This is a genomic window from Duganella lactea (assembly GCF_009857505.1).
GTDB classification, from domain to species: Bacteria; Pseudomonadota; Gammaproteobacteria; order Burkholderiales; family Burkholderiaceae_D; genus Rugamonas; species Rugamonas lactea.
The window spans coordinates 1-92,797 of the sequence record NZ_WWCP01000021.1; the positions used below are offsets into that span (position 1 = coordinate 1).

Annotated in this window: 84 protein-coding genes and 1 tRNA gene; 43 read left to right on the plus strand and 42 right to left on the minus strand. The window is 63.2% G+C overall.

The annotated features are described in order from the left end of the window. The coding region (locus GTP44_RS16600) for a sensor histidine kinase (protein ID WP_161020324.1) at positions 1-418 on the plus strand (418 nt) is incomplete at its 5' end. 108 nt (positions 419-526) lie between these two features. On the opposite strand, the gene GTP44_RS16605 is transcribed toward GTP44_RS16600, so the two are convergent. Further along, positions 527-814 carry a hypothetical protein gene (locus tag GTP44_RS16605; protein ID WP_161020325.1) on the minus strand — a complete coding sequence of 96 codons (288 nt, stop codon included), beginning with the start codon at positions 812-814 and terminating at the stop codon, positions 527-529. Between the two features lie 22 nt (positions 815-836). On the opposite strand from GTP44_RS16605, the gene GTP44_RS16610 reads away from it, so the two are divergent. Continuing rightward, positions 837-1,436, plus strand: coding sequence for a site-specific integrase (locus GTP44_RS16610; protein ID WP_371867243.1), 600 nt, complete (start codon positions 837-839; stop codon positions 1,434-1,436). Positions 1,437-1,453: 17 nt separating this feature from the next. Here GTP44_RS16610 and GTP44_RS16615 read toward each other — a convergent pair. From GTP44_RS16615 to GTP44_RS16630, 4 genes are all read right to left on the minus strand, one after another. Further along, positions 1,454-1,528: transfer RNA gene (locus GTP44_RS16615), tRNA-Val, on the minus strand. Between the two features lie 49 nt (positions 1,529-1,577). Further along, on the minus strand, positions 1,578-2,303 hold the full coding sequence (dnaQ, locus tag GTP44_RS16620; RefSeq protein WP_161020326.1) for a DNA polymerase III subunit epsilon: 726 nt from the start codon (positions 2,301-2,303) through the stop codon (positions 1,578-1,580). Between the two features lie 33 nt (positions 2,304-2,336). Continuing rightward, positions 2,337-2,780 carry a ribonuclease HI gene (gene rnhA / locus GTP44_RS16625; protein WP_161020327.1) on the minus strand — a complete coding sequence of 148 codons (444 nt, stop codon included), beginning with the start codon at positions 2,778-2,780 and terminating at the stop codon, positions 2,337-2,339. Then, positions 2,770-3,549, minus strand: a complete 780-nt coding sequence (locus GTP44_RS16630; protein WP_160992092.1) for a class I SAM-dependent methyltransferase — start codon at positions 3,547-3,549, stop codon at positions 2,770-2,772. The genes rnhA and GTP44_RS16630 overlap by 11 nt, the downstream gene beginning before the upstream one ends. A 20-nt stretch (positions 3,550-3,569) precedes the next feature. Between GTP44_RS16630 and gloB the strand changes: the two genes are divergently transcribed. Continuing rightward, the gene (gene gloB / locus GTP44_RS16635; RefSeq protein ID WP_161020328.1) at positions 3,570-4,376 is read left to right on the plus strand and encodes a hydroxyacylglutathione hydrolase; all 807 of its coding nucleotides are present in this window, start codon (positions 3,570-3,572) and stop codon (positions 4,374-4,376) included. 48 nt (positions 4,377-4,424) lie between these two features. On the opposite strand, the gene aceB is transcribed toward gloB, so the two are convergent. Beyond that, positions 4,425-6,017: a malate synthase A gene (gene aceB, locus GTP44_RS16640; RefSeq protein WP_161020329.1), complete on the minus strand. Its 1,593-nt coding sequence runs from the start codon at positions 6,015-6,017 to the stop codon at positions 4,425-4,427. 159 nt (positions 6,018-6,176) lie between these two features. Between aceB and GTP44_RS16645 the strand changes: the two genes are divergently transcribed. Beyond that, on the plus strand, positions 6,177-7,085 hold the full coding sequence (locus GTP44_RS16645; RefSeq protein WP_161020330.1) for a LysR family transcriptional regulator: 909 nt from the start codon (positions 6,177-6,179) through the stop codon (positions 7,083-7,085). Positions 7,086-7,142: 57 nt separating this feature from the next. Here the strand turns inward: GTP44_RS16645 and GTP44_RS16650 are convergent, their stop codons facing one another. The 4 genes from GTP44_RS16650 to GTP44_RS16665 all read right to left on the minus strand — a co-directional run bounded on the left by GTP44_RS16650 (position 7,143) and on the right by GTP44_RS16665 (position 10,316). Next, a complete protein-coding gene (locus tag GTP44_RS16650) occupies positions 7,143-7,346 on the minus strand; it encodes a cold-shock protein (protein ID WP_008448165.1) in 204 nt (67 codons plus the stop codon). 245 nt (positions 7,347-7,591) lie between these two features. Next, positions 7,592-7,945 (minus strand): Hpt domain-containing protein, encoded by a 354-nt coding sequence (locus tag GTP44_RS16655; protein ID WP_161020331.1) that lies wholly within the window; start codon positions 7,943-7,945, stop codon positions 7,592-7,594. Between the two features lie 2 nt (positions 7,946-7,947). Continuing rightward, positions 7,948-8,598: a uracil phosphoribosyltransferase gene (gene upp / locus GTP44_RS16660; protein WP_160992087.1), complete on the minus strand. Its 651-nt coding sequence runs from the start codon at positions 8,596-8,598 to the stop codon at positions 7,948-7,950. A 47-nt stretch (positions 8,599-8,645) separates the two neighbouring features. Continuing rightward, positions 8,646-10,316, minus strand: coding sequence for an isovaleryl-CoA dehydrogenase (locus tag GTP44_RS16665; RefSeq protein WP_161020332.1), 1,671 nt, complete (start codon positions 10,314-10,316; stop codon positions 8,646-8,648). An 83-nt stretch (positions 10,317-10,399) separates the two neighbouring features. Here GTP44_RS16665 and GTP44_RS16670 point away from each other — a divergent pair, with 83 nt between their 5' ends. From GTP44_RS16670 to GTP44_RS16685, 4 genes are all read left to right on the plus strand, one after another. Further along, positions 10,400-11,578, plus strand: a complete 1,179-nt coding sequence (locus tag GTP44_RS16670) for an acetyl-CoA C-acyltransferase (protein ID WP_161020333.1) — start codon at positions 10,400-10,402, stop codon at positions 11,576-11,578. 2 nt (positions 11,579-11,580) lie between these two features. Beyond that, positions 11,581-12,393 (plus strand): enoyl-CoA hydratase/isomerase family protein, encoded by an 813-nt coding sequence (locus GTP44_RS16675; protein WP_160992098.1) that lies wholly within the window; start codon positions 11,581-11,583, stop codon positions 12,391-12,393. A gap of 176 nt (positions 12,394-12,569) precedes the next feature. Next, complete coding sequence (locus tag GTP44_RS16680; RefSeq protein WP_229256952.1) at positions 12,570-14,291, plus strand: putative bifunctional diguanylate cyclase/phosphodiesterase; 1,722 nt, start codon at positions 12,570-12,572, stop codon at positions 14,289-14,291. Beyond that, on the plus strand, positions 14,288-15,769 hold the full coding sequence (locus GTP44_RS16685; RefSeq protein WP_161020334.1) for an HDOD domain-containing protein: 1,482 nt from the start codon (positions 14,288-14,290) through the stop codon (positions 15,767-15,769). The genes GTP44_RS16680 and GTP44_RS16685 overlap by 4 nt, the downstream gene beginning before the upstream one ends. 19 nt (positions 15,770-15,788) lie before the next feature. Here GTP44_RS16685 and GTP44_RS16690 read toward each other — a convergent pair whose 3' ends face one another. Both GTP44_RS16690 and aroC read right to left on the minus strand, forming a co-directional pair. After that, on the minus strand, positions 15,789-16,940 hold the full coding sequence (locus GTP44_RS16690) for an MFS transporter (protein ID WP_161020335.1): 1,152 nt from the start codon (positions 16,938-16,940) through the stop codon (positions 15,789-15,791). A 3-nt stretch (positions 16,941-16,943) separates the two neighbouring features. Then, positions 16,944-18,041, minus strand: a complete 1,098-nt coding sequence (aroC, locus tag GTP44_RS16695; protein ID WP_160992082.1) for a chorismate synthase — start codon at positions 18,039-18,041, stop codon at positions 16,944-16,946. 238 nt (positions 18,042-18,279) lie between these two features. On the opposite strand from aroC, the gene GTP44_RS16700 reads away from it, so the two are divergent. Next, positions 18,280-20,544, plus strand: a complete 2,265-nt coding sequence (locus GTP44_RS16700; RefSeq protein ID WP_161020336.1) for an EAL domain-containing response regulator — start codon at positions 18,280-18,282, stop codon at positions 20,542-20,544. Positions 20,545-20,561: 17 nt separating this feature from the next. On the opposite strand, the gene GTP44_RS16705 is transcribed toward GTP44_RS16700, so the two are convergent. After that, on the minus strand, positions 20,562-21,017 hold the full coding sequence (locus GTP44_RS16705; protein WP_161020337.1) for a CBS domain-containing protein: 456 nt from the start codon (positions 21,015-21,017) through the stop codon (positions 20,562-20,564). A gap of 197 nt (positions 21,018-21,214) precedes the next feature. Between GTP44_RS16705 and GTP44_RS16710 the strand changes: the two genes are divergently transcribed. Both GTP44_RS16710 and GTP44_RS16715 read left to right on the plus strand, forming a co-directional pair. After that, positions 21,215-22,288 carry a PLP-dependent transferase gene (locus tag GTP44_RS16710; protein WP_161020338.1) on the plus strand — a complete coding sequence of 358 codons (1,074 nt, stop codon included), beginning with the start codon at positions 21,215-21,217 and terminating at the stop codon, positions 22,286-22,288. A gap of 1 nt (position 22,289) precedes the next feature. Next, complete coding sequence (locus GTP44_RS16715) at positions 22,290-23,057, plus strand: alpha/beta fold hydrolase (protein WP_161020339.1); 768 nt, start codon at positions 22,290-22,292, stop codon at positions 23,055-23,057. Here the strand turns inward: GTP44_RS16715 and GTP44_RS16720 are convergent. Beyond that, positions 23,041-24,417, minus strand: a complete 1,377-nt coding sequence (locus tag GTP44_RS16720) for a YihY family inner membrane protein (protein WP_161020340.1) — start codon at positions 24,415-24,417, stop codon at positions 23,041-23,043. The two genes, GTP44_RS16715 and GTP44_RS16720, sit on opposite strands and share 17 nt — an antisense overlap. A gap of 63 nt (positions 24,418-24,480) precedes the next feature. Between GTP44_RS16720 and wrbA the strand changes: the two genes are divergently transcribed. From wrbA to GTP44_RS16790, 14 genes are all read left to right on the plus strand, one after another. Then, positions 24,481-25,086, plus strand: a complete 606-nt coding sequence (gene wrbA, locus GTP44_RS16725; RefSeq protein WP_160992076.1) for an NAD(P)H:quinone oxidoreductase — start codon at positions 24,481-24,483, stop codon at positions 25,084-25,086. 5 nt (positions 25,087-25,091) lie between these two features. Then, the gene (locus tag GTP44_RS16730) at positions 25,092-25,499 is read left to right on the plus strand and encodes a DUF2069 domain-containing protein (RefSeq protein WP_160992075.1); all 408 of its coding nucleotides are present in this window, start codon (positions 25,092-25,094) and stop codon (positions 25,497-25,499) included. After that, positions 25,496-26,902 carry an FAD-binding oxidoreductase gene (locus GTP44_RS16735; protein ID WP_161020341.1) on the plus strand — a complete coding sequence of 469 codons (1,407 nt, stop codon included), beginning with the start codon at positions 25,496-25,498 and terminating at the stop codon, positions 26,900-26,902. The genes GTP44_RS16730 and GTP44_RS16735 overlap by 4 nt, the downstream gene beginning before the upstream one ends. An 11-nt stretch (positions 26,903-26,913) precedes the next feature. Next, a complete protein-coding gene (locus GTP44_RS16740; protein WP_161020342.1) occupies positions 26,914-27,345 on the plus strand; it encodes a DUF4124 domain-containing protein in 432 nt (143 codons plus the stop codon). A gap of 68 nt (positions 27,346-27,413) precedes the next feature. Continuing rightward, positions 27,414-29,966: an FtsX-like permease family protein gene (locus tag GTP44_RS16745; RefSeq protein WP_161020387.1), complete on the plus strand. Its 2,553-nt coding sequence runs from the start codon at positions 27,414-27,416 to the stop codon at positions 29,964-29,966. After that, entirely contained in the window at positions 29,966-31,072 is a 1,107-nt protein-coding gene (locus tag GTP44_RS16750) for a lipocalin-like domain-containing protein (protein ID WP_161020343.1), read from the plus strand. The genes GTP44_RS16745 and GTP44_RS16750 overlap by 1 nt, the downstream gene beginning before the upstream one ends. Positions 31,073-31,116: 44 nt before the next feature. Further along, a complete protein-coding gene (locus GTP44_RS16755; protein ID WP_161020344.1) occupies positions 31,117-32,952 on the plus strand; it encodes an ABC transporter transmembrane domain-containing protein in 1,836 nt (611 codons plus the stop codon). Between the two features lie 20 nt (positions 32,953-32,972). Beyond that, positions 32,973-34,058: a threonine aldolase family protein gene (locus GTP44_RS16760; RefSeq protein ID WP_161020345.1), complete on the plus strand. Its 1,086-nt coding sequence runs from the start codon at positions 32,973-32,975 to the stop codon at positions 34,056-34,058. Between the two features lie 13 nt (positions 34,059-34,071). Next, positions 34,072-35,562, plus strand: a complete 1,491-nt coding sequence (locus GTP44_RS16765; RefSeq protein WP_161020346.1) for a DEAD/DEAH box helicase — start codon at positions 34,072-34,074, stop codon at positions 35,560-35,562. Between the two features lie 63 nt (positions 35,563-35,625). Continuing rightward, positions 35,626-36,597 carry a thymidylate synthase gene (locus GTP44_RS16770; RefSeq protein ID WP_161020347.1) on the plus strand — a complete coding sequence of 324 codons (972 nt, stop codon included), beginning with the start codon at positions 35,626-35,628 and terminating at the stop codon, positions 36,595-36,597. A 2-nt stretch (positions 36,598-36,599) separates the two neighbouring features. Beyond that, a complete protein-coding gene (locus GTP44_RS16775; RefSeq protein ID WP_161020348.1) occupies positions 36,600-37,307 on the plus strand; it encodes an alpha/beta fold hydrolase in 708 nt (235 codons plus the stop codon). Positions 37,308-37,340: 33 nt separating this feature from the next. Then, positions 37,341-37,826 (plus strand): dihydrofolate reductase, encoded by a 486-nt coding sequence (locus tag GTP44_RS16780; protein ID WP_161020349.1) that lies wholly within the window; start codon positions 37,341-37,343, stop codon positions 37,824-37,826. A 22-nt stretch (positions 37,827-37,848) separates the two neighbouring features. Further along, on the plus strand, positions 37,849-38,421 hold the full coding sequence (locus GTP44_RS16785) for a DUF4337 domain-containing protein (RefSeq protein WP_160992064.1): 573 nt from the start codon (positions 37,849-37,851) through the stop codon (positions 38,419-38,421). Between the two features lie 234 nt (positions 38,422-38,655). Continuing rightward, positions 38,656-40,908 (plus strand): arginine/lysine/ornithine decarboxylase, encoded by a 2,253-nt coding sequence (locus GTP44_RS16790; RefSeq protein ID WP_160992063.1) that lies wholly within the window; start codon positions 38,656-38,658, stop codon positions 40,906-40,908. A gap of 77 nt (positions 40,909-40,985) precedes the next feature. Here the strand turns inward: GTP44_RS16790 and GTP44_RS16795 are convergent, their stop codons facing one another. Continuing rightward, entirely contained in the window at positions 40,986-41,864 is an 879-nt protein-coding gene (locus GTP44_RS16795) for a dioxygenase family protein (RefSeq protein ID WP_161020350.1), read from the minus strand. A 68-nt stretch (positions 41,865-41,932) separates the two neighbouring features. Further along, positions 41,933-42,400 (minus strand): Spy/CpxP family protein refolding chaperone, encoded by a 468-nt coding sequence (locus GTP44_RS16800; protein WP_161020351.1) that lies wholly within the window; start codon positions 42,398-42,400, stop codon positions 41,933-41,935. A gap of 199 nt (positions 42,401-42,599) precedes the next feature. On the opposite strand from GTP44_RS16800, the gene GTP44_RS16805 reads away from it, so the two are divergent. From GTP44_RS16805 to GTP44_RS16815, 3 genes are all read left to right on the plus strand, one after another. After that, positions 42,600-43,292: a response regulator transcription factor gene (locus GTP44_RS16805; RefSeq protein ID WP_160992060.1), complete on the plus strand. Its 693-nt coding sequence runs from the start codon at positions 42,600-42,602 to the stop codon at positions 43,290-43,292. Positions 43,293-43,295: 3 nt separating this feature from the next. Further along, entirely contained in the window at positions 43,296-44,804 is a 1,509-nt protein-coding gene (locus GTP44_RS16810; protein WP_161020352.1) for a sensor histidine kinase, read from the plus strand. A 74-nt stretch (positions 44,805-44,878) separates the two neighbouring features. Continuing rightward, a complete protein-coding gene (locus GTP44_RS16815) occupies positions 44,879-45,136 on the plus strand; it encodes a hypothetical protein (RefSeq protein ID WP_161020353.1) in 258 nt (85 codons plus the stop codon). 66 nt (positions 45,137-45,202) lie between these two features. On the opposite strand, the gene dcd is transcribed toward GTP44_RS16815, so the two are convergent. From dcd to GTP44_RS16855, 8 genes are all read right to left on the minus strand, one after another. Continuing rightward, on the minus strand, positions 45,203-45,769 hold the full coding sequence (gene dcd, locus GTP44_RS16820) for a dCTP deaminase (protein ID WP_160992057.1): 567 nt from the start codon (positions 45,767-45,769) through the stop codon (positions 45,203-45,205). Positions 45,770-45,788: 19 nt separating this feature from the next. After that, positions 45,789-46,610 (minus strand): alpha/beta fold hydrolase, encoded by an 822-nt coding sequence (locus GTP44_RS16825; RefSeq protein WP_161020354.1) that lies wholly within the window; start codon positions 46,608-46,610, stop codon positions 45,789-45,791. A gap of 76 nt (positions 46,611-46,686) precedes the next feature. Further along, entirely contained in the window at positions 46,687-49,083 is a 2,397-nt protein-coding gene (locus GTP44_RS16830; RefSeq protein ID WP_161020355.1) for a DNA internalization-related competence protein ComEC/Rec2, read from the minus strand. Positions 49,084-49,204: 121 nt separating this feature from the next. After that, positions 49,205-52,171, minus strand: coding sequence for a TonB-dependent receptor plug domain-containing protein (locus GTP44_RS16835; protein ID WP_161020356.1), 2,967 nt, complete (start codon positions 52,169-52,171; stop codon positions 49,205-49,207). 146 nt (positions 52,172-52,317) lie between these two features. Then, complete coding sequence (locus tag GTP44_RS16840; protein WP_161020357.1) at positions 52,318-54,087, minus strand: glycosyltransferase 87 family protein; 1,770 nt, start codon at positions 54,085-54,087, stop codon at positions 52,318-52,320. Between the two features lie 93 nt (positions 54,088-54,180). After that, positions 54,181-54,981 carry a TatD family hydrolase gene (locus GTP44_RS16845; protein WP_161020358.1) on the minus strand — a complete coding sequence of 267 codons (801 nt, stop codon included), beginning with the start codon at positions 54,979-54,981 and terminating at the stop codon, positions 54,181-54,183. A gap of 4 nt (positions 54,982-54,985) precedes the next feature. Then, positions 54,986-55,681, minus strand: coding sequence for a lipoprotein-releasing ABC transporter ATP-binding protein LolD (gene lolD, locus GTP44_RS16850; protein ID WP_161020359.1), 696 nt, complete (start codon positions 55,679-55,681; stop codon positions 54,986-54,988). After that, positions 55,674-56,939: a lipoprotein-releasing ABC transporter permease subunit gene (locus GTP44_RS16855; protein WP_160992049.1), complete on the minus strand. Its 1,266-nt coding sequence runs from the start codon at positions 56,937-56,939 to the stop codon at positions 55,674-55,676. The genes lolD and GTP44_RS16855 overlap by 8 nt, the downstream gene beginning before the upstream one ends. A gap of 540 nt (positions 56,940-57,479) precedes the next feature. Between GTP44_RS16855 and GTP44_RS16860 the strand changes: the two genes are divergently transcribed. From GTP44_RS16860 to GTP44_RS16905, 10 genes are all read left to right on the plus strand, one after another. Continuing rightward, positions 57,480-57,731: an AbrB/MazE/SpoVT family DNA-binding domain-containing protein gene (locus tag GTP44_RS16860; protein ID WP_161020360.1), complete on the plus strand. Its 252-nt coding sequence runs from the start codon at positions 57,480-57,482 to the stop codon at positions 57,729-57,731. Next, complete coding sequence (locus tag GTP44_RS16865; protein ID WP_161020361.1) at positions 57,725-58,072, plus strand: type II toxin-antitoxin system ChpB family toxin; 348 nt, start codon at positions 57,725-57,727, stop codon at positions 58,070-58,072. Before GTP44_RS16860 ends, GTP44_RS16865 begins: the two co-directional genes overlap by 7 nt. A gap of 932 nt (positions 58,073-59,004) precedes the next feature. Further along, on the plus strand, positions 59,005-59,583 hold the full coding sequence (locus tag GTP44_RS16870; protein ID WP_161020362.1) for a hypothetical protein: 579 nt from the start codon (positions 59,005-59,007) through the stop codon (positions 59,581-59,583). A 212-nt stretch (positions 59,584-59,795) separates the two neighbouring features. Next, complete coding sequence (locus GTP44_RS16875) at positions 59,796-60,116, plus strand: hypothetical protein (RefSeq protein WP_161020363.1); 321 nt, start codon at positions 59,796-59,798, stop codon at positions 60,114-60,116. Positions 60,117-60,133: 17 nt separating this feature from the next. Next, positions 60,134-60,631, plus strand: coding sequence for a hypothetical protein (locus tag GTP44_RS16880; RefSeq protein ID WP_161020364.1), 498 nt, complete (start codon positions 60,134-60,136; stop codon positions 60,629-60,631). A 178-nt stretch (positions 60,632-60,809) separates the two neighbouring features. Then, positions 60,810-61,844 carry a hypothetical protein gene (locus GTP44_RS16885; protein ID WP_161020365.1) on the plus strand — a complete coding sequence of 345 codons (1,035 nt, stop codon included), beginning with the start codon at positions 60,810-60,812 and terminating at the stop codon, positions 61,842-61,844. Beyond that, on the plus strand, positions 61,841-63,535 hold the full coding sequence (gene recJ, locus GTP44_RS16890; protein WP_161020366.1) for a single-stranded-DNA-specific exonuclease RecJ: 1,695 nt from the start codon (positions 61,841-61,843) through the stop codon (positions 63,533-63,535). The genes GTP44_RS16885 and recJ overlap by 4 nt, the downstream gene beginning before the upstream one ends. Positions 63,536-63,606: 71 nt before the next feature. Further along, positions 63,607-64,041: an antitoxin Xre/MbcA/ParS toxin-binding domain-containing protein gene (locus tag GTP44_RS16895; protein WP_161020367.1), complete on the plus strand. Its 435-nt coding sequence runs from the start codon at positions 63,607-63,609 to the stop codon at positions 64,039-64,041. Continuing rightward, on the plus strand, positions 64,042-64,731 hold the full coding sequence (locus GTP44_RS16900; protein ID WP_160992041.1) for an RES family NAD+ phosphorylase: 690 nt from the start codon (positions 64,042-64,044) through the stop codon (positions 64,729-64,731). Position 64,732: 1 nt separating this feature from the next. After that, entirely contained in the window at positions 64,733-65,062 is a 330-nt protein-coding gene (locus GTP44_RS16905) for a DUF2288 domain-containing protein (RefSeq protein ID WP_161020368.1), read from the plus strand. A 17-nt stretch (positions 65,063-65,079) separates the two neighbouring features. On the opposite strand, the gene GTP44_RS16910 is transcribed toward GTP44_RS16905, so the two are convergent. The 13 genes from GTP44_RS16910 to GTP44_RS16970 form a co-directional block, all read right to left on the minus strand. Next, positions 65,080-66,615 (minus strand): M56 family metallopeptidase, encoded by a 1,536-nt coding sequence (locus GTP44_RS16910; RefSeq protein ID WP_161020369.1) that lies wholly within the window; start codon positions 66,613-66,615, stop codon positions 65,080-65,082. Further along, complete coding sequence (locus tag GTP44_RS16915) at positions 66,615-67,031, minus strand: BlaI/MecI/CopY family transcriptional regulator (protein WP_161020370.1); 417 nt, start codon at positions 67,029-67,031, stop codon at positions 66,615-66,617. The genes GTP44_RS16910 and GTP44_RS16915 overlap by 1 nt, the downstream gene beginning before the upstream one ends. Beyond that, positions 67,028-67,882, minus strand: a complete 855-nt coding sequence (locus tag GTP44_RS16920; protein WP_161020371.1) for an alpha/beta fold hydrolase — start codon at positions 67,880-67,882, stop codon at positions 67,028-67,030. Before GTP44_RS16920 ends, GTP44_RS16915 begins: the two co-directional genes overlap by 4 nt. 91 nt (positions 67,883-67,973) lie before the next feature. Continuing rightward, positions 67,974-69,995: an alpha/beta hydrolase domain-containing protein gene (locus GTP44_RS16925; RefSeq protein ID WP_161020372.1), complete on the minus strand. Its 2,022-nt coding sequence runs from the start codon at positions 69,993-69,995 to the stop codon at positions 67,974-67,976. Positions 69,996-70,004: 9 nt separating this feature from the next. Further along, the gene (locus tag GTP44_RS16930; RefSeq protein ID WP_161020373.1) at positions 70,005-71,078 is read right to left on the minus strand and encodes a DUF4272 domain-containing protein; all 1,074 of its coding nucleotides are present in this window, start codon (positions 71,076-71,078) and stop codon (positions 70,005-70,007) included. A 15-nt stretch (positions 71,079-71,093) separates the two neighbouring features. Next, on the minus strand, positions 71,094-71,933 hold the full coding sequence (locus GTP44_RS16935) for an aldo/keto reductase (RefSeq protein ID WP_161020374.1): 840 nt from the start codon (positions 71,931-71,933) through the stop codon (positions 71,094-71,096). A gap of 45 nt (positions 71,934-71,978) precedes the next feature. After that, on the minus strand, positions 71,979-72,593 hold the full coding sequence (locus GTP44_RS16940; RefSeq protein ID WP_160992033.1) for a hypothetical protein: 615 nt from the start codon (positions 72,591-72,593) through the stop codon (positions 71,979-71,981). Positions 72,594-72,667: 74 nt separating this feature from the next. After that, positions 72,668-73,390, minus strand: coding sequence for an ABC transporter ATP-binding protein (locus tag GTP44_RS16945; protein WP_161020375.1), 723 nt, complete (start codon positions 73,388-73,390; stop codon positions 72,668-72,670). A gap of 13 nt (positions 73,391-73,403) precedes the next feature. After that, on the minus strand, positions 73,404-75,335 hold the full coding sequence (locus GTP44_RS16950; protein ID WP_161020376.1) for a branched-chain amino acid ABC transporter ATP-binding protein/permease: 1,932 nt from the start codon (positions 75,333-75,335) through the stop codon (positions 73,404-73,406). Between the two features lie 3 nt (positions 75,336-75,338). Continuing rightward, positions 75,339-76,229, minus strand: a complete 891-nt coding sequence (locus tag GTP44_RS16955) for a branched-chain amino acid ABC transporter permease (protein WP_161020377.1) — start codon at positions 76,227-76,229, stop codon at positions 75,339-75,341. 77 nt (positions 76,230-76,306) lie between these two features. Then, entirely contained in the window at positions 76,307-77,464 is a 1,158-nt protein-coding gene (locus GTP44_RS16960; RefSeq protein WP_161020378.1) for an ABC transporter substrate-binding protein, read from the minus strand. A 150-nt stretch (positions 77,465-77,614) separates the two neighbouring features. Beyond that, complete coding sequence (locus tag GTP44_RS16965) at positions 77,615-78,139, minus strand: tetratricopeptide repeat protein (RefSeq protein WP_161020379.1); 525 nt, start codon at positions 78,137-78,139, stop codon at positions 77,615-77,617. Beyond that, entirely contained in the window at positions 78,136-80,139 is a 2,004-nt protein-coding gene (locus tag GTP44_RS16970) for a bifunctional 2',3'-cyclic-nucleotide 2'-phosphodiesterase/3'-nucleotidase (protein WP_229256953.1), read from the minus strand. The genes GTP44_RS16965 and GTP44_RS16970 overlap by 4 nt, the downstream gene beginning before the upstream one ends. Before the next feature lie 163 nt (positions 80,140-80,302). On the opposite strand from GTP44_RS16970, the gene prfB reads away from it, so the two are divergent. The 3 genes from prfB (at position 80,303) to lysS (ending at position 83,640) form a co-directional block, all read left to right on the plus strand. Then, a protein-coding gene (gene prfB / locus GTP44_RS16975) for a peptide chain release factor 2 (RefSeq protein WP_161020381.1) occupies positions 80,303-81,407 on the plus strand; the annotation gives its coding sequence in 2 pieces (ribosomal slippage) (positions 80,303-80,383 and positions 80,385-81,407; 1,104 coding nt in all). After that, on the plus strand, positions 81,407-82,084 hold the full coding sequence (locus GTP44_RS16980; protein ID WP_160992026.1) for an HAD family hydrolase: 678 nt from the start codon (positions 81,407-81,409) through the stop codon (positions 82,082-82,084). The genes prfB and GTP44_RS16980 overlap by 1 nt, the downstream gene beginning before the upstream one ends. 26 nt (positions 82,085-82,110) lie before the next feature. Next, complete coding sequence (gene lysS / locus GTP44_RS16985; protein ID WP_161020382.1) at positions 82,111-83,640, plus strand: lysine--tRNA ligase; 1,530 nt, start codon at positions 82,111-82,113, stop codon at positions 83,638-83,640. A 58-nt stretch (positions 83,641-83,698) separates the two neighbouring features. On the opposite strand, the gene ppnN is transcribed toward lysS, so the two are convergent. Next, the gene (gene ppnN / locus GTP44_RS16990; RefSeq protein ID WP_160992024.1) at positions 83,699-85,069 is read right to left on the minus strand and encodes a nucleotide 5'-monophosphate nucleosidase PpnN; all 1,371 of its coding nucleotides are present in this window, start codon (positions 85,067-85,069) and stop codon (positions 83,699-83,701) included. A 232-nt stretch (positions 85,070-85,301) separates the two neighbouring features. Between ppnN and GTP44_RS16995 the strand changes: the two genes are divergently transcribed. Beyond that, the gene (locus GTP44_RS16995; protein ID WP_160992023.1) at positions 85,302-86,804 is read left to right on the plus strand and encodes a peptide MFS transporter; all 1,503 of its coding nucleotides are present in this window, start codon (positions 85,302-85,304) and stop codon (positions 86,802-86,804) included. A gap of 54 nt (positions 86,805-86,858) precedes the next feature. Here the strand turns inward: GTP44_RS16995 and glpD are convergent, their stop codons facing one another. Continuing rightward, entirely contained in the window at positions 86,859-88,391 is a 1,533-nt protein-coding gene (glpD, locus tag GTP44_RS17000) for a glycerol-3-phosphate dehydrogenase (RefSeq protein WP_161020383.1), read from the minus strand. A gap of 153 nt (positions 88,392-88,544) precedes the next feature. On the opposite strand from glpD, the gene GTP44_RS17005 reads away from it, so the two are divergent. After that, complete coding sequence (locus GTP44_RS17005) at positions 88,545-90,899, plus strand: penicillin-binding protein 1A (protein ID WP_161020384.1); 2,355 nt, start codon at positions 88,545-88,547, stop codon at positions 90,897-90,899. Between the two features lie 16 nt (positions 90,900-90,915). Here the strand turns inward: GTP44_RS17005 and GTP44_RS27230 are convergent, their stop codons facing one another. The 3 genes from GTP44_RS27230 to GTP44_RS17015 are packed head-to-tail and all read right to left on the minus strand — an operon-like array spanning position 90,916 to position 92,578. Further along, positions 90,916-91,122, minus strand: coding sequence for a hypothetical protein (locus GTP44_RS27230; protein WP_202424118.1), 207 nt, complete (start codon positions 91,120-91,122; stop codon positions 90,916-90,918). 27 nt (positions 91,123-91,149) lie between these two features. Next, the gene (locus GTP44_RS17010; protein WP_202424119.1) at positions 91,150-91,887 is read right to left on the minus strand and encodes a serine hydrolase domain-containing protein; all 738 of its coding nucleotides are present in this window, start codon (positions 91,885-91,887) and stop codon (positions 91,150-91,152) included. Positions 91,888-91,900: 13 nt separating this feature from the next. Then, positions 91,901-92,578, minus strand: a complete 678-nt coding sequence (locus tag GTP44_RS17015) for a TetR/AcrR family transcriptional regulator (protein WP_229256596.1) — start codon at positions 92,576-92,578, stop codon at positions 91,901-91,903. Between the last annotated feature and the right edge of the window lie 219 nt (positions 92,579-92,797).

Genomic DNA, 92,797 nt, shown 5'->3' on the forward strand with positions numbered 1-92,797 from the left:
CGCCCAGCTTCGTCAGCTTGGCTTCGCGCTCCTGCGCAGCAAAAAGGTTGGGTTTCATCATGGCAGAGTCGTCAAGGTTGATGCGCTGACATCATGCCACGGCCGGGCCGGTTTTTCGAGGCCCCCTCTTGTAGAAAATGCTGTGCGCTACACGCCAGCACCTGGCATCGTCATTGTCAGTTGTGGACGGCAAGATGGCCGTAGTTTCCTGCGCGTTGCCGATTCAGGCCCTGGCATCCCGCAGGAAATGCAGGAACGTGTCTTCGAGCGCTTTTTCCGCTTGGCCAGTGCTTCACAGCCAGGTAGCGGGCTGGGACTGTCGATCGTTGCCCGTATTGCGGATCGCCATCGCGCACAAATCCAACTAGGCCAAGGCATTGGTGGGCGAGGACTATCCGTTACCCTGACCTTGCCATGAACAATAGTCACCTGTGCAGGGACTCTATTGCAATGGACCTACTTTGCACTATCTGGGCGAGCTGCCGCGTCAACGCGTGCCCTTGCGTAGCTATTAGGTCACCTCATCCTACGCGATGTAGGTTCCCTGGCGTTCTTTGCGCGCCGCGTTTTTAACCGCGTCTTCATCGTCAAGCGCATGTGCTGGTGCCATTGGCGTTTCGACGCCATTGCGCAATTGCGTAATCCATCCATTAGGAAATAGAAACCAACTCGCGACGGCCCATCCATCCTCTTTATCCAATATGGATAGAATTTCCGAGATAATCCCGCGAGGGCGATGCGCCTCGTCAAATTGAAATGCGGCGAGGAGCTGATTCCCAGATTGATCGACAGCGAAAATTTTTCGCTCACTCATCGATCCTTTTTCTGTCGACGAAATAGCCGCGATTCTAAATGCAGGCAGGCAGGAGGAACGTAATATGATCCAATTCGCGTTTGGAACTGGGCTCCGCATATGCGAGTACATACACGCAAAATGGGTATGGTACTTGCCGGGAGAGAAAAGGATCGCCGTCTCTGGGAACGACGTCGAGGGCGTGGAACAGAAGAAAGGAAAAACCTCGAAGAGCAATCGGAAAGTGGACCTGCGATTTATAGCGCACGATGCACTTCAAAATCAACGGGATTACACTTCCGATGACCTAATTTTCCTGGATGCCCGTTACAACAAGCGATGGACGGGTGACAAGGCCATTAGGGTACGATGGAAGCGGATTTTGAAGGTTGCTGGTGTGAGGTATCGAAACCCCTACCAAACACGCCATACATTCGCTAGCAATCTTCTGATGTTAGGAGCAAATCCACTGTATGTAGCATCCCAGCTTGGGCATGAGAACACAGCGATGATCGAAAGGCACTACAGCAGGAGGATTACGGGTGGACTTGATGGGAATAAGCGAACACAGCTTTTAGCGCTATATTCCAAAATTGATCCAAAACACCGAAATGAATTTCCGATATTTTTGCTAAGTGATTGATATCACTAGAAGAATTCTGGTGGGAAGTGCAAGTTTCGAACTTGCGACCCCTGCAGTGTGAATGCAGTGCTCTACCCCTGAGCTAACCTCCCGTTGAGTGCGAGCATTATAGAGCCCGCCGGCCAAAAGCGCAAGGGCCGATTATGCCGCTTCCGCCGGCGCCGGCGGATTCAGTGACGCGGTCCAGATGCACTGGCCCTTCACCGCCTTGTCCAGCCCGGCCAACGTCTCGGCGTGCGCCGTCAATTCCGCCTCCGTGGCCGGCAGGAAGATGATGTCCGCCATGGCGACCGGCTCCAGCGTCGCGCTCAAGTCGACCTTTTCCTCTTCGACATCCATGCCCAGACTGTTCTGACCACGGGTCATGGCCAGGTAGACGTCGGCCAGCAGCTCGGCATCCAGCAGCGCGCCGTGCAGCTTGCGGTGCGAGTTGGAGATGCCGTAGCGGTCGCACAGCGCGTCCAGCGAGTTGCGCTTGCCCGGATGCAGTTCCTTGGCCTGCACCAGCGTGTCGATCACGCCGCCGATATGGTCGCTGAAGTCCGGCAGGTTCAGCAGCTTGAATTCGTGATTCAAAAAACCCAGATCGAACGGCGCGTTATGAATAATCACTTCGGCGCCCTGAATGTACTCGCGCAGCTGATCGACGATCTCGCGGAACTTCGGCTTATCGCTCAGAAACTCGGTGGTCAGGCCGTGGACGTTCAGCGCGCCCTCTTCCGATTCGCGCTCCGGATTGATGTAGAAATGCAGATTATTCCCCGTCAGCATGCGGTTGTGCAGCTCGACGCAGCCGATTTCCAGGATGCGGTTGCCCAGCTTGGGGTTGATACCGGTAGTTTCAGTATCGAGTACGATTTGGCGCATAGTAGTCCGAAATTAGTTGCAGAGCGCAGTATATCAGCGGCCGCGCGCCACTTCCACGCCACGGTTGGCCAGCAGGTCGGCGCGTTCATTGCCCGGATGGCCGTTGTGGCCGCGCACCCAGCGCCATTCGACGGTATGCATTTGCTGCGCCGCGTCGAGCGCCTTCCACAGGTCTTCGTTCTTGACCGGTTCCTTGGTCGAGGTTTTCCAGCCGCGCGCCTTCCAGCCGTGGATCCATTCGCTGATACCCTTCTGCACGTACTGGCTGTCGGTGTGCAGCACCACCGTGCACGGCCGTTTCAACGCGGTCAGCGCTTCGATCACCGCCTGCAATTCCATGCGGTTATTGGTGGTGTCGCGGGCGCCGCCGAAGATTTCCTTCTCGGCCGTGCCGGCCACCAGCAACGCGCCCCACCCGCCCAGGCCCGGATTGCCCTTGCATGCGCCGTCGGTAAAAATTTCAACCTTATCTTCCATCCTGCTGTTCCCGTCGTTTATTTGTGACCGGCACGCCGACTGCGGCGGCGGCCGTTTTCCTGGTCCATGCCGGACCGATCAAGCGCATGCCTTTGACGCGCTTGACGGCTTGTATGATGTAGACGCCGCCCAAGTACGGCCACCAGCGTGAGCCGGCATTATCCATGAAGGCGTAGCGGTTGAGCCATTTTTCTGTGCGGCAGGCCGGCGCGTAGCAGCCGAAGTGGCTCTGGCTGGCGCTCATGTTCAACAATTTTAACCAGTCTTTCATGCGCGGCATGGATATCAGTTCCTCGGTGCGCGGCAGGAAGAAGGTGCCGCCGACGCGCCGCAGCACATGCCGCGCGCCCCACAGGCTGGCCGGGTTGAAGCCGCAGATGATGACCTGCCCTTCCGGAATCAGCACGCGCTCGACCTCGCGCAGCACCTGGTGTGGATCGGGTGAAAACTCCAGCACATGCGGCAGCACCACCAGGTCGATGCTTTGCGAGGCGAACGGCAATTCGGTGTAGTCGAGCGTGATGTCGACCGTGCGCAGCGGTGGCTGCACCGGGCGCGCCTTGCGGTCGGCCAGCAGCTTGTAGGGCATGCGGCTGGCGGCCAGCGCGTCGATTTGCGGCATGCCGATCTGCACCGCGTTGAAGCCGAAAATGTCCGCTGTTAAATTATCGAGACAGCGTTGTTCCCACGCGCGCATGTACACGCCGGCCGGCGTTTGCAGCCAGCCTTCCAGCGCTATAATGGACTTCTCCGCTCCCGCCTTATCCATGCTTAGCCTTTTGCAATCCAATGACCATATCTTCTACTCACGCTCTCAGTATTCTTACGGTTCCTGCATTCCGCGACAATTACCTGTGGTTGATCCATGATGGCGTACACGCCGCGGTGGTCGACCCCGGCGACGCCAAACCGATACTGGCGGCCTTGAAAGCAAACGGACTCAAGCTCACCGCCATTCTACTCACCCATCACCACGCTGACCATATCGGCGGCGTTCCTGAATTATTACAGCATTATCAGGTTCCCGTTTTCGGTCCGCGCAACGAGACGATAGCCGCGGTCACTTTACCGGTCGGCGAAGGCAAGACCATCGAGGTGCCGGGTCTGGCGCTCAAACTGAATGTGCTGGATGTGCCTGGCCACACCATGGGCCATATCGCCTATGCGCGCGCGGCGTCCGGCGATGAGCCGGCCTGGCTGTTCTGCGGCGACACGCTGTTTGCCGGCGGTTGCGGCCGTCTGTTTGAAGGCACGCCGGCGCAGATGATCAGCTCACTGGGCAAGCTGGCGGCGCTGCCGGATGATACGCTGGTGTACTGCGCGCACGAGTACACGCTGTCCAACCTGCGCTTCGCGCGCGTGGTCGAGCCGGACAATGTGGCCTTGCAGCAGCGGGTGAAGGTGGAGACGGACAAGCGCGAACGCGATGAGCCGACCGTGCCGAGCACCATTGGCATCGAGAAGGCGACCAATCCCTTCCTGCGCTATCGCGAGCCGGCGATTGCGGAGCAACTGGTGAAGGCCGGACGTCTCGATCGCATCGATACGCCGCTGGCCACCTTCACCGCGCTGCGTTTGTGGAAGAACGACTTTTAACGGCCGTTCTGGCCGCACCGGCGGCATGCTCCGCCGGCGCGAGCGACATCAGATTTCCTCGTACAGCGGCAGCGTCAGGAATTCCTCGAACGCTTCCGAGGTCGACATCTGCTCGAAGATCTGCGCCGCGCGCGGATAGGTCGGACCGTCGCCACCCGGCGCTGCGGCCTGCACCTTGGCCAGCTCTTCCGGAATCATCGCCCGCACCATCTCGGCCGTGACCTTGCGGCCATCGTCCAGCACGCCCTTGTCCGACCGTATCCATTGCCACACTTGCGAACGGCTGATCTCTGCCGTGGCCGCGTCCTCCATCAGATTATGAATCGGCACGCAGCCATTGCCGGTCAGCCAGGCGCCCAGATAGTGGATGCCGACGTTGATGTTGTAGCGCAGGCCGGCTTCGGTGATCGGCGCCTCCGGCTTGAAGTCCAGCAGTTGCTCGGCGTTGACCTCCACATCCAGGCGCTGCTTGTCGATCTGATTTGGTTTGTCGCCCAGCACTTTCTTGAACTCGGTCATGGCCAGCTCCACCAGACCAGGGTGCGCCACCCAGCCGCCGTCGTAGCCGTCGGTCGCGTCGCGCGCCTTGTCGTTGCGCACGCCGGCCATGGCGATGTCGTTCTTCTCCGGATCGTTCTTGATCGGGATCAGCGCGGCCATGCCGCCGATGGCCGGTGCGTTGCGCTTGTGGCAGGTGCGCAGCAGCAGCAAGGCATAGGCGCGCATGAACGGCGCGGTCATCGTCACCTTGGCGCGGTCGGCCAGGCAGAAGTCCTTGTCCAGCTTGAATTTCTTGATGCACGAGAAGATATAGTCCCAGCGGCCGGCGTTCAGGCCGGCGCTGTGTTCGCGCAGTTCGTACAGAATCTCGTCCATCTCGAACGCCGCCAGCACGGTCTCGATCAGCACGGTGGCCTTGATGGTGCCCTGTGGCAGGCCCAGTGCATTTTGCGTCATCACGAAAATATCGTTCCACAGGCGCGCTTCCAGGTGCGATTCCATTTTGGGCAGATAGAAGTATGGACCAGCGCCGCGCGCCAGCTGCTCCTTGGCGTTGTGAACCATGAACAGTGCGAAGTCGAAGATGCCGCCCGAGATGCGCTTGCCGTCGACCAAAACGTGCTTCTCATCCAGATGCCAGCCGCGCGGCCGCACCACCAGCGTGGCGACCTTGTCGTTGAGCTTGTAGGACTTGCCGTTCTGCTCCAGCGCAATGGTGCCGCGCACCGCGTCCTTCATATTGATCTGGCCGGTGATCTGGTTGTGCCAGTTCGGCGTGTTGGAGTCCTCGAAGTCGGTCATATAGCTGTCCGCGCCGGAGTTCAGCGCGTTGATGACCATCTTGCGCTCGACCGGGCCGGTGATTTCCACGCGGCGGCATTCCAGCGCCTTCGGAATCGGCGCGATCTTCCAGTCACCGCTGCGGATGTGCGCGGTCTGCGGCAGGAAGTCCGGACGCTCGCCGGCATCCAGGCGCTTGGCGCGCTCAACGCGCACGGCCAGCAGCTCCTGGCGGCGCGCCTCGAATTCACGGCTCAGCTTGGCGACCAGCGCCAGCGCGTCCGGGGTGAGGATGTCTTCGTAACCGGCTTGGATCTCGCCGGTAATTTCCATGCCTGGCGGCAGCGTGATGGTCGTCATGAGGTAGTCTCCGTGGAAAAAGATTAACGAATCGGTCTAATTATATGCTTGTTGCATTGCGGTGTTTTTATAAAGTATATTCACTCGATAGTTATGCAAACAAGACTAAAAATCACTTCATCTATGTGTTTTAGTAAAAAGTGACGGAGACAGGACGGTATGGGGCAATTCAGACAGATTTCCACCTTTGTCGAGGTGGTCGCCAGAGGCAGCTTGTCGGCCGCCGCCCGCGCCGAGGGTATCGCGCCGGCGATGATCGGCCGCCGCCTCGATGCGCTGGAGGCAAGGTTGGGCGTCAAGCTACTGCAACGCACCACGCGCAAGCTGGCGCTGACCGACGAGGGCGCCGCCTTCCTCGAAGACTGCCAGCGCATCCTGGCCGAACTGGAGGAGGCGGAATCGGCGGTGTCGGAGCGTAGCGCCCATGCCACAGGCCATCTGATGATCTCGGCGCCGGCCGGTTTCGGCCGCCAGCACGTCGCCCCGCTGCTGCCCTCGTTCCTGAGCGAGCACCGCGACGTCAGCGCCACGCTGAACATGAGCGATCGGGTGGTGGACATCGTCGGCGAAGGCATCGATGTGGCGATCCGCATCGCCAGCCTGGCGGATTCGAACCTGGTCAGCGTCAAGCTGGCCGACAACGAACGGGTGGTGGTGGGCGCGCCGGCCTATCTGAAACGCCACGGCGAGCCGAAAACACTGGCCGAGCTGGGCAAGCATAACTGCCTGGCGATCAGCAGCGAAGGCAGCCAGCGCGGCTGGACCTTCCGCGAGGACGGCAAGAACGTGGTGCTGAAGGTGAACGGCAACATGGCCAGCAACGACGGCCAGGTGCTGCACGAGTGGGCATTGGCCGGCAAAGGCCTGGCGTGGCGGTCGATGTGGGAAGTGGGCAGCGCGATCGAGGCGGGCCGGCTGCAAACCGTGCTAGACGGCTACGCGGCGCCAGGCAACGACATTTACGCGGTCTTCGCGCAGCGCCGCCATTTGCCATTGCGGATACGGGCGTTCGTGGATTTCCTGCGGCACAGCTACGCGCAGCCGGACTATTGGCGCAAGGCCAGGTGAACAGGCAAAAAAAAATCCTCGGGTACCGAGGATTTCTTGATCGTTAGATCCAGCGTATTACAGAGGCTGAATGTTCGAAGCTTGCTTGCCTTTAGGGCCGGCGGTTACTTCGAAAGAAACGCGTTGGTTCTCTTGCAGCGACTTGAAGCCAGCCGACTGAATCGCCGAGAAGTGAGCGAACAGATCTTCGCCGCCTTCGTCAGGGGTGATAAAGCCGAAACCCTTCGAGTCATTGAACCATTTTACGATACCAGTTGCCATTACAATTCCTATTTCAGTTAATTTGGGCTTGCGCCCGTGATATCGTTTTTGAGGCAAGAAATACAAACCGTACTACTCTTGAATCTAAACGATGCCGCATTATACCCATTTACGAGAGAAAAGCACGTTTTCACGAAAATAAATGCAGAACGTCGCATTTTTTGGTAGAAACATCTCGCGTGGGCCCGTGAATCTCACTATAGACAAGCGAATCATCAGTGGTTTGAGATAGATCAAGCGCACGCTCAATCGTATTGCGCCGCCTTCGCGTCGCGCAGCGCCCACGCCAGCAGTTTTTCCACCTCCGGCACCACCGGCGGCCAGCCGCTGTCGGTGGCCAGCACGGCCCGCACCATCTGTTCGACGCGGCGCGCTTCCTGGCCAAACACGGTAAAGCCGAACGTGCCCGCCGAGCCGGCAACACCATGCAACACCTCATGCAACTGGTGCAGCGCCGCGTGCGACGGCTGCGCGCCGTCGGCCTTGCAGGCGTCCAGCGCGGCGCGGATTTTATCCAGGGTGGCCGGCACCGTGGCGGCGAACTTGTCGTTCAGGGCCGCCAGGCGGGCGCGAAAATCGGGATCGACGGGGGTGGCCATGATTATTTGGTTCCAAAGATGCGGTCGCCGGCGTCGCCCAGGCCAGGCACGATGTACGCGTGGTCGTTCAGGTGCGAGTCCAGCGCCGCGCAGTAAAGCTTGACGTCCGGATGGGCTTTCTGGAATACCGCCACACCCTCGGGCGCGGCCACCAGCGCCAGGAAGATGATCTGGTCGTCGGTGACGCCACGTTTTTTCAGCACGTCGACCGCGTGCACCGCCGAATTGCCGGTCGCCACCATCGGGTCGCACAGGATGAAGGTGCGCTCGACGGTGTCTGGCAGCCGCACCAGGTATTCCACCGGTTGATGGGTTTCCGGATCGCGGAACACGCCGATATGGCCGACGCGGGCCGATGGCACCAGGTCCAGCAGGCCATCGCTCATGCCGATGCCGGCGCGCAGAATCGGCACGATGGCCAGCTTGCGACCGGCGATGACCGGCGCGTCGATGGTCATCAGCGGGGTTTCAATGGTGCGGGTGGTCAACGGCAGGTCGCGGGTGATCTCGTAGCCCATCAGCAAGGTGATTTCCTTGAGCAGATCGCGGAAGGTACGGGTCGACGTGTCCTTGGCGCGCATGTGGCTCAGCTTGTGCTGGATCAGCGGATGATCGGTAATGAACAGCTTGGGAAAACGCGGGTCTTGTTTCATTGGTGGCTCGGCTTCAAATAGTTAGCGCATTATACTAGTCCGGCCGCTTATTCGACCAACGCCCGGGCCAGGATGGCATCACACGCCACGCCCGACGGCAGGCGGCCGTAGGCGCCGCCCGGCTCACGCTTCAGGCGCGAGGCAATGAAGGCCGACGACACATAATCCGGCGCGTGCCGCAACAGCAGCGCCGCCTGCACCGCCAGCACCACCCGCTCGGCGCGCACGCGGGCGCCGAACGGGTCCGGCTGCTGCTGTTGCGCCAGGTCGGCCAGCAGCGTGCTGCGGTAGGCGACGAAGAAAGTGTCACTGTTGCCGGCTTGCGCCAGCTCTTCCGCCAGCGCGTCCAGCGCGTCCGGCGACTTGCTCAGCGCCCGCAGCAGGTCCAGGCACATCACATTACCCGATCCTTCCCAGATAGAATTGACCGGCAGTTCGCGGTACAGCCGCGCCAGCGGACTTTCCTCGACGTAGCCGTTGCCACCAATCACCTCCATCGCCTCGGCGCCGAAGCCGGGGCCGCGCTTGCAGATCCAGTATTTGCCGGCCGGCGTCAGCACCCTCGCCAGCATGGCTTGCGCCGGATCGGACGACGCATCGAAACAGCGCGCCAGCCGCATCGCAAACGCGGTGGCGGCCTCGGACTCCAGCGCCAGGTCGGCCAGCACGTTCTGCATCAGCGGCTGCCCGGCCAGCGGGCGACCGAACGCGACGCGGTGGCGCGCATGATGCAGCGCCTGCGTCAGCGACGCGCGCATCGCGCCGGCGCTGCCGAGCACGCAGTCCAGCCGCGTGTGGCTGCCCATCTCCAGTATCGTGGGAATGCCACGCCCAGGATTGCCGATCAGCCAGCCATAGGCGCCGGTGAACTCCACTTCCGACGAGGCATTCGAGCGATTGCCGACCTTGTCCTTCAGCCGCTGCACGCGGATCGCGTTGCGTTCGCCATTCGGCAAGTAACGCGGCAGGAAGAAACACGACAAGCCGGCGTCGCCGGTCTGCGCCAGAATCAGGTGGGCATCGCTTTGCGGCGCGGAAAAGAACCACTTGTGCCCGACAATGCGGAACACGTCCTCGCCCTCCTCGCCGAACAAGGCGCGCGCCTCGGATGGCGGCACCGGCGCGGCGCGGGTGGTATTGCCGCGCACATCGGAACCGCCCTGCTTCTCGGTCATGCCCATGCCGATCAGCGCGCCGTGCTTCTGGTCGATCGGCAGCGAGCGCGGGTCATATTGGGTGGACAGTATTTTTGGCAGCCACTTCATCGCCAGGTGCGGCGACTGTTTCAAAGCCGGCACCGACGCATACGTCATCGTCACCGGGCACTGCGAACCGTTCTCGACCTGGCCGAACAGCAGATAGCGGGCCGCCCGCGCCACCTGCGCGCCGGCGCCGCCCTGCCATGGCGAGGCATGCGTGCCGTGGCCGATCAGCAGCGCCATCAGGCTATGCCAGGCGGGATGGAATTCGACCTCGTCGATGCGCCGCCCCTGGCGGTCGAAACAATGCAGTTGGGGACCGTGGAGATTGGCCAGCCGCGCCAGCTCCAGCGTTTCCGCGCGGCCCAATGCGGCGCCCAGCGCGTGCAGCGACGCGGCGGCATCACCCGCGCCCTCGCGCGCCAGCGCTTCCCGCAAGGCCGGATCGGCCGCAAACAGGTTGATGTTCTCAAACGGCGCAACCGTATTGTGCACTTCATGCGTATCGAAAGACTGCATTTTGTCTCCGTTCAAATCGCTGTGAGGTGTTTTCCTGAACAATGACCAGACTAGCATACCTCGCACAGAAAACAGGAGCCAACATGAACGACGCCTACATTTATGAGGTCCTGCGCACGCCGCGCGGCCTGGGCCGCCACGACGGCGCGCTGCACAGCGTCAAGCCGGTCTCGCTGGTCACCGGCCTGATGCGTGAACTGCAACAACACCACCAGCTCGACACCGCGTTGATCGACGACGTGCTACTCGGCTGCATGACGCCGGTTGGCGACCAGGGCGCCAATCTGGCGCGCATCGCCGTGCTGGCCGCCGGCTGGGACGGCAAGGCGGCCGGCATGCAGCTCAACCGCTTCGGCGCCTCCGGGCTGGAGGCGGTCAATCTGGCCGCCCACAAAGTGCGCTCCGGCTGGCAAGACCTGATCCTGGCCGGCGGCGTCGAGTCCATGTCGCGTGTGCCGGCCGGCAAAGATGGCGGCGCCTGGTCGCTGGACCCGGCCACCCGTCTCCACACCGGTTATGTGCCGCCCGTCACCAGCGCCGACCTGGTCGCCACGCTGGAAGGCCATCATCGCGAGCAACTCGACGCGTGGGCGCTGCGCTCGCAGCACCTGGCGGCAGCGGCGCAAGAGGCAGCCCGCCTGCACTGCCTGGTGGCGGTACGTGACCAGAACGGCGTGCTGATCCTGGCCACCGACCAAGGCCCCAGGCCCACCAGCAGGGAGGCGCTGGCGTCGCAAACGCCGCTGGCCGACACCCTGTTCGACCCGGTGGCGCTGCGCCGTCATCCGCAATTGCCGCGCATCGCCCACCCGCACACCGCCGGCAACACGGCGCGCCCGGCGGACGGTGCTGCGCTGGCGCTGGTGGGCAGCAAGGCGGCCGGCGCCCGCCTTGGCGTCGAGCCGCGCGCGCGCATTCTGGCCGGCGCCGTCATCGGCGGCGAACCGGCGGCGGCGGCGCGCCGGGCGCTGAAGATCGCCGGCCTGTCGGTCAATGAGATCGACCTGTTCGAAGTCAACGAATGTCACGCCGTCGTGGTGCTGCGCTTCCTGCGCGAAATGGGCATCCACGCCGACAAGGTCAACGTCAACGGCGGCGCCATCGCTTACGGCGATCCGCTGGGCGCCGGCGGCTGCATGCTGCTCGGCACGCTGCTGGACGAACTGGAGCTGCGCCGCGCGCGACGCGGCCTGGTCGCCGTCAGCGCCGGCGCCGGCGCCGGCGCCGGCATGGGCCTCGCCAGCGTCATCGAGCGGCTATGAACATGATCACCACCCACCAAAACGGCGTCGCCATCACCGTGCTGCTGGCGACGCGCGCGATCAACCCGCTAAGCCGCCTGTTCCAGCGCGAACTGGCGGCGCTGCTGGACAAGCTGGAACTGCGGCGCGACAAGCTGAGCGCCGCCATCATCGGCTTCGACGCCGAACCCAACGCCACCCGCCATGAACAGCAACACCTGATGGCGCTGACACCGGCCCAGGCCGCCGACTGCATGCACATGCTGGCCGCCTACAATGCGCTACTGCAGCGCATCGAACACCTCGGCCTGCCGGTGGTCGCCACGCTTGGCGGCGATATCAGTGGCCACGCGTTCGGCCTGGCACTAGCCTGCCATCACCGCTTCAGTCTGCGCGACGCCCGCTTCAGCCTGCCGCAAGTGCGGCAGGGGCTGACGCCGGTGGCCGGCGAGATCGCGCGCACCGTCCGCCTCGCCGGGCTGCAGACGGCGGCGCCGTTGTTGCTCGACGGCGCGGTGCTCCGCGCGGCGCAAGCGCTGCAAGCTGGCCTGGTGCATGCGCTGGCCGACGACGAAGCGGAACTGGTCAAGCTGGCCAATGCCGCCGGCCAATGCCGCCAGCGCCCGCCGCCCGCCGCACCAGCGCTGACGCCGGCTGCGCTGCGCGCGCTGTTGCGCGAACGGCTGGCCGACAGCACGCCGGCAGCCGAAGCCATCCTGTGCGCAATGGTCGAAGGCGCACAGGTCGACTTCGACAGTGCGCTGCTGATTGAAAGCCGCTATTTTTGTCAAACCGCCATCAATCTGGCGCCAAAGAAAGCCAGTGCCCTGCTATAGAAAGCGCTTTTTAGAGCCATCTCAACAGAATTCCAGAAAAGACGTTGAAATGTTGCCTTTTTTCATGCATTTTGACTGGCAAGGATGATACATTGCGTTCTGGTTTAGCAAGAAGGTGTGCAAGATTCAAGCCATCACCCAGTAATATGCATAATTTGAAAGAAACGATTCTCGCGATGCCAACCAGCGGACTGCCCCAGCAGCGTCAGGAATTGGACCACCTCATGGAAGAGGCTGGCGATGTCGTATTCCGCCTGAATCAACAAGGCCAGTTGCTGTTTGCCAGTCAGCGTGCCAGCGCCCGCCTGGGCGGCGGCACACCGCTGACCGGCCAGACGCTGGGCAAGCTGATCGCCGACGCCGACCAGGCCCAGTGGCCGCCGGCGCTGGCGGCGGTGCTCGACACGCGCGCCCCGCGCCTGCTGCAAGTGCGCCTCAAAACCCCCGACATCGAAATCTGGCACGAGCTGCGCGTGTCCTGCTACAACAACGCCGACGGCGCGCCGGAACTGCTGGTGGTCGGGCGCGACATGACGGCGCAGCACGCCACCGAGGAACGCCTGCGCCACATGGCCACGCACGACGCACTGACCGAACTGCCCAACCGCCTGCTGCTGTCCGACCGCATGCGCATGGTGATCGCCAACGCCCGCCGCTCCGGCATCGGCTTCGCGGTCGCCACCATCGGCATCGACGGTTTCAAAAAGGTCAACGACGGCCTCGGCCATCCGATCGGCGACGCCATGCTGCGCATGGCCGCCCAGCGCCTGCGCAAAACCCTGCGCGACAGCGACACACTGGCCCGCGTCGGCGGCGACGAGTTTGTCGCCGTGCTGCCAGGCACCATCAGCGAAGCGCAGATCAAGCTGGTCACCGGCCGCCTGATCGCCACCTTGCAGTCGCCGTTCGACATCGAGGGCCACACGATTTACATGGGCGCCTCGGTCGGCGTCGCGGTCTACCCGGAGCACGCAGAGGACGAGGTCCGCCTGCTGGCACTGGCCGACGCCGCCATGTCGCGCGCCAAGGAAACCGGCAAGGCGCGCGCCGTCATCCACAGCCCCAGCCACATCGGCCCGCCGCAGCACGACATCTCGCTCGAAGCGGCGATGTTCCAAGCGGTGCGCGAAGGCGAGTTCCTGCTGTATTACCAGCCGATCGTCGATGCCCGCACGCGCGCCATCCAGGGCTTTGAAACACTGATGCGCTGGAAACATCCGACACTGGGCATGGTGCCGCCGGCACGCTTCATCCCGATCGCCGAGACCAATGGCCTGATCAATCTGCTGGGCGCCTGGGCCTTGAAAGCCGCCTGCGTGCAACTGAAGCAGTTTGAGGACGTCGCCAGGCGCAATCTCTACATCTCGGTCAATATCAGCCCCCGGCAATTCCGCAACGACAAATTTTTAGAGGTGCTGGATGACGCGCTGGCGTTCTCCAGCATGCGTGGCGAGCAATTGGTGCTGGAAATCACGGAAGGCACGCTGATGATCGACCCGGTGCACGCCGAGTCCATCCTGTCCAAAATGGCCGAGCGCAAGGCGCGCATCGCCATTGACGACTTCGGCACCGGCTACTCCTCGCTCGCCTACCTGAAGCGCTTCCCGATCTCGGTACTGAAGATCGACCGCACCTTCATCCGCGACCTGCCCGCCGCGCAGAAGGACGGCGCCATTTGCAACGCCGTGCTCGATCTGGCCAAACACCTCGACCTGTCGGTGGTGGCGGAAGGCGTCGAAACCGAGGAGCAACTGCACTACCTTGCTGCGCGCGGCTGCCAGTACATCCAGGGCTACCTGACCGGCAAACCGATGGCCGCCACCGTCGCGCTGGCGGCGCTCGAGGACAGCATCCACGCCAACGTGGTGCCGGCCGAACTGCGGCAGGTGCATCCATGATCCTCAGCTACAAAGCCGCCACGCCGCTGGGCAACAAAACCCTGAGCGAGCTGGGCGACTGCACACGTCGCTGCGGCGACATGCCCGGCTTCGCCAAGGCCATCACCGCCATTCTGGGCGCCATGCGCGGCGAGGACGAGCAGGAATTCAACATCACCCGCACGGTGTTGTCCGATCCGGTGCTGACCCAGAAAGTGCTGCGGCTGGCCAACAGCGGCATGTACTCGGCCTTCGGCCAGCGGGTGAACACGGTGTCGAAGGCGGTGCTGGTGCTGGGCACCGAAGCCATCGGCCACCTGGCGCTGGGCCTGAAGCTGATCGAGGAATTGGCGGCCAGCTCCACCGACACCAGCATCGCCCACATCGAAATGGAAAAAGCCGTGCTGGCTGGCATCGTCGCGCGGCAGATCGCCTACACCGCCGACAGCCGTCACGGCGAGGAAGCCGTGGTATGCGCGATGCTGCACACGCTCGGCCGCATGATGCTGACCTTCTACATGCCGGACCGCTGGCACGCGCTGGAGCGCCTGGCCCAGCAGACCCAGCGCACGGTGGAGGACGCCGCGCCGGAATTGCTGGGCCTGAGCCTGGAAGAAATCGGCCACGCCGCCGCGCTGCACTGGGGCCTGCCGCAAGCGCTGCTGAACGGCATGCGCACGCTGGCGCCGGCGGAACCGGGCGCCGAGATCCCGCCGGCCGACTGGGTGGCCGGCCTGTCCACGTTGGCCGCGCGCTGTGCCGAATTTCTGTGGCACGACGATCCCGGCGCCGCCGAAAAGGTCCAACATCTGACCGACAGCTACGCCGCCATGCTGGGCGTGGACGCGCCGGCCCTGGTGCATGCCATCGAACAGGCCAAGGCGATCGCGGTCAACGATTTGACCATCGCACCGCTGTCGCGCCCGGCCGAACGGCGGGCCAAGGCGCTGGCCAAGACGCGCCAGCGCGCCGCCGGCAACAAGATCCTGCTCAGCGGCCTGGCCGACATGCGCGACCTGCTCGACAGCGCCAGCCCCGGCCAAATGGTGCAGATCGCCCTGGAGACCATCTACCAGGGGCTGGAGTTCTCGCGCGCGGTGGCATTCGTGCGCAACCGCAAGGACAACCAGTACGCCGCCAAGATCTGCTTTGGCGAAGGCACACCCGAGCTGTTGCCGGCGATGGTGTTCAGCGACCGCTACGAGGCGAACGTCTTCCACGCCGCGCTCACCAGCGACCGCGTGATCTTCATCGAGAACGCGCGCGACGCCAAGTTCGCCGCCAAGCTGCCGCAGTGGTGGCGCGGTTCGCTGGCCGAGGCGCGCAGCTTCGTCATCCTGCCGCTGTCGGCCAACGGCCAGCCGGCCGGCTTCCTGTACGGCGACTGGGACGACTCCTTCCCGCCGATCTCGCTGAGCCAGAACGAGTTCTCGCTGCTCAACGACATGCGCGCCATGGTGGTGCGCGCCGTCGAGCGCCGCCACGGCGTGGTGGCGTGACGGCGGAAGCCGTTACACGCTAGCGCCCGTCGTTCCGCTGCCAGCGGAACGACAGCGTCGCCGCCATGGCCGACAGCGCACACAGCGCCGCCGCCACGTAATAGACCGACTCGGCACCCGCCCGCTCCCACCATTGCGCCAGGAACAGCCCACCCAGCGAGCCGCCGGCGCCGTAGGAAATACTCATGTACAAGGCCTGGCCGCGCGCCTGCAACGGCCCGGAGAACCAGCGCTGCAGCGACATCACCGACGCTGAATGGTGCAGCGCGAAGGTGGCGGCGTGCATCAGCTGCGCCGCGATCAGCAGCCCCAGCATGTGCGAGCCAGCGCCGATCATCAGGAAGCGCAGCACGGCGACGCCCAGCGCCAGATACATCAGGCGCCGCGCGCCCCAGCGCTTGAACAGCGGCGCCTGGTGGTAGAACAGCATCACCTCGGCGACCACGCCCAGCGACCACATGGCGCCGATCACGGTCTTGCTGTAGCCGTTGCGCTCCAGATACAGCGAATAAAAGGTGTACAGCGCGGTGTGCGCCGCCACCATCAGCGCGGTGGACAGGAAGAAGGCCATCACCTCGCGCCGGCGCAGCAGCGACAGCAACGGTGGCGGCGGCGTGCGGTGGGTGCGGCGCGGCACGTCGCGCAGGCGGAACGCTGCGGCGATGGTCGCCACCAGCAGGCCGGCCGCCACCCACGGCAGCGTGACGATGCCGTAATGCTCCAGCGCCAGCGAGGCCAGCGTCACCGACACGATGAAGCCGATCGAGCCCCACATGCGGATGCGGCCGTAATAAGTCAGGTCGCCCTTCATCTCCGACAGCATCAGCGCCTCGCAGATCGGCGCCTGGCCGCTGGTGAACAGGTTGAGGATCACCATGGCCAGCATGAAGTGACCGAAGCTGTTACCGAAGAAGAAGCCCGAGAAGCCCGCCAGCGCGGCGAAGCCGGCTAGCCGCAGCACCAGCACGCGGCGGTCGTAGTGGTCGGCGGCGTAGCCCCACAGATTCGGGCCGACGATGCGCAACACCTGGATCATCGACATCAGCACGCCGATCTGCGCCACCGTCATGCCCTTGTTGGCAAAGAACAGCGTCGCGTAGGTCGACCAGGTGCCCGCGTGGGCGTAATAACAGAAGAGGAATAAGGCGAAGCCGAACGCCTGTGCCGGCACCGCTTAGCGGGCGATGTCCGGCGTCGCCACGCGCACGTCGCCGCATTGCGCGCGGTGCATCAGCGCGTGATCGATCAGCACCAACGCCAGCATCGCCTCGGCGATCGGCGTGGCGCGGATGCCGACGCAGGGATCGTGACGGCCGAAGGTTTCCACCATCACCGGATTGCCATCCTTGTCGATCGACGGGCGCGGCGTGCGGATCGACGAGGTCGGCTTGATGGCGATCGACACCGTGATGTCCTGGCCGGTCGACAGGCCGCCCAGCACGCCGCCGGCGTTGTTGCCGACAAAGCCTTGCGGCGTCAGCGGATCGCCGTGCTCGCTACCCTTCTGCACCACCGACTGGAAGCCGGCGCCGATCTCCACACCCTTGACGGCGTTGATGCCCATCATGGCGTAGGCGATGTCAGCGTCGAGCTTGTCGTAGATCGGCTGACCCAGCCCGACCGGGATGTTCTGGGCGATCACGTCGATGCGCGCGCCGATCGAGTCGCCGGCCTTGCGCAGCTCGTCCATATAAGCTTCCATGCGTTCGATGACGGCGGCGTCGCCGGTGGCGGCAAAGAACGGATTGTCCGGCACATGGCGCCAGTCCTGGAAAGGCACGGCGATCTCGCCGAGCTGGCTCATGCAGCCCTTGAACACGGTGCCATATTGCTGGTGCAGCCACTTCTTGGCGATGGCGGCGGCGCCGACCACCGGCGCCGTCAGCCGTGCCGACGAGCGGCCGCCGCCGCGCGGATCGCGCACGCCATACTTGTGCCAGTAGGTGTAATCCGCGTGGCCGGGACGGAAGGTGTCGGCGATGTTGCCGTAATCCTTGCTGCGCTGGTCTTCGTTGCGGATCAGCAAAGCGATCGGCGTGCCGGTGGTGACGCCCTGATACACGCCCGACAGAATCTCCACGGTATCGGACTCCTGACGCTGCGTAACGTGGCGCGAAGTACCCGGCTTGCGGCGATCCAGTTCCGGCTGGATGTCGGCCTCAGACAACGGCAAGCCCGGTGGGCAGCCATCGATCACACAACCGATCGCGGGACCGTGCGACTCACCAAAAGTGCTTACTGAGAACAATTTGCCAAAAGTATTGCCGGACATAGGAAAAGAATCTTCGGAAAAAAGGGGAAAGTTCCACATTCTACCAGTCAGCGCCCGGTGGCGGCATAGCCGCACAATAATTTCCACATTGCAAGCTTATATTGGTAATATATCTTTCTCTTGATACATGTATGGCGCCCGTTGCACCGCACCGAGCAAAGCCGTGGAAAAGCGGGTTCTTTTTGACAATTCGCTATATACTTGAATAGAACACCGAGTAATCCTGGAGAAGCGACACATGCCCCCACCGGTCACCCACCTTGAGCAATCCAAGGATGATCAAGACGATCTGGTTTTCTTAGACGAGCATCCGGGCGCGCCTGCCGCAAGCACCGGGGCCCGCAGCGTGTGGCGTGTGATGATTATCGACGACGACGAAGACGTCCACTCGACCACCACCTTCGCCCTCGGCAACCTCGACATGCAGCACCGTCCGTTGGAGTTCGTGCACGCCTACTCGGCCAGCCAGGCGCGCGAACTGCTCAAGCACGAACAGGAAATCGCCGTCATCCTGCTGGACGTGGTGATGGAACAGGACGACGCCGGCCTGCACCTGGTGCGCCACATCCGTGAAACGCTGCAGCTGCACGACGTGCGCATCATCCTGCGCACCGGCCAGCCCGGCTATGCCCCGGAAATCGACGCCATCCGCGATTTCGACATCAACGATTACAAGACCAAATCCGAGCTGACCCGCATCAAGCTGTTCACCACGGTGACGGCGGCCATCCGCTCCTACGAGCAGATCCGCAAGATCAACCAGAGCCGCCGCGGCCTGAACCAGATCGTCACCGCCAGCACCGAGCTGATGTCGCTGCATGGGGTGAAGAACTTCGCCGCCGGTGTGCTGGCGCAGATCGGCGACCTGCTGGGCATCGAGCCGCACGGCGTGCTGTGCGTGCAGGAGTTTCCGGACGGCGGCTGCCACGAGCTGGTGGTGATGGCCAGCGCCGGCACCTTCCGCCACCTCAACAACATCGCCCTGACCGTGTGCCAGGACCAGCGCATCCACGAGGCGCTGGACATGGCGCTGACGCAGCGCCGCAACCTCTACGGCGCGGATTACATTACGCTGTACTTCGCCGGCAAGGCCAGCCGTGATTTCGTCGCCTTCCTGGAAGTCAAACGGGCGCCGAGCGACATCGACGAGCGGCTGCTGGAGGTCTTCTGCAGCAACGTCGCGGTCGGCCTGGATAATGTCGAGCTGGTCTCGCACCTGCACACCGCCGCCTTCTACGACCAGCTGTGCAAGCTGCCCAACCGCACCCGCCTGGTGGAAATTCTCGATGCCGCCATGGCCGGCCCGGCGCGCGAGGACGCCACGCTGTCGCTGGTCGACCTCGACCACTTTGCCGAAACCAACGACGCGCTCGGCCACCAGTTCGGCGACATGCTGCTGATCGGCGTGGCCAACCGCCTACAAACCGAGCTGGGCGAACACGTTACCGTGGCACGCATCGGCGGCGACATCTTCTGCGTGCTGGGTGATTCGACGCAGGTTAATCCGGGCAACATCCTGGCGCTGTTCCAGCGCCCGTACAGCATCGACGGTCAGGACGTGCAGCTGTCGGCCACGCTGGGCCTGGTGCGCCTGGGCGAACACGAAGGCAGCGGCGCCGATGCGCTGAAGGACGCCGACATCGCGCTCAAGCGCGCCAAGTCGCAACAGCGCGCAGGTCACTTCTACTTCTCGCGCTCGATGGGCGTGGAAATACGCGAGCGGGTGCGCATGATGCACGCGCTGCGCACCGGCTTCGGCCAGAATCAGTTGTTCGTGGTGTACCAGCCGCAGATCGATCTGGTCACGCGGCGCCCGGTCGGCGCCGAGGCGCTGCTGCGCTGGCAGACGCCGGATGGCAAGTTCATCTCGCCGGACCGCTTCATCCCGATCGCCGAGTATTCCGGCCTGATCATCGACCTCGGTGAATGGGTGATGCGCACCGCCTGCCGCGAACTGGTCGACCTGCGCAAGGCCGGCCACCATGATTTCATGATGTCGATTAACGTCTCGCAGGTGCAGTTCCGCCATCCGCACTTCCTGGACATGCTCAAGCGGGCGCTGGAAGACACCGGCGCGCCGCCGCAGAATATCGAGCTGGAAATCACCGAATCGATGGCGATGGAAGAGCCGGACCTGCTGATCAAGATGCTGGCGCAGATCAAGCAGACCGGGGTCAGCATCGCGATCGACGACTTCGGCACCGGTTTTTCGTCGCTGTCCTATTTGCAGCGGCTGCAAGTTGACCGATTGAAGATCGACCGCGCCTTCGTCACCGAAATCACCGGCTCGGCGCGCGGCAGCAGCATTGCGGAAATGGTGATTCAGCTGGGCCGCAATCTCGGCCTGGCGGTGATCGCCGAAGGGGTGGAGGACGAGCGCCAGGCGCAGATTTTACAGGCGCTGGGCTGCCCGCTGGCGCAAGGCTTCCTGTTCGCCCGGCCGATGAACGCCAGCGCGCTGAGCAACTGGCTCAGCAACGACGCGCTGGAAGGCGTGGCCTAATTGACCGGGGCTGGCGTTTAATCAGTCGCCTGCTCAGCCTCAGCCGGCCAGTCGCGGATATACGCTTTCAGCATGCGGTTCTCGAAGCTTTGCGCCTCCAGCACCGCGCGCGCCACATCATAGAACGAAATCACGCCAAGAATGGTCTTGGCATTCATCACCGGCAGATAGCGCGCATGCTTCTCCAGCATGATGCGGCGCACCTCGTTGACATCGGTATCCGGCGTCACGGTAATCGGGTGGTCTTCCATGTGCTTGCGGACCGTGCCGCCGCCCACAGTGCCCTGGTTCTCATGCAGCGCGCGCAATACCTCGCGGAAAGTCAACATGCCCACCAGATCGCCAAATTCCATGACGACCAGCGAACCGATGTCTTTCTCGGCCATGGTATTGGCGGCGTCCGCCAGGGGTTGATCGGGGGAGATGGTGTAAAGGATAGAACCTTTAACCTGAAGAATTTCCGAGACTTTCATTTTGGGCCGTCCTGTCCGCTGATATCTGCTCTGTGAATGGGAGTTCTAGTTATTGTTAGCCTTGCAGCGACTGTAGCCTATGCCCGGCAAAAAAGCCAGCGCTTCCCATAAGCAAAACATAACATTGTTGTGCTGCGGTTGCCACGCCGCATTTCAGGTTAGGATGCGCAGCATACCGACAAATATCGCGAGCCACCATGAGCAGCCTCAAACCGCCCGGTTTCCACACCTTGTCGCTGCACGCCGGCGCCACCCTGCCCGACGCCGGCGCCACCGCCATGCTGGAAGAACGCATCGCCGCGCTGGAGGGCGGCGTGGGCGCGGTCGCCACCGCCAGCGGCGAACTGGCGCTGCATCTGGCGATCAGCAGCATCGCCAGCGCCGGTGCGCACATCGTCGCCTCGCGCGCGCTGCATGCCGGCACCTGCCGGCTGCTGGCTTCATCAATGAAGCGCTTCGGCATCCAGACCACCTTTGTCGATCCGCGCAATCCGGACGCCTGGCGCGCCGCCATTCAGCCGGAAACGCGACTGCTGTTCGCCGAAACGCTGAGCGGCGGTGGGCTGGAAGTGCTGGACATTCCGGCCGTCGCCGCCATCGCGCACGAACATCGCCTGCCGCTGATGGTGGACGCCACATTGACCACGCCGTGGCTGCTGCAGCCCATCGCCCATGGCGCCGACCTGGTGCTGCATGCCGCCGCCATGGGCGGCCTGCTGGTGGACGGCGGCACGTTCGACTGGCAGGCCGCCCATGAGCATACGGGCCGCTATGCCGAGCTATGCGAACCGTGCGACTTCCTGCCCGGTGTGGTGTTTGCCGAAGAATCGACCGTCGGCGCCTTCACGCTGCGTGCCCGGCACGAGAACCTGGCGCCAATCAGTCCCCATCACGCGGCGGCCATACTGCACGGACTGGAAACGCTGCCGCTGCGCATGGAGCGCCACGTCGCCAACACGCGCAAGATTGTGGCGCTGCTGGCCACCCATCCGGCGGTAACGGCGCTGCACTATCCCGAACTGCCGTCCCATCCGGACCATGAAGTGGCGCGGCGCCTGCTGCCAAAAGGCTGCGGCCCGACCTTGTCCTTCCACCTGAAAGGCGCGCTGCAAGTATTCTCGGCCGCCGAGGATCTCGGCGGCGCCAGATCGCAGATCATCCCGCCCGCGTCGGACAACGACCGGCTGCACCTGTCGATCGGCCTGGAAGAGGCGGACGACCTGCTGGAAGACCTGTCGCGCGCCCTCAAACTGTCGCAGAAAGGAGCCTGACATGCTGCTGATCGTACAAGGCATACCAAGCTACTGCTACACCGGCGGCGCCCACTTCGATCCGGCGCGTCCGGCGGTGGTCTTCATACACGGCGCGCAGAACGACCATTCCGTGTGGACCGCGCAGGCCCGCTATTTCGCACATCTCGGCTACGGCGTGCTGGCGGTCGACCTGCCCGGCAATATGCGCAGCCAGGGCGCGCCCAAGACCAGCGTGGCGGACATGGCCGACTGGTTGCTGGCCTTGCTGGACGCGGCAAACGTGCGCCAGGCCGCGCTGATCGGCCACAGCATGGGTTCACTGATTGCGCTGGAAACGGTGTTCAAGGCGCCGCAGCGCGTAACCCATCTGGCGCTGGTGGGCAGCACCTATCCGATGAAAGTGGCCGACGCGCTGCTGACGACCGCGCGCGACAACGAGCTGGCGGCCATCGATATGGTCACCGCCTGGTCGCACTCGCCACTGGCCAGCCACACCGTGCGCAACACCGCGCGGCGCCTGATGCAGCGCATGCCGGGCCGTCTGCACACCGACCTTGCGGCCTGCAACAGCTACGCCAACGGCGAACTGGCGGCGGCCTCGGTGCGCTGCCCTACCCTGCTGCTGCGCGGCGCCAGCGACGCCATGACGCCGCCAAAATCCGCCAAAGCGCTGGCAGCCGCGATCCCGCACGCGCAAACCGTTACGCTGGACAGCGGCCACTCGCTGATGAGCGAACAGCCGCAAGCCGTGCTGGCGGCGCTGCTGGCATTTATCGGCAGTCGATAGGACCGAAGTGCGCGGCCATGGTCTTGCCCAGGCCCGCCTCGACGGCGTTTTCCACCTCGCGCGCCAGCAGCGCGGCCTCGTGGGCGGCGCGCTGATCGCGCTCATCGTCGCCCACCGCCAGCACGCCGGCGTTGACCGGCATGCCGGCGAAGACGAACAGGCGGTAGACATCGGCCAGCGTCAGCTTGTCCATATTCGCCAGGATCACCCAGTGATCCGAGCCATCGCTGACGCGCTTGCCCCACTGGACCCGCTTCGGCGCCGGTACCGGCACCCGGCCAACCCAGCCTTCGGCCATCATGCGCTCCAGCAGATTGTCCATCTCGTCGAAGCCGAGCCGCGTGCGCTCGCGGATATGGCCGGCGCTGACCAGCGCCGTGTCGCCGCATTTACAGGCCACGTGCAGCACTTTCAGAATCGCCATGGCGTCGACAAACTCGCCGCCCGGCTGCGCCTCATGCCACCAGCGCTCATACTTCACCACCGGCAGCGCGGCCACCAGCAGAGCGCCGACCAGCGTAATCAGCCACGACACATACACCCACAGCAGGAACAGCGGCACGGCGGCCAGCGCGCCGTAAATCTTGGAGTACGTCGGGAATTGCGTAATGAAGATGGCGAAACCGCGCTTGGCCACCTCGAACGCCACGCCGGCCACCAGACCGCCCCAGGCGGCGTCATGCCAGTCGACGTCGCGGTTCGGCACCACCACATACAGCAGCGTGAACGCGGCCATGGTCAGCGCCAGCGACAAGGCGGTGTAGATCACCTCCCCCACCACCGGCACATGGCCCACCAGATCGCTGGTGGCCATGAACACCTGCGACGACAGCGTCAGCGACACGCCGATCATCAGCGGGCCGAGCGAGATCAACGCCCAGTAGACCAGAATGCGCTTGGTCCAGCTGCGCTGACCGCGCACGCGCCAGATGCGGTTGAACACCCGCTCGATCAGGTTCATCATCGCGATCGACGTGAAGATCAGCGTCACCGCGCCCACCGCCGAAAGGCGGGTGGCCTTGGAGGCAAACATCGTCAGGTAGCTGAGGATGTTGTTGGAAATCGTCTTCGGCATCACGCTCTGCACGAAGTACGCCTCCAGCGAGCTGCGGAAGGCGTTGAACATCGGGAAGGTGGTAAAAATCGCCAGCGCGATGGTCAGCAGCGGCACCAGCGCGAACACCGTGGTGAAGGTCAGACTGCCCGCGACCTGCGGCAGACTCTCTTCACGCAAGCGACGGCGAGCGAACAAGATCAGATCGCGCACCTCGGGCCAGGACAGCGAGCGCACAAGCTGAATCCCGCTGCGACAGCTGCGGAACAGGTACTGCAGGGTAGGACGGACGTATTTTTCGTACATAAGCATCAATCGTGACAACAGTGGCAATGATACCATCGGCCAAAGCGCCCTATAATACCGCTGATGAACCATCCTAACCTGACCATCCTTGTCCTGTTTTACTCCCGCCACGGCGCCACCCGCAAACTGGCGGAACTGATCGCCCAGGGCATCGAAAGCGTGCCTGGCTGCGACGCGCGGCTGCGCACCGTGCCGGCCGTGTCCACCGTGGCGGAGGCCACCGCGCCGGACGTGCCGGCCGACGGCGCGCCGTATGTGGAACTGGACGACCTGACCGACTGCGCCGGCATCGCCGTCGGCTCGCCCACGCGCTTCGGCAACATGGCATCGGCCATGAAGTATTTCTGGGATGGCACCGCCAGCCAGTGGTTGTCCGGCGCGCTGGCCGGCAAGCCGGCGTGCGTATTCACCTCCACCGGCAGCCTGCACGGCGGCCAGGAATCGACGCTGCTGTCGATGATGATCCCGTTGTTCCATCACGGCCTGATGGTGCTTGGCCTACCCTACACGCATCCCGAACTGATGACCACCGCCAGCGGCGGCACGCCGTATGGCGCCAGCCACTGGTCTGGCCTGGATGGCAAGAAAGTCATCACCGACGATGAAAAACGCCTCGCCATCGCCCTCGGCAAGCGGCTGGCCGAAACAGCAGTCAAACTACAAGGATAGGCGCCATGGAAACCACGATGCAGAAGTACTTTCACTGGGGTGCTATCGGCAGCCTGGTGGCGCTGATTGTCTTGTGTGTGTTGTGGGAGATGGTGCTGGCGCCGTTGAAACCGGGTGGTTCGTGGCTGGTGCTGAAGGCCGCGCCGCTGCTGCTGCCGCTGTACGGCGTCTACAAGCGTGACATCTACACACTGCAATGGACCTCCATGATGATCCTGGTGTATTTCGCCGAGGGCGTGGTGCGCGGCTGGAGCGACACCGGCGACCTGTCGGCCTGGCTGGGCTGGGGCGAGGCGGTGGTGGTGTGCATCTACTTCGTGTGCGCGGTGCTGTACCTGCGCCCCTACAAGCGCGCCGCCAAAAAAATGGCCAGGGAACTGCTGGATAAAGTAAAGATCAACACCGTTAAATGATGGACTTTCTCTCGCAATGTCGTGGCATCGTCGGCGATGCGTATGTGCTGGAGACGCCATCCGACATGGCGCCCTTCCTCACCGATCAGCGCGGACGTTTTACCGGTAAGGCGCTGGCGGTGCTGCGTCCCGGCTCGGTGGATCAGGTGGCGGCGCTGGTGCGGGCTTGCGCCGCGCATCGCGTGGCGATGGTGCCGCAAGGCGGGAACACCGGTCTGGTGTTGGGCAGCGTGCCGGATATCAGCGGCGCGCAGGTGCTGCTGTCGCTGGCGCGGCTGAACAGCGTGCGCCAGGTCGATGCGGTCAACCGCACCATGACGGTGGACGCGGGCTGCATACTTCAACATATACAGGAAGCTGCGGCGGCCGAGGGCTGTCTGTTCCCGCTGTCGCTGGCGGCCGAAGGCAGTTGCACCATCGGCGGCAATCTGGCCACCAACGCGGGCGGCACGGCGGTTCTGCGCTACGGGAATACGCGCGAGCTGTGTCTCGGGCTGGAGGTGGTCATGCCGCAGGGCGAGGTCTGGAGCGGCTTGCGCGGCCTGCGCAAGGACAACACCGGTTACGATTTACGCGACCTGTTCATCGGTGCCGAGGGCACGCTGGGCATCATCACCGGCGCGGTGCTCAAGCTGTATCCACAGCCGAAAGCCAGCATCACCGCGCTGGCGGCGCTGCCCTCGCCCGCCCACGCGCTGCAACTGCTGGTGCTGATGCAGGATTATTGCGGCGCCAGCCTGACCGGCTTCGAGCTGATGTCGCGCTACTGCCTGGAGCTGGTGGCCGAACAATTCCCGTCGTTGCCCAAACCCTTTGCCGCACCCCATCCACAGTACGTGCTGCTGGAATTATCCAGCAGCGAATCGGAGCAGCACGCGGTTGGCCTGCTTGAACGGGCCATCGGCGCTGCGCTGGCGCGTGATGTGATTCAGGATGCGGTGGTGGCGTCCTCGGTGGCGCAATCAGCCGGCTTGTGGCAGCTGCGCGAGCATATTCCACTGGCGCAGGCCAAGGCGGGCAAGAATATCAAGCACGATATTTCATTGCCGGTGTCGCGCATCGCGGACTTCGTCAGCGCCACCGGGCCGCTGCTGGATGCCGCCTTCCCCGGATGCCAGCTGGTGTGCTTCGGCCATCTGGGCGACGGCAACCTGCATTACAACGTCGCGCCGCCGCCCGGCATCTCGAACGAGGACTTTCTGCTCCAGCAGGATAAGGTTAACCGTGTGGTGTACGACAGCGTGGAGTCGTTCGGTGGCTCGATTTCGGCCGAACATGGTATCGGCGCGCTGAAGCGCGACGAATTGGCCCGCTACAAGTCGCCGGTAGAACTCAACATGATGCGAGCCATCAAAGCGGCATTGGATCCACTGGGTATCATGAATCCCGGGAAAATCCTTTGAGCGAGGCGGAGATGAAATTGCTGATCGTTGTTCTGCTGTGGGCCGCCGCGATGGCGGCGCACGCACAAAGCGTCTACAAATGTTCGGTGAATGGCAAGGTCAGTTACAGCGATACGCCATGTCCGGCCGGGGCGCAGGCGGCCACGCTGGACATGCCGGCCGCGCCGAAAGCCGATCCCGCCGCCGCGCGCGATCTCAAACGCCAGCAGAAGCAAGCCAGCTCACTGGAAAAAGCGCGCCTCAAGCAGCAGGAGCGCGACGAGCGCGACGCCAACCGCGCCGCGCAAACCGCCGCCGTGCAGCGCAAGAAATGCGACAAGCTGAAACTCAACAAACGCTGGGCCGATGAAGACGCCCGCCGCGCCACCGGCCAGGCCTCCGAAGCCGCTCGTCTGCGCGCCCACCGGGCCGGCGAAGCCATGGCGCTGGAGTGTCCCCGCTGATGACTGATCGCCCGTCCACACCAAGGCAAGCAGCGGCAAGCGCCATCGCGGACGCGCCGGCGGCGTCGATGCGGCGGCTCTCGCGCTGGCTGTTGCTGGGCGAGTGGCGCGCGCATCCGGTGCGCGCCCTGGTGGCGATTGCGGCGATCGCCGTCGGCATCTCGCTCGGCTTCGCCATCCATCTGATCAATGCCGCCGCCTTCAACGAATTCTCCGCCGCCATCAAAGGGCTGTCCGGCGTGGCGGACATTCAAGTACGCGGCACCGAGCCTTTTTTTGACGAACAGATTTACCCGGCGCTGGCGCAACGCGACGGTGTGGCCGTCGCCTCGCCGGTGCTGGAGTTCGACGCCTCCGTCCCCGGCGAACGCACCGCGCTAAAAATAATCGCCACAGACGCCTTCCGCGCCGCCTACATTTCCCCGGAACTGGTTGGCGTTCCCGCCGGCGACGACATCGGCGACACCTTATCCGACGACGCGGTCTTCCTTTCCGCCGCCGCCCGGCAATGGCTGCAGCCCAAGGACAACGCCATCACGCTGCAAGTCGGCACCAGCCGGCTTGCGCTGCGGGTCGGCGGCGCGGTGCCAGGCGCCCGCGCCGGCCAGCGTCTCGCCATCATGGACATCGGCGCCGCTCAATGGCGCTTTGAAAAACTCGGCCAACTGTCGCGCATCGATCTCAAACTGCGCGATGGCATCAACCGCGAAGTCTTCAAAACGCAACTCGAAAAAGACCTGCAAAGCCAGTACCCTGGCCGCTTCCGCGTCAATCAGCCCAACGATCAGGAGCAGAACAGCCGCAATGAAGGCATGAGCCGCGCCTATCGCGTCAACCTCACGGTACTGGCGCTGGTGGCGCTGTTCACCGGCGCCTTCCTCGTATTCTCCACGCAGGCGCTGTCGGTGATACGCCGCCGCAGCCAGTTCGCGCTGCTGCGCGTGCTGGGCCTCGACCGCCATCGCCTGCTGCGCCAGATCCTGATCGAAGGCCTGTGCCTCGGCGTTGCCGGATCGGCCATCGGCATCGCGGCCGGCTACGGCATGGCCGCCGCCGCGTTGCACTTCATGGGCGCGGACCTCGGCGCCGGCTTCTTCTCCGGCGTGCGCCCCGAGGTGCATTTCACGCCGGTCGCCGCCGCCATCTATTTCGCGCTCGGCGTGGCCGTCGCCTTGCTGGGCTGCGCCGCGCCGGCGCTGGACGCGGCCCGCGCCAAGCCGGCCGTCGCCCTCAAATCCGGCACCGAGGAAGCCGCGATATCGCGCCTCGCCCGCGCCTGGCCGTCGCTGGTCTGCATGGCGCTGGCCGCGCTGCTGTCGCAAGCGCCACCGGTGTTTGAATTGCCGCTGTTCGGCTACCTGTCGATTGCGCTGCTGCTGATCGGCGCCATCGGCCTGATGCCGCGCCTGGCCGCCATCGTATTCCGCTACGCCCACCAGCGCTGGAGCGCCACCACCGCCGGCCGGCCCGGTGCATCGGCCGTCATGACGCTCACCTTGTCGCGTCTCGCCAACGCCTCCAGCCAGGCCGGCATCGCACTGGGCGGCGTGCTGTCGAGTTTCAGCCTGATGGTCGCAATGGCGATCATGGTCGCCAGCTTCCGCGTCTCGCTGGACGACTGGTTGCAGCACGTGCTGCCGGCCGATATCTACGTCAGCACCGCCAGCGGTGGCGCCACCGCCGGCTTGCGGCCGGAGGAGCAAGCGGCGGTGGCCGCACTGCCCGGTGTCGACAGCGCCGACTTCCTGCGCACCCGGCCAGTGTCGCTGGACGCCGGCCGGCCATCCGTCACGCTCATGGCCCGCAATATCGATGCCGCCGATCCTGCTCGCTCGCTTGCCATCGTTGGCGACGCGCGCACGCCCGCTCCGGGCGCACCGCCGCCAGTCTGGGTCTCAGAGGCCATGGTCGATTTGTACAACATGACACCGGGCGCACGCATCGAACTGCCGCTCAACGGCAAGCCGCATGCCTTTATCGTGGCCGGCGTGTGGCGCGATTACGCCCGGCCCACCGGCACCATCCAGATGCGCCTGAGCGACTACCGCGCCATCACCGGCGAACAGGATGCCAGCGGTGTCGCCCTCACGCTCAAGCCGGGCGCCAAGCCCGAAGCCACGCTGGCGGCGCTGAAACGCCTGCCATTCGCCGCCGCGCTGGACGCCAGCGAGCCATCGGAAATCCGCGCCATGAGCATGAGAGTCTTTGACCGCAGCTTCGCCATCACCTATCTGCTGGAAGCGATCGCCATCGTCATCGGCCTGTTTGGCGTGGCCGCGACCTTCTCGGCGCAGACGCTGGCGCGCGCCAAGGAGTTCGGCATGTTGCGCCACGTTGGCGTCAGCCGCAAACAGGTGCTGGCCATCCTGGCGATCGAAGGCGGTTCGCTGACGGGCCTTGGCATCGTCACCGGCTTTGTGCTGGGATGGGTCATCAGCCTGATACTGGTCTTTGTCGTCAACCCGCAATCGTTCCACTGGACCATGCAGCTGCACATGCCATGGCCGCTGCTGGCCGCCGTTGCCGGACTGCTGCTGGCCGCCGCCGCGCTCACCGCGCTGCTGGCAGGCCGCCAGTCGCTGTCCGGCGGACCGATACGCGCCGTCCGGGAGGACTGGTAATGCCAACCCGCCTGCTCAACCGCGCACGCCGCGCCGCCGCGATGATGGCCGCCACCATCGCGCTGGCGGCGCCCTCGTACGCCGCCGCGCCGCAATTCACCGCCGTGGTTCCGCTGCCGGCCGGCCAGTCGCTGACCTTCCCCGCAGACTACGGTGCGCATCCGGACTACAAAACCGAATGGTGGTATGTCACCGGCTGGCTCAACACGCCCGAGGGCAAGCCGCTCGGCTTCCAGGTGACATTCTTCCGCAGCGCCACCTCGCACGACCGCGCCAACCCAAGCCAGTTCGCGCCGAAACAGCTGATCATCGGCCACGCCGCGCTATCCGACCCGGCCAACGGCAAACTGCTGCACGACCAGCGCAGCGCGCGCGAGGGCTTCGGCCTGTCCTACGCCAAAACCGGCGACACCAACGTCAAGCTGGAAGATTGGCAGATGGTGCGCGCCGCCGACGGCAGCTACACCGTCCACGTCGATGGCCCCGAATTCAAGTACGACCTCACACTGACGCCATCCCAGCCCGACCTGTTGCAGGGAGAACGCGGCTATTCGCGCAAAGGTCCGCGCCCCGCGCAAAGCAGCTACTACTACAGCCAGCCGCACCTGCAAGTGAGCGGCAGCGTCACTCGTCTTAACAAGCAGACACGCGTCACCGGGCAGGCATGGCTGGACCACGAATGGTCGAGCGAAGCGCTGGACGCCGAGGCCACCGGCTGGGATTGGGTTGGCGCCAACCTCGATGACGGCGGCGCATTGATGGCATTCGCGGTCAGAAGCAAGACAGGTGCTAAACTATGGGCGCACGCGACATGGCGCGATGCATCCGGTAAGATCACGCAGTTTGCCCCGGACCAGGTCAGTTTTACGCCGCAAAAGCGCTGGCGTTCGCCGCGCACCAATGCCGAATATCCGGTGGCGACGCGGCTCACAACCGGCGACACCGTGTGGGACATTGTGCCGCTCCAGGACGACCAGGAACTGGATTCGCGCCGCTCGACCGGCGCCGTGTACTGGGAAGGCGCGGTCACGCTGCACCGTGACGGCAAGCCGGCCGGTCGCGCTTATCTGGAGATGACCGGCTATGTACGTGCAATAAAACTGTAACCACAACGTCTAACAAGAATATTTAAAGTAAGCGCAGCTACCAGATGACCAATAGCACCACCGCCAGCACGCCCGCCGCCGCCGCTCCCAGCGCCACCCGAGAACTCAAGAAAGGCAGCCTCGCCACCCTGCGCGGGCTGACGCCCTTCCTCGCGCCGTACAAGCGCCAGTTCGCCATGGCCGGTATCGCGCTGGTGGTGGCCGCCGGCTCCACGCTGGCGATTCCGGCCGCGTTCAAGCAGATGATCGACCTCGGATTCGGCGGCGCCGGCGCTAAGAGCATCCAGCACGTGGACCTGGTGTTCCTGGCGCTGTTCGGTCTCGCCACGCTGCTGGCGCTGGCCACGGCGGCGCGCTTCTACACCGTTTCATGGCTGGGCGAGCGCGTCACGGCCGACATCCGCAGCGCGGTCTACAATCACGTCATCACCCAAAGCCCGGAATTCTTCGAGACCACGCAGACCGGCGAAGTCCTGTCGCGCATCACCACCGACACCACGCTGATTCAATCGGTGGTCGGCACCAGCATTTCCATGGCGCTGCGTAACGTGCTGCTGTTCATCGGCGGCCTGGCGATGCTGTTCGTGACCAGTGTCAAGCTGTCGTCCATCATCATCGGCCTGCTGATCCTCACTGTGCTGCCGATCGTGATGTACGGCCGCCGCGTGCGCTCCCTCTCGCGCGACTCGCAGGACCGCGTGGCCGACGCTTCCGCCATGGCCGGCGAAATCCTCAACGCCATGCCGACGGTGCAAGCCTTCACCCACGAAAAGATCGAATCGCAGCGCTTCGGCGCCTCGATCGAAGGCGCCTTCCAGACCGCCATGCGCCGCATCCGCGCCCGCGCCGTGCTGACCATGCTGGCGATTGTGCTGGTGTTCGGCGCCATCGTGTTCGTGCTGTGGCTGGGCGCGCACGCCGTGCTGTCGGACGAGATGACCGGCGGCGACCTCGGTCAGTTCATCCTGTACGCCTCCATCGTCGCCGGCGCCATTGGCGCGCTGTCTGAAGTGATGGGCGAGGCGCAGCGCGCCGCCGGCGCCACCGAGCGCCTGCTGGAGCTGATGTCGGTCCAATCCACGATTCAGCCGCCGGCGCGGCCACTGACGCTGCCGCCGCGCGCCGCCAACGGCGCCGCGCTGACGCTCAACGACATCGTGTTCTGCTACCCATCGCGACCGGAAACCAACTCGCTGGACCACATCACGCTGGACATCGAGCCGGGTGAAACGGTGGCCGTGGTCGGCCCTTCGGGCGCCGGCAAGACCACGCTGTTCCAGCTGTTCCTGCGCTTCTACGATCCGCAAAGCGGCAGCATCAAGCTCGATGGCGTCGACATCACGCAACTGGACCTGCATACGCTGCGCGACGCCATCGGCATCGTGCCGCAGGATACGGTGATCTTCTCGGCCAACGCCATGGAAAACATCCGCTACGGCCGCGCCGGCGCCAGCGACGAGGAAGTCATCGCCGCCGCCAAGCTGGCCGCCGCCCACGAATTCATCGAGCGTCTGCCGCAGGGCTATCAGTCCTTCCTCGGTGAACGCGGCGTGCGCCTGTCCGGCGGCCAGCGCCAACGCATCGCCATTGCCCGCGCGCTGCTGAAAAATCCGCCACTGCTGCTGCTGGACGAAGCCACCAGCGCACTGGATGCGGAATCGGAACGCCTGGTGCAGAAGGCGCTGGAGGCGGCCATGGTCGGCCGCACCACCGTCATCATCGCCCACCGGCTGGCGACCGTGCAGCGCGCCGACCGCATCATCGTCATGGAGGACGGCAAAATCGTCGAAACCGGCACCCACGCATCGCTGGTGGCGCTGGGTGGCATCTACGCCAACCTGGCGGCGCTGCAGTTCCACCACGCGCACACCGAGCACTGATAATTTTATAAAGCACTGCCATGACCGACGCAGAACTCAAACAGCAGTGCCGCACGCACTTACCGGGCCATCGCGCGCTGTCGCCCGCCGAGCTGTTTGCGGCCATGAGCGACTGGTGCGAGGCGCACAGCGTGGCGCACGACGTCTACGGCAACGGCAAGCTGATACAGGAATTTGAACAGAAAGTCGCGCGCCTGCTCGGTTGCGAGGCGGCGGTTTTCTGCATCACCGGCACCATGACGCAAGCGACCGCGCTGCGCATCGCCTGCACGGAGCGCGGCAGCAAGCTGGTGGCGCTGCATCCAAGCTCGCACATCCTGAAGCATGAACGCGGCAACCATCAGTTGTTCGACCATTTCCACGCCCTGCAAATAGGCGACCCGCAGCGTCCGTGGACGATGGACGAACTGAAGGCGATTCCCGACCAGTTGGGCGCGGCCACGCTGGAACTGCCGGCGCGCGAGATCGGCGGCCAGTGCCCAAGCTGGGACGAACTGGCGGCCATCAAGGCGTACTGCCACGAGCAAGGCATCCATCTGCACATGGATGGCGCGCGGCTGTGGGAGACGGCGGCGGCCTATGGCCGGCCGGTCGGCGATATCGCGACCGGCTTCGACAGCGTCTACGTGTCGCTGTACAAAGGCATCGGCGGCATGGCCGGTGCGATGCTGGCCGGTAGCGCGGCGTTTGTCGCCAAGGCCGCCGAGTGGTATCGGCGCCAGGGCGGCAATGTCTACCAGCGCACGCCGTATGTGGTGGCTGCGGCCATGCAGTTCGACGCGCGGCTGGCCGCGATGCCGGACTATTTCAAGCGCACGCAATGGCTGTACGAGACGCTGCGCGCTTTTCCACTGCTGACGCCAAATCCGGCGCAGCCGCATGCGAACATGCTGCATCTTCATCTGCCGGTGAGCCGCGACCACGCGCTGGATATCCGCAGCCGCATCGCCGAACAGCATGGCGTGTGGCTGTTCAACGGCGCCAGTCACGCGGCGCTGCCCGACCACTGCTTCGTTGAGCTGTACGTCGGCGACAATCTGCTGCGCCTTGCGGATCAGCGTGTGCGCGAGATTCTGACCCTGTGGTCCGACGCGCTGGCCAACTAACCACTGAATTTACATGACTTTCCAAGCACTCGGTCTGATCGACCCTTTACTGCGCACGCTGAATGCGCTCGGCTATCACAAACCGACGCCCGTCCAGAAGCAGGCCATTCCCGCCGTGCTGGCGGGCCGCGACGTGATGGCGGCGGCGCAGACCGGCACCGGCAAGACCGCCGGCTTCGCGCTGCCGATCCTGCATCAGCTGACCATGAACGGCGTGACCGGCCCGCAGCGCATCCGCGCCCTGGTGCTGGTGCCGACGCGCGAACTGGCCGAGCAAGTTTATGAAAGCTTCCGCAACTACGGCGGCAAACTACCGCTGCGCAGCGCCGTGGCGTATGGCGGCGTCGATATCGCGCCGCAGATCGCCAAGCTGCGCAAGGGGCTGGACGTGCTGGTGGCAACGCCGGGCCGGCTGATCGACCTGCATGATCAGGGCGCGATCAACTTCGAGCTGCTGCAAACGCTGGTGCTAGACGAAGCGGACCGCATGCTGGACCTGGGCTTCGAGCGTGATCTGGATATTCTGCTGGAGGCGTTGCCGAAGCAGCGTCAGACCTTGCTGTTCTCGGCCACCTTCTCGGACGAGGTGCGCAAGCTGGCCAAGGGCATCGTCAAGGACCCGGTATCGATCCAGGTGGAAGCCGCCAATACGGCGGTCAAAAGCGTCAAACAATGGCTGGTGACCACCGACAAGCGCCGCAAGCCGGAACTGTTCCTGCACCTGCTGAACAAGCTGGCCTGGTCGCAAGCGCTGGTGTTCGTCAAGACGCGCAAAGGCGTCGAGGCGCTGGTCAAGACGCTGCACGAACATGGCGTGACGGCCGATTCCATCCATGGCGACAAGACCCAGCCCGCGCGCCTGCGCGCACTGGAACGCTTCAAGCGCAAGGAAGTGCGGCTGCTGATCGCCACCGACGTCGCCGCGCGTGGCCTGGACATCGAAGCGCTGCCGCAGGTGGTCAACTTTGATTTGCCTTCCGTGGCCGAAGACTATATCCACCGCATCGGCCGCACGGGCCGCGCCGGCATGGAAGGCGAAGCGGTATCGCTGGTCTGTGCCGACGAAGTGGACATGCTGAAAGCGATCGAAACGCTGACGCGCCAACCCATTCCACGCTACGTGGAAGCTGGCTTTGAAGCGGATCACCGCGTGCCGGAAACCTCATCCAACGCAACGCCACGCAAAGTGCCCACCGCCAAGCGCCCCAGCGGCGCCCCACCGATAGCCAAGGCCCCGGCGGCGGCCAAGACGGCGGCCCGTCCAGCCGGCGGCAGCGAATCGCTGGGCGTTTGGACGCCACCGGAAAAAGTCAGCAAGCAGGCCGGCCGCGATGGCAACGCCGCCGCCAAGCCACGTGGCCGCTCGTTCAACACCTCCGGCGGCAGCGCTCCCAAAGGCGCCGTCGTGGTCACCAGCGGACGCGGCACCAAATCGCAAGCCCGCTCCGACGGCCGCGCCGCGGCCAAGCCTGGCGCACGCAAATCCAAGCCGGGCGCACGCTGACGCCATCGCGGACGCCCTGCTAAAATACGCCTCTTTGAGCGATACCCCAAGTTGGAGAACTGAATGCAGCAATACCTGGACCTGATCCAAACCGTCATCGACACCGGCAGTTGGCAAGACAACCGGACCGGCATCCGCACGCTGAGCGTGCCGGGCGCGATGATGCGCTTCGACCTGGCCCAAGGTTTTCCCGCGGTGACGACCAAGAAGCTGGCATTCAAATCGGTCGTGGGCGAACTGTGCGCCTTCCTGCGCGCCTCGCGCAGCGCCGCCGACTTCCGCGCGCTCGGTTGCAAAGTCTGGGACCAGAACGCCAACGAAAATCAGCAATGGCTGGACAATCCATACCGCCTGGGCACCGACGACCTGGGTCCCGTCTACGGCGTGCAATGGCGCCAATGGCCAGGCTACAAATTGCTGGACGCGGACCAGCCGGAGCAAATCGCCGACGCGCAAAAGAATGGCTTCACCGTCGTCTCGCAGCTGGAGGAAGACGGCATACCGAAAGTCCTGCTGTACAAAGCCATCGACCAGTTGCGTGAATGCCTCGACACCATCATTACTAATCCGAGCAGCCGCCGCATCCTGTTCCACGGTTGGAACCCGGCGGTGCTGGACGCGGTCGCCCTGCCGGCCTGCCATCTGCTGTACCAGTTCATCCCGAATCCGACGACCAAAGAACTGTCGATGTGCCTCTACGTGCGCTCCAACGACCTTGGTCTCGGCACACCGTTCAACCTGGCCGAAGGCGCCGCGCTGATGCATCTGGTGGGCCGCCTGACCGGCTACACGCCGCGCTGGTTCACCTACTTCATTGGTGATGCCCACATCTACGAAAACCACATGGAGATGGTGCAGGAACAGCTGAAGCGCGAACCGTTCCCGGCGCCGCAACTGATCATCTCCGAACGCGTGCCAGCGTTCGCGCAGACCGGCAAATACGAACCGGAGTGGCTGGAAAAAATCGCACCATCCGACTTCGCGCTGGAAGGCTACCAGCACCACGCGCCGATCACCGCCCCGATGGCGGTCTGACGATGCGGCTGGACTTCGTCCCCGGCACCCTGTGCGACGAGCGCATGTGGGGCCGGCTGCTGCCACTGCTGGGGGACGGCTTCGAATTCAACCACGTCCCGCTACCGAAGGCGCACACGCGCGAACAGATGCTGGAACTGATCGGCGCGCATAGCGCGTTGAAGGCCAACCTGGTCGGCTTCTCGCTGGGCGCCTACCTGTCGGTGGAATACGCGCTGACGCATCCGGAGCGTGTGCAATCGCTGACCATCATCGGCAGCGCCGGCAAAAAGCTGGGCGACAAGGAAAAAACCACGCGCGAGCGCATCATCCCGCAACTGGAGAAAAACCTGTACACCGGCATGACGCAAATGCGCCTGCGGGAAATCGTCGCGCCGGAACACCTGGACGACGCCGAACTCATCGGCATCATCCAGCGGATGGCGGTCGACCTCGGCAAAGAAGTACTGCTGGCGCAATTCCGCAGCACCATCGAGCGCCCCGACCTGATGGACCGCGTGCGCGCGCTGCAATGCCCGGTACTGATCATCGGCTCCGAACACGACAAGCTGGTCCCGGCCGACGACGTGCGCGAACTGGCCGACAACTGTCCCAACGCGCAACTTCACCTGCTAAGTGAAGGCGCCGGCCACATGATGCCGCTGGAAGCGCCGCAAGCGCTAGCCCACCACATGCGCACCTTTTATACAAAACCCCGGTGTCAGGTCTGACATTCGCACACGGACCCAACCGGATTGGAAATTATGAGCAAACTGACTATCATCGTTGCCACCGATGCCCAGCGCGGCATCGGTATCAATAACACCCTGCCGTGGAAGTTGCCGGAGGATCTGGCGCATTTCAAACGCACCACCAGCGGCCACCCGATCATCATGGGCCGCAAGACGTTCGATTCCATCGGCCGCCCTCTGCCCAACCGCCGCAACATTGTCGTCACCCGTAACGATAATTGGACGCGGGATGGTGTCGAGCGCGTCGGCTCGCTCGATGCGGCCATCGCGCTGCTCGACGGCGCCGAGGGCTTTGTCATCGGCGGCGCGGAGATTTATCAGCAGGCGCTGCCGCTGGCCGATCAGTTGATTATCACGCAAATCGCCCATACCTTCGATTGCGATGCGTTCTTTCCAGCGATAGCCGCCGACGCCTGGCAGGAGACCGCCCGCGAGGAACACGTTTCGGCGGCGTCCGGTTTGCGCTATGCTTTTGTCACCCTCCGCCGCAAGGCTTAAGTTTTCGATTCAAGGATATCCCATGTCAGGTTCAGGCTTCCACGTACACGGCCCACACGATCACGCGGTTGAACATGCCGCCCACGGCAACGATGGTTTTTCGAACAATATTGCCGTCATGACGGCCATCCTCGCCACCGTCGGCGCGGCGTTCGGCTATCTCGGTGGCGCTACCCAGAACGATGCGGCGCTGTTCAAGAACAATGCCGCCATCGATAAGACCCAAGCAGCCAACAGCTGGAATTACTATCAAGCCAAGTCGGCCAAGCAGAATCTGGCAGAGCTGGCGATGACGCTGCCCGGCGTCGACCCGAAACGCTACGAGGCCGAGGTCGCCCGCTACAAGCAGGAGAAGGAAGACATCAAGAAGGACGCCGAGAAGTGGGAGGAATCGTCCAAGGAGTGGAACCACAAATCGGATGAGGCCATGCACCAGCACCATCAGTGGGCGCTGGCCACCACCGCCGAGCAGATCGCCATCTCGCTGGCCGCCATCACCCTGCTGACCCGCAAGAAATGGATGATGGGCCTGGCCTATGGCGTGGCCGGCGTCGGCGTGGTGCTCGGCGTCATGGCGTGGTTGGGTGGCCATTAAGAAACCATTAGGCAACCATTAAGCAACCATTAAGCAACATTGATCAGAGGACATTTCCTCCTGTCATGGGGGCGTCATGTCCCTGGTGCATTCTGGTACGATAATTTTTTCCCGCAGAGCGGCTATTTCTGCGAGAATCCCGTTCTTATTTTTTTGCGGCCTTTACCTCAGGGGTCGCGCCCTAGTCCGCCCCGCGACACCGGTCAGGGGCGGCTTGCTTTTTTGGAGACATGCATGAAATTTCGTTTCCCCATCGTCATTATTGACGAGGATTTCCGTTCCGAGAACACGTCCGGCCTGGGCATTCGCGCCCTTGCCGATGCGATGGAAAAAGAAGGCATGGAAGTGGTGGGCGTGACCAGCTACGGCGATCTGGCCCAGTTCGCCCAGCAGCAATCGCGCGCGTCGGCCTTCGTGCTGTCGATCGACGACGAGGAATTCGGCACCGGCTCGGTGGAAGACACCGACACCGCGCTGAAGTCGCTGCGCGCCTTCGTCGAGGAAATCCGCTACAAGAACGCCGACATCCCGATCTATCTGTACGGCGAAACCCGCACCTCGCGCCACATCCCGAACGATATCCTGCGCGAGCTGCACGGCTTCATCCACATGTTCGAGGACACGCCGGAATTCGTCGCCCGTCACATCATCCGCGAGGCCAAGTCCTATCTGGACGGCCTCGCGCCGCCGTTCTTCCGCGCGCTGGTGGAATACGCCAACGACGGCTCCTACTCGTGGCACTGCCCCGGCCACTCGGGCGGCGTGGCCTTCCTGAAGTCGCCGATCGGCCAGATGTTCCACCAGTTCTTCGGCGAGAACATGCTGCGCGCCGACGTCTGCAACGCCGTTGAAGAGCTGGGCCAGTTGCTGGACCACACCGGTCCGGTTGCCAAGTCCGAGCGCAACGCCGCGCGCATCTTCAACGCCGACCACTGCTACTTCGTCACCAACGGCACCTCGACCTCGAACAAGATGGTGTGGCACTCGACCGTGGCGCCGGGCGACATCGTCGTGGTCGACCGTAACTGCCACAAATCGATCCTGCACTCGATCATCATGTGCGGCGCGATTCCGGTGTTCCTGATGCCGACCCGTAACCACCTCGGCATCATCGGCCCGATCCCGCTGGAAGAGTTCTCGATGGAGAGCATCATGCGCAAGATCGAGGCCAACCCGTTCGCGCGCGAAGCGGTGAACAAGAAGCCGCGCATCCTGACCATCACCCAGTCGACCTACGACGGCGTGGTGTACAACGTGGAAACCCTGCGCGAGATGCTCGACGGCCAGATCGACACCCTGCACTTCGACGAAGCCTGGCTGCCGCACGCCACCTTCCACGACTTCTACAAAAACATGCACGCGATCGGCAAGGACCGTCCGCGCGCCAAAGAGTCGATGATCTTCTCGACCCAGTCGACTCACAAGCTGCTGGCCGGCCTGTCGCAGGCCTCGCAGGTGCTGGTGCGCGAGTCGGAATCGGTCAAGCTGGACCAGGACGCCTTCAACGAGGCCTACCTGATGCACACCTCGACCTCGCCGCAGTACTCGATCATCGCCTCGTGCGACGTCGCCGCGGCCATGATGGAGGCGCCGGGCGGCACCGCGCTGGTCGAAGAGTCGATCCTGGAAGCGCTGGACTTCCGCCGCGCCATGAAGAAGATCGACGCCGAGTGGGGCAAGGACTGGTGGTTCAAGGTCTGGGGCCCGAACGAGTTCGCCGAAGAAGGCATCGGCTCGCGCGAGGACTGGATCATCAAGGCCGAGGACGACTGGCACGGCTTCGGCAAGCTGGCGCCGGGCTTCAACATGCTGGACCCGATCAAGGCCACCATCGTCAACCCGGGCCTATCGCTGGACGGCAAGTTCGACGAGACCGGCATTCCGGCGTCGATCGTGACCAAGTATCTGGCCGAGCACGGCGTGATCATCGAGAAGTGCGGGCTGTACTCGTTCTTCATCATGTTCACCATCGGCATCACCAAAGGCCGCTGGAACACGCTGCTGACCGCGCTGCAACAGTTCAAGGACGATTACGACAAGAACCAGCCGATGTGGCGCATCCTGCCGGAATTCGCCGCTGCCAATCCGACCTACGAAAAAATCGGCCTGCGCGACCTGTGCCAGCAGATTCACGACTTCTACAAAGCGTATGACGTGGCGCGCCTGACCACCGAGATGTATTTGTCGGACATGGTGCCGGCGATGAAGCCGTCGGATGCCTTCGCCAAGATGGCGCACCGTGAAATCGAACGCGTGGCGATCGATGAACTGGAAGGCCGCATCACGTCGATCCTGCTGACGCCTTACCCGCCGGGCATTCCGCTGCTGATCCCGGGCGAGCGTTTCAACAAGACGATTGTGGACTATCTGCGCTTCGCGCGCGACTTCAACGAGCGCTTCCCTGGCTTCGAGACCGATGTGCACGGTCTGGTCAAGCGCGAGGTGGATGGCAAGCGCGGCTACTTCGTGGATTGCGTCAAGCAGTAATTTTGAATGCCTGGCGCGCTGAGCGACGTCAGCATGGGTCCCGGCTTGCGCCGGGACGACGTGTTGCCCAGGTCATTTTAAGCTGACACGGCCACCACCAGCGTGGCCACAAAACCGTCGGTGACGTTGCCGGTGACGGTCGCCATCTGCAGGGAATAACCGTCGCTGAAGACGTTGTCCGTCGCCAGCGTGATCGACGCCATGTTGCGCGCGCTGGCGGTGTAGCCGTTACTGGCGTACACCGCATTGCTGGCGGCGTCCGGGAAGGCGAACTGCGACGTGCGGATGCGATTGGACGCGCTGGTCGCCCTGGCCAGCGATGCATACACCTCAAAGTGCACATGCGGCACACGCCCCGAGTAACACCCAGGATAGATCGTCGTAAAGCTGATGCTGCCGTTACTGTCAGTCTCCTGCACGCCGCGCAGATAGTTCTGGTTGGTCACGCCGGTCGAATACAGCGAATAGTTGCCGTCACGGTCGCAATGCCACAGATACACTGCCGCATTCGCCAGCGCCGCGCAGTTGTTGTTGGCGTTGACGATCTGCAGCTTGATGGTCAGCGGCACGCCGGCGGCCGTGCCGCTGGCTCCGCCAAAGCTGCCGCGGATGTCGCTACGCACCACACCCGACTGGGTCAGCACATTGACCACACCGCCGTTATTGCTGTTGGTGCCGTCCGCCGGGTACGGACCGCCCGTCTCTTCCGGAATCACCGCGCACGAGCCGCTGGCTGACGTGGTCGTGGTGGTCGTGGTGGTCGTGGTTGTGGTCGTAGCGGTCGTGCTGGCGCTCGTCGTGCCACTGGCGTCGCTGCCGCCGCAGCCGAGCACCGGCAGCGCCGAAGCCCCGGCCAGAAGCCAGCGCAGCGTCTGACGACGGTCGCGGTTCAGATTGAACATTGCCGCCAGATCGGCTGCCAGACTGTGTTCGTGTTCATCGTGATGGTGTTCCATACCTGCTCCTGCTTGGGTGAGAAAGCGTCCGCCGCGCGGCGGCCGTGACTGCGAATTTTGACGATGGATTACGGGCGCGGTGGAGGACGGCGTGGTTGCTCTTCCGCCTGCTGTTTGCGCTGTTCCGGCGTCAACACGGCCCGCAGCTTCTGTTGGGTACGCGCGCGCTGCAAAGCGAGGTTGGCCTCGGCGGCGGCCATATCCTGAGCCAGCGCGGCGGCCTTGGCGTCGTCGTATTGATCGGCGCCGGCCAGCGCGCGCAGCGCTTCCCGCGCGTTGGCGGCCAACTTGCCCTGTTCACGCAGATACGGCGCTTCCGCATGCAGAATGGCGAAAACTTGATCTTGTTGCGCCGCAGTCAGTTCCACGCCGCCCAGGAATGGCGGAGGCCCACCGGGTTCGCCGCGCGCGAACGGCGGCGGTCCGGCATGCATGGGCCCTCCATGCATGTCATCGGCGCGGGCCGCGCCTCCCATGGTCAACAGTGGCGTCGCCAAAACAGCGGCCAGCAGCAAATGTCGTTTGATTTTTTTCATGCCCATTCCTTGATTGGTAGTGAGCCATCATTCTCGGGGCGGGCCATGTTAAGTAACGTAAGAGCGGCGTAAATTAGCGTAAAAATGACGATTTGATATTTAATTACCGTTCAGCAATACGTTGTAAAACCGGGTAAAACCTGGTTGGCGGGCAGATGCCAACTGTTAAGATGAGCGATCCGCCTCAAGAGAAAATGCAATGAAGAGCAAAGTACTGCTGATAGACGACGACATCGAACTGGTCGGCATGTTCAAAGAATACCTGGAGCAGGAAGGCTTTGACGTCAAAATGGTGCACGATGGCGAAGCCGGCACCGCCGAAGCCTTCACCGGCCTGTACGCGATCGCCATCCTCGATGTGATGATGCCGCGCATGAACGGCTTGGAGACGCTGCGCCGCATCCGCACCAACAGCCAGTTGCCGATCCTGATGCTGACCGGCCGCGGCGACGACACCGACCGCATCGTCGGTCTGGAACTCGGCGCCGACGACTACGTGGCCAAACCCTGCACGCCACGCGAGCTGACCGCGCGCATCCGCGCCATCCTGCGCCGCGCGCAAAGCGCACCGGCCGACCAGGGCCAGCAAGCCGCCATCACGGTCGGCCAATTGACCATGTGGCCGGAGCAACGCCGCGCCACCTGGGCCGGCGACAAGCTGGAACTGACCAGCACCGAATTCAATCTGCTGGAAGTGCTGGCGCGTAACGCCGGCCGCCCGGTCAGCAAGAACACCCTGTCGGAACAGGGCCTGGGCCGTCCGCTGGCGCGCTTCGACCGCAATATTGACGTCCACCTGAGCTCACTGCGCCACAAACTCGGCACCATCGCCGACGGCCGCTCCTGCCTGCAAACCGTATATCGTCTGGGCTACCAGCTGATCAAGGAGTAAGCCTTGGGCCGCTTGTTCTGGAAGTTTTTCCTGTCCATCCTGCTGGCGCAGCTGGCCGCGACGGTCGGCATCGGCGGCGCCATCTGGCTCAAGAACCGCAACCAGCAGTCCAACGCGCTGGTTAACCTGGACACCAGCCCGCCGGCCGAGATGGCCATCAACGCCGCCGCCGCCACGCTGGAATACGGCGGCGTCAAGGCGCTGAAGCGGATGTTGGAGAACATGGAGCATCACCGCGTCTACGTGGTGGCGGAGGACGAACAGGAATTACTGGGGCGCACGATCAACGCCAAAACACTGCAGGAATCACGCATCCGTCTGCAGGAAAAAGGCAAACACCGCGGCGTGCGGCAGGTGCTGGCCGACGATGGCAAGCGCTATCTGCTGTTCCTGCCGTCCGGCTGGCATCTGCGCGGCATGGACGGCGACAACCGCCCACTGCTGTCCAATCTGGGCGGCGGCGCGCAGATGGCCATGAAAGCCGCCTCCGTGCTGGACGGCGGCAATCCCAACGCCGGCGGCCCAATGCCGCCGCCGGATGGTGCAGCAGCGGCCGCGCCCCCGCGCCCGGACTCCGACATCGGCGGCGAGCGGCCCTGGGGGCCGCGCTTCCCGCTTGCCCCGTGGGCGCCGATTGCCGCCGCCGTCGTCGCCAGCCTGCTGTTCGCGGTGCTGCTGGCCTGGTACTTCTCGCGCCCGATCCGCGCGCTGCGCGAAGCGTTCAACGCCGCCGCCCATGGCGACCTGGCGCCGCGCTTTGAAGGCGCCGGCGGCAAGCGCGGCACCGAGCTCAACGACCTTGGCCGCGACTTCGACATCATGACCGCCCGCCTGCGCAGCCTGATCGACGGCCAGACGCGTCTGCTGCACGACGTCTCGCACGAACTGCGTTCGCCGCTGGCGCGCTTGCAGGCCGCCATCGGGCTGGCCCACCAGCAGCCCGAGAAATGGAGCGCGTCGATGGAGCGCATCGAACGCGAAAGCGTGCGCATGGACAAGCTGGTCGGCGAGCTGCTGACGCTGGCACGCCTCGAAGCCGGCGCGATCAAGGCGGCGCAGGAAGAAATCAGCATGACCGACCTGCTGTGCCAGATCGCCGACGATGCCAGCTACGAGGCCGCCAGCCAGCAGCGCAGCGTGGTGCGCGAAGGTGACGCCGACGTGCAGGTGACCGGTCAGCCGGAGTTGCTGGGCCGCGCCATCGAAAACGTGGTGCGCAACGCGATCAAGCACAGTCCGGAGGGCGGCGTAGTGCAGTTGCAGGTCAGCATGCAGCCCGACGCGCGGCAGTTGCTCATCCGCGTGCTAGACCGTGGTCCGGGCGTGTCGCCGGCCGATCTGGACACCATCTTCCAGCCCTTCTACCGCGCCAGCAACGCCAGCGCCGAAGGCCACGGCCTCGGCCTGGCGATCGCCCAGCACGTCATCGAAGCACATGGCGGCAGCATCAAGGCCAGCAACCGCGCCGGCGGCGGCCTGTGCGTGGAAATGCGACTTCCCGTGAAACAGTAATTTAAAAGCAAACCAAAGATTTCCTTGCGGAAATTTTTTGCTATAGTAGAGTTTTACACCCACGGGAGACCGTCATGGAAACTTTGCTCAAAGTCGCGCAACTGCGCGTGCAAGGGAAGCCGGATGAAGCGCTGGCGCATGTGGAAGCTCACTTGCAAACTGCTAGTGAAAGTCAACGCTTTCTGTTGATGCTGCAAGGCCTGTACGCCGCCGAGGAAGCCGCGAACGACAGCAAGGCGCGCAGCTATGCCAGCGATCTGGCGGATATCGATGCCAGCCTGCGGTCAATCCAACCCTACGTCGCGCTGCGACCGGAAGACCTCAAACTGTAGAACAGCGCAGCACCATCGTTCCGGCGTAAGCCGGAACCGATGCCGCGCAAAAAAGAGCGTCTGACGTTACGCCTTCGGCAACGTCACGCCATGCTGGCCCTGATACTTGCCGTTGCGATCCTTGTAGGACACGTCGCAGACTTCATCGCTTTCAAAGAACAGCACCTGCGCGCAGCCTTCGCCGGCGTAGATCTTGGCCGGCAGCGGCGTGGTGTTGGAGAACTCCAGCGTCACATAACCCTCCCATTCCGGCTCGAACGGCGTCACGTTAACGATGATGCCGCAGCGTGCATAGGTCGACTTGCCCAGGCACACTGTCAGCACGCTGCGCGGAATGCGGAAGTACTCCATGGTGCGCGCCAGCGCGAACGAGTTCGGCGGGATGATGCAGACATCGCTTTTCACGTCAACGAAGGAGTTGGAATCGAAGTTCTTCGGATCGACGATGGTGCTGTTGATGTTGGTGAAGACCTTGAATTCGTCGGCGCAGCGGATATCGTAGCCGTAAGACGACGTACCGTAAGAAATCACCTTGCGGCCCTCTTCCTGGCGTACCTGGTCCGGGAAGAACGGCTCGATCATCCCATGTTCTTCCGCCATCCGGCGTATCCATTTATCGCTTTTAATCGTCATCGCAAGGCCATCCTGAAGTTCACAATGCCCGCGATTTTACGCTAAAGCCCGAAAGCAGCGCCACAATCATTTCCCTGGTGGCCTCGGCCGCCGCCGCTGGGTTCTCCATCGGGAACAAATGGCCGCCCGGAATAATGCGGAAGTGCTCGCCGACCAGCGCCTGCGTATGATCGTGGCCAGACTGACTGGTCTCCCAGGAGCTGTCACCGCCTATGAAGCCGATCGGCACCGGATAGCCCTTGCGCAGCAGCTTGGGCAGATGGTGCGGCAAGGTCGCGTAGACGGCGGTTTCGTTCTCGCGCGTGTAGCGCAATTGCACGCCGTCCGGGTGCGGCTGGAGGCCACTGTCCATGTAATCGCCCAGCACGCCCGGCGCCCAGGCGGCGAAGATATCCTTGCCGGCAAAGTGCTGATACGCCGCCTCCACGCTCGGCCAGACATTGCGGCGGCGGATGGAGAACCTGGCCGGCGGCACGGTATAGGCGCGGCCCAGCCGCTTGATCATGCGCCAGGCGAAGGCACGCCAGCCGCCGAGCACCGGGGCGTCCAGCATCACCACGCAACGGACCAGGTCGGGCCGCTGCTGCGCCACCATCAGGCCCAGCATGCCGCCCAGCGAGTGGCCGACCAGAATCACCGGCTCGCTGTAGCGGTTGCTCAGCTCGTGAATATACTCTTCCACCAGATGCGGCCAGCCGTCGGTGACCGGATAGCGCGGATTGTGCGCGTGCATGTCAAGGGCCTGGATGTCGAAATCGTCGGCCAGCGGCGCGAAAAACTGGCGGTAGACGCCCGCCGGATAACTGTTGGCGTGCGCGAAATGCAGCTTGGGCTTGCTCACAAGCAGTCTCTCCTATGATTATTTTCGACCAATTGTAATGGCTGGCCGCGCGGGAGGCTGGTGGAAAGGCTCTAATTTAGCGGCCATGCCAATAGCGGGCGCTGCTGGCGCGGTAGGCGCTGACGTCAATCGTCTCGCCGAACTCCAGCGTGATGGCGCCTAATTGATCGGTACGGTAGCGCTGGATCTGCATGGCGCCGTAGCGGTCGTAGACTTCCTGCTTGGGATGGCGGTAGCGGTTGCGGTATCCAACTTGGAAAATGGCGGCCTGCGGCTTGACCGCCAACAGGAAGCCGTGCGACGAACTGGTGCCACTGCCATGGTGCGGCGCCAGCAACACGTCGGCCCGCAACCGGGCGGCGTCGCGCGCCAGCAATTGCGCCTCCTGCGCCGCCTCGATATCGCCGGGCAGCAAGATGGACTTGCCGTTGGCCGTGATTTTCAGCGTGCAGCCGCGCGCGTTGGGTTTGAGCGCGGCGTCGGCGTAGCTGGACGACAGCGGATGCAGGATCTCGAAGCGGATGCCGTCCCAGATCCAGTGCTGGCCGGCGGCGCAGTGCACATGCTGGCGCGCCGCCCGTGCAATCGCGTGCTGCGGCGACAGCGACGACAGCACCCAGCCGGTGGGCATGCCGTCCAGTATCGTCAACGCGCCGCCGGAATGGTCGACATCGCTGTGCGAGACAATCAGCCCGTCCAGCGCCCCGATGCCGCGTGCCCGCAGGTACGGCAATACGATCCGGTTGCCGGCGTTGGATTCGGGACTGTAGGTCGGACCGGCGTCGTACAACAACCGGTGATGGCGGGTTTCGATCAGCAGCGCCATGCCCTGCCCCACGTCGAACGCGGTCACGGTCATGCGCCCAGGTGACGGATGGGAGGATTCGGCCGCCAGCAGCGGTATCCAGGTCGCCAGGCCGAGCCAGCGCGCTGGCCACCCGCGCGGAGCCAGCAGCCAGAGCGTCCCCAGCATCGCCCAGCAGAACAGCCAGAAAGGCGGCATCGGCGCGCGCCATACGGCATAGCGTATGGCGCTGAACCAATGCAGGCAATCGGCCAGCACCGCCACCAGCCAGTGGGCCAGGCCCAGCACAGGGACGCACAGCGTCTGCGGCAACATGCTGCCCACCAACGCCAGCGGCGTAACGACGAGGCTGATTAACGGAATCGCCACCGCGTTGGCCAACGGGCTGATCAAAGAGACCTGGCCAAACAACAGCAGCGTGATCGGCACCAGTCCCAGCGTCACCACATACTGCGTGTACACGCCGACGCGCAACGTCTGCCGGAAATGCTCACGCGCGGTCGGCGGCAGCGCATGCGACCCCGGCGTGGTCCGTCCAAGCGTCGCGTACAAAATAATCGCCACCGCGCCGAAAGACAGCCAGAAGCCGGGCCACAGCAACGCCCAGGGATCCAGCAGCACCACCACACCGAGCGCGGTGCACAGCACATGCGAAATGCTGGTCAGCCGGTTCAGCCACAGCGCGGCGGCCACCACCATCAGCATGTACAGCGTGCGCTGCGCGGGCACGCCAAATCCCGCCAGCAGCACATACAGCAAGGCCACAGTCGCGCCCGCCAATGCCGCCACTTTCTGCGCCGGCAAGCGCAGCGGCCATTGCGCCCGCGTAAATAACGACCGCCGCCATAAGTTGAAGGCCAGTAATGCGAACAAACCGGCCACCATGGTGATGTGTAATCCGGAAATGGAGATCAAGTGTCCGATGCCCGTGCGGTTGAACACCTGCCAGTCCGTCTGGTCGATGCCACGCTGGTCGCCCACCACCAGCGCCACGATCACGCCGGCATAGGGCTTGCCGGGCAGCGCCGCCAGAATCCGTTCGCGCAACGCCGCGCGGCTACGTTCCACCACATTGCCTGCGCTGACGACAAAGCCATCCAGCCGCCGGTTGTCCCGCGCCATGCGCACATAGCCGGTCGCGCGCAAGTGCTGCTCCAGCAGCCATGCCTCATAGTCAAAACCGTAGGGATTGGCGTTGCCATGCGGACGTTGCAGTCGCACGGTGAGCTGCCAGCGCTCGCCGGGCCGCACCTCCGGCACATCACTGACCTGATCGCGATAGCCCGAATACCAAGACAGCGCGATGCGTGGCGGCACGGCCACGTCGGCGCTCTCCACGGCAAAGTTAAAGCGCACTCCCTGCGCAAAGCGATACGGCAGATTGTCGATGATGCCGACCACCGTGATGTCGCGCCCCTCATCGGCGGCGGCCAGTTGCGGCGTCAACGCCAGATGCGCCAGCCACGCGGCCCACACAAAGCCGAGCGCCACACCGGCCAGCAAGGCCACCGCCACGCGCACACCACGCACGTACCGGACCCAGCGCAACAGCACCAGCACGGCAACGACGCCAGCCGTCACCGCGCCCATCACGGCCAGCGACGGCAAGCTCGCCTGCATCTGCAAACCCGCCGCCCCTGACGCAAAACCGATCACCGCTATCCGCATCGCACCACCTCCTGCGGCGATACTACGCAAACCAGCACGACGGCAGGCTGGCGCGCTGCCGTCGTTTGATGCGGATCAGATCAGCATTACAGGATGGCCGTCAAAAGCACCATCCGCCAGATTAAAACGTGAAGCGTACACCGGCGCGATACATGCGGCCCAACACATCGTACAGCGATGGATTGAGACCGTACCCGACGTTCGGGCCGGGCGCGGTGGACGAATCGCGGTTGGTCAGGTTATCGACCTTGGCGTAGGCGGTGATGTGGTCAGAGACCTTGTAGGTGGCGCCCAGATCGAAATACGTCGCGCCCTTCATCTGGTTGTTGTCAATGGTCGGATGGATCGCCGTCGCGACCGGGCAGCCGCTCTTGCACTCGATGTACTCGTTGCTGTAGACACCGTTGCTGACCCAACGCTCGGTCAACGTCACGTTGATGCGGTCGGTGGTCCAGGCCTGCGTAGCCAACACTTTCCAGCGCGGCGTGGCGCCGAGGTTGACGCCCGCGCTCTGAATCGGAATCGTCCCTGGCACACCAGGATCGGTGATGTTGTCGATGGTGTGCGTGGCCAGCGCGCGCACGGTGAACATGCCCGGCAGGCCCAATGAGGCCAGGCTGCCACGGTACGAGGTCTCGATGTCAAAGCCCTTCAGCTTGAGCGAGGCCAGATTGAACTGCTGCAAACGCACGTAGTTATTCGTCGGCACCGGGCTGTTGAGCAGCATGGCCGCGCACATGTCCTGCCGGCCGGCATCGCACAAGTCGACTTCCTGCTGCAGGCCCAGCGTCGAAATCACGTCCCCCACCTTGATCTGATAGTAATCAAACGAGGCGCTGAAGCCCGGCGCCCAGCTCGGTTGCGTGAGGACGACACCCAACTCCGTGCTGCGCGCGACCTCCGGCCTGAGCGCGGTATTGCCGACCACCTGCTGCTGCACCGTCAGCGTGGTGCCGTTGTGGTTGACCGTGTTGTTGGTGATCACCACCGGCGCGAACAGCTCGCTCAGATTGGGCGCGCGCACGTCGCGCGAGGTCACCGCGCGCAGGCGCAGGCCATCTATCGTGGTCTTCCAGGTGCCGCCCAGCTTCCACGTCTTGGCGTTGCCGGCGGTGCTGTAGCTGGTGCCCCGACCCGCGACGTTCAGGTTGGCCTCGCCCAGCGCGGTCGTCTTGAACAACGGCAGATTGGCTTCCAGATAGCCTTCGCGGACCGAATACGAGCCCTGGCCGTTGTGATAATTGCCGGCGAACCAGTTCGATCCGGACGTCACATTCAACAGCGGATCGGCCGGGTAAGCGGCCGAATTGGGGCTGTCCGGCGTGACGCCGTTGCCGTAGGGATCAGCACGCACCGAGTAGGCTTCCTTGCGATACTCCAGACCGGCGGCGATGGCCAGCGGCCCCGCCCACAGCGCCATCGGCTCGCCGCTGATGTTGAAGCTGGCAACGTCCTGGGTCTGGCGCGTATGCTGTTGCGGGCCTTGCGACGGCATCACGTATGCCAGCGCGCCCGTGCTTTGCGTCACATTGCCGATGATGTTGAGCGGCTGGCAGCCGGAGTTGCGCGCGATCATGCTGCGGCAGACGATACTGCCGTCGGGCAGCCTGATGGCGTCGATGGCGGCCGTGTAGCGCGGCGACAGCGTGATGTTTTTCACGAACAGGTCGGTGTGGTTGACGCCCCGCTGGTAGTAGCTATTGTACGACCAACTCGTGCCGGCGGCGTCGAAACTGCCATCGGCGCCGATCACATAGCGTTCCTGGCGGCGGCGCGGTTCCACGCTGATGTTATTGGGGAAATTGGCGTTGCCGGTGCCGTACTGGAAGCTGGTGATGTTGTTGGCCGCGCAGGCCGACTGGATCGACGCCGGCAGGAACGGATTGTCGCACTGGATGGTCAGGTTGGCGTTTTTCGGCGCGCCGGCATTGGGCGTGTTCTGCGAATTGACCTCGGCCACGTTGACCGTCATGAAGAGCTCATGATTCGGAGTGAGCGCATAGCTGAGGCGGGTGTAGAAGTTCTCGCGCTTGAGCGCCGAGGCCAGGCTGGTGCTGTTACCCGACGTGCCCGACAGGTCGCCGCCCACGCAGAACGGACTGATACAGCCGCTAACGCCGCCTTTGCCATCCGGCACGCCATTCGAGCCGTAGTTGAACTTGTACGGCACGCCGCCGTCGCCGAAGGCCGTGCCCTGCAACGGACCGGAGGTGATCAGGCCGTAGCGGTTGTACTGATAAGGCTGGGCGTTGCGGATGTCATACATCTGCGGCTTGCCATCGGTGGTCTGGGACAACGGACGAATCTGGAACGCCGGCGCATTGAAGGCGGTACGTCCGTTCGGACCGGGATCGTTTCCAAAACCGTGCGCAGGAACCCCGTCTTCCTTGCTGTATTCGCCACTGACCACGACATGCAGCCGGTCGTCGAGGAAACCACGGCCCCAGGCCAACTGCAAAGTGTTGTTTTTATCATCGGCATAGGTGGTCTGGCCATGCTCGACGTTGGCTTTGAAGCCGGTGAATTTCTTGTCGGTGATGAAATTGACCACACCGCCAATCGCGTCCGACCCATACGAGGCCGAAGCGCCGCCGGTCACCACATCGACGCGCTTGACCAGCAATTGCGGGAACTGGCTGACGTCGGTCACGCCGGTCACGTTGGCCGGCACCACACGCTGGCCGTCGATCAGCGTCAATGTGCGGAACGCGCCGAGGCCGCGCAGGCTGAGCGCGCTCAAGCCCTGCATGCCGCTCGACGTGCTGTAGGTCAGCACCGAACTGCCGGAGCTGCCCTGCAACGCCGGCAACTGGGCGATGGTGGTGAAGATGTTCGGCTGGGCGTTCTTTTCGATATCGTCGCTGGTCAGCGTGGTGGTCGGCGTCGGCTGGTTGTAACCACGCGACGAAATACGCGAACCGGTCACCATCACCACGTGATCTTCGGGTTTGGGCTCGGGGGCCGCTTCCTGCGCCCACACGGATGCAGCGCCGATCAGGCCGGCGCCGAGCATGACGGCGGTCGACAACTTCAGACGCAGGGCGTATCGGGGCGGGGCCGCAACGCGGTGGCCGGTGTGAATGTTCATTCTGTCTCCTGTGGGATTTTTTAGCGCAGCTTGCTGCTGCTGTGAGCCAGCTTATGAAATTCACAATCAACGATCCAATCTTTTTTTTGCGCCCACTGATACCGTTTTGCGTATCGTCGAAAAGAAACCGACGCCGCCAGCCGGGGTCACCGGGTCGGCGTCACCCGGCACAGCTGATACATATAGGTCCGGCTACCCACCGCTGCCGGATAAGCCCCGCAACTGGCCACATCTAAACTGAGGCCGTTGTTCGCCAGATGCGCGGCCGCCGCGTCCGCAATCGCACGGTTTGGCGTGGCCAGATCGATGTTGCGATATGGCTGCGGCAACTCCAGCGTGCACCCGCCGGACGGCAAGCGGCGCAGATCGGCCTGCAAGCGGATATGCCGCCCCAGCCATTCCAGTTTTGCGCAGCCGGACGCATCCGCGGTCCAGCCCAGCCATTCCGCCGCGTCCAGCTTGTTTTGCAGCGAGTCTTGCTTTTCGTTCTTGACGGCGCCCAGCAGCGCGTAATGCGGCCCCTTGCGTTCCGCCACCGCCTGCCGTATGCGTTGCCGCCACGCCGCCGATTCCGGGAAGCCCATGTCGATGCCGATGAACTTCAGCTGCGCCGGCAACAGCGTCACCAGCCACGACATCGGCGGTTCCGGTTGCGCGATGAACACCACGCTCTGTTCCGGCTGCGAAAACGCCGGCACCTCGGCGCTGAAGTTATGCTCGCCCCAGGCGGCATTGCCCCACTTCGGCGTCGGGAAGGCATACACCAGCAGGAGCGCCAGCGTGACGCCGGCCAGCCGATTGACGGCTTTCTCCGACACGCCGATGCTGTGCCATAACAGCCAGACCGCCAGCGGCACCAGCAATTCCAGCGCAATCAGGTAGCGATAGATGCTGAACATCCGCATCCACACCAGGTACGCCAAGGCAAAGAACAGCAGGAAGAAGACAGCGCGTCCATCGAGCGTAACGCGGCCCCCACCACGCAGGCGGCGCAGCACAGCCGCGACCGAGGCCGCCGCGAACAGCACATACACCACCGCCCACATGCCGAGCCGGTGCGCCACTTCCGTTACCCGATGCCAATCCTGCGCGAAAACGAACGGCCAGATCAGATACTCGACCCAGTTCTTCGGACGGAAATACGTATCGATCACGCCACTCTCCACCGCCCAAGGGCTGTGGAAGATGTCATTAAATTGCGGGAAGGTCGGATTGCCGAACAGCTGCCACATCTTGACGAACCACCAGCCGCCGGTCAGCGCCATGCCGGCAAGCACGCCGATGCCGAATACAAAGGCCAGAGCGATGCGGCGATGCCAGATCAGCGGCACGCCCAGACAAGCCAGACACAGTGCCACGGCGTACAAGGCATTGGTCAGCTTCAGGCCGGTTCCCAGCCCGAGCAACAGGCCGGCAACCAGCGCCGCCACCAGTGTCCTGCCGCCCCAGGCCAGCAACGCGTCCCAGCGCGACAACATCACGTATAGCCCGCCGAGCACCAGCAGCGCGGTCAGGTTGTCGCCCATGGTGTTACCCAGCTCGCCACGGAAACCGGGGCCCAGCACGCCGGCCAACGCCAGCCACAGCGGCCAGTGTGTGCCGGCAGAACGGCCCAGCAGTCGCCGACCGATGCCCAGCAACAGCACGAAATTCAAGCCGTGCAAGGCGCCCATGACAAAACCGGTGACCCACGGCGGCAGCACCCGGTTCAAGCCGTAGTACAGCAGGTCGATGGTGGGATTGAAATAGGTCTGGAAGCGCGCCGGCGCCAGGTCATGGCCGATGCGTTCATTCAGCAGCGCGTAGACATTGTAGACATGGTAATTGCGCAGGTCCCAATTGTCGTCCTGGCCGAAGATGATCGCGACCAGCCCAAACAGGACGGGAACGAGAATTGCCGCAATGCGTGAATTCATATGGGCCTAAACAGAAACGAGGCCGACAGTATAATTCCAGTAAGTAACTTTTGCAAAAAGATCAAGGCGGACGGCACGAGGCCGCCGTGTCGATTACCCGAGGGCCGCCGCAAGGCGCGGCAAGGCCGCCAGTGCATTGGCGCTGGTGGCGGCGGCCACCTGCTCTTCCGGCATACCGCGCAGCGCGGCCAGCACAGCGCCGATGCGCGGAATCTGGTCCGGGCTGTTGCGGCCTGGATGCACCCAGGCCGGCGAGATGTCGGGCGCATCGGTTTCCAGCACGATGGACGCCAGCGGCAGCTCCGCCGCCAGACGGCGAATTTGCAGCGCGCGCGTAAAAGTCATGGCGCCGCCGAAACCCAGCTTGAAGCCAAGCTCGATGTAGGCGCGGGCCTGCTGGTCGCTGCCATTGAAGGCGTGCGCGATGCCGCCCGCCGGCGCGATCTGCCGCACATGCTTGAGGATCACGTCCTGCGAGCGGCGCACGTGCATCAGCACCGGCAAGCCGAATTCGCGGGCGATTTTCAGCTGCTCGCGGAAAAAATGGATTTGCTTCTCGCGCATCGCCGGCTCGGTCAGCATCGGGATGAAGAAGTCGAGGCCGATCTCGCCCAGCGCCACGAAGCGCGGATCGGCCATGGCGGCGGCGACCCGCTCGCGCAACAGGCGCAGATCGTCCTCTTGCGCTTGCGGCACGTAGATCGGATGGATGCCCAGCGCGTAGCTGCCGTTGTCGATGCTTGCCGCCAGTTCGGCGACGATGGAGAAGTTAGCCGTCTCCACCGCCGGAATGACGATCATGCCCACGCCCTGCCCGCGCGCCTGCGCGGCCTGCGCCACGGACTCGTTGCCGAATTCGTGCGCGTCCAGGTGGCAGTGGGTGTCGATCCACATCGGATCAGCCCTCGTCCGCCTGCAATCCCTGGTCGGTCACGCGCAGCACGCGGTCGCATCGACGCGCCAGTTCGATGTCGTGGGTGACGATGACAAACGCCGTACCCAAGGTGCGCGACAGTTCCAGCATCAGGTCGAAGATCTGCTGCGCGGTGGCGTGGTCCAGATTGCCGGTCGGCTCATCGGCCAGCACACAGGTTGGCTGCGTGACCAGCGCGCGCGCCAGCGCCACCCGCTGGCGTTCGCCGCCGGACAGCTCGCCCGGCACGTGCGACACGCGCTTGGCCAGGTTCACACGCTGCAGAACCTGTTGCGCCGCCGACGTCGCCTCGTCGCGTTTGACGCGGCGTATCATCAGCGGCATCGCCACGTTGTCGAGCGCGCTGAATTCGGGCAGCAAATGGTGGAACTGGTAGACGAAGCCCAGCGACTTGTTGCGCAAGTCGCCGCGCGCCGTTTCGCTCAGGCTGGCGAAGTCCTTGCCTTGCAGCGTCACGCTGCCCTTGGTCGGCGTATCGAGGCCGCCCAGCAGATGCAGCAGCGTCGACTTGCCGGAGCCGGAAGCGCCGACGATCGCCACGCGCTCGCCACGCCGCACATCGATGTCGATGCCGGACAGCACGTTGACCGAATACGCGCCTTGCGTGAAGGTCTTGCCGAGGTTGCGGCAGGACAGGACCACAGGTTCTTGATTACTCATAACGCAGCGCCTCCGCAGGTTTCACACGGGCCGCCCACCAGCTCGGATAGATGGTGGCGACAAACGCCAGCACCACGGCCACGCCGCCAATCTTGAACACATCCGGCCAGCGCAGGTCGGACGGCACGCTGCTGATGTAGTAAATATCCTTCGACAAGAACTGCACTCCCAATAAATGTTCGATAAACGGCACGATGACGTCGATGTTCAGGGCGATCAGCACGCCGCCGCCCACGCCCAGCGCGGTGCCGAGGATGCCGACCAGCGCGCCCTGGATCATGAAAATCTTCATGATCGAGCGCGGCGAGGCGCCCAGCGTGCGCAGGATGGCGATGTCAGCCTGCTTGTCGGTCACCGTCATCACCAGCGTCGACACCAGGTTGAAGGCGGCGACCGCGATAATCAAGGTCAGGATGATGAACATCATGCGCTTTTCGGTCTGTACAGCGGCGAACCAGTTGGCGTTGAGCTTGGACCAGTCGCGCACGAACAGGTCGCCGGACATGGAATTTTTCAGCTCCTGCGCCACTTGCGGCGCGAGGTGCATGTCTTTCAAGCGCAGACGCAGGCCGGACGGCGCGTCAATCCGCAGCAGCTTTTCGGCGTCGGTCAGGTGAACGAAGGCCAGCGCCGAATCGAACTCGTTGTGGCCCGCCTCGAAGATGCCGACCACGGTGAACGAGCGCAGACGCGGCAACACGCCGGCCGGCGTCGGCTGGCCTTGGGCCAGCGCCAGCGTCACCTTCTCGCCCAGGTTGACGCGCAACGCGCGCGCCAGCTCGATACCCAGCACGATGTTGTAGGCGCCCGGTTGCAGCGCGTTGAAGCTACCGCGCTTGGTCTGTTTGGCGACGTCGGAGACTTGCGGCTCCTGTTCCGGCAACACGCCGCGGATAATGGCCGGACGCAGCACATCGTCACGCACCAGCATGCCCTGGGTTTCGGCGAACGGCGCGGTGCCGATCACTTCCGGGTTCTTGCGCGCTTCCTGTGCTTCCTGTTGCCAGTTTGGCATCGAACCGCGGCCGTCGAAGATTTCCACGTGGGCCAACACCGACAACATGCGGTCCGTCACTTCCTTCTGAAAGCCGTTCATCACCGACAGCACGACGATCAGCGCCGCCACGCCCAGGCCGATGCCGGCCATGGAAATCAGTGAGATAAACGAGATAAAACTATTACGCCCGCTGCGCTTGCCCGCCCGCGTGTAGCGCAGACCGACCAGCCATTCGAACGGCAAATTCTTGATAATACTCATGGGTTCCGGGAGGGATCAAACTTGGTAAGGCCGAAGTGTGCCATACAAACAGGCTTTCATGGGTGAAACACCGAACCTTTTACCCGAAAAAACCGTGCCGGACCGACGATAGGCCGGACCTGTCGTTTCAGTAAAGAATTATGGGTATTTGTATTTCGTGTGCGGCCCAGCAAATTTACGCAAAGCGCGTGGCAAGCTTTTCCGAGGAAGCCTGATTACATGCGGTGTTACACTGGTGATAGAGTCTTCACCAAGCTCACTCTGAATAAAACCTGTTTTCCATCCTATTCAGAGGACCGTAATGGCACAAGCAGCCGTCTTAAAGCCCGGTTGATACCGGCACCTTCTTCGCATCACTAAAGCCACCAGCCGCGATCCAGAGCGCGATACCCCTGCCCCGTATTTGGCGGTCGATCAGAGAAAGCTGCGGCAAGCTTTTGCGGACGTCCTGTCGGTGATTTCTGGAGATACAATGTATAAACAAAGCGCTGGACGTCGAGCTTGCGTAGAATCTACAATGCATCAACATTTGGAGGTCTTATGGAATTGTCCATTCAGAAGTGGGGTAACAGTGCTGCGGTGCGGCTGCCTACTGAGTTGCTGGGTATGTTGAAGGTGTCGCTGGGCGATAAGCTCAGCGTCAATGTGCAACCGGACGGTGTGCTGCTTAAGGCAGCGCGGCCATCGTATTCGCTTGCTGAGCTGGTCGCGCAGTGCGATTCAAGCGCGCCTGAGCCTGCCGACATGGCGGCGTGGAGCAACCTGAAACCAGTTGGGCGTGAAGCGTGGTAAGCCGTTCCAAGTTCGGACGTGGCGATATCGTAATGGTCAATCTTGACCCGACCGAAGGCCACGAGCAGAAGGGGATGCGGCCTGCGCTGGTGCTATCTACCAGCGCTTTCAATGCGCTTGGTGTGGTCCTGGTTGCACCGATCACGCAAGGCGGTGATTTTGCACGTCATGCTGGATTCGCTGCGTCGCTCTCCGGGGTGGGGACCAAAACGCAAGGCGTCGCACTGGTCAACCAGATTCGCATGTTGGACCTTGGAGCACGCAAAGCGAAGCGTGTTGAAACCGCACCAGAGTTTGTTGTAGAAGATGCGCTGGCGCGTCTGCGAGCAATTACTGATTGAAGGAAAATACTGTGACGTTTTATATTTCTGTAGTGACAGCAAAGGAGCAATCCCCCTTCAAGCTGCAAACGCAGTGCTTTTGCTGTGGCAAACCTATACAGTCTGCAGCAGACGGTCCAGTGATTGCGTATGACGCCCATCCTGGGACTGAGCTGCTGCACTCTGTCCTGATGCATCGCGATTGCGCCTTTGCGATGGCACAGCGAATCATCTGCGACGCATGGCCGAAGCGTCACACCGGCGAACAGCTGATGAAGAACGATCGATAGGCAATACAATGGCTAACTTAATCCTTATGGGGCCAATGGGCGTTGGAAAATCTACAGTGGCGGACTGGGTTCATGCACTAACAGGTCGAACTAGAGTCTCCCTAGATGACGCAACGCATCCGCATTTCTCGCGGAATCTCCCCGGCTTTGCTGGCTCCGGTCTGTCTCCTCGTAATGTCCCGTTTATGACAGCCTATCGGAGCTGGAAGCCCTTTGAGGTGGCAAGTGTTGAGCGCCACGTGGCCGCTGTGGACAATCATGTGATCGATTTCGGTGCTGGGCATTCTGTCTATGAAGACCCGGCTCAATTCAACCGAGTGGCCAGCGCCGTTGCCGGGCACCACGTTGCACTGCTCATGCCCGATACCGACTGGGAACGATCGCGCAAGGTTTTGATTGAGCAGCCCCCCCCCATGCGAACGCGGAGTTTATCAACCATGTTCTCGACAACCCATCGAACAAGAAACTTGCGAACGTAATCGTTGGTCGCGCAGCGAAGAGTGCCAAGGAGGTTGCTATGGAAGTTCTGGGGCACTTTCCCACCTGGTGGGCTGTGCATGGATAGGTCGCAAGGATAATCGCCCACAGCAGCAGCTACGGCCCGCACGACGGGCCTGGTGCATTGAGAAGGTCGGCGCGGTGTCGGCCAGTGAGGAAGAACCGATGAGTAACAAACTAACGACCGCCCAGGACGTATTCAATGGCCCTGGCTTTGACGGCCCACATATGCTCGAAAAGGCTGAACGTGAATTGGATCGCTTGCTGCAAGCAGCCAATCCCCTAATCGCGTACGACCATATGTTCAACTTTGTTGTGACCATGGCTGCTGTCGCGGACTGGACCTTTCACTTGCAACTCAAGCCATTACCCCTATGGGCAGGGAAACAGGAACAGCATTTCACCAACTGGGTTCGCCATGCCAACGACGATGCCTTCGTTCTCATCGACCTGTCCAACGAGTACAAGCACGCAGATAGAAAAAAACCAAGCTCTCTGGCACAGAAAATGTGGATGAAGATCATCTGGCCGAAGGATAACCCTCAAATCAGCAATCAGATCGATAATACGAAAATGTTGTGGTTCCCGACTACCGGTGGTGGTTTGGCGGCTATCCCCTGGATCGACCGCCACAGCGGCGATAACGACTTCTTTGTTGACATCGGCCGTCGCGCCATCGCGTGGTGGAAAAGCTTTACACCAGCAAATGCGGCACCGATGGATGCGGCGGGTAACACCGCATGATCATACAAATACTTCACTACCAGGCCAATTCGTGAAGGCATGGGCAGCACCATCGGGACGTCGGCACAGTCCAGCATGACGGTGCACGACGAGGCGGCCCGCTTTAAGAACACGAAATCATAGGAAAATCCAGCAGCACCAGACGCCCGGCTTGACCGGGCTTTTCCAGTGAGAGGGTTGGCGCGGTGCTGGCCCAGCAGGAAAGAAAAAGCATGAGCAAGAACATCCTCAACAACGAAAAAGCGATGGCGATCCTCGATTCCGCTGCGGCGCAGCTCAAAGCTATCGGTGTGCCGTGCCTGGTCAGCCCCATGTCGCTCCCGCAAGGCATGACGGTGAGTCTGCACGCTGGAGCGACCGATGAGGTTGCGACGGCAGCCGACGTGGCGGCTACGTGCGGCGGCGAGTACGCGCACGCGGTGGGTACCAGAAAGCAATTTGCGCAGATGGTAGCTGGCGCGATTGCCGAAGCGGAAGTGGACGCCGAAACGATAGAGGAGTATCAGGCCGCCATGGACCGCGAGAACCCATAGCCATAGATCGGAAAATTATGCCGAATTCTGCCGAATTTCACTTTTTCCCTAATGAGAGCATTCTCGAACAGGCGAAGGAATTTTCCGAAGCAAGCAAGGTCCTTCGTGACCGACGGAGCCTTGTAGTTCCTTTTATTGTAAATGGCCTATTTTCGTTGGAGCTTTTCCTGAAGTGTCTGCATGCCAAGACCGTGTATTCCAATGCGTGGGATGTGGGCAACTACGACAAATCATTGTTGCGCAGCAAAGACCACAGCTTGAGGGGGCTCTTCGAAGAACTTCCCGACTCTAAGCAGGACTGGCTAAACTTGCTGCACGCGGAATTCTTTGAAGGCTCACCCCGTGCACCCTTGGTTGAGGACTTGGGCAAGTTTGATCGCGCTTTCGTCGACTGGCGATATCGGTTCGAAGGCAAAGCGGTGTCAGTACCGACGAGCATACTAAATGAGCTTATTAATTTCTTTGAGTTTGCCTGTTCCAAGCCGTCAACGGAGAGGTTTAAATTCGGAGCGTAGTATGGACTACTGAACAACAAGTTTGACAGCCCTTGCGGTCCAAAACAATCAAGGAAAAATCACTGCCTCCCACTCGTTGCCGCTTTAGCGGCAACGCAGCATACAAATCCCGTATCAACCACGAAATACGGATACCCAGAATTATTCATCAACTCCCGTTATGCCCTACAATCTCGGCATGACTGATATTACCCTCGCACTTCCCTTCGCGCTGCCGCCGCCGGAGCTGGCGCCGGACCTGCTGCGCGCGCTGCAAGCGCCGGCGCTGGCCGCCTTGTTGGCCCGCCACAGCACGCTGCAACATCATGTTTTCGATAACAACAGCCGGGTGCTCCCGCACGAGGCCTGGCTGGCGCATACGCTGGGCCTGGCCAGCGCGCCCACCGAGGCCGACACCGGCGCGCCGCTGGCGACCGCCTGCATGCGCGGCTGCGGCCTCGGCACTCAAGCCGCCCAGGGTCACTGGTTCATGCTGCAACCGGCGCATGTGCAAATCTCGCGCACCCACATGCTGCTGACCGACCTGCGGGCGCTGCAACTCAGCGAGGCCGATTCGCGCGGCCTGTACGACCTCGCCCGCCCGTATTTTGAGGAAGCCGGCAAGACGCTGCTGCATGGCGCGCCGGGCCTGTGGTTCCTGCGCGCCGACGACTGGGGCGGCCTGAACACCGCCTCGCCGGACGCGACTACCACCCAGAGCATGACCGACTGGCTGCCCGAGGGCGACCATGCGCGCGACTTCCGCCGCTTGCAAAACGAAGTGCAGATGCTGTGGCATGAACATCCGATTAATGAAGCGCGCCAGGCGCGCGGCCTGCAAGCGATTAATTCCTGCTGGCTGTGGGGCGGTGCCGGGCCGTCGTCAGCACAAGGCAGCATCGCCATCGGCGACGGCATGCCGTGGATGGACGCGCTGGCCTGGTCCACTCAACCGTCCGCGCGGCAGTTGATCGCGCAGCCGGGCACGGTGATGCTGGCCGGGCTGATTTCGTCGGCGCAGGCCGGCGACTGGGCCGACTGGCTGGCGCGCATGCAACAGCTGGAGCAAGAGTGGTTCGCACCGCTGCTGGCGGCGCTGAAAGATGGAAGCATCGGCGGCGTCAAGCTGGTGCTGAGCCATCGCCACGGCTGGACCGAAGTCACCAGCGGCAAGCTGGCGCAACGCAAATTCTGGCGCAAGCCGTCCCTGACTCCCCTGTTGAAGCAATCATGACCCGCATCAGTACCCGCACCTTCCCGTTCCGCGAATCCGAAATGCTGCGCCAGAACGGCGTCCACCCCGTGCTGGCGCGCCTGTACGCCGCGCGCGGTCTGACTGACGTCAAAGAACTGTCCAGCGAGCTGGCGGCCATGATTCCGCCATCCGGCCTGCTGCACATCGACGCCGCCGCCGTCTTCCTGGCCGACGCCATCGCCGCCCGCAAGCGCATGGTGATCGTCGCCGACTACGACTGCGACGGCGCCACCGCCTGCGCGGTCGCCCTGCGCGGCCTGCGCGCCATGGGCGCCGACATCGACTTCATCGTGCCCAACCGCTTCGAATACGGCTACGGCCTGACGCCGGAAATCGTCGCACTGACCGCGCGCGAAAAGCAGCCGGACATCATCATCACCGTCGATAACGGCATCGCCAGCATCGACGGCGTGGCCGAGGCCAACCGGCGCGGCATCGAAGTGGTCGTGACCGACCACCACTTGCCGGCCGACACCCTGCCCGCCGCCCGCGTCATCGTCAACCCGAACCAGCCGCAATGCGGCTTCCCGAGCAAGCATATCGCCGGCGTCGGCGTGATGTTCTACGTGCTGCTGGCCCTGCGCGCCGAACTGCGCAAACGCGGCGTGTTCGATGCCCAGACCCAGCCCAAGCTGGACAATCTGCTGGACCTGGTGGCCCTCGGCACGGTGGCCGACGTGGTCAAGCTCGACGCCAACAACCGCATCCTGGTGGCGCAGGGCCTGAAGCGCATGCGCGCCGGCCGCATGCACGCCGGTGTGGCCGCGCTGTTCCGCGTGGCCGGCCGCGAGGCGCGCAGCGCCAATCCGTTCGACCTGGGCTTCGCGCTCGGCCCGCGCCTGAACGCCGCCGGCCGGCTGGAAGATATGTCGCTCGGCATCGAATGCCTGATCACCGACGACGATGCCCGCGCCTGGGAACTGGCGCAGCAACTCAACGACATCAACCTGGCCCGGCGCGAGATCGAAGCCGACATGCAGGGCACGGCCCTGGTGCATCTGGAAAGCTTCGATCCGGCCGAGCGCAGCACCATTTGCGTGTTTGACGACACCTGGCACCAGGGCGTGATCGGCATCGTCGCCTCGCGCCTGAAGGAAAAATTCTACCGCCCGACCATCACCTTCGCGCCCGGGGCGGACGGCTGGATCAAGGGTTCCGGACGCTCGATCCCCGGCTTCCATTTGCGCGACGCGCTGGACCTGGTCTACAAGAAGTCGCCATCGCTGATCGACAAATTCGGCGGCCACGCCATGGCCGCCGGCCTGACCCTGCGCGCCGAAGCGTTCGACGCCTTCGCCGCGGCCTTCGAGGAAGTCGGCCGCACGTGGCTCAGCAAGCAGCAACTGGAACGCGTGATCGAAACCGACGGCCCGCTGGAAGACGCCTACTACACCACCACCTTCATCAAAGAGATTGAAGGCCAGGTATGGGGCCAGGGCTTCGCCCCGCCGGTATTCTGCGACGACTTCCGCGTGGTCAGCCAGCGCATCCTGAAGGAACGCCACCTGAAGCTGCTGCTGGAAAAGAACGGCGCCCGCTACGACGCCATCTGGTTCGGCCACACCGAGGCCCTCGGCGACCGCGCCCGCGTGGCCTTCCGGCTGGATGCCAACGAGTACAACGGCGTGACGAAAGTGCAACTTCTGGTGGAGCACGCCGAGGCGGCATAAGACGAACAATCCGAAAACGGATTGCAATCAATCCGAAAAAGGAGTATAAGAAATCCATTACCGGAGGATTTATGCTCAATTATGCCTACCCCCGCAGCCGTTTCGAGCCAACCGTCTTGGTGGACCTGAACGCCAAGGCCGAGCGCGAGCGGCTGTCCAAGTCTGCTCTGAAGGGCTTTTTCAAGCTGGCCGCCACCTGGAAGGTGCGCGATGAGGATGCGCGCCAACTGCTCGGCGGCCTGTCCAACAGCGCCTACTACGACTGGAAGAAAAATCCGGAACGCACGCTGGAAGTCGACTGCATCACGCGCATTTCCTACCTGCTGGGCATCTACAAGGCGTTGCACATCATCTACGGCGACCAGCTCGCCGACGAGTGGATCAGCCTGCCCAACAACAATCAAATCTTCGAAGGCCGCACGCCGCTGGCCTACATGCTGGGCGGCGGCCTGATTGCCATGCAAACCGTGCGCCAACTGCTCGACGCCCGCCGTGGAGGACTGTAAGTGCCGGTCAGTCTGGTTCCGCCCTTAACCACGCTGCGCCAGTTCGACACCTGCCGCCTGCTGCCCTCGCGCTTCGCCGATGTCGAGGATTCGGTACTGGCGCCGCTGGCCGACAGCGACGCCCACCTGCGCGATCTGTTCGACCTCGATAACGCCACCAACGCCCGCCTGCGCACGCAGAACGGCGGCGCGGCCGGCATCAATGTCGATGAACTGGTGTTCGGCGTGCCGAACTTCCGCATCGTCAACGCCGCCTTCACCTACGCCCATCCACAGGGCAGCCGCTTCAACGATGGCCGCCGTGGCGCCTGGTACTGCGCCTTCGACGCCGAGACGGCGCTGGCCGAAGTCAGCTTCCATAAAGCCGTGGAGTACGCGGAAATCAACCGCTTCGACGACAGCGTGCAGTATCAATGCATGCAGGCCGACTTCACCGCCACCTTCCACGACCTCCGCAACCAGCCGCGCTACGAAAACTGCCTGGCGCCGGACAGCTATATCGCATCGCAAACGCTGGCTGAGCGCCTGCTGGAAGGCGGCTCGCTCGGCATCATCTACCCGAGCGTGCGGCGCGAGGGCGGCACCAACCTGGCCTGCTTCCGCCCCGCCGTGGTGGGCAATGTTCGCAAAGGCGCGGTCTATCGGTTAACATGGCAGGGTAGCCCGGTACCGAACATAGAAATGATTTAATATGCAAACCAAACCAGAAAAAGACCTCGAACTCCGCGACAAAGTGAATCGTGAAACGGCGCGCCTGCCGTGGACCGAACTGCTCAAACATTTCGCGCAAGGGAACGTGGTGTGGGTCGCCAATTCGCTCGACCTGGTCGATGTCGCCGTGCGCATCTCGCACGACGACAAGGCCAACATCACGCAGTGGATGAATGCCGGCCTGCTGGCCAAGGTCAGCGACCAACAGGCGCAGGAATGGCTGGAGACCAACGCCCAGCTGTGGGCGTCCGTGGTCAGCCCTTTCATCCTGGTGCAACAAGAGAAAGTCGTCGCCGCCAACGTGCACTAAGCACGCCGGCGGCCGCGTCAGCGCATTTCGGCCAACGCCCAGCGGGCCTCGCTCGCCACATTGGATTCCGGATCATTCAGCCGCTGTTGCAGCATCGGGATGGCGGCGCTGGCGCGCAGATCGCCCAGCGCATGGGCGGCGCGGCGCCGGACCACCGGGTCGCCGTCGGACAGCATGGCGATCATCGGCGCCAGCCAGCGGGTTTCGCCCATATCGCCCAAGGCACCGGCGGCTTCAGCACGCACCTGTGCGTCCGGATCGGCCAGCATGGCGGCTACCGCCGCCGCGGTTTCAGGGAAACGCATCTCGCTCAAACCCCACAATGCCAGTTGCCGCACCACCGGCTGCGGATCGCGTAACGCCAGCAATAACGGCGGTATCGCGGCGCGCTGGCGGAACGACGCCGCCCCGCCGGCATGACGCAGCGAGAAGTCGCGAACACGCATCGCTGCCGCAAGCTGGACGAAATTGGGATTGTCCAGCGCCGCCAGCAGCTTGATCGGATCCTGGCCCGCGCTGCCTGCCGCAGGTAACAGACTGTCCGGCCACAGCACCTGTTCGCCGTGCAGCTTGGGTGTGGCGAGCAGGCACATCAACGTCAGTGTCGCCACTACGCCGCCCCACCATTGGCCCGTCGTCACGTGGCCACGCGAGCGACGCGCCTCCAGCAGTGCCGCGACACGCGCCATCAGCATGGCGCCCTGGCTGGCGATACGGTTGACCAATGAACCGGATACCTTGCCGCCAAAGGCGTGCCGGGACACCGCGACCAGCGTGTGGGCATAATGCGACGGCGTCGCGCCGGCGGCCAGCACCGCATCATCGGCGGCGCATTCGGTGTCGTGCTCCAGCGTGCGCAGCAGCGGATACATCAACGGATGCCACCAGTAGAGGGCGAGCAGCACCCGCGCCAGCATCAGCATCGGCCAGTCGTGTGCGCGGATATGCGCCAATTCATGCGCCAGCACCACCTCCGGCTCCGCATGGACGACACTGTGGCGATCCAGCACGATCACCGGCCGCCGCCATCCCCAACTATAGGGCGAGCTTGCGGTGCCGGACACCAGCAACCGCACCGCGCGGCCGGGCGCCATGGCGCCGCGCAGCCGATGCAACGCGGCAGTCCATGGGGCGGCATCCAACAATTGTGCGGCAGCGGTGGCGCGGCGCAAGGACGACAAATTCAATCCGAGACGCAGCAGGTGGGCCAGCACGCCGATGACATAGGCCAGCAGCAGCCAGCGCCCGAACTGCGCGGCGCGCGCCGGCGCCGACACGGCATCGTCAATGGCCGGCAACGCCGCAACGGTGACGGTGGCGGGAATCGCCATCGGCGGTTCCACCAGAGCGGACACCGCCAGCGGCAAGCGCACCGGCATGGACGGCAGCGACAGCCACAACGGCGGCATCAACAGCAAGGCCACCAGGCCGCAACGGGCGGCGAACACGCGGCGCGCCGCCGACACGCGATGCAGCAGCCGCAACATCATCAGCAACAGCACCACCATCACGCTATGCGTCAGCAGCAATTGCATGAGGTCCAGGCCCGCCATCAGCGGCCCTCCTTGCGCGCCTTGGCGATCATCGCCTCCAGCTCATCCAGTTCTTTTGAACTCAACTCGCCCGACATGCCAAGCAAGGCCGTGGCGGCGCTGGCCTTGGAGTTGTTGAAGAAAGTGCCGACCAGCTTTTGCAGCGCCGACTCGCGCACCTTTTCCTGCGGCGTGACCGCGCTGTAAAGGTAGCGCTGACCATCGACACGGTGCTGCAGCACGCCCTTGGCTTCCAGGCGCGCCAGCATGGCCCGCACGGCGGAATTGCTCAAGTCCGGCCCCAGTTCCTCCTGAATCTGCGACGCGGTCGCCTCCCGCAAGCGATACACACACTCGACGACCTGGCGTTCGCGCGGTGCCAGGTCTTCCAGTCCGCGCGCCCCGGCCGCTGCGCTGGTTGACGATTTCTTGATCATGACTTTTTCACTGCTTTGGCGGCGGCAACCAGCACCTGGTCGATGGCCCCGATCACCAGCTCCGGCTCCTGCATCTGGATGCCATGGCCGCTGTTCGCCGTGAAGACGTGGGCGCCGTTTGAAAACTGGTTGATAAAGGCAGCGTGGCGCTGGCGTTTGATCTTGATGACGTCCGGCGTCTCCTGGAAGAAGTCCGAACCGGCGCGCGCCCGCACGGACGTGATCAACACCGCCGGCACGTCGGGCAAGGCTGGCGTCGCCGGTAACTGACCGGCGTCGAGCAACTTCTGTATGGTTTGCAGGTCGCCTTGCCATTTGGGCGGAATGCTCGACACCAGCATCTGCTGATCCTGCTGCAAGCGCACCGCGTCAATGCCGCGCAGGACCGACTCCAGTCCCTCATCTGCCGGATCGACAAACACCAGGCCCGCCACCCGTTGCGGATGGGTGGCGGCGAAATAGCGGATCAGGAAACCGCCATACGAATGGCCAACCAGAATCAGCGGCCCCTGCACCTTGCGCTGTTCCAGCACGGTGGCCAGTTCCGCCACGCTCTGCTCCATGGTCAGCGGTTGCGCGCGGGCCGGCGACTTGCCGTAACCGGCGCGGGAATACACCAGCACGCCGGCTTTCTTAGCGATTTCCGGAGCGACCTTGCGCCATACCGACAAATCACTGGCGAAGCCCGCCTCAAACACGACCGTATAGGCGCCCTCGCCCGCCTGCACTACCTGCAACTGATTCGCCCCCACCGTGACCATGCCGTCAAAGTCGGCCGCCATCGCGGCCATCGAGAAAGCCGCTGCGGACAGCAGGCCGGCCAGTTTCCACTTCCATGCGAACGAGAACATATCTTTTCCTTGTTAGATTAACCGCTACAGTTGTAGCATGCCACATTTGTAGCAGCATTACAAGAAAGAGATGCTTATGTCCCAACCATGGTCATTTGCCAAACAAATAGCCGCAGTCGGTATCCGCTGGATTGTGTGCGACGATGCGGTCGTACAGGCCCAGGTTGGTCGTCATGGTGCGCTGAAGGTCTTCGGCCAGCAGCAAGCCGGCTGCGATCTGACGGTCGGCGGCGGCACGCACAGCCGCCGCATAGTCTTCGCGTGTCGGGTAGCGCGTTTCCAGGCTGGGACGCGGGTCGCCCGCCGCGATGCGCTCCGCCTCGGTGCGCGCAAACGGTACAAAGCTGCCATCGAAGCGCGACGTGGCCCAGGCGAAGCCGGTTTCGGGCGCGCGCCGGTTCCAGCCGGTGTGCGTGCCAAGCGGTGCTTGCGACTCCACCAGGCGAACGCCGCCCCTGTCGTTGCCGTCCGCATCGGGCGTCGGCACGCGCGTTTCGTATTCTTCGCCACGTTTAGGCGGAACCGTGCCGGGATTCAGGCGCGGCTCGCGCAGGTTTTGCTCGGGCGGCGTAATGCCCAGCCCTTTCGGGAAAATGGCGCGGTAGTCGGCCACCGTGGTCAGCGTGCCGTCGGCCAGACTTGGATACGCGCTGGCCGGCGGCTGCTTGCCGTTGACGGTCCAGTCATCCAACGCGACGATCAAAGCCCGCATTGGCAGATAATGGTCGCTGGTCGACACGCAGGCAGTGAACGGCGCGCGCTTGTTCGAGCGGCCGACGTAATGCTGCGCGCCCATGAAGCCGTAGATCCGCACATTGTCCGCCGGCGCGACATCGCGCTCACCGTCCGGCGTGGTGCCGACCAGCGAGGCGCCACGGTTCCAGAATTCGGTGGAGGTGTTGGCGATGATCAGCTTGGGCAGATTGCCCTGCTTGTCCCGCGCCTTGTCCAGCGTGGACGCGGTTTGGCCCGTGACCAGGTCGCGCGCCGGGGCGCTGGTGAACGGGAAGGCGTCGGCCGGATAGTCATGCTCCTCCAACATCGACGGATGGCGCGTCGGCTGCGCGAAGCGGCTGTTGAAGCCCGCCGAGCCGCCGGCGCCAGGCACCTGCAGATACGCGCCGTTAAATACCAGCTTGCCGCCTTCGTCAACGTTGAGGCCATCGTGCATCATGCGGCCGATCAGGCGACCGGACTGGCTGATGCCGAACATCAGCACATTGCGCGGCGCCGGCGCGCCCTCAAACGGATGATCGCGGAAGTACGACAGTAAGTCGCGAATCCCGGCCAGACCGGCGCCGGTGATGTAGGGATCTTTGGCGACGTAGGTAATCTCGTAAATCGTACCGTGCTGGAAGCCGCCTTCCAGTTGCACGCGACCAGGGCCGCCCTGCAATTCCGGCGCCACAAACTTCCACGCGCTGCGCGGGATGGGCTTGCGCTTGTCGCCGGGACGCGCGCGCTGGGTCAGTTGGGCGTGCGGGTCGTTGGGCGTGGCCGGTTCGTAAGTCAGGCCGCGCATGCCGGCATAGGTGACGGTATCGGTCGGCGTGTTGACGGTGAATTCGTTATACACCTTGCCCTTGACGCCTTTGGCAATCGGCGGCGCGAACACCAGCGGCCGCGATGGTGGCGTGCCGGCCACCGGCACGGTCGGCGCCACATCCCACGTCCACGCGGAGAACAGCAGCGAGAAGCCATGCCGCATCAGGAAGCCGTCGCCCGCATCCGCCGCGGTGGTGGGATCGTTTTGCGCCGGGCTACGGCCATTGACTTGACCGAGGATGGCGATGTTGCCGCGATTGTTCACGTCATACAGCAAGGTGGTCTGCTGCGGGCCGGTTGGTCGTAACAACACGAACTCGCTGGAGAACAGCACGCGTCCATTCTTGTCGCGCGGCGCCCGCGCCAGATCCACGATGGAGGCGTTGGCCGCGGCCTTCGGGTCAAGCGCGTAGTAGGCGACGCCACGGATTTTCTCATACGCCCCGTACTCGCCAAAGGTAACGCCCGGCGCGAACGGCGCGCGCTCGGTCACTTCGATACGCTCGACGACGGCGTGCGTGCTGCCTGCCGCTGCCGCGATGGCCAATGCCACCAAGGTGCGCTTCATGGACGTGACTCAGGTCGGCGTGTCGACATCATCCCACTCCCTGTCTTCGAAGCGCACCAGCCAGTTCAATGCGTGGTGACGTTCCTGCAGCACACCATCGTTGAGGTCCGCCGGCACCGGCGTTTTCTTCAGAATGGCCTGGCGGCTGGCCCAGTGCAGACGGTAATGCAGGTCCAACGCATCGAGAATCTCGGACGGTGCGCGCGCCACCAGCTGCTTGCGCAAGCCCTCGGTGCCGCGCTCGATCACCTTGCCCGAAATCGACGACACATCGCAGATCTCGTTCGGGAACGGCTGCTCTTTTTGCAGGCCCAGCGCCCATTGCAGCACCAAGATCGCCTCGTAGCGCCACAGGAACTGCGTGATCTCCTGCTGCGTCGGCGCCTCTTGCGCGAGGAAGGCGCGTTCGGCGTCGCTCAGATTGGCGAAAGCCGGTGGAAAGCGTTGCTGCAAATCGGCGACGGTGATCGGCTTCTCAGTGGTCAGCGACTCGGCGCGGATGGCGACGACGAACAACGCCAGCATGCGACGCAGGATATCTTCCGGCGCGCGCAGGCGCAGCTCGGGCTCGGACACCAGCGGCGGCAAGCTGGCCGGCACCTCGATCTGCCGTTCCGCCAGCAGCGCATCGGTGCGCGCCTTGCGCTCCCAGGCCTGCGACGGGTAAGGAATGACAGCCTGCGGATCGCCGTCCTCGCCCGATGGCGCCAGCAGCACGCGGCCCTGCGGATCGCGCACGCTGCCATCCTGCATGAAGACCAGCGCATTGGCGCTTTGCGCCCATTGCAGGAACGCCGGCATGTCGGCCGCATCGACGGCAAAGCTCAGGTGCTGCTGCGTGCGTTGCAGATGGCGGATCACGTGATAACGCGTGCGCGTCATCTGGCCCTGGCTTTGTTCTGCCAGATAGTGCATGAAGCCATTCAGGTGCAGCCCCATTTCGGCATCGGACAGGTCGCGCCGGCCGTTCAGCACATGCGGGAACGACGGCTTGGGCGCATCGCCCACGGTGCTGTAGGCATTGAGCAGAATGTGGTTGCTGATGTCTTTCGGGGAAAACAGCTGTTTGAGTCGGTTTAACATAGTCTCTAATCTTTTTTAACGCATGTCCAGCGGGCGGCGACGGCGCGGCGGCGGGAATGCACGGTCCAATGCGGCCAAGTCATCGCTGGATAGTACGATATCGGCCGCAGCGCGGTTGGCGCGCAAGTGTACAGGATCGACCGCCTTGGGGATAGCGATCACGCCATCCTGATGCAGCACCCAGGCCAGCGCGATCTGCGCCGGCGTGACGTTGTGCGCGTCTGCGACCAGTTTGAGAGCGGGATTATCCAGCAGCGCCGCCTGCTCGCGGCCCGAGGTTTCCAGCGGCGAGTAGGCCATGAGTGGCATCCGCCGCTGGCGTGCCCAGGGCAGCAGGTCGAACTCGATGCCGCGTTTGGTCAGGTTGTAGAGCACCTGATTGGTGGCGGGCGCGCCATAGGTCAGCGCCTCCTCCATGCTCTCCAGATCGAAGTTGCTGACGCCGTAGGCCTTGATCTTGCCGGCCTTCCGCAGCGTTTCGAAGGCATCGAAGGTTTCGGCCAGCGGGTGATGTCCCTGCCAGTGCAGCAGATACAGATCGATGCAATCGGTTTTCAAGCGCCGCAAACTACGCTCGCAAGCTTGCTGCGCCCCCTCAAAGCTGGCGTTGTGCGGATAGACTTTGCTGACGATGAAGGCCTGATCGCGCCGCCCGGCAAGCGCCGCGCCGACCACCTCTTCCGCCCCGCCCTCGCCGTACATCTCGGCGGTATCGATCAAGGTCATGCCCAGGTCGAGACCCAGCTGCAGCGCCCGCACCTCATCCTGCTTGCGGCTCGACTTCTCGCCCATATTCCAGGTGCCCTGGCCCAGCGCCGGCACCTCGGGGCCCAGCGGGAAACGAATCATCTTCATTGCGGTATTCCTATAAGACTATCGGGATCACCGCAGCTTATCTCATTACAAACCCGATCGGTTAAGCCAGATGTCCATGAACGAGCGTGGGCACACTTTGCGCTCGGCCTGCACCGCGACCTTGGCGGCGGCATCGGTAACATCCTGAACGCGGCTCGCGCAGCTTGACGTGCCACGCCACACGAATTCGACAAGATACGTGTGCTGGTCCTTCGGCTGGAACGACATGATCTCCGGACCGCAATTGCCCTTGGAGCGGCTATCCTGCCAATTGCCCCATCCGGCCACTTGCACCGACTGACCGGCGGGCACCACCGTATCCAACTGATCAGGGACGCTGCTCAGTTTCTCGCCCAGCTTGACGATCCACGACAGCAGCACTTTTTCACCCTTGTCGCGCACTACGCCAACGTCCTTGAACTCCTTGCATGACTGCTCACTGGTGCTGACCGAATAATTGACATTCATCGGCATGCCGGTCGAGCGCATCAGAATGCGGGCCTGTTTGGCTTCGAGAGGTGGCAACTGCTTCTCCGGAGCCGCTTGCTCCTGCTCTGGTTGCGTGGCGACTCCGGCGCAGCCGGCGGTCATGACAACAGCGGCCATGGCCGGGGTGAAAGCGATCAGACGTCTGACGAATTCCAATTTTTTGCGATACATGCATTGCCCTCTTTTGTTAGCTTGCATGAATTATACATATTTCCATGCGGCAATGCTTTTATGTCAGGTTTAACTCAATGACCGCCGCCAAGATAGGCCGCGATTACTTTGGGATCGGTCTTCAGGCTGTCGGCGGGGCCGTGAACGGAGATGCTGCCGTTTTCCAGCACGTAGCCGTAGTCAGCCACGTTCAACGCGGCGGCGGCGAACTGCTCCACCAGCAGCATGGTCACGCCTTCGGATTTCAACCGCTGGATAATGCGGAATACCTCTTCGACCAGGATCGGCGCGAGGCCCATCGATGGTTCATCCAGCAGCACCACTTCGGGATTCAGCATCACGGCGCGTGCCATGGCCAGCATCTGCTGCTCGCCGCCGGACAGCGTGCCGGCCAACTGGTGCTGGCGCTCCTTCAGGCGCGGGAACAGTTCCAACGCCTTTTCCAGATCGCGTTTGATGTCGCCCTTGGGCCGCGCGTGGGTGAAGCGCGGGAAGGCGCCCAGCAGCAGATTGTCGGTCACGCTCATGGAGGCGAACACGCGCCGCCCCTCGGGAGAGTGCGCCAATCCGGCGCGGGCGATCTTGTGCGAATCGCTGCCGGTAATGTCCTTGCCAGCCAGCGTGACCTTGCCGTCTTTCGGTTTGAGCATGCCGGAGATGGCGCGCATGGTGGTGGTCTTGCCGGCGCCGTTGGAGCCGATCAGCGTGACCAGTTTCCCTTTCGGGACCTCCAGCGAGATGCCGTGCAGGACTTCGACTTTGCCGTAAGCCGCGTGCAGATTGGAGATCGATAGCATGTGCGTATTCCCCTTAATGTGCCGATGTGGCCTGGCCGCCACCCAGATAAGCTTCGATTACCTTCGGATCGCTTTGCACCGCCGCCGGTTTGCCTTCGGCGATTTTCTGACCGAAATCCAGCACCGTGACGGTGTCGGACAAGGCCATCACCACGTCCATGTGGTGCTCGATCAGGATGATGGTGATGCCGTGGTCGCGGATCTTGCGGATGATGGCCATCAGCTCCTTGATGTCCGGCGCGGTCAGTCCGGCCGCCGGTTCGTCGAGCAGCAGCAGGCGCGGACTGAGGCCGAGCGCGCGGCCGATTTCCAGCAGCCGCTGTTTACCGTAGGGGAGATTGCGCGCCTCTTCGTCGGCCATGTCCGACAGGCCGACGAATTCAAGGATGCTGGCGGCCCGCTCGCGCGCCGCCTGTTCTTCGCGCTTGTAGCGCGGCGTTTGCAGCATCACATCCAGCACATTCGATTTGAAGGTGTTGTGGAGGCCTACCAGCACGTTTTCGGTGGCGGTCATTTCGCCGAACAGCTGCACATTCTGGAAGGTGCGCGCAACGCCGCCCAGCGCGATTTCGGACGGCGTGCGGCCGGAAATCACCGCGCCGGCAAAGGCCACCTTCCCCGCCGTCGGTTTATAAATACCGGTGAGGACGTTCATCATGGTGCTCTTGCCTGAGCCGTTCGGCCCGATCAGCCCATGCACCGCGCCCTGCGCGACGCTCAGATTAACCTGGTTGAGCGCCTTCAGGCCGCCGAACTGCATCAGGATCTGCTCGACATTGAGCAGCGTGTCGCCGGTCTTGCCGCCCTGCGCGCGCGGGAACGGCTCGGCGGTGGCGCCCGATGCCGCCGACATGGCGTGCGAGCGCGCGCGGCCGATCAGGTTTTGCAGGAAGCCGACAATGCCGTCCTGAAGGTAATAGACCACGAAGAGCGTCATCATGCCGAAGATGGTCAGGCGCCAGTCGACGATGTTTTCAAGCTTGTACGAGAACGCCGCCATGCCAATGGTGGCGATCAATGGCACGGCGACGCCACGCGGCGTGGCGCGTTTGCGGGCGATGGCGATCGCGGAGCCGATCACGCCCAGCACCGCGGCGGCGGTGGCGATCTTGCGGAAAAGTTCTATGTCCGCCAGCAGGCTTGGGAGCATCACCACAATCAGCGCGCCGATCAGCGCACCGGAGCGCGTCTTGCGTCCGCCCATGATCACCGCGAGCAGGAACATGATGGTCAGCTCGAAGTTGTAGGTGTTGGGTGAGATGTATTCTTCCGAGTAGGCATACAGGCTGCCCGCCAGACCGGCAAAGCCGGCGCTGATGATGAAGGCGTAGACCTTGTAGCGGTAAACCGAAACGCCCATGCAGTCGGAAGCGACGGGACTGTCGCGCAGCGCTTCGAAGGCGCGTCCGAGGTTGGACTTCAGTATCCGGTGCACCACCACCAGCGAAATCAGCATCAGCGCCGCGACCATGTAGTAGTACTGCACTTCGCTGAGCTTTTCGCCGAACACCACCGGCTTGGAGATTTTGATCCCCATCGGCCCTTCTGTGAGGAAGGTCATCTCGTTAATCAGAATCTGGATGATGGTGCCGAAGGCCAGCGTCACCATCGCCAGATAAGGGCCGGTGACGCGCAGCGCCGGCAGCGCGAGAATGGCGCCGAACAGCGCCGCGCCGATCACGCTGGCCGGTATCGCGATCCAGAACGGCGCACCGAGCTTGAATACGATCACGCCTGTCACATAGGAGCCGATGCCGAACAGACCCGCATGGCCCAGCGAAACCTGTCCAGTGTAGCCGACCACGATGTCCAGCCCAAACAGCAGAATGGCGTAAATCAGGATGGTTTCAAACAGGTGGATATAGTAAGGATTCGGGATCAGCACCGGATACAGGGCCAGCACAGCCAGCCCCACCACGCTTGCCGCGACGATCGTCTTCTTCATAGGTCAGACCTTTTTAATGGCGGCTTTGCCGAACAACCCGGACGGCTTCACCGCCAGTACCAGCAGGAGCAGCAGCAGACCCGGTACGTCCTTGTACCCGGTGGAGATGTAGTAGCCCGCCGTGGTTTCGGTAATCCCCAGTATCAGCCCGCCGACGATGGCGCCGACGCCCGATGTCAGGCCGCCGATGATGGCCACCGCAAAGGCTTTGAGGCCGAGCGAAGCGCCCATGGTGGCGCCGGTCAGCGTCAACGGCGCCACTAGCACGCCGGCGAATGCTGCAACGGCCGACGACAACGCATACGAGAAGGTAATCACAGCGCCGGTGTTAATCCCCATCAGTCCCGCCGCGTCGCGGTCATTGGCGGTGGCGACCACCGCCTTGCCGTAGATCGATTTGCGGTTGAAGATTTCCACCGCCGCCATGATGGCCAGCGCGCCGACCACCACCGCCACCTGCATCGGTTGCACGTTGGCGCCCAGGATTTCAATCGGCACGGACGACAGCGGCGATGGAAACGTCAGGTCATCCTTGCCCCAGATATTTTCCGCCACGTTTTTGAAGATGATGGCCAGCGCAATGGTGGACATGATCCAGCCGAATTCCGACTTGATCTTGATCGCCGGCCGCACCCCGATCCACTCGACCAGCATGCCTTGCAGCGCGCCGAACACGATAACCAGGGGGATCATCAGCAGATAGCTCATGTAAGGACCGCCGTGGATGGTGCCCACCAGGCTAAGGCCCACCAAGGCGCCCAGCATCAACGATTCGCCCTGGCCGAAGTTCAGCGTGCCGGAGGTGGCGAAGGTGAGCTGGTAACCGAAGGCGATCACCGCATAGATCATGCCCAGCGCAATACCGCTGAACACCAGTTGCAACAGGATTTCCATAGTATTCCCCTGCAGACGACAAGAAAATGGCCAGGCTTGCGTTCACAAGTCTGGCCACTGTACGGCGCTAGGCGGCCTTACTTGGCATGTACGACTTTGCCGTCCTTGACTTCACCGAAAACGGTGATGTCGGCGGTGATGGCTTCGTGATCGTCCTTGCTGTATGGTTTGTCGTAGGTGGTGACGACGCCTTCGACTTTTTCCTTGAGGTTTTCCAGCGCGGCCTTCACTTTCGGGCCGTCGGTGCTGCCGGCCTGCTTGATGGCGGCGGCCAGCAGATAGATGGAGTCGTAGCCCTGCGCGGCCGACACCGGCGACGGCATGCGACCCTGCGGCGGGTTGTAGGCTTTGATGTAGGCGTCGATGAAGGCCTTGCGCTTCGGCGTGTTCGGCTCCTGGATGAAGGTCTGCGGCATGCGGGTGCCGTTACCGTTCTTGCCGGCGTTGTCGATGAAGTTCGCCATCGACAGCGTCCAGCTGCCGATCAGCGGCACTTTCCAACCCAGTTTTTCCATGCCGTTGGCGATCTGCGCCAGTTCGGGGCCGATGCCGTAGGTCAGCACCACTTCGGCGCCGGCCTGCTTGGCCTTCAGCAGTTGGGCCGTCATGTCGACGTCCTTGATGTTGTACTTCTCGACCGCCACCGCCTTCATGCTGCGCGCGGCCAGTACTTTTTCCAGGTCTTCACGGCCCAACTGGCCGTAATTGGTGGAATCGGCGAGGATGGCGACCTTTTTGAATTTGCGATTATCGACCGCTTCCTTGATGATCATCTGCGACTGAATCTGGTCATTGGCGGAGTTGCGGAAGATGTAGTTCTCCGGCTCCTTGGCAAACTGCTGGGTAATGATGGAACCGGTGGCGACGTTGTTCATCACCGGGATTTTGGCTTCCTGGTAGAAGCGCTGCGAAGCCAGCGCCACGCCGGTGTTGATGTAGCCGACGGTGGCGACCACCCGTTCCTTGTTGATCAGCTCTTGCGCGATCTGCACGCCGCGTTCATTCTTCGCTTCGTCGTCGCGTTCCACCAGCTGGATCTGGCGGCCAAGCACGCCGCCTTTGGCGTTGATCTCCGTCGCCGCGAGCTTGACGCCGTCGCGCATCGACACGCCCATCGGCGCCGAACCACCGGTGAACGGACCGGCAACGCCAATCTTGATGGGATCAGCCGCCTGAGAGGCGGCCGCGAAACCGAATGCCAACCCTGCAACGAGCAATTTCAACTTGAAGTTCATCTGTCATCTCCTGTTATACAACGTTTTTTAGTAGTCGTAAGCTGGAAAGTCGCCCCATCAGAAAACCATTGTAGGTTAGTAGAACTTCATCAGCAACAGATTGATGTGCCGCATCGCAGCAAGGGTATCGATGTAAGTTTTGCGTAAGCTTTATTGGCCGGATCTGGCCTGTTTCAAGGCGCGGTTGGCGAAGCGCATCTGCGTTTCCGCCAGCGCCTCGTTGCGCTCGAATCCCATGGAACCGTCGCGCAGACCGATGGCCATGGCCATCACAGCTTCCGGATATTCGAGGTCCGCCGCTTTTTCGATCCAGCGGCGGGCGACGATGTCGTCGCGTTTGACGCCGTCGCCGGCGAGATAGAGTTTGGCCAGCGCGTACATCGCGGCCGGCGTCTGGCGGCTGGCGGCGAATTGCAGCCAGTGGGCGGCGGCCTTCATGTCGCGCGCCACGCCCATGCCGTTCTGGTACATCATGCCGAGATAATAGGCCGCGTGCGGATCGCCTTTCTGCGCCGCGCCGCTGAACAACTGGAAGGCGCGCGGCAAGTCGGCCGGCGTGCGCGCGGAACCACGCAGGTACAGACGCGCCTCCTCCACCGGGCCAGCCGAAGCGCCGCCAGCCAGCGCCAGGCCGGCGGCGATCACAATCGCGGCGACGGCGCGGGAGGTCTTCATTTGCTCAAGTCGATGGCGTAGAGCGCGAAGCCTTTGCCGGCGCCGTCATCGGCTTTCAGCTGGCTGACCGAGGTCAGGCCGGCTTCGCGCGCGAGGTCCAGCATACCGGGCGCGGAACGGAATACCACCGGGCCTTTCGTGGTGACCGGTGCGAAACGCCAGCTGCGGGTGGCGCCGTTGCGGGCGCGCGTCAGTTCCCTGGTCTTCTGGATGTAGGCGATCAGCACATCACGGCTGGAGTCCGGCGCGGCGATGACGGTCTTGCTGCCGTCCAGGCCGGGGAATCCGCCGCCACCGCTGGCACGATAGTTATTGGTCGCCACCAGGAACTCCCGCGACGGCGACAGCGGCGCGCCCTGATAGCGCAGGTTGACGATGCGCTGGCCGACAGGCTGCGTCACGTCGATCTGGTAGCTGACATCCGCATCGGTCAGCATGTCGAAGTTAAAGCCGGAAAAGCCGGTGTTGACCAGCTCCTGCGGCGCACTGCTGCCCGGATCGATGCGGTTGAAACGCTCGGCCGACTTTTCCAGCCACGCCTTCAACTGCGCGCCGTTCACTTTAACGGCATGCAGCGCGTTCGGATACAGATAGAGGTCGGCGGCGTTGTTCAAGGCGACCGCGCCGGGTTTGACGTCGGTGTAGTCGGCCACGCCGGCGGCGCCGGTCTTGAACGGTGACGCCATCGATAGCACCGGCAGCGCGGCATATTGCGGCAAATTGGCCTTCACAAAATCCCGCACGTAGGCGGTTTGCGCCTGGTTCACCAACTCGATCGCGCTGACGTCGCCGACATCGGCAAAGTAGCTGCTCATGCGGAAATCGCTATTGCCGACCGCCGTCTTCACATACCGGATCGTGGCCGCATGTTCCTCGGCGACCAGCGCGGCGATGGCCGGATCGGGCGCAACATAGCTGCCGTCCGGCTGGCGGATGGCGCGCGCTTCGACCGTGGTGCGCGACTTGTCGACCACCCAGCGCTTGCCGTCGTATTTCAGATGCAGGCCGATAACGCCCAGGTGTTTGCCCCAAAGGCTGGCCATCACCGCCGGCACGCCGTGGATGGCGCCCTTGGTTTTGTCGACGCCCGGCAGGTTGAAACCGGCGGCCTTGCTGGCGGCGTCCGGGAACGGCAAGTGCGCGTGGCCGATCAGCAGCGCGTCCACACCCGGCACTTGCGCCAGGTAGTAGTTGGCATTCTCCATTTGCGGCGTGTAAGGCGCGCCGTCTACGCCGCCGTGCGAGATGGCCACCACCAGATCGGCGCCCTCGGCGCGCATTTGCGGAATGTACTTCTGCGCCGACTCGCGCACGCCCTCGGCGTAGACCTTCCCTTCCAGCCAGGCCTTGTCCCACGACAGCACGCCCGGCGGCGTGAAGCCTATCAGGCCAATCTTGATGGTGCCGCGCAGCGGCTTGCCTTCCGGCCCAGTCCCGATGATTTCACGGGTAACGATGCGGTACGGCGCAAACAGCGGCTTGCGCGTGCGGACGCTGTAGATATTCGCTAGCACGATGGGAAAATCGGGACCGGCGCAACGCGGCGCGTCGGCCGGCACGCCATCGACGTCGAAATGGCTGCCGGTGACCTGGTTCAGGTAGGCCAGGCCGTAGTTGAATTCGTGATTGCCGATGCCCGCCGCGTCGAACTTCAGCAGGTTCATGGCCTTGTAAATCGCCAGCGTCTGGCCGCAGGCCACCGGATTGACCAGCGCCTGATAGTCGGCCAGCGCCGTGCCTTGCAGGGCGTCGCCATTGTCGATCAGCAGATTGTTGGGATATTCTGCGCGCGCCTGCTTAATCAGCGTCGCCGTGCGTTCCAGCCCGAGCGCCGGATCGGCCTGCAGTTTGTAATAATCATAACTCAGCACATTGGCATGCAGGTCGCTGGTCTCCAGCAGCGCAAACGAGGCCTGGGCACCGCTGCGCGGACCGTTATCGAACGGGAAGCCGGAACAGCCGGCGAGCAGCAGGGGCAAGGCAGCAAAGACAAGGCGCATGGACGGCGGTATGAAGTAACGGGCCAGCATATTCTAGCCGCTTTGTGGCCTAAAAGGCAGCATTTCGCGGTTGCGACACGGCTGACGGCGCGGCCGCTGGGAGAGCGTAGCCGCTTACGGTATAATCCAAGGTTTGATTTCAGCCTGAGAAAAGAAGAAAACCATGGAAGCCGAACGCATCAACGCCCTCACCTCCCTGCTCGCCGACCTGACCACGCGCGAAGCCGAACTTCGGAGGTATCTTTGACTTCGACAGCAAAGTCGACAAGCTCGAACAAGTAAACGGCGAGCTGGAAGATCCGGCCGTCTGGAACGATCCAAAGAAAGCCCAGGACCTGGGCAAAGAGAAAAAATCGCTGGAAGCGGTGGTCGATGCCCTGACCAAGGCCGACGCCGACCTGAAAGACATGGCCGACCTGATTGACATGGCCAAGGAAGAAGGCGACGACGACACGCTGGAAGCGCTGATCGTGGACGCCGAAGAAGTCCGTAAAGTCATCGAAGGCATGGAATTCCGCCGCATGTTCAGCAATCCGATGGACCCGAACAACTGCTTCGTCGACATCCAGGCCGGCGCCGGCGGCACCGAGGCCCAGGACTGGGCGTCGATGCTGCTGCGCCAGTACCTGCGCTATTCCGAGCGCAAAGGCTTCAAGGTCGAGATCATGGAGCAGTCCGACGGCGAGGTGGCCGGCATCAAGACCGCGACGCTGAAAGTGGAAGGCGAATACGCCTACGGCTTCCTGCGCACCGAAACCGGCGTGCACCGTCTGGTGCGCAAGTCGCCGTTCGACTCGGCCGGCGGCCGCCACACCTCGTTCGTGTCGCTGTTCGTGTATCCGGAAGTGGACGACTCGATCGACATCGAGATCAATCCCGCCGACCTGCGTATCGACACCTACCGCGCATCCGGCGCCGGCGGTCAGCACATTAACAAAACCGACTCCGCTGTGCGTCTGACCCACGGCCCGTCGGGCATCGTGGTCCAGTGCCAGAATGACCGCTCGCAGCACCGCAACAAGGCTGAGGCGATGGAAATGCTGAAGGCGAAACTGTACGAACTGGAACTGCGCAAGCGCATGAGCGAGCAGCAGAAACTGGAGGACTCCAAGACCGACGTCGGCTGGGGCCATCAGATCCGCTCCTATGTGCTGGACCAGTCGCGCATCAAGGACTTGCGCACCAACTTCGAGACCGGCAACACCAAGGGCGTGTTGGACGGCGATCTTGACGACTTCATTTCGGCTTCGCTCAAACAAGGCGTTTAATGACGAATTCCACGCAACGTGCCTTCATCTTCGACATGGACGGCACCATCGTCGACAATATGTCCTTCCACGTGAAATCGTGGCTGGAATTCTTCCAGCGTCGCGGCCACGTGCTCGATGCGGATGACTTCTTCCGCAACACGGCCGGCCGCCAGGGCCATGAAATCATGAGCACCTACTTCGGCAAGTCGCTGACCAAGGAAGAAAGCGCGGCCCTCGATTTCGAGAAGGAAGCGCTGTACCGCGAGATGTACGCGCCGCACCTGGCGCCGACCGCCGGCTTCGTCGACTTCATCGCGCGCGCCAAGGCGGCCGGCATCAAGCTGGCCGTGGCCACCGCCGCGCCGAACGAAAACATCGACTTCACGCTGGACGGCCTGGATCTGCGCAAGGAGTTCAACGCCATCGCCGGCGCCGCCGACGTGGCGCGCGGCAAGCCGAATCCGGACGTGTTCCTGCTGGCCGCCGAGCGCGCCGGCACGCTGCCCGAAAACAGCATCGTGTTCGAAGACGCGCCGCTGGGCGTGGAAGCGGCACGCCGCGCCGGCATGCGCGCCGTGGTCCTGACAACCACGTTGCCGGCTGACGCGTTTAAGGAATTCGACAACGTCATCGCCGTCGTGCGCGACTTCAGCGAGCTGGATGTGGACGCGCTGTTCGCCTCCGCCACCAACTAAACATCACCTCAATAAAAGTAAAGACCATGACTACGGATCTTCAAGACCAAGCAGCCGCTCCCGACGAAAACAAAATCATTGCGGAGCGCCGCGCCAAGCTGGCCGCCATCCGCGAGCAAGGCGTCGCCTTCCCGAACGACTTCAAGCCCGAACACAAGGCCGCCGACCTGCACGCGCAGTATGGCGAGAAGACCCGCGAAGAGCTGGAAGCCGCTCCGGTCACCGTCAAGCTGGCGGGCCGCATGATGCTCAAGCGCGAAGCCGGCAAGAAGGCCGCTTTCGCCACGCTGCAGGATTCGTCGGGCCCGGAAGCTAACGGCCGTATCCAGATCTACGCCACGCTGGACCTGACCGGCGAAGCCGCCATGGCAGCCCTGCACCACTACGACCTCGGTGATATCCTGGGCGTGGTCGGCACCCTGTTCAAGACCAAGACCGACGAACTGACCATCAAGGTCACCGAACTGCGTCTGATCACCAAATCGCTGCGCCCACTGCCGGATAAATTCCACGGCCTGGCCGACCAGGAAACCAAGTACCGCCAGCGCTACGTGGACCTGATCATGAACGAAGAGACCCGACGCACGTTCAAGGCGCGTACCGCCGCGATGTCGTCGATCCGCCGTTTCATGGAAAAGCACGAGTTCATGGAAGTGGAAACCCCGATGCTGCACCCGATTCCGGGCGGCGCCGCGGCCAAGCCATTCATCACCCACCACAACGCGCTGGACATGCAGATGTACCTGCGTATCGCGCCCGAGCTGTACCTGAAGCGCCTGGTGGTCGGCGGCTTTGACCGCGTGTTCGAGATCAACCGCAACTTCCGTAACGAAGGCGTGTCGGTCCGCCACAATCCAGAATTCACGATGATGGAGTTCTACGCGGCCTACACCGATTACCAGTGGCTGATGGACTTCACCGAATCGGTGATCCGTCAGGCCGCCATCGACGCCAAGGGCACCGCGGTGCTGACCTACGGCGGCCGTGAGCTGGACCTGTCCAAACCCTTCCACCGTCTGACCATCGTTGGCGCCATCAACAAGTTCGCTCCGCACTACACTGACGAACAGCTGAACGATGCGGAATTCATCAAGAAAGAACTGCTGAAGTTCGGCGTGAAGCCATTCGCCACCGCCGGCCTGGGCGCGCTGCAACTGGCGCTGTTCGAAGAAACCGCCGAAGCGCAGCTGTGGGAGCCGACCTTCATCATCGACTACCCGGTCGAAGTGTCGCCGCTGGCACGCGCCTCGGATACCCGCGAAGGCATCACCGAGCGCTTCGAGCTGTTCATGGTTGGCCGCGAGATCGCCAACGGCTTCTCGGAGTTGAACGATGCGGAAGACCAGTCGGCCCGCTTCCTGTCGCAAGTGGCGGCCAAGGATGCCGGCGATGAAGAGGCGATGTTCTACGACGCCGACTACATCCGCGCGCTGGAATATGGCATGCCGCCGGCCGGTGGTTGCGGCATCGGCATCGACCGCCTGATGATGCTGCTGACCGACTCGCCGAACATCCGCGACGTACTGCTGTTCCCGCACCTGCGCCGCGAAGAGTAATCTTCAGCGCCGGCGCCCAGCGGGTCCGCGCTCGCTCCACGCGGGCGCGGAATTAAGCTTACTGAATCACCCGATAACACGGGGTGTAAGGCTTGCCGGCCAGTTTCATGCGGCTTTGTGCGACGAAGGACGCCAGCAGCGCGTCCATCGGCCCCATGATTTGCTTGTCGCCGTGGATTTCGAAGTGACCGTGCTTCTCGATCGCGCGCATCCCCTCTTCCTTGACGTTCCCCGCCACCACCCCCGAAAACGCGCGGCGCAGATTGGCCGCCAGCAGGTGCACCGGCTGGTTCTTGTGCAGGCTCAGATTGCGCATGTTCTCGTGCGTCGGCGGGAATGGGCGCTGGAATTCGCTGTCGATTTTCAGGCCCCAATTGTAGTAGTACGCGTCGCTGCGCAACTTGCGGAACTCGCGCACCATCTTGATCCCGGCCTGCATCTCGCGCGCCACCATCTCCGGATCATCGATGATGATCTTGTAGCGCTGTTGCGCCTCGGGGCCCAGCGTGTCGTGGATGAACTGGTTGATCTGCACGAAGTACTCGCGCGAGGTTTCCGGGCCGGTGAAGATCAGCGGGAACGGAATGTCGGCGTTATCCGGGTGCAGCAGGATACCGAGGATGTACAGGATCTCTTCGGCCGTGCCGGCGCCGCCCGGGAACACCACGATGCCATGGCCGGTGCGCACAAACGCTTCCAGACGCTTTTCAATGTCCGGCATGATCACCAGTTCATTGACGATCGGGTTTGGCGACTCGGCGGCAATGATGCCTGGCTCGGTGATGCCCAGATAGCGGCCGCGATTCAAGCGCTGCTTGGCGTGGCCGATGGTGGCGCCCTTCATCGGCCCCTTCATCGCGCCCGGGCCGCAGCCGGTGCAGATGTCCAGGTCGCGCAATCCCATGGCGTAGCCGACTTCCTTCGAGTAGTTGTACTCGGCGCGGTTGATCGAGTGGCCGCCCCAGCACACCACCAGGTTCGGGTTGAGCATCGGCTTCAACACGCCGGCGTTGCGCAGAATGTGAAAGACGGCGTCGGTGATGCCTTCGGTCTTGTCCAGATCGAACTTGGGATTGCCGGTGATCTCGTTGCTGACAAAGATGATATCGCGCAGCACCGAGAACAGGTGCTCGTGGATACCCTTGATCATTTTGCCGTCGACGAAGGCGATCGCCGGCGCGCCCTTGATATCGAGCTTGATGCCGCGCTCGCGCTGGACGATGCTGATATCGAACGATTGATAGCGTTCCAGCAGTTCCTTGCCATCGTCGATGGTGCTGCCGCAATTGAGCACCGCCAGGGCGCACTTGCGGAAGACGTTATACAAGCCTCCTTTGCCAGAATCGAGCAGCTTGTTGACTTCTGCCTTGGAGAGAATTTCCAACTGGCCTTCCGGGGAAATCTGGGTATCGACAACGTCATATTCCATGATGCGTAAATCCTATTCAGTTTCTATGGGTGGTGCGCCACCAATATACGACAAGTCAGCCGCGCGTGGGCCAGAGATTATGAACACTAATTGTTAGCACTAAGAACACATTTGTGCAGTGCAGCTATCAAAAAGTCCGTTGCCGGCGATTTGTAGATTAAAATGGCGCCCAATTTGGCCTCCCCACAAGGGACGCCAGTTCCTTTCGACCACCATTATTAGGAGGAGCCGCATGAGCGGTGCGACCCACACCACCCACACGGAAGCCACTATTCCGGAATTTAAGCAGATCATGGGGCATCCCGCCCCACTGTGGATGTTGTTCATGACCGAGTTCTGGGAACGCTTTGCGTTCTACGGCATACGTTGGGCGCTGGTGCTCTACGTGGTGGCACAGTTCTACAACGGCGACGCGGCCGGCGAATCGTCGGCCAATCTGGTGTACGGCTCCTACCTGGCGCTGGTGTACGCGGCGGCGCTGTTCGGTGGTTATGTGGCCGACCGGGTGCTGGGCTATCAGCGCTCGATTCTGATGGGGGCCGCCTTCATGGCGGCCGGCCTGTTCATGATCGCGCTGCCGAATGAAACCATTTTCAAATTCGGCCTGGCCACCATCATCGTCGGCAACGGCATGTTCAAGCCTAACATCTCGACCATGGTCGGCAAGCTGTACACCACGCTCGACCCGCGTCGCGATTCCGGCTTCACCATCTTCTACATGGGCATCAACGCCGGCGCCATGGTCGCGCCGGTGCTGACCGAGTGGCTGGCCGCGACCGTCTTTGGCACCGACGGCATGCCCGCCTATAAAGTGGTGTTCATCTCGGCCGGCGTCGGCATGCTGATCAGCCTGGTGTGGTTCTTCATCGGCCGCGCCCAGCTCAAGGGCATCGGCGCGCCAAACGCGCAGACCGCCGATCCGAAACGCCTGCTGTACGTGGCGGTCGGTGCGCTGTGCGTGATTCCGCTGGTGTACACGCTGCTGGCGGCCGGCGCCGCCAACCTGCAAGGGGTGCTGACGGTGCTGTTCATCATCCTGTCGGTGATGCTGCTGATCGAAGGCATCAAGAACGGCAAGGTGGCGCGCGACAAGGTCATCGCCATGCTGCTGATCTTCTTCTTCAACATCACCTTCTGGTGCTTCTTCGAGCAGGCCGGCAGCTCGTTCACCTTCCTGGCCGAGAAGATCGTCGACCGCGAGATGTTCAACTGGACCTTCCCGGTGGCCTGGTTCCAGACCGTGAACTCGCTGGCCATCATCACCTGCGCGCCGATCATCGCGTTCATCTGGGTGGCGATGGGCCGTTTCAATCCGTCGATTCCACGCAAGTTCGGCCTGGGCCTGATCTTCAACGGCAGCGCGTTCCTGCTGCTGATGGTCGCGCTGTCGAGCATGGTGGACGCCAACAACAAGATTCCGTTCTGGACCCTGTTCATGGTCTACGTGCTGCAATCGATCGGTGAGCTGTGCCTGTCGCCGATCGGCCTGTCGATGGTGACCAAGCTGGCGCCGACCCGCCTGGTGGGTCTGGGCATGGGCGGCTGGTTCCTGTCGACCGGTATCGGCAACAACCTGTCGGGCATGTTTGCCTCGTGGGTATCGGGGGAAAGCGGCATGTCGCTGTCGTCGGCGCTGCACGGCTACACCTTCGGCTTCTGGTCGCTGATCGGCGCCGGCGCGCTGCTGTTCGTGATCGCGCCGCTGATTCAGAAACTGATGCATGGTGTGAAGTAATCACAGCATCGTCGTTCCCACACAGGCGGGAACGATGATGCTGGCGCCGCTTGCTTATCTGCTTAGCGGGTGGGCGTCGAGCCAGGTCTGGAGCCGTTCGGCCGCATCGGTCGGCAGGTGCAGGCCCAGCTTGGTGCGGCGCCACAGAATATCCTCGGCGGTACGCGCCCATTCATAGCGACGCTGATATTCAACCTCGGCCTCGTACAGGCCGGGAACGATTTCCTCGCCCAACTCTTCCAGACTCCCCCGGTGACACAGCAGGGTATGGATGCGGGTGCCGTAGGCGCGGCAGTAGCGCGTCAACAGCGCGACCGGCAACCAGGAATAGCGCTGCTGCTGCGCGCGCGCCCACAACCCAAACTCCTGCACCGAACGGTTTTGCGGCTCGGAGCCGAACAGGTCGCCGCCCGGCAGGCAGGCGTTGTGCGTCCAGCCGCCATGGCGGTTGTCCAGCGCCTTGGCGATATGGTCAACCGCCTCTTCCGCCAGCTTGCGGAAGGTGGTGATCTTGCCGCCGAACACGCTCAACATCGGCGGCCCATCGCTATCGATCTCCAGTCGGTAATCGCGCGTGACGGCCTTGGCGTCGGCGCCATCCTCCACCAGCGGCCGCACGCCGGAATACGTCCACACCACGTCCGAGGGCACAACAGGCTGGGTAAAATACTGGCTGGCCAGCTGGCACAGGTAGGCGATCTCGTCTTCGCTGATGGCGACTTGGTTGGCGTCGCCGTGATAATCCAGATCGGTGGTGCCGATCAGCGTGAAGTCATGCTCATACGGGATGGCAAACACGATGCGCCCGTCCCGGTTCTGAAAGATATAGGCGTTATCGTGCTCGAAAATCCGCTTGACCACGATGTGGCTGCCCTTGATCAGCCGCAGATGGCCGCCGCCCTCCTTCGGCAAGGTCGCGTGCAGCAGCTTGGCCGTCCACGGCCCGGCCGCGTTCACCACATAACGGGCGTTGACGCGGATCTGGCCGCAACTGGGCTTGAACAGCGTGGCCTGCCAGTCGGCCGCCTTGCGCTCCAGTTTCTGGCAGATCGCCTGGGTCAGGATGGTGGCGCCCTTCTCGCCCGCGTCGATGGCGTTGAGCACCACCAGCCGGGCATCGTCGACCCAGCCGTCGGAATAGATGAAGCCGCGCTTGAATTCCGGCTTCAGCGGCCGGCCAGCCTCGTGGCAGCGCAGGTTGACGCCGGACGACGCCGGCAGCAGTTCGCGCCGCGCCAGCATGTCATATAAGTACAGCCCGGCGCGCACCAGCAACGCGGGGCGCTGACCGGGCGCGTGCGGCATCACAAAGCGCAGCGGCCACATGATGTGCGGCGCGGCGCGCAGCAACACCTCGCGCTCGATCAGCGCCTTGCGCACCAGATTGAATTCGCAATACTCCAGATAGCGCAGGCCGCCGTGGATCAGTTTGGTCGAGGCCGACGAGGTGTGCGCGGCCAGATCATCCTTCTCGCACAGCACCACGGACAGCCCCCGGCCCGCCGCGTCACGGGCGATGCCGGCGCCGTTGATGCCGCCGCCGATGATCAGTACATCGCAATCGAGTATGTGCTGCGGTTCCGCCATGTGGTCCCTTTGGAGCTGTATACCTGTACGTTACGACAAGTAACGCCAAGTAACAATAGCCATGATCTATAATCGCCCAACCTTCTGCAACCTAGAGATGATGCTTTGGCAACCTCCAACGTCCAACCGCCCACGTGGCTGAACCGTCGCAATATGATCCGTGCCCTGATCGGCGTCGGCCTGGCAGGCCTCGCGGCCGGCGGCCTGCTGCTCGCCTACATGCTGCTGTACATCGCCCCCAACCTGCCGTCGCTGGAGGCGATCACCGACTACCGTCCCAAGATTCCGCTGCGCGTCTACACCGCCGACAACGCCCTGATCGGCGAATTCGGCGAAGAGCACCGCGACTTCATCGCCATCAAGGACATGCCGGAGATGATGAAAAAGGCGCTGCTGTCGATCGAAGACAAGCGTTTTTACGAGCATAACGGCATCGACTACGTGCGCGTGCTGGGCGCGGTGCGCTCCAATCTGGGCGGCTCGTTCCGCCAGGGCGGCTCGACCATCACCATGCAGGTGGCGCGCAACTTCTACCTGACGCGCGATAAAGTGATCGGCCGCAAGCTTCAGGAAGTGATGCTGGCCCTGAAAATAGAGGCAGCGCTAAGCAAGGATCAGATTCTGGAGCTGTACATGAACCAGATCTACCTGGGCCAGCGCTCGTTCGGCTTCGGCAGCGCGGCGCAGACGTACTTCGGCAAGTCGCTGAAGGAGCTGGACGTGGCCGAGATGGCGATGCTGGCCGGGCTGCCACAGAATCCGGCCCGCCACAATCCGATCAGCAATCCCAAGCGCGCCAAGCAGCGCCAGCAAATCGTGCTGCGCATGATGCGCGACCAGGACCTCATCAACGAAGACCAGTACAAGAAGGCCGCGCACGAGACGCTGCACTTCGCGCGCAAGGGCCAGGACTTTGACGTCCACGCCGAATATGTGGCCGAACTGGCGCGCCAGACGGTGTACGCGCAGTTCAAGGAAGAGTCGTACACGCGCGGCATCAGCGTCTACACCACGATTCTGAAGGCCGACCAGAAGGCCGCCTACGAATCGACCCGCCGCAATGTGCTGAACTATGACCAGCGCCACGGCTATCGCGGCCCGGAAACCATCATCGCGCTGCCGGAGAACGAGGAAGAACGCGACGACGCCATCGAGGAAGCGCTGCAGAAGCGCCCCGGCAGCGATGGTCTGATCCCGGCGGTGGTGCTGGTGGCCGGCCCGAAAGCGGTCAAGGTGCAGAATCCGTCCGGCGAGGAAATCACCATCAGCGGCGACGGCCTGCGCCTGGCCGCCAGCGCGCTGAGCGACAAGGCCAAGGACACCGTGCGCCTGCGTCCGGGCGCGGTGATCCGCATCATGCAATCGGAGAAAGGCGCCTGGAGCATCAGCCAGGTGCCGCAGGTGGCGGCGGCCTTCGTGTCGATCGACGCGGTGACCGGCGCCTACCATGCCATGGTCGGCGGTTTCGATTACAACCTGCAGAAATTCAACCACGTCACGCAGGCGTGGCGCCAACCGGGCTCCTCGATCAAGCCGTTCGTCTACTCGGCGTCGCTGGAGCGCGGCTTCTCACCGCTGACGCTGATCAACGACGTGCCGCTGAACCTGACCGGCGCCGAAACCGGCAACGAAGCCTGGTCGCCGAAAAACGACGACGGCAAGTTCGACGGCCCGATCACCATGCGCACCGCGCTGTCGGAGTCGAAAAACGTCGCCTCGGTGCGCATCCTGCGCGCGATCGGCGTGCCGTATGCGCACGGCTACCTCGGCAAGTTCGGCTTCGACCTGGCCAAGCATCCGAAAAACCTGACCATGGCGCTGGGCACCGGCTCGGTCACGCCGGCCCAGCTGGCCGGCGCCTACTCGGTGTTCGCCAACGGCGGCTATTCGGTCGAGCCTTACCTGATCGCCAAGATCGTCGATGGCGACGGCAAGGTCATCTCGGCAGTGCAGCCGCGCGCCACGCTGCCCGACGAGGCGCGCGTGATCGACCCGCGCAACGCCTTCGTCACCGACAGCATGCTGCGCCAGGTGACGCGCACCGGCACCGGCGCCGCCGCCGCGCGACTGGGCCGCTCGGACATCGCCGGCAAGACCGGCACCTCCAGCGACGCGGTCGATGGCTGGTTCGCCGGCTACGGCGGCGGCATCGTGGCGGTATCGTGGATGGGCTATGACGATTCGCGCTCGCTGGGCGGCAAGGAATTCGGCTCCAGTGTAGCGCTGCCGATCTGGATCGACTACATGCGCGTGGCGCTGCAAGGCCGGCCGGCGCAGGAGCGGCAGGTCCCGGCCGGCCTGACGCAGGTGGACGGCGAATGGCTGTACGACGAATTCACCGGCGACACCGCCCATCCGCCGCTGGACTTCGACAGCACGCCGTCGGGCGCCGAGAACGTGGTCCCTGGCACCCCGGCCGGGCCACCGGGCACGCCCGCGACACCAGCCCCGGCCACCGCGCCCAACGCCGAGAACATCAAGCCGCAGCCGACCGGCCCTGGCCGCTAAGCCCGGCGGGTGGCGGCTACTGGTTCGCCGCCGCCCGTCCGGCGCGCTGCAACGCAAGCGCCTGGCCCCATAGCGCATCAAAGATAGCGGCATATTTCGGCGTATCCTGTTCGCACAGCGAGGTGTTGGTGAACAGGATCACGCCCACCTCGCCGGTCAGGTCGGCCAGCATCTCGGTCTTGATGCCGGGACCGCCGTCCGGGTAGGTGGCAATGCCGTACAAGGGAATCGGAATGCTGATCCCACCCTGCTAAACATACAGTTTGGCATGCTGGTCCAGCGGCACATCGGCCAGGGACCATCCGGTGCGCCGCATGTTCAGCGGCGTGAAGAAGTGGCGCCGGGTGTACTGGCTGAGTTTTTCCCCGGTCGCCAGCTCGACGATATAGCCTGCCAGCGCGGCGCCGATATTGGAGTATTCCCGATGCGTGCCCGGCTTGACGTTCAGGTAGTTGGCGCGGTCATAGTGCTTGCCGTCGGGGGCGAAGTAGTCGCGCAGGAAGTCGCCCAGCGCCAGCGGCGCATCGCCGCTGTAGTCGTAGACGCCTTCGTAGACCTCCCAGCGGTCGGTAATGCCGGACGTGTGGGTGGCCAGTTGCCGCAGCGTGATCGCCTCCTTGGGGAACCGGGGATTCACCACCGGGAACGGCAGGTGGGTGCTGATATTCTCATCGAGCGACAGCTTGCCTTCCTGCACGGCGCGCATGACCGCGGCGCCGGTGAAGGTCTTGCTGATCGAGCCGATGTTCATGATGGTGTCTGGCGTGAACGGGATCTGGCGCGCCTTGTCGGCGAAACCGTAGCCCTTGCTCCAGACGACTTGCTTGTCGACGATGATGGCCGCGCCCAGCCCGACAATGCCGGCCTCGCCCATCTTCTGCCGAACCAATCCGTCGAGCGCGGCGCCGGCATCGTCGGCCAACGCCGGCCGCACCAGCAGAATGGCCGCAGCCGCGATAAATGTGACCAGCTTGCTGCTGAGGCGCATAGACATCCTTTCGTTATGGCATGAGATAACCGCGCGCCATGCGCACGGCACTGTCGGCGAAGCGGTCGGGGCCGATGTCGGCGGCACGGTACTTCCAGCGCTTGACGTACCAGTCCTGGAACGCGGCCATGATGTGGGCGGCGATCAGGTCGGGGTTGCCGTTGTGGCCCGGCACCTTGGCGATGATGTTGGCGAACAGCGTCTGCACGTGCAGCTCCGATTCCTTGGCTGTACCGCGTTGCTCGGCCTGCAATACGCGCGAATCCATGAAGACGAAATAGAACCAAGGCTGCAGTATCTCCGACACGTAGATCGAGGCGCGGATCAGCGCCTCCAGCCGGTCCAGCGGGTCGGTGACATCGGTGAACATCTTCGGCACTTCGAGGGTGGCGTGGCGCACCACGTCTTCGATCATCTCGGCCAGTTGGTCCTTGCTGCTGATGTAGCCGTACAGTCCGCCCATCGACAGCCCGGTCTCACCGCACAGGTCGCGCAGGTTCATGGCGCGGAAGCCGACCTCATTGGCCAGCTTGAAGGTCGCATTGAAGATTTTTTCCAGATTCTGCAACGCCGGCTTGCGGCGCTTGACCGTGATGCGATCAGCATAGCGGTCGAGCAGGTAGGCCCAGATGTTGACGCCATCGAGCGGCGTCATCGCCTGAAATTGTTGGAAGTCGAATTGGGCAGGCAAAGTTGTCCCTGTAGTTGGTTTTTGTTGTAATTATAACGCAGCGTTTGCCGGCACTGAGCAGTCACTCAATGGGCGTAGCGGGCGATAAAATACACGCCGCGGACGTGTAAGAAATTCTGTGTGTGCGGGGCCGGTTTTTAGTTAATCGCGTTCGTGAAGCGTTCGCCAAACATGATGGCAAATTGATTGGCCGCCAGCTTCCAAGTCCGCTGTGGCATC

Bases quoted from the DNA above. Each gene is read 5' to 3' on its own strand.
- GTP44_RS16605 (WP_161020325.1), bottom strand. From the start codon at position 814: ATGAGTGAGCGAAAAATTTTCGCTGTCGATCAATCTGGGAATCAGCTC.
- dnaQ (WP_161020326.1), bottom strand. From the start codon at position 2,303: ATGCGCCAAATCGTACTCGATACTGAAACTACCGGTATCAACCCCAAG.
- rnhA (WP_161020327.1), bottom strand. From the start codon at position 2,780: ATGGAAGATAAGGTTGAAATTTTTACCGACGGCGCATGCAAGGGCAAT.
- GTP44_RS16630 (WP_160992092.1), bottom strand. From the start codon at position 3,549: ATGGATAAGGCGGGAGCGGAGAAGTCCATTATAGCGCTGGAAGGCTGG.
- gloB (WP_161020328.1), top strand. From the start codon at position 3,570: ATGACCATATCTTCTACTCACGCTCTCAGTATTCTTACGGTTCCTGCA.
- aceB (WP_161020329.1), bottom strand. From the start codon at position 6,017: ATGACGACCATCACGCTGCCGCCAGGCATGGAAATTACCGGCGAGATC.
- GTP44_RS16645 (WP_161020330.1), top strand. From the start codon at position 6,177: ATGGGGCAATTCAGACAGATTTCCACCTTTGTCGAGGTGGTCGCCAGA.
- GTP44_RS16650 (WP_008448165.1), bottom strand. From the start codon at position 7,346: ATGGCAACTGGTATCGTAAAATGGTTCAATGACTCGAAGGGTTTCGGC.
- GTP44_RS16655 (WP_161020331.1), bottom strand. From the start codon at position 7,945: ATGGCCACCCCCGTCGATCCCGATTTTCGCGCCCGCCTGGCGGCCCTG.
- upp (WP_160992087.1), bottom strand. From the start codon at position 8,598: ATGAAACAAGACCCGCGTTTTCCCAAGCTGTTCATTACCGATCATCCG.
- GTP44_RS16665 (WP_161020332.1), bottom strand. From the start codon at position 10,316: ATGCAGTCTTTCGATACGCATGAAGTGCACAATACGGTTGCGCCGTTT.
- GTP44_RS16670 (WP_161020333.1), top strand. From the start codon at position 10,400: ATGAACGACGCCTACATTTATGAGGTCCTGCGCACGCCGCGCGGCCTG.
- GTP44_RS16675 (WP_160992098.1), top strand. From the start codon at position 11,581: ATGATCACCACCCACCAAAACGGCGTCGCCATCACCGTGCTGCTGGCG.
- GTP44_RS16680 (WP_229256952.1), top strand. From the start codon at position 12,570: ATGCCAACCAGCGGACTGCCCCAGCAGCGTCAGGAATTGGACCACCTC.
- GTP44_RS16685 (WP_161020334.1), top strand. From the start codon at position 14,288: ATGATCCTCAGCTACAAAGCCGCCACGCCGCTGGGCAACAAAACCCTG.
- aroC (WP_160992082.1), bottom strand. From the start codon at position 18,041: ATGTCCGGCAATACTTTTGGCAAATTGTTCTCAGTAAGCACTTTTGGT.
- GTP44_RS16700 (WP_161020336.1), top strand. From the start codon at position 18,280: ATGCCCCCACCGGTCACCCACCTTGAGCAATCCAAGGATGATCAAGAC.
- GTP44_RS16705 (WP_161020337.1), bottom strand. From the start codon at position 21,017: ATGAAAGTCTCGGAAATTCTTCAGGTTAAAGGTTCTATCCTTTACACC.
- GTP44_RS16710 (WP_161020338.1), top strand. From the start codon at position 21,215: ATGAGCAGCCTCAAACCGCCCGGTTTCCACACCTTGTCGCTGCACGCC.
- GTP44_RS16715 (WP_161020339.1), top strand. From the start codon at position 22,290: ATGCTGCTGATCGTACAAGGCATACCAAGCTACTGCTACACCGGCGGC.
- GTP44_RS16720 (WP_161020340.1), bottom strand. From the start codon at position 24,417: ATGTACGAAAAATACGTCCGTCCTACCCTGCAGTACCTGTTCCGCAGC.
- wrbA (WP_160992076.1), top strand. From the start codon at position 24,481: ATGAACCATCCTAACCTGACCATCCTTGTCCTGTTTTACTCCCGCCAC.
- GTP44_RS16730 (WP_160992075.1), top strand. From the start codon at position 25,092: ATGGAAACCACGATGCAGAAGTACTTTCACTGGGGTGCTATCGGCAGC.
- GTP44_RS16735 (WP_161020341.1), top strand. From the start codon at position 25,496: ATGATGGACTTTCTCTCGCAATGTCGTGGCATCGTCGGCGATGCGTAT.
- GTP44_RS16740 (WP_161020342.1), top strand. From the start codon at position 26,914: ATGAAATTGCTGATCGTTGTTCTGCTGTGGGCCGCCGCGATGGCGGCG.
- GTP44_RS16745 (WP_161020387.1), top strand. From the start codon at position 27,414: ATGCGGCGGCTCTCGCGCTGGCTGTTGCTGGGCGAGTGGCGCGCGCAT.
- GTP44_RS16750 (WP_161020343.1), top strand. From the start codon at position 29,966: ATGCCAACCCGCCTGCTCAACCGCGCACGCCGCGCCGCCGCGATGATG.
- GTP44_RS16755 (WP_161020344.1), top strand. From the start codon at position 31,117: ATGACCAATAGCACCACCGCCAGCACGCCCGCCGCCGCCGCTCCCAGC.
- GTP44_RS16760 (WP_161020345.1), top strand. From the start codon at position 32,973: ATGACCGACGCAGAACTCAAACAGCAGTGCCGCACGCACTTACCGGGC.
- GTP44_RS16765 (WP_161020346.1), top strand. From the start codon at position 34,072: ATGACTTTCCAAGCACTCGGTCTGATCGACCCTTTACTGCGCACGCTG.
- GTP44_RS16770 (WP_161020347.1), top strand. From the start codon at position 35,626: ATGCAGCAATACCTGGACCTGATCCAAACCGTCATCGACACCGGCAGT.
- GTP44_RS16775 (WP_161020348.1), top strand. From the start codon at position 36,600: ATGCGGCTGGACTTCGTCCCCGGCACCCTGTGCGACGAGCGCATGTGG.
- GTP44_RS16780 (WP_161020349.1), top strand. From the start codon at position 37,341: ATGAGCAAACTGACTATCATCGTTGCCACCGATGCCCAGCGCGGCATC.
- GTP44_RS16785 (WP_160992064.1), top strand. From the start codon at position 37,849: ATGTCAGGTTCAGGCTTCCACGTACACGGCCCACACGATCACGCGGTT.
- GTP44_RS16790 (WP_160992063.1), top strand. From the start codon at position 38,656: ATGAAATTTCGTTTCCCCATCGTCATTATTGACGAGGATTTCCGTTCC.
- GTP44_RS16795 (WP_161020350.1), bottom strand. From the start codon at position 41,864: ATGGAACACCATCACGATGAACACGAACACAGTCTGGCAGCCGATCTG.
- GTP44_RS16800 (WP_161020351.1), bottom strand. From the start codon at position 42,400: ATGAAAAAAATCAAACGACATTTGCTGCTGGCCGCTGTTTTGGCGACG.
- GTP44_RS16805 (WP_160992060.1), top strand. From the start codon at position 42,600: ATGAAGAGCAAAGTACTGCTGATAGACGACGACATCGAACTGGTCGGC.
- GTP44_RS16815 (WP_161020353.1), top strand. From the start codon at position 44,879: ATGGAAACTTTGCTCAAAGTCGCGCAACTGCGCGTGCAAGGGAAGCCG.
- dcd (WP_160992057.1), bottom strand. From the start codon at position 45,769: ATGACGATTAAAAGCGATAAATGGATACGCCGGATGGCGGAAGAACAT.
- GTP44_RS16830 (WP_161020355.1), bottom strand. From the start codon at position 49,083: ATGCGGATAGCGGTGATCGGTTTTGCGTCAGGGGCGGCGGGTTTGCAG.
- GTP44_RS16835 (WP_161020356.1), bottom strand. From the start codon at position 52,171: ATGAACATTCACACCGGCCACCGCGTTGCGGCCCCGCCCCGATACGCC.
- GTP44_RS16840 (WP_161020357.1), bottom strand. From the start codon at position 54,087: ATGAATTCACGCATTGCGGCAATTCTCGTTCCCGTCCTGTTTGGGCTG.
- GTP44_RS16845 (WP_161020358.1), bottom strand. From the start codon at position 54,981: ATGTGGATCGACACCCACTGCCACCTGGACGCGCACGAATTCGGCAAC.
- lolD (WP_161020359.1), bottom strand. From the start codon at position 55,681: ATGAGTAATCAAGAACCTGTGGTCCTGTCCTGCCGCAACCTCGGCAAG.
- GTP44_RS16855 (WP_160992049.1), bottom strand. From the start codon at position 56,939: ATGAGTATTATCAAGAATTTGCCGTTCGAATGGCTGGTCGGTCTGCGC.
- GTP44_RS16860 (WP_161020360.1), top strand. From the start codon at position 57,480: ATGGAATTGTCCATTCAGAAGTGGGGTAACAGTGCTGCGGTGCGGCTG.
- GTP44_RS16870 (WP_161020362.1), top strand. From the start codon at position 59,005: ATGAGTAACAAACTAACGACCGCCCAGGACGTATTCAATGGCCCTGGC.
- GTP44_RS16875 (WP_161020363.1), top strand. From the start codon at position 59,796: ATGAGCAAGAACATCCTCAACAACGAAAAAGCGATGGCGATCCTCGAT.
- GTP44_RS16880 (WP_161020364.1), top strand. From the start codon at position 60,134: ATGCCGAATTCTGCCGAATTTCACTTTTTCCCTAATGAGAGCATTCTC.
- GTP44_RS16885 (WP_161020365.1), top strand. From the start codon at position 60,810: ATGACTGATATTACCCTCGCACTTCCCTTCGCGCTGCCGCCGCCGGAG.
- recJ (WP_161020366.1), top strand. From the start codon at position 61,841: ATGACCCGCATCAGTACCCGCACCTTCCCGTTCCGCGAATCCGAAATG.
- GTP44_RS16895 (WP_161020367.1), top strand. From the start codon at position 63,607: ATGCTCAATTATGCCTACCCCCGCAGCCGTTTCGAGCCAACCGTCTTG.
- GTP44_RS16905 (WP_161020368.1), top strand. From the start codon at position 64,733: ATGCAAACCAAACCAGAAAAAGACCTCGAACTCCGCGACAAAGTGAAT.
- GTP44_RS16910 (WP_161020369.1), bottom strand. From the start codon at position 66,615: ATGGCGGGCCTGGACCTCATGCAATTGCTGCTGACGCATAGCGTGATG.
- GTP44_RS16915 (WP_161020370.1), bottom strand. From the start codon at position 67,031: ATGATCAAGAAATCGTCAACCAGCGCAGCGGCCGGGGCGCGCGGACTG.
- GTP44_RS16920 (WP_161020371.1), bottom strand. From the start codon at position 67,882: ATGTTCTCGTTCGCATGGAAGTGGAAACTGGCCGGCCTGCTGTCCGCA.
- GTP44_RS16925 (WP_161020372.1), bottom strand. From the start codon at position 69,995: ATGAAGCGCACCTTGGTGGCATTGGCCATCGCGGCAGCGGCAGGCAGC.
- GTP44_RS16930 (WP_161020373.1), bottom strand. From the start codon at position 71,078: ATGTTAAACCGACTCAAACAGCTGTTTTCCCCGAAAGACATCAGCAAC.
- GTP44_RS16935 (WP_161020374.1), bottom strand. From the start codon at position 71,933: ATGAAGATGATTCGTTTCCCGCTGGGCCCCGAGGTGCCGGCGCTGGGC.
- GTP44_RS16940 (WP_160992033.1), bottom strand. From the start codon at position 72,593: ATGTATCGCAAAAAATTGGAATTCGTCAGACGTCTGATCGCTTTCACC.
- GTP44_RS16945 (WP_161020375.1), bottom strand. From the start codon at position 73,390: ATGCTATCGATCTCCAATCTGCACGCGGCTTACGGCAAAGTCGAAGTC.
- GTP44_RS16950 (WP_161020376.1), bottom strand. From the start codon at position 75,335: ATGAAGAAGACGATCGTCGCGGCAAGCGTGGTGGGGCTGGCTGTGCTG.
- GTP44_RS16955 (WP_161020377.1), bottom strand. From the start codon at position 76,229: ATGGAAATCCTGTTGCAACTGGTGTTCAGCGGTATTGCGCTGGGCATG.
- GTP44_RS16960 (WP_161020378.1), bottom strand. From the start codon at position 77,464: ATGAACTTCAAGTTGAAATTGCTCGTTGCAGGGTTGGCATTCGGTTTC.
- GTP44_RS16965 (WP_161020379.1), bottom strand. From the start codon at position 78,139: ATGAAGACCTCCCGCGCCGTCGCCGCGATTGTGATCGCCGCCGGCCTG.
- GTP44_RS16970 (WP_229256953.1), bottom strand. From the start codon at position 80,139: ATGCGCCTTGTCTTTGCTGCCTTGCCCCTGCTGCTCGCCGGCTGTTCC.
- GTP44_RS16980 (WP_160992026.1), top strand. From the start codon at position 81,407: ATGACGAATTCCACGCAACGTGCCTTCATCTTCGACATGGACGGCACC.
- lysS (WP_161020382.1), top strand. From the start codon at position 82,111: ATGACTACGGATCTTCAAGACCAAGCAGCCGCTCCCGACGAAAACAAA.
- ppnN (WP_160992024.1), bottom strand. From the start codon at position 85,069: ATGGAATATGACGTTGTCGATACCCAGATTTCCCCGGAAGGCCAGTTG.
- GTP44_RS16995 (WP_160992023.1), top strand. From the start codon at position 85,302: ATGAGCGGTGCGACCCACACCACCCACACGGAAGCCACTATTCCGGAA.
- glpD (WP_161020383.1), bottom strand. From the start codon at position 88,391: ATGGCGGAACCGCAGCACATACTCGATTGCGATGTACTGATCATCGGC.
- GTP44_RS17005 (WP_161020384.1), top strand. From the start codon at position 88,545: ATGATCCGTGCCCTGATCGGCGTCGGCCTGGCAGGCCTCGCGGCCGGC.
- GTP44_RS17010 (WP_202424119.1), bottom strand. From the start codon at position 91,887: ATGCGCCTCAGCAGCAAGCTGGTCACATTTATCGCGGCTGCGGCCATT.